The 98,917-nt window shown below is 45.3% G+C and carries 79 protein-coding genes, 1 tRNA gene and 1 pseudogene; 52 read left to right on the top strand and 29 right to left on the bottom strand.

The features are described 5' to 3' along the window. Positions 1 to 123: 123 nt before the first annotated feature. Complete coding sequence (locus tag L3V30_RS08395; RefSeq protein ID WP_237308694.1) at positions 124 to 888, bottom strand: sulfite exporter TauE/SafE family protein; 765 nt, start codon at positions 886 to 888, stop codon at positions 124 to 126. A gap of 122 nt (positions 889 to 1,010) precedes the next feature. Here L3V30_RS08395 and L3V30_RS08390 point away from each other — a divergent pair, with 122 nt between their 5' ends. Beyond that, a complete protein-coding gene (locus L3V30_RS08390) occupies positions 1,011 to 1,805 on the top strand; it encodes a helix-turn-helix transcriptional regulator (protein WP_104972746.1) in 795 nt (264 codons plus the stop codon). 260 nt (positions 1,806 to 2,065) lie between these two features. Here L3V30_RS08390 and yidZ read toward each other — a convergent pair whose 3' ends face one another. Then, positions 2,066 to 3,022 (bottom strand): HTH-type transcriptional regulator YidZ, encoded by a 957-nt coding sequence (gene yidZ, locus L3V30_RS08385; RefSeq protein WP_237308693.1) that lies wholly within the window; start codon positions 3,020 to 3,022, stop codon positions 2,066 to 2,068. Next, the gene (locus L3V30_RS08380; RefSeq protein ID WP_275949748.1) at positions 2,997 to 4,202 is read right to left on the bottom strand and encodes an MFS transporter; all 1,206 of its coding nucleotides are present in this window, start codon (positions 4,200 to 4,202) and stop codon (positions 2,997 to 2,999) included. Before L3V30_RS08380 ends, yidZ begins: the two co-directional genes overlap by 26 nt. A 576-nt stretch (positions 4,203 to 4,778) precedes the next feature. On the opposite strand from L3V30_RS08380, the gene L3V30_RS08375 reads away from it, so the two are divergent. Then, the gene (locus L3V30_RS08375; RefSeq protein WP_237308692.1) at positions 4,779 to 6,029 is read left to right on the top strand and encodes a DEAD/DEAH box helicase; all 1,251 of its coding nucleotides are present in this window, start codon (positions 4,779 to 4,781) and stop codon (positions 6,027 to 6,029) included. A gap of 150 nt (positions 6,030 to 6,179) precedes the next feature. On the opposite strand, the gene L3V30_RS08370 is transcribed toward L3V30_RS08375, so the two are convergent. After that, on the bottom strand, positions 6,180 to 6,593 hold the full coding sequence (locus tag L3V30_RS08370) for a VF530 family DNA-binding protein (RefSeq protein ID WP_005391068.1): 414 nt from the start codon (positions 6,591 to 6,593) through the stop codon (positions 6,180 to 6,182). 487 nt (positions 6,594 to 7,080) lie between these two features. Between L3V30_RS08370 and L3V30_RS08365 the strand changes: the two genes are divergently transcribed. Further along, positions 7,081 to 8,538 (top strand): DUF3360 domain-containing protein, encoded by a 1,458-nt coding sequence (locus L3V30_RS08365; RefSeq protein ID WP_005391067.1) that lies wholly within the window; start codon positions 7,081 to 7,083, stop codon positions 8,536 to 8,538. 196 nt (positions 8,539 to 8,734) lie between these two features. On the opposite strand, the gene trpB is transcribed toward L3V30_RS08365, so the two are convergent. The 4 genes from trpB to L3V30_RS08345 form a co-directional block, all read right to left on the bottom strand. Beyond that, entirely contained in the window at positions 8,735 to 9,958 is a 1,224-nt protein-coding gene (trpB, locus tag L3V30_RS08360) for a tryptophan synthase subunit beta (protein ID WP_053808954.1), read from the bottom strand. A 401-nt stretch (positions 9,959 to 10,359) separates the two neighbouring features. Then, entirely contained in the window at positions 10,360 to 12,606 is a 2,247-nt protein-coding gene (gene rnr / locus L3V30_RS08355; RefSeq protein ID WP_237308691.1) for a ribonuclease R, read from the bottom strand. A 294-nt stretch (positions 12,607 to 12,900) separates the two neighbouring features. Next, complete coding sequence (locus tag L3V30_RS08350; RefSeq protein ID WP_005375644.1) at positions 12,901 to 13,113, bottom strand: cold-shock protein; 213 nt, start codon at positions 13,111 to 13,113, stop codon at positions 12,901 to 12,903. Between the two features lie 307 nt (positions 13,114 to 13,420). Further along, positions 13,421 to 13,669 carry a hypothetical protein gene (locus L3V30_RS08345; RefSeq protein ID WP_005375646.1) on the bottom strand — a complete coding sequence of 83 codons (249 nt, stop codon included), beginning with the start codon at positions 13,667 to 13,669 and terminating at the stop codon, positions 13,421 to 13,423. Between the two features lie 288 nt (positions 13,670 to 13,957). Here L3V30_RS08345 and pcp point away from each other — a divergent pair, with 288 nt between their 5' ends. The 4 genes from pcp to L3V30_RS08325 all read left to right on the top strand — a co-directional run bounded on the left by pcp (position 13,958) and on the right by L3V30_RS08325 (position 17,570). Further along, on the top strand, positions 13,958 to 14,596 hold the full coding sequence (gene pcp, locus L3V30_RS08340) for a pyroglutamyl-peptidase I (protein WP_104973810.1): 639 nt from the start codon (positions 13,958 to 13,960) through the stop codon (positions 14,594 to 14,596). Between the two features lie 197 nt (positions 14,597 to 14,793). Continuing rightward, positions 14,794 to 15,057 carry a hypothetical protein gene (locus L3V30_RS08335; RefSeq protein WP_046873671.1) on the top strand — a complete coding sequence of 88 codons (264 nt, stop codon included), beginning with the start codon at positions 14,794 to 14,796 and terminating at the stop codon, positions 15,055 to 15,057. A gap of 63 nt (positions 15,058 to 15,120) precedes the next feature. Beyond that, positions 15,121 to 16,107, top strand: a complete 987-nt coding sequence (locus L3V30_RS08330) for a GTP-binding protein (protein ID WP_053808957.1) — start codon at positions 15,121 to 15,123, stop codon at positions 16,105 to 16,107. Between the two features lie 170 nt (positions 16,108 to 16,277). After that, a complete protein-coding gene (locus L3V30_RS08325) occupies positions 16,278 to 17,570 on the top strand; it encodes a DEAD/DEAH box helicase (RefSeq protein ID WP_005386186.1) in 1,293 nt (430 codons plus the stop codon). Positions 17,571 to 17,635: 65 nt separating this feature from the next. Here L3V30_RS08325 and L3V30_RS08320 read toward each other — a convergent pair whose 3' ends face one another. The 3 genes from L3V30_RS08320 to L3V30_RS08310 form a co-directional block, all read right to left on the bottom strand. Continuing rightward, on the bottom strand, positions 17,636 to 20,629 hold the full coding sequence (locus L3V30_RS08320) for a FapA family protein (protein ID WP_237308690.1): 2,994 nt from the start codon (positions 20,627 to 20,629) through the stop codon (positions 17,636 to 17,638). A 307-nt stretch (positions 20,630 to 20,936) separates the two neighbouring features. Beyond that, positions 20,937 to 21,776, bottom strand: a complete 840-nt coding sequence (locus tag L3V30_RS08315) for an arginase family protein (RefSeq protein WP_006742009.1) — start codon at positions 21,774 to 21,776, stop codon at positions 20,937 to 20,939. Between the two features lie 6 nt (positions 21,777 to 21,782). Beyond that, complete coding sequence (locus L3V30_RS08310) at positions 21,783 to 22,517, bottom strand: IclR family transcriptional regulator (RefSeq protein ID WP_005391048.1); 735 nt, start codon at positions 22,515 to 22,517, stop codon at positions 21,783 to 21,785. A gap of 348 nt (positions 22,518 to 22,865) precedes the next feature. Between L3V30_RS08310 and L3V30_RS08305 the strand changes: the two genes are divergently transcribed. Next, positions 22,866 to 24,338 (top strand): EAL domain-containing protein, encoded by a 1,473-nt coding sequence (locus L3V30_RS08305; RefSeq protein WP_237284314.1) that lies wholly within the window; start codon positions 22,866 to 22,868, stop codon positions 24,336 to 24,338. Here L3V30_RS08305 and modF read toward each other — a convergent pair. Next, entirely contained in the window at positions 24,326 to 25,780 is a 1,455-nt protein-coding gene (modF, locus tag L3V30_RS08300; protein ID WP_237308689.1) for a molybdate ABC transporter ATP-binding protein ModF, read from the bottom strand. The two genes, L3V30_RS08305 and modF, sit on opposite strands and share 13 nt — an antisense overlap. A 284-nt stretch (positions 25,781 to 26,064) precedes the next feature. Between modF and L3V30_RS08295 the strand changes: the two genes are divergently transcribed. Next, positions 26,065 to 27,615: a PAS domain-containing methyl-accepting chemotaxis protein gene (locus tag L3V30_RS08295; RefSeq protein ID WP_237308688.1), complete on the top strand. Its 1,551-nt coding sequence runs from the start codon at positions 26,065 to 26,067 to the stop codon at positions 27,613 to 27,615. Between the two features lie 163 nt (positions 27,616 to 27,778). Here the strand turns inward: L3V30_RS08295 and L3V30_RS08290 are convergent. Beyond that, a tRNA-Ser gene (locus tag L3V30_RS08290) sits at positions 27,779 to 27,869 on the bottom strand. 328 nt (positions 27,870 to 28,197) lie between these two features. Here L3V30_RS08290 and L3V30_RS08285 point away from each other — a divergent pair. Next, positions 28,198 to 28,878 (top strand): MaoC family dehydratase, encoded by a 681-nt coding sequence (locus tag L3V30_RS08285; RefSeq protein WP_005391037.1) that lies wholly within the window; start codon positions 28,198 to 28,200, stop codon positions 28,876 to 28,878. A gap of 59 nt (positions 28,879 to 28,937) precedes the next feature. Here L3V30_RS08285 and L3V30_RS08280 read toward each other — a convergent pair. Further along, positions 28,938 to 29,763 (bottom strand): annotated as a pseudogene (locus L3V30_RS08280) (phosphate ABC transporter substrate-binding protein). A gap of 266 nt (positions 29,764 to 30,029) precedes the next feature. Here L3V30_RS08280 and L3V30_RS08275 point away from each other — a divergent pair. Next, on the top strand, positions 30,030 to 30,383 hold the full coding sequence (locus L3V30_RS08275; protein ID WP_225461191.1) for a DUF3024 domain-containing protein: 354 nt from the start codon (positions 30,030 to 30,032) through the stop codon (positions 30,381 to 30,383). Positions 30,384 to 30,423: 40 nt separating this feature from the next. On the opposite strand, the gene L3V30_RS08270 is transcribed toward L3V30_RS08275, so the two are convergent. Further along, positions 30,424 to 31,233, bottom strand: a complete 810-nt coding sequence (locus L3V30_RS08270; RefSeq protein WP_225461190.1) for an AraC family transcriptional regulator — start codon at positions 31,231 to 31,233, stop codon at positions 30,424 to 30,426. A 72-nt stretch (positions 31,234 to 31,305) separates the two neighbouring features. Further along, entirely contained in the window at positions 31,306 to 33,309 is a 2,004-nt protein-coding gene (rnb, locus tag L3V30_RS08265) for an exoribonuclease II (RefSeq protein ID WP_046873665.1), read from the bottom strand. A 413-nt stretch (positions 33,310 to 33,722) separates the two neighbouring features. Here rnb and L3V30_RS08260 point away from each other — a divergent pair, with 413 nt between their 5' ends. Further along, positions 33,723 to 35,657, top strand: coding sequence for a DEAD/DEAH box helicase (locus tag L3V30_RS08260; protein ID WP_047009310.1), 1,935 nt, complete (start codon positions 33,723 to 33,725; stop codon positions 35,655 to 35,657). A 73-nt stretch (positions 35,658 to 35,730) separates the two neighbouring features. Here the strand turns inward: L3V30_RS08260 and L3V30_RS08255 are convergent, their stop codons facing one another. Continuing rightward, positions 35,731 to 37,269, bottom strand: coding sequence for an EAL domain-containing protein (locus L3V30_RS08255; RefSeq protein WP_237308687.1), 1,539 nt, complete (start codon positions 37,267 to 37,269; stop codon positions 35,731 to 35,733). Positions 37,270 to 37,632: 363 nt separating this feature from the next. On the opposite strand from L3V30_RS08255, the gene L3V30_RS08250 reads away from it, so the two are divergent. The 8 genes from L3V30_RS08250 to L3V30_RS08215 all read left to right on the top strand — a co-directional run bounded on the left by L3V30_RS08250 (position 37,633) and on the right by L3V30_RS08215 (position 46,446). After that, positions 37,633 to 38,826 (top strand): acetate/propionate family kinase, encoded by a 1,194-nt coding sequence (locus L3V30_RS08250; RefSeq protein ID WP_006742422.1) that lies wholly within the window; start codon positions 37,633 to 37,635, stop codon positions 38,824 to 38,826. Between the two features lie 354 nt (positions 38,827 to 39,180). Beyond that, positions 39,181 to 40,494, top strand: a complete 1,314-nt coding sequence (locus L3V30_RS08245) for a PAS domain-containing methyl-accepting chemotaxis protein (protein ID WP_237308686.1) — start codon at positions 39,181 to 39,183, stop codon at positions 40,492 to 40,494. A gap of 236 nt (positions 40,495 to 40,730) precedes the next feature. Then, positions 40,731 to 41,387, top strand: coding sequence for an ABC transporter permease (locus L3V30_RS08240; protein ID WP_031780180.1), 657 nt, complete (start codon positions 40,731 to 40,733; stop codon positions 41,385 to 41,387). A gap of 24 nt (positions 41,388 to 41,411) precedes the next feature. After that, complete coding sequence (locus L3V30_RS08235; RefSeq protein ID WP_046873661.1) at positions 41,412 to 42,581, top strand: ABC transporter ATP-binding protein; 1,170 nt, start codon at positions 41,412 to 41,414, stop codon at positions 42,579 to 42,581. Beyond that, entirely contained in the window at positions 42,578 to 43,312 is a 735-nt protein-coding gene (locus L3V30_RS08230; protein ID WP_006742426.1) for an ABC transporter permease, read from the top strand. Before L3V30_RS08235 ends, L3V30_RS08230 begins: the two co-directional genes overlap by 4 nt. Before the next feature lie 35 nt (positions 43,313 to 43,347). After that, positions 43,348 to 44,229 carry a glycine betaine ABC transporter substrate-binding protein gene (locus tag L3V30_RS08225; RefSeq protein ID WP_237308685.1) on the top strand — a complete coding sequence of 294 codons (882 nt, stop codon included), beginning with the start codon at positions 43,348 to 43,350 and terminating at the stop codon, positions 44,227 to 44,229. 4 nt (positions 44,230 to 44,233) lie between these two features. Next, the gene (locus L3V30_RS08220; RefSeq protein WP_237308684.1) at positions 44,234 to 45,070 is read left to right on the top strand and encodes a nitrilase-related carbon-nitrogen hydrolase; all 837 of its coding nucleotides are present in this window, start codon (positions 44,234 to 44,236) and stop codon (positions 45,068 to 45,070) included. Between the two features lie 14 nt (positions 45,071 to 45,084). Further along, on the top strand, positions 45,085 to 46,446 hold the full coding sequence (locus tag L3V30_RS08215) for an MmgE/PrpD family protein (RefSeq protein ID WP_237308683.1): 1,362 nt from the start codon (positions 45,085 to 45,087) through the stop codon (positions 46,444 to 46,446). A 37-nt stretch (positions 46,447 to 46,483) separates the two neighbouring features. Here L3V30_RS08215 and L3V30_RS08210 read toward each other — a convergent pair whose 3' ends face one another. Next, entirely contained in the window at positions 46,484 to 47,440 is a 957-nt protein-coding gene (locus L3V30_RS08210) for a GlxA family transcriptional regulator (RefSeq protein ID WP_047009304.1), read from the bottom strand. 154 nt (positions 47,441 to 47,594) lie between these two features. Between L3V30_RS08210 and L3V30_RS08205 the strand changes: the two genes are divergently transcribed. The 5 genes from L3V30_RS08205 to L3V30_RS08185 all read left to right on the top strand — a co-directional run bounded on the left by L3V30_RS08205 (position 47,595) and on the right by L3V30_RS08185 (position 54,201). Further along, positions 47,595 to 48,488, top strand: a complete 894-nt coding sequence (locus L3V30_RS08205; protein ID WP_005375755.1) for an alpha/beta hydrolase — start codon at positions 47,595 to 47,597, stop codon at positions 48,486 to 48,488. Positions 48,489 to 48,546: 58 nt separating this feature from the next. Next, entirely contained in the window at positions 48,547 to 49,416 is an 870-nt protein-coding gene (locus L3V30_RS08200) for an amidohydrolase family protein (RefSeq protein ID WP_237308682.1), read from the top strand. 55 nt (positions 49,417 to 49,471) lie between these two features. Continuing rightward, on the top strand, positions 49,472 to 52,519 hold the full coding sequence (locus tag L3V30_RS08195) for an FAD-binding and (Fe-S)-binding domain-containing protein (protein ID WP_237308681.1): 3,048 nt from the start codon (positions 49,472 to 49,474) through the stop codon (positions 52,517 to 52,519). Positions 52,520 to 52,730: 211 nt separating this feature from the next. Further along, complete coding sequence (locus L3V30_RS08190; RefSeq protein ID WP_048625206.1) at positions 52,731 to 53,609, top strand: DMT family transporter; 879 nt, start codon at positions 52,731 to 52,733, stop codon at positions 53,607 to 53,609. A gap of 40 nt (positions 53,610 to 53,649) precedes the next feature. Next, positions 53,650 to 54,201: a DUF2301 domain-containing membrane protein gene (locus L3V30_RS08185; protein WP_237308680.1), complete on the top strand. Its 552-nt coding sequence runs from the start codon at positions 53,650 to 53,652 to the stop codon at positions 54,199 to 54,201. Between the two features lie 8 nt (positions 54,202 to 54,209). Here L3V30_RS08185 and L3V30_RS08180 read toward each other — a convergent pair whose 3' ends face one another. The 5 genes from L3V30_RS08180 to L3V30_RS08160 form a co-directional block, all read right to left on the bottom strand. Continuing rightward, positions 54,210 to 55,118 (bottom strand): hydroxymethylglutaryl-CoA lyase, encoded by a 909-nt coding sequence (locus L3V30_RS08180; protein ID WP_237308699.1) that lies wholly within the window; start codon positions 55,116 to 55,118, stop codon positions 54,210 to 54,212. After that, positions 55,118 to 55,957, bottom strand: a complete 840-nt coding sequence (locus L3V30_RS08175) for an enoyl-CoA hydratase-related protein (protein WP_048625205.1) — start codon at positions 55,955 to 55,957, stop codon at positions 55,118 to 55,120. The genes L3V30_RS08180 and L3V30_RS08175 overlap by 1 nt, the downstream gene beginning before the upstream one ends. Before the next feature lie 29 nt (positions 55,958 to 55,986). Continuing rightward, entirely contained in the window at positions 55,987 to 57,591 is a 1,605-nt protein-coding gene (locus L3V30_RS08170) for a carboxyl transferase domain-containing protein (RefSeq protein WP_237308679.1), read from the bottom strand. A 25-nt stretch (positions 57,592 to 57,616) separates the two neighbouring features. Further along, on the bottom strand, positions 57,617 to 58,786 hold the full coding sequence (locus L3V30_RS08165) for an isovaleryl-CoA dehydrogenase (RefSeq protein WP_237308678.1): 1,170 nt from the start codon (positions 58,784 to 58,786) through the stop codon (positions 57,617 to 57,619). 66 nt (positions 58,787 to 58,852) lie between these two features. Continuing rightward, positions 58,853 to 59,227: a MerR family DNA-binding transcriptional regulator gene (locus tag L3V30_RS08160; protein ID WP_012842485.1), complete on the bottom strand. Its 375-nt coding sequence runs from the start codon at positions 59,225 to 59,227 to the stop codon at positions 58,853 to 58,855. Between the two features lie 277 nt (positions 59,228 to 59,504). On the opposite strand from L3V30_RS08160, the gene L3V30_RS08155 reads away from it, so the two are divergent. From L3V30_RS08155 to L3V30_RS08090, 14 genes are all read left to right on the top strand, one after another. Beyond that, positions 59,505 to 60,716, top strand: coding sequence for a thiolase family protein (locus L3V30_RS08155; protein WP_237308677.1), 1,212 nt, complete (start codon positions 59,505 to 59,507; stop codon positions 60,714 to 60,716). Between the two features lie 23 nt (positions 60,717 to 60,739). Next, the gene (locus L3V30_RS08150; protein WP_237308698.1) at positions 60,740 to 62,233 is read left to right on the top strand and encodes a CoA-acylating methylmalonate-semialdehyde dehydrogenase; all 1,494 of its coding nucleotides are present in this window, start codon (positions 60,740 to 60,742) and stop codon (positions 62,231 to 62,233) included. 19 nt (positions 62,234 to 62,252) lie between these two features. Further along, positions 62,253 to 63,407 (top strand): acyl-CoA dehydrogenase family protein, encoded by a 1,155-nt coding sequence (locus tag L3V30_RS08145; RefSeq protein ID WP_237308676.1) that lies wholly within the window; start codon positions 62,253 to 62,255, stop codon positions 63,405 to 63,407. A 38-nt stretch (positions 63,408 to 63,445) separates the two neighbouring features. Next, a complete protein-coding gene (locus tag L3V30_RS08140) occupies positions 63,446 to 64,231 on the top strand; it encodes an enoyl-CoA hydratase (protein WP_005390981.1) in 786 nt (261 codons plus the stop codon). Between the two features lie 8 nt (positions 64,232 to 64,239). Beyond that, positions 64,240 to 65,388, top strand: coding sequence for an enoyl-CoA hydratase/isomerase family protein (locus L3V30_RS08135; RefSeq protein ID WP_237308675.1), 1,149 nt, complete (start codon positions 64,240 to 64,242; stop codon positions 65,386 to 65,388). Positions 65,389 to 65,390: 2 nt separating this feature from the next. Beyond that, the gene (mmsB, locus tag L3V30_RS08130) at positions 65,391 to 66,296 is read left to right on the top strand and encodes a 3-hydroxyisobutyrate dehydrogenase (RefSeq protein WP_005390978.1); all 906 of its coding nucleotides are present in this window, start codon (positions 65,391 to 65,393) and stop codon (positions 66,294 to 66,296) included. A 110-nt stretch (positions 66,297 to 66,406) separates the two neighbouring features. Next, positions 66,407 to 67,165 (top strand): SDR family oxidoreductase, encoded by a 759-nt coding sequence (locus tag L3V30_RS08125; protein WP_005390975.1) that lies wholly within the window; start codon positions 66,407 to 66,409, stop codon positions 67,163 to 67,165. Between the two features lie 789 nt (positions 67,166 to 67,954). Beyond that, complete coding sequence (cyoA, locus tag L3V30_RS08120; protein WP_005388604.1) at positions 67,955 to 68,836, top strand: ubiquinol oxidase subunit II; 882 nt, start codon at positions 67,955 to 67,957, stop codon at positions 68,834 to 68,836. Between the two features lie 5 nt (positions 68,837 to 68,841). Beyond that, a complete protein-coding gene (cyoB, locus tag L3V30_RS08115) occupies positions 68,842 to 70,878 on the top strand; it encodes a cytochrome o ubiquinol oxidase subunit I (RefSeq protein WP_237308674.1) in 2,037 nt (678 codons plus the stop codon). Continuing rightward, a complete protein-coding gene (gene cyoC / locus L3V30_RS08110; RefSeq protein WP_005375782.1) occupies positions 70,868 to 71,470 on the top strand; it encodes a cytochrome o ubiquinol oxidase subunit III in 603 nt (200 codons plus the stop codon). Before cyoB ends, cyoC begins: the two co-directional genes overlap by 11 nt. Then, positions 71,470 to 71,781 carry a cytochrome o ubiquinol oxidase subunit IV gene (gene cyoD / locus L3V30_RS08105; RefSeq protein WP_012842490.1) on the top strand — a complete coding sequence of 104 codons (312 nt, stop codon included), beginning with the start codon at positions 71,470 to 71,472 and terminating at the stop codon, positions 71,779 to 71,781. Before cyoC ends, cyoD begins: the two co-directional genes overlap by 1 nt. Further along, a complete protein-coding gene (gene cyoE / locus L3V30_RS08100) occupies positions 71,742 to 72,656 on the top strand; it encodes a heme o synthase (RefSeq protein ID WP_237308673.1) in 915 nt (304 codons plus the stop codon). Before cyoD ends, cyoE begins: the two co-directional genes overlap by 40 nt. A gap of 683 nt (positions 72,657 to 73,339) precedes the next feature. Next, positions 73,340 to 74,452, top strand: coding sequence for an NADH:flavin oxidoreductase (locus L3V30_RS08095; protein WP_237308672.1), 1,113 nt, complete (start codon positions 73,340 to 73,342; stop codon positions 74,450 to 74,452). A 519-nt stretch (positions 74,453 to 74,971) separates the two neighbouring features. Then, complete coding sequence (locus tag L3V30_RS08090) at positions 74,972 to 76,357, top strand: FAD-binding oxidoreductase (protein WP_104973785.1); 1,386 nt, start codon at positions 74,972 to 74,974, stop codon at positions 76,355 to 76,357. Between the two features lie 105 nt (positions 76,358 to 76,462). On the opposite strand, the gene L3V30_RS08085 is transcribed toward L3V30_RS08090, so the two are convergent. Further along, entirely contained in the window at positions 76,463 to 77,353 is an 891-nt protein-coding gene (locus L3V30_RS08085) for a LysR family transcriptional regulator (RefSeq protein WP_237308671.1), read from the bottom strand. 155 nt (positions 77,354 to 77,508) lie between these two features. On the opposite strand from L3V30_RS08085, the gene L3V30_RS08080 reads away from it, so the two are divergent. From L3V30_RS08080 to L3V30_RS08050, 7 genes are all read left to right on the top strand, one after another. Beyond that, positions 77,509 to 77,907, top strand: coding sequence for a RidA family protein (locus L3V30_RS08080; protein ID WP_005375789.1), 399 nt, complete (start codon positions 77,509 to 77,511; stop codon positions 77,905 to 77,907). Between the two features lie 72 nt (positions 77,908 to 77,979). Beyond that, complete coding sequence (locus tag L3V30_RS08075; RefSeq protein ID WP_237308670.1) at positions 77,980 to 79,440, top strand: aldehyde dehydrogenase family protein; 1,461 nt, start codon at positions 77,980 to 77,982, stop codon at positions 79,438 to 79,440. Positions 79,441 to 79,509: 69 nt separating this feature from the next. Further along, positions 79,510 to 80,499 (top strand): membrane dipeptidase, encoded by a 990-nt coding sequence (locus tag L3V30_RS08070; protein ID WP_006742451.1) that lies wholly within the window; start codon positions 79,510 to 79,512, stop codon positions 80,497 to 80,499. A 110-nt stretch (positions 80,500 to 80,609) separates the two neighbouring features. Beyond that, a complete protein-coding gene (locus L3V30_RS08065) occupies positions 80,610 to 82,211 on the top strand; it encodes a BCCT family transporter (RefSeq protein ID WP_005390956.1) in 1,602 nt (533 codons plus the stop codon). Between the two features lie 101 nt (positions 82,212 to 82,312). After that, on the top strand, positions 82,313 to 84,049 hold the full coding sequence (locus L3V30_RS08060; protein ID WP_237308669.1) for a hypothetical protein: 1,737 nt from the start codon (positions 82,313 to 82,315) through the stop codon (positions 84,047 to 84,049). Next, entirely contained in the window at positions 84,046 to 84,777 is a 732-nt protein-coding gene (locus tag L3V30_RS08055) for a DUF3726 domain-containing protein (protein ID WP_104973781.1), read from the top strand. The genes L3V30_RS08060 and L3V30_RS08055 overlap by 4 nt, the downstream gene beginning before the upstream one ends. Positions 84,778 to 84,921: 144 nt before the next feature. After that, positions 84,922 to 85,299, top strand: coding sequence for a nuclear transport factor 2 family protein (locus L3V30_RS08050; RefSeq protein ID WP_237308668.1), 378 nt, complete (start codon positions 84,922 to 84,924; stop codon positions 85,297 to 85,299). A gap of 82 nt (positions 85,300 to 85,381) precedes the next feature. On the opposite strand, the gene L3V30_RS08045 is transcribed toward L3V30_RS08050, so the two are convergent. Together L3V30_RS08045 and L3V30_RS08040 are read right to left on the bottom strand one after the other, a co-directional pair. Next, a complete protein-coding gene (locus L3V30_RS08045; RefSeq protein ID WP_005390942.1) occupies positions 85,382 to 86,377 on the bottom strand; it encodes an ABC transporter substrate-binding protein in 996 nt (331 codons plus the stop codon). Between the two features lie 141 nt (positions 86,378 to 86,518). Further along, positions 86,519 to 88,753 carry a hypothetical protein gene (locus L3V30_RS08040; RefSeq protein WP_237308667.1) on the bottom strand — a complete coding sequence of 745 codons (2,235 nt, stop codon included), beginning with the start codon at positions 88,751 to 88,753 and terminating at the stop codon, positions 86,519 to 86,521. Positions 88,754 to 89,179: 426 nt separating this feature from the next. On the opposite strand from L3V30_RS08040, the gene artP reads away from it, so the two are divergent. The 5 genes from artP (at position 89,180) to L3V30_RS08015 (ending at position 92,807) form a co-directional block, all read left to right on the top strand. Next, entirely contained in the window at positions 89,180 to 89,908 is a 729-nt protein-coding gene (gene artP, locus L3V30_RS08035; RefSeq protein ID WP_346014788.1) for an arginine ABC transporter ATP-binding protein ArtP, read from the top strand. 88 nt (positions 89,909 to 89,996) lie between these two features. Further along, the gene (locus L3V30_RS08030; RefSeq protein WP_005390934.1) at positions 89,997 to 90,740 is read left to right on the top strand and encodes an arginine ABC transporter substrate-binding protein; all 744 of its coding nucleotides are present in this window, start codon (positions 89,997 to 89,999) and stop codon (positions 90,738 to 90,740) included. A 1-nt stretch (position 90,741) separates the two neighbouring features. Then, a complete protein-coding gene (artQ, locus tag L3V30_RS08025; RefSeq protein ID WP_237308665.1) occupies positions 90,742 to 91,431 on the top strand; it encodes an arginine ABC transporter permease ArtQ in 690 nt (229 codons plus the stop codon). Further along, the gene (gene artM, locus L3V30_RS08020; protein WP_237308664.1) at positions 91,428 to 92,096 is read left to right on the top strand and encodes an arginine ABC transporter permease ArtM; all 669 of its coding nucleotides are present in this window, start codon (positions 91,428 to 91,430) and stop codon (positions 92,094 to 92,096) included. The genes artQ and artM overlap by 4 nt, the downstream gene beginning before the upstream one ends. A gap of 138 nt (positions 92,097 to 92,234) precedes the next feature. Continuing rightward, a complete protein-coding gene (locus L3V30_RS08015) occupies positions 92,235 to 92,807 on the top strand; it encodes a protocatechuate 3,4-dioxygenase (RefSeq protein ID WP_012842497.1) in 573 nt (190 codons plus the stop codon). A gap of 74 nt (positions 92,808 to 92,881) precedes the next feature. Here the strand turns inward: L3V30_RS08015 and L3V30_RS08010 are convergent, their stop codons facing one another. The 3 genes from L3V30_RS08010 to L3V30_RS08000 all read right to left on the bottom strand — a co-directional run bounded on the left by L3V30_RS08010 (position 92,882) and on the right by L3V30_RS08000 (position 96,802). Next, the gene (locus L3V30_RS08010) at positions 92,882 to 94,537 is read right to left on the bottom strand and encodes an ABC transporter substrate-binding protein (RefSeq protein ID WP_237308663.1); all 1,656 of its coding nucleotides are present in this window, start codon (positions 94,535 to 94,537) and stop codon (positions 92,882 to 92,884) included. Between the two features lie 328 nt (positions 94,538 to 94,865). Further along, positions 94,866 to 95,483: an OmpA family protein gene (locus L3V30_RS08005; protein WP_237308662.1), complete on the bottom strand. Its 618-nt coding sequence runs from the start codon at positions 95,481 to 95,483 to the stop codon at positions 94,866 to 94,868. A 5-nt stretch (positions 95,484 to 95,488) separates the two neighbouring features. Further along, positions 95,489 to 96,802 carry a TolC family outer membrane protein gene (locus L3V30_RS08000; protein ID WP_237308661.1) on the bottom strand — a complete coding sequence of 438 codons (1,314 nt, stop codon included), beginning with the start codon at positions 96,800 to 96,802 and terminating at the stop codon, positions 95,489 to 95,491. 368 nt (positions 96,803 to 97,170) lie between these two features. Here L3V30_RS08000 and L3V30_RS07995 point away from each other — a divergent pair. After that, positions 97,171 to 98,917, top strand: a 1,747-nt coding sequence (locus tag L3V30_RS07995; RefSeq protein WP_237308660.1) for a VCBS domain-containing protein, incomplete at its 3' end; no start/stop codon positions are given.

Below are 98,917 nucleotides of genomic sequence, written 5' to 3'. Positions count from 1 at the left end.
TGCTCGAACAGGGTTCGCCACTCTTGGTTAGTGCGTCGTTTAGCCATTTCAAATCTCCTTTGGGTTGGAGGTTTGATCTTATTATTCGGGCTAGACGATTAGAATGCGGTGTTTATGACGCGCTTACAAAATACCAACGATTTTCTTAAGAACTTTATTTGGGAAATACTCTGCGCAACGCACGCCGAGGCTAGTAGTTAAGTAGCTACTAATGGAGAAGCTGATCATTGCAGGAAGATATATGTATCCTAATACTAAGTTGTTCCAATCTGTATTTTCCCATCCGTTTAACATGTAACCGAGGCTTCCTGATAGCGCGATAGGGAAACCTATCGCAGCAGAGGTGCCAATAGCTCGTTTTACCTCAAAATTTTGCTGGACAAGATAGGGGATGATCAACCCCGCACCGCTTATAGAGACAAGTGCTGATACAGAGCCAATCACCGAGCCTACAGTGATATTACCGATAGCCCCATGTGGGTTCGGGTTGTACTCATTCTCAGTGTTGAGAAACATCTTATAAGCTACATACAACATGAATACGCTGAAAAAACCTGCCAGATAGACCCCCTGTAGATACGATGCCACGAATGTGGCGCAAAATGTTCCGACTAGAACTCCGCTCAACATTTTTACTACCATTGTCGAGTCTACATTCTCTTTTTTGTAGTGAGCGCGCATGCTGCCCAATGTTGTAATAATCATCGAAGCCATTGATGTCCCTAACGCAAGATGGACCACTTCTGTATCAGCTATTCCCTGTAGTGAAAACAGAAACGCAAAAATAGGGACGGCCATTCCACCACCACCCACACCAACGAGTCCAGCGAGAAAGCCAATGCCCAAGCCTGCTGTAATGTAATAGATAATAAAGATAGGTTCGTTCATGATGGTTCTGCCTTCGATAAAATGGTCGTTGCTAAAATGTTACTCGAACGCTAACTTGCTATGGTAACGTTAAGAGGACAGAAAATAATGAATAATGGCCAAAATGGAATTGAGTAAATAAAGTGACAAACTCTGATTACAGCGAATGGAAAAATGGCGCCGCACTGATCGCTAAGGAGTGGCAGCATGAAAGGAGCGACTTCAACCATTTGGATCAACGGCCACATAATTGGCACAGCCATCATCGAGGCCAGTTACTGTGTATAGATGAAGGGCTAATTCAGGTCAAAACCGATGAAGGAACGTGGATACTACCACCTCACCGAGCTGGTTGGATCCCCCCGGGTGCGATGCACAGTGTTTATTTTTGTGGTTCTCTGAAAGGTCGTTCATTACTGTTTACTCCAGAGAGTTGTGAGCGGTTTCCAATGAGACCTTGTGTGATCCAAATGAGCGATGTGTTGAAAGCCCTATCGGTTAGAGCATCGATATGGAGCAAAACAGACGATCTATCCATACAGTCTTTACGTATTCTTGCCGTAATATCCGATGAAATCGTCAATAGCCCTCATGAGTCACTCCACATCCCACTGCCCAGAGATCCGAGACTGCAAAAAGTTACTCAAGCGATTTTAATAGACCCAAACAGCAAACATTCTGTGGAGCATTGGGCAAATATCGGGGCAGTCTCATCTCGGACGTTAAGACGATTGATTCGAAGTGAGTTAAACATGAGTTTTAGTGAATGGCGGCAACAAGCACTGCTAATACATTCGTTAGAAATGATGGCTCGCGGAGAGTCCGTAGGAGCGGTTGCACATGCTTTGGGTTATTCGACGCCCAGTAACTTTATCGCTATGTTTCGTCGGGTCTATGGTGATTCACCCACTCGTTACTTTTCGAGTCGTGGCATATAGTTGCCAAGAGCTTACCTAAATTAGGTTCGTTTTTATGTACTGAGGCTTTACATACATTTACTCACCCAACATAAGCAATTGCTTCTAGCTTCTTTCTGCCCCAAATGAGCTGAAATCAATTTCGAAGTGGATAATAGATTTCAAGATTTTTAAATATTTAATCTAATGGAAGGCAAGACCACACTCCTACGGTTATTGACAACATAAAGGGGGGGAGAATGTTCATTCCTTTGCTTTAAATGTACTTCAAAATTACCCGTTCAACTTGTGCCATACAGGCTCTTTATCGTCTCCCTCAACCACACGATTTTAGGGTTCTTGTAATTGCGTTTGTGCCAAATCATAGTAAATGGAATCAGTAGCTTGTGCTGATAATCTTCCGCAATGGGGATAGGCAACGCTATTAAGTTGGGGTGAAGCTGTTCGCAGTATCGCTGACAATATTTTGGTGCTGTGGTTAACATTTGATGATCGGGCTTTTCTGCAACAAATAAAGCTTGCTCGAAACTCGCCATCGTTAGGCTAACGTTTCGAGTGTGTCCCTGCTCAGCCAAGATCTCATCCAATGCCCAACTGTCATTTTTCTCCCATGCTACATTGATGTGGGCATAGCTTAAGAAAGTATCTAAATTCCACCCTTGCTTGAGTGCAGGATGATCCTTGCGGACATACACCATAGGTAAATCCGAGAACAGCACTTCGAAATTAATAAAATACGGGAGCAGTTCTAACGACTCTTTGGAGCGAGGATGGCTTTCACGGCCAGTAAAACCAATATCCACTTCACCGCTGGTAATGGCGTCTAATGAGTCGTAATCCCAGTTATGGAACTTTACCGTCGAGTCTGGGTAAAAATCATGGATTCGTTTGGTCAGTTCATCCGCCATGATGAGTGACAATGGTGACTCTACTCCAAGATGAAATTTAACCCCGCTTGGCGCATCATCACCTCGGTGTGAAACAATCAGGTTACCGATCTGCATCCAGTCTGACAAAAGCACTTGCACGTTTGTCGCGAGATTTGTTGGTTTTAGGCCTTGCGGCGTATTCACAAAAAGCGGGTCATCAAACCAAGCGCGCAATTTGCCTAAAGACTTACTCACGGTTGAGGGAGTTACATTAAGTTTTTTCGCCGTTTTAGTAACACTCTGCTCTTGCAGTAGCAATTGCAGAGTGAGCAGTAAATTAAGATCAAGTCGGGCAAGAGATTTCTTCATGAGGCTCACTAACGTTCTGATTTGGAAATAATAATATTATGGAGAGTCCAATAACGCTACTAGCAACCAACGCTATCATTAACATCATCACAGCCGACACACCTAACGTCGCCATCAACCAAATGTAAAGTGCAGACCAAGAAACCTGACCTATGCCAAGCATAGAGCTTGCAAGTCCAGCTTTGTGTGAGAATTGGCTTAACGCTTGACTCATCGCCACACCAAACCCCATAGGGAAACTCATGCTGAGCAGAGTGAATCCTACCATATAAAGTGTCGGACTATCGCTATTCAAGTGAGCCGCGAGAATAACGATAGCCGACAGGAAATTGGTCATTTGTGCAGCGAACATCAATGTGGTTTGTTTGAAGTAAGACAGAGCAAATGGTACTGAAAACGATGTTGCCATACCTACCATTGCGAGTAGTGCCATCGTTGTTGAGTAATCGCCTCGAGTAAAGCCAATCGAATCCATTATTATCATTGGTGACGTATTTACATAAGAGAGAATCGCTGTGACTCCTAAAGATGTGTAAATAACGCGCGATATAAAAAAACGGTTATATAGTGATTCGTTCGAATCTTCACTCACATCTAAAAGTGTGCGCTTGGTTTTAGGCAAGGTTTCTTTTAAGACAAAGAAAGCAATTAAGCCTATCGCAATACCCATCATCGCCATGGCAGTGAATAACACTGGCCACGGAAACTTGATCATAATCAGATTGCCGATCACGGGGGCAAGTACTGGGATAGAACAGATAATTCCATTGAGCATCGATAGAACCTTAGCTCGCTTTGGGTCACCTAAAGTGTCGCGCAAAATGGCGAAGGCCACTACATAGCAACATGCGGCACCTACACCTTGAAAGAAGCGCATTATTAGGAAGCTATTACTGGTCTCAGCAGAGCCCGCGAACATTGATGCAAGGGTAAAAATCACTGCACCGCACATGGCAACAGGTTTACGACCAAAACAATCAGCTGCTCGCCCAACAAAAACCATGGTCGATGCTAGGCCAGCAAGATAAACAGAAAAGGCGATATGAAGTTGTGATTCGCTCGCAGACAGGTCATTGGCGATTTGTGGTAAAGCAACCAAGTAGAGATCTATTGCCGTAGGATAAAGCAACACAAAGGCGAAGCTACATATCAGATATCGGGGCAAATTAATTTGTTCCATTACTACCTCGTGAAGGAATTGGGCTTACGAGGATGATATGCAACATTACTCATCTTGGCGCGTTACCTTTCTGACAACAGGTATTTCCATATACGACAACAGTAACGATTGTGGCTATAGCAGTTAAACTTGCCCTAAGAAGAACCGTGGTATCGTGCGAAAGTAATCTATACAACCGAGTCCACAACATTAGCTAAATAGATAACGATGGACATTAGTGACCTAGGGCTTTGCTCAAGCTGTATTCTGCTCTCAACACCGCAGGGCTAAATAGTGTGGTTAAGCCTTTGATTCGGATGTGGCCTGCCTTTGCAATCTCTTTCCCCAAAATACAATGTATTTTGCTTTACAGGATTCAGATGCCTGGCTCCTTTTCCCTTTGTTCGTCGCGAACGCTACCACCGTGAGTCGTAGAGCCTTGGTTATCGAAACCATTAACTCATGTTAGTGAAAGGAAATTCCTGCTCCCTACAGTGCTTCTCTCACCAGTCTTCTGTTTGGCTCATTATCGCTAACATCCAGACGCGAAATAGCATAAGATACACGGCCTTTACTAGCACTGAGCCACTCATCGTAATGACAGATAAAACACAGCAAGCGACATTTGCCGATCTTGGCCTGATTCCAACCTTAGTCGAGCGACTAGAAGCGTTAGAATACAGCCAACCGACGCCCATTCAATCTCATACCATTCCTTATATCCTTGAAGGGAAAGACATTGTTGGCGGTGCCAATACGGGCTCTGGTAAAACCGCTGCTTTTTCGCTGCCAATTCTGCAAAAAATTGTTCAGCAAGACGAAACAAATCATCGCCGTGGTAACTTCGTTTCTCACCTGATTTTAGTTCCAACTCGTGAGCTGGCATCACAGGTGGCATACAACGTCAAATCTTACTCATACCATCTTAGAGATAAGATCAAAACGGTTGCCGTATTTGGTGGTGTGTCGGTGAACCCACAAATGCTGGCGCTTCGCGGTGGCTGTGACATTATCGTAGCTACGCCTGGTCGATTACTTGATCTGGTATCCAGTAACGCGATTAAGTTGGACCAAGTAAAAACGCTCGTGCTCGATGAAGCTGACCGTATGTTGAGCCTCGGATTTACCGAAGAACTCAATAAGATTCTTGCGTTACTGCCAGAGAAGAAACAGACGCTGCTATTTTCTGCTACTTTCCCTGATAAAGTCACGACGCTGTCTCAGCAATTGCTCCGCGACCCTGTTGAAGTTCAGTTGCAGAGCGCAGAAGCCAGCACTTTGGTGCAACGCGTGTTTAGTGTAAATAAAGGTGAGAAAACGGCGGTACTCGCGCACTTAATCAAACAGCATCAGTGGCGACAGACTTTGATTTTCGTGAATGCTAAGAATGCCTGTAACCATTTAGCTCAAAAGCTGTCAAAACGCGGTATTACTGCTGAAGTTTTCCATGGTGATAAAGGGCAGGGCGCTCGTACTCGTGTCCTTGACGGTTTTAAGTCTGGCGAGATTCAAGTTCTTATTGCCACCGATATCGCAGCACGTGGCCTTGATATTGAAAAGCTGCCAGTGGTGATTAACTTCGATCTCCCGCGTAGTCCTGCTGACTATATGCATCGAATAGGGCGTAGTGGTCGTGCTGGTGAAGTGGGTCTAGGGTTATCTCTTATCGATTACGATGACTATCACCATTTCAAAGTGATAGAAAAGAAAAATAAGTTCCAACTTGAACGTGAGCAGGTAGAGGGCTTTGAAGTGGAAGACGACCAAAGTGAAGCCTACTTTTTACCGATGAAGCCGCGTGCAAAGCCAGCAGGTACGGGTAAAAAGAAGAAAAAGCGTAATCAATAGAAAACGTAAACTACATGTGAGTTTACTTATGGGAGGCGCTGGAGAAGGGGGCGCACTAGCTTGAGTATTCTCTTCTAGCCATTTCTTTAAAGAACAATAGAGCCTTGCTGGAGCTACCAGTAGGGCTCTATTGCTTTTCAAGGTTATGTACTATCGACGCGTCGGACGTCCACGAGGTGAGCGTTTTTTAAATGCGGATGCAGCTTTAGCTTGTGACTTGAGGATAGAGTCAACGGTTAGCGGCATTGGCTCTTTAGGTTCAAGACCATGAGGGAACGTACGAGCTCTCGGTGGTAAATCATATTCTTCTTCACTTGCGCGTGGCATGCGCTTAAAGCGATAAAGGTAAAAATTTTCTAATTTTTCTCTCGCCCATTCGGTCTTCTTTAAATACTTCACACTACTTGCAATCGAAGGCTTAGTGTTAAAGCAATTAAAACGCATTGCTGTATCTAGAATGTCCCAGCCATAAAAATCCACCAACTCTTGCAACATAGTTTCTAGCTTTAACCCGTGCAGTGGGTTGTTCCGTTGCAGTTCGATTCTTTCTTCGTCAGTCATCATTTTAGGGGCCTTACTCATCAAAGGGTGGAGTTTAGCAAAGTATACATTACAGAGATATCTATAGTTAGGCAGCGATGGTTTGGATTGCAACTCGATTTGATGTTGTTAGTGCGTACTTGCATGAGCAAAATTAACCAATTACCTGTGTGAATACGGATATGTTTTTTCTACCTTGAAAAGCACAGGTGGAGTTGCGACTGTTCCTCTTGTTGAATTGCTGTTCAAAAACTCTCACTAAAGATCAGCGTATTCTAATGTAATGTTAAATCTTTGTGTAATAAGTGAGATTTTTGTTGTTCTTTTACTAATGTCTAATATTCCTACCGATAGCAATACATGCTTAATAGGTTCAAATCAAAAATTAGCCATACCACTTTCTTGGTGTGGCCTCGATGTTTGATGTGGGTGTTGTCTCGTATTGGTCTGTATACCAAGCGAAACTCTAGTTGGCATAGTTCAACGTTGAAATATAACAAAGGATAGCTCAATGTCTGACTCAAGTAAGACCTTTTACAGGGATGTGCGCAAAAAACCGCATGAATTTGAAAGTCGTGAAGACTTTCTAAACCATGATTTAACCATCATGAGCTTTCGTCGTTGGGGTATTCATTTGCCATCACGTGATTACAGTATTGAAATCGAAGACTGGGTGCCTGCATTAGCCGCAACCATTGGTAAAGTGGTGATGGTCACCGCCATGGTTGCTGCCTTTGCTGCTCAGTTCGGTTTATCTCCGGAGTTCGTTGCAGAAAACGTGCGTTACGAATTGCTTATCGCGGGTGCTCTGTTCGTTATTTTGTTTTCTGCCATCCTAAACCCGAATGCAAACCTAGCCGGTACCCACGGCCCAATGATACCGCTGATTCCCATGATTGCTGCTGCAGGAGGGCATCCTCTGGCGCTTGGCTTGATGGTATGTGCTTTTGGCTTAATTCTCGCTTTGACTAAAGGCGGTTCTAAACTCATGACCTTGACTGGCATTGGAGTTCGAGGAGGGTTATTGATCTACCTAGGCGCTGTTGGGTTGCTCGGACAAATTAATAAGACTGAGGCGTGGGCTGCAAGTACAGACCAAGGTTACATTTCGTTTGTTGTCATTGGTCTAACGGTTATGGTTTATGCCTACCTAGCTAAGATCAACAAGCGTTGGTTGGCAATCCCACTGTGCTCTGCACTCGCGGGTATTGTTGCTTATTTGATGGGCGCTGAGTTTGCTTTTACCACAGAACCGGGCCTGCCTAACTTCAGTCCATTCTACTGGTGGGGTGAAGATACAGGCTGGCAACTAGGTTGGCCAACCTTAGAGCACTTTATTGCCGTGACTCCATTTGCTCTACTGGCAGTCGCTATGTGGTCCCCTGATTATCTCGGCCATCGTGTGTTTCAAGAACTGAACTACCCAAAAGAAGCGAAAGGCGTACTCATGGATGTCGACGACACGATGGTCGGAGCGTCTGTTCGTCAGGGGGTTGGCTCACTCTTAGGGGGCGGAAACCTAGCTTCTTCTTGGGGAACGTACATGATTCCAGCCGCAATTGCCAAACGTCCTATTCCAGGTGGCGCACTGTTAACGGGTTTCATGTGTATTGCCGCCGCGGTAATTGGTTACCCTATGGATCTAGCGATGTGGGAGCCTGTTCTGCGTGTTGCTTTGATTGTCGGTGTATTCTTACCACTTCTTGAAGCGGGTATGCAGATGATCCACAAGCATAAAGATTCACTCAGTGCAGGTATCTGTATTTTTGCCTGTGCATTCGTTAATCCAGTCTTTGGCTGGGCAATCACGATGCTACTGGATAACCTTGGACTTATCGGCGACCATGAGCGTGCTAACGAACTCTCGCGAAAAGATAAATACCTGATTCCTGGCACTGCATTTATCGTTTGTGCAGGTTCGCTTGCTGTCGTTGGTCAGCTTCCGGGTATTCCTGCTCTGATCGGTTAATCGAATTATGTTCTAAAGGACTAGTTGGAGTGGTAAGTAAGAGGGTTTTCTCAAGCTATGCCTATTTCTCAAAAGTAAAAGGTTTGGACTGTGTAGTTAAGCCTTCAAAGCGCATGTAGGGAAAGTAAGGCGCAAACAAAAAGCTACCTAGTAATAGGTAGCTTTTTGTATAGACAGTTAGCCTACGAAGTCGTGACTAAATAATTGATTCAATGCCATATTTTTCGCCGTAGTGTTCAACGACAAAATCAATGTCTTTGTCACCGCGACCGGATAAGTTGATCAGAATTGAGCCAGTTTCTCCTTGCTTCGCGAGTTTAATCGCGTAAGCGACAGCGTGTGAGGATTCAATCGCTGGAATAATCCCCTCTTCGCGAGACAGTTCAAAGAAGGCATCAATCGCTTCGTCATCAGTGATTGAGCCGTAATTGACACGGCCAATGTCCTTTAAGTAACTATGCTGAGGCCCAACCGATGGGTAATCCAAGCCACTTGCTACAGAGTACACTTCTTGAGGTTCGCCTTGCTCATCTTTGAGCATGTAAGACTTAAATCCGTGCATAATACCTGGCTCACCGAGTGTGAGTGTTGCAGCATGCTCGCCAACCTTTTGCAAAGAGCGGCCCGCGGGCTCGACGCCGTAAATGGCGACTTGTTCATCGTCTAAGAAAGCAGTAAATAGCCCCATCGCGTTAGAACCACCTCCAACGCATGCGACGAGATTATTGGGTAACTTGCCTGTCATTTCTTTGAATTGAACTCGTGCTTCGTTACCGATAATTGATTGGAAATCTCGTACCATTTTAGGGAATGGGTGAGGGCCAACGACAGAGCCTATCGCATAAAGTTGTGTGTCAGGATCTTTTAGGTAGGCTTCGAAGGCAGAATCAACCGCTTCTTTGAGAGTCTTGCGCCCGTGAGTGGCAGGGATGACATTGGCACCAAGGATTCTCATACGGACGACATTCGGGTGCTCTTTGGCAATATCAACTTCACCCATGTAAATATCGCACTTTAAGCCGACCAGTGCGGCGGCTGTCGCAAGCGCGACCCCATGTTGCCCTGCGCCAGTTTCAGCAATCAGTTTCTTCTTACCCATCTTTTTAGCGAGAATGGCTTCTCCTAAGCAGTGGTTAATTTTATGTGCGCCTGTATGGTTTAAGTCCTCGCGCTTTAGGTAGATGTCTGCTCCGTATTTCTTAGACAAGTTTTCCGCATGGAAGATTGGGCTAGGTCGTCCAACAAAGTGCTTATACAGGCGAGCAAGCTCCGCTTTAAATTCAGGATCTTTGCTGCATTCCTCATAAGCTGCGTTGATGTCACGCATGATTTGTTCAAGCTCCGGCGGCACGAAGCTACCACCGTATTCACCAAAGTATCCTTCTTCATTGGGCATGGTGAGATCAAACGAGTTTTTCATTATTTACATCCTAGTTAACGAAAGTATTGATACTTTTATACCCAAAATTTGGAAGAGGTTGTGTGATCAGTTGCTTAAATCAGAATTCGCGATCTAGTGAACTAGTTAAAAAGTACAATTTGTGTGGTTGGTAACGGGTTGGATACAACATAAGGTGGGGTTTAAGAGGCGCAAAAAAGCCCCGAGAGATCCTAGGCTGTCATAAGAACCTCTCGAGGCAAACAGAGTGCTGGAAATACACTCTGCGATGGTGTCTGGAAACAAAAGTTAGATTCGTTTCCTTTGCCAGATATTAGGGTTTTAGAATGAGCTGATGTCAGCGAAATGTCACAAGTTAATCGTGGTATCTAAAGCTTATTTTTTATTTTTGAACAATGGGTTAGAAAATAGACTACAACAGACTAACCTACCGTGTGTTCTGCATCTTTTAAATTGAACATGATCTTTCTTTGTTTCGAATCGACGTCTTTAACCAACACGTGCACTTTAGTCCCTAAAGTAAACGTGGTGCTCTGGCTGGAAATTTTTTGTTTGACTGCATCAAATTCGAACTCACCATTTTGGAAACTTGATAAAGGAATGAGACCTTCGATTCGGTTTTCCTCTAACTCAACAAATACTCCGAAGTGTGTGACCCCAGACACTGTCCCCGTGAAGTGTTGCCCAATAAATGGCTTCATGTAATGACATTTCAGTGCTGACTCAACCTCTCGGCTCACTTCATCTGCCTGACGAGATTGATGCGAACAGTGCACACTCAGTTGCTCGATTACTTTTGCATCGTAAGGGTAGTTGTCCGCAGCACCTGTCAATTGACGAATAGGTTTTAGTTTCATGAGCAGACTGCGTAGCTTGCCTGTTTTTTGCTCTCGAAGTTTAGCGCGAATGGCGCGGTGAACGAGTAAGTCTGGGTAACGACGAATTGGCGAAGTAAAGTGTGCGTATGCGTCATAGGCTAAACCGAAGTGACCCATATTCTTCGGCGAATACTCGGCTTGACTCTGAGAACGTAGCAGTAGGGTACGAATCACATCACACTCATCTAAATCTCGTACTTGTTCCAGTAATGCGTTGTAGTCATGAGAAGTTGGTTTATCACCACCCGCAAGCGTTAGCCCTTTCTCTGCAAGCATCATTCTTAATGAAGACAGTTTTTTCATCTGAGGACCAGAGTGCACGCGGTATAAGCTCGGTATTTTTTGTTGCTGCAAAAATTGAGCGGTGGCAACGTTGGCACACAGCATGAATTCTTCGATCATTCGGTGGGCATCATTTCGAACTACAGGAACGATGGACGCGATTTTCTTTTTATTGTTTAACGTGAATGAAAGCTCTTGCGTGTCAAAATCAATGGCACCACGGACTTGACGTTGACCAGATAGGTTCAAATACAAGCGATGGAGATTCACCAGATGCTGTTTAATGTTTTGTTTTGGGTTCTTACCTTGGTATTTTTTTGCTTCCGTTGATTGGGAAACAATACGGTAAGCTTCGTTATAAGTTAAACGAGCATGCGAGTGAATGATCCCTTCAGAAAACTCTGAATCTAGCATGTTACCTTCGTCGTCAAAGGTCATCTCACATACCATAACCAATCTGTCTTCATTCGGGTTAAGCGAGCACAAACCGTTAGATAATGTTTCTGGTAGCATTGGTACAACGTATCCGGGGAAGTAAACGGACGTCGCACGAGATTGCGCCTCAAGATCTAAATGGTCGTTTGGCTGAACGTAGTGAGATACGTCTGCAATCGCGACGAATAACTTCCAATGCCCATTGTCCATTTGGTATGCATAAACGGCATCATCAAAGTCTTTCGCGTCGTCCCCATCGATAGTGACGAACGGTAAATCTCGATAATCCACTCGGGACGTTTTGTCTTTTTCTTCTACGTGATTGCCAAATGCGGAGGCGGCGTGAAGAACTTCATCATCCCAATGATCATTGATGCCATGTCGACGTAACGCCAATTTAACTTCAATCCCTGCTTCTCCCGGACGCCCTAATACTTCCGCCACTTCAACTGTTGTTGATTGTCTGTGATCTGGATAGGCAGTGACTTTACAATGAACGAGTTTACCGACACTTTTGGTGATAAGATCATTTGGTGTGACATGAATGGTTTGAGTCAGTTTCGCGCTTTCTGGCACTAGATAGAAGTTCGAACCTTTTCTCTTTAACAAGCCTACGATGTGGGTTGTTTTTCGTTCCACTATTTTGATGAAACGATGATTTGAGCGTCCTTGATGCTGAGCATTGCCTTTCAGAACCAGTACGATATCGCCATCAAACACATGAGTAAGTTGGTGTTTAGGTAAGAAAAGGTCTTTTTCATTGCTGTCGTAAGTGACAAAACCAAAGCCGTCTGCGTGAATGCTGACCTTTCCAGAAACCAAAGCGGTTTGATCGACTTTCTTATAACCACGGCGATGCGTGAAAATCAACTGGCCATCGCGCTCCATAGCGCGTAAACGTTTTTTTAAAGCGTCTTTTTGTGGTTTCTCATCTAAGCCAGTAGAGCGAGAAATTTGCTCGTGACTTAAGTGATTTTTAACTTTATCGAAGAGGCTAAGGATAACGTCTCGGCTAGGGATAATGTGCTCGTAATTATTAGAATTTATTGATTGTGCGGATATATTTAATTTCATTTTTTTCTCTTATATTCGCCAATCGCTTTTATTTTATAAACTTTATTTATATGAGCAAAGCATGAGGCGAAGTGATTCAGATATGAATCAGATTAATTTAATTCCAAACTGGAATTGCAAGATAGGTAGTGTGATTACCTAAAGATGTATACCAAAGTGACTTTATTGAAAGTGATTAATGACGGTGTGGGAGAGGTAAGTGATTTGGGTATATAAACTTAGATAGAGAATAGTAAGGGCGGCAATAAGTGGAAGGGGATGGTGGCACCAACAACGTTGATGCCACACAAAGAATTACAGTGCTGTTACTTCAGCAGCTTGTAAACCTTTGTTACCTTGTTCAACAACGAACGATACTTTTTGGCCTTCAGTAAGAGTTTTGAAGCCTTCAGAAACAATAGAACGGAAGTGAACGAATACGTCATCACCGCCATTGTCTTGAGAAATAAAACCAAAACCTTTAGTTTCGTTGAACCATTTTACTGAACCAGTTAATTTATTAGACATAGATACCTCTATATTTGATTGTTTTAAATATTGAATTTTTAGCTAATATCAAGTGCTACTATATGATTTTAGAGATAACTATTTTGTCGCAGGAACGTAAACGAGGAATTCGATGTGGAACTGAGAGAAACTTTGATCTTTAATTACATTAATAGCTCTTTCCGTAAGAGCTGATGTGCAGTATACCGACAAAATTAATAAAGGCTAGCCTTTTCTTTTTTTATTTTTTAAGTACACCAAGCGCATTGCTTTCAAAGCATACGCTTGGTGTATAAGACGGCATGGTGTTATAGATGGTGCTGAGCGCTTAGTGTTTTCTGGTTGGGCCGTTACGAACGATGTCTTTACCATTGTCATATACGTGCTGCGAAACCCAGCGGCCAAGGAGCAATTGGTGCTTTTCTCCTAATACGGCAACAAATGGACGGCCATCGGTATTAGAGGTGGCTAGCGCAACGCCAGTGACACCTTCAAGACCCAGAGCGCCGCTTTCTACTAAATGCAGAAATGCCTCTAACTCTTCAATCGTTTCGATTACATGGTTATCAATATTCATTGTATTCAATCTCTTCGAATTGCATTGCGGTCGCGTACTCTACCTAAGTTAAGCGTGGAAACCAAGTTTCTGCGTGAGTCATGTAATAAGAGAGCTTCGCCCTGCCATTAATCATCAATAGTTAGTCTCGATAGTCCGGAACTTGTCTAGATTCAATAAAGGTGAACCCCCTCGCTGGTTAGACATAAGTCACATAATGTTGTCTGGTTTATGTCAACAATAGTTTTACTATTGGATGGGGTGAAGGGGAGTGCAATAATTTGTGAAACTCTTTTCCTAAAGGCTGTTATGAAGAAAGTCCTGATTACCGGTTTTGAACCTTTTGGTGGTGACGCCATTAACCCCGCCTTAGAAGCGGTGAAGCGATTAGAGGCTGCGGCAATCGAAGATGCCATGATCGTTACTTGCCCAGTTCCTGTGATTCGGCATGAGTCAGTGAATACCGTTATTGATGCAATAGAAGCACACCAGCCAGATTGTGTGATTACCGTTGGGCAAGCGGCCGGACGTGGCGCGATCACCCCAGAGCGTGTCGCAATTAATGTGGATGATTTTCGTATTCCAGATAACGCTGGTCATCAGCCGATTGATGAACCTGTAGTGGCTGATGGCCCAGATGCTTACTTCTCGACGCTGCCGATAAAGCGAGTTGTTCAAACGCTGCAAAAGCAGGGGATACCTAGCCAGATTTCCAACAGTGCCGGAACATTTGTATGTAACCACCTTTTTTATGGCATTCAACATTATCTAAAAGACAGACCTATTCGTCATGGGTTTGTTCATATCCCATTATTGCCAGAACAAGCAGCAGATGGCCGTCAGCCTTCCATGTCTCTGGAGATGATAGTCGAAGGGCTAAGGCTGGTGGCTCAAGTTTGTATTGCCAATGAAAACGACATATTGGTCAGCGGCGGGTCGATTTGCTAGTAAGCGTTTTACAGTCCACTAAGTATCTGAAAGCTAGTAATAAGTTCATCGTTTGATGTTGTAATAAATGTTAGCTTTGTCAAATTTCACAAGTAGCGAAAGGAGTAGCATTGAATAGTCAGGTTGGATGTTGTTCAAACTGGCGTTCCCCTAATACAGGAGGTGTTAGGGGCTACCCTTACGAAAGGCGAGTTATCATGAAAAGCAACAAAAGTAAGTCTATCGCACTTATCTCTGTCGTTATTTTCGTATTGGCTATCGCTGCGCTTAAATTCGAAAACACGCTCGGAGTTCTTCCCATCGTAGTCGCTATTATCGCGTTTTTTACCTGCGTCATTTACACCAGTATGTATCTTTCTGATATGAAGCGTTCAGAGTTGATAAGTCACTCTGATCATTCTCAAAAAATGTGTACCCACGCATCACGCAATGAGCTTGATGAGCGCGATAAAAAGCGTTGAAGCGAGTCACATTCTCCGTATACTTTGCTGGAGCATTAATGCACTAACGTGTCGGAGATAAGCATGTCAAATCGAGTACCAACCAACATACTGACCGGATTTTTGGGTGTCGGTAAAACGACCACGATTTTAAATCTACTGAAGAACAAACCGGAAAACGAAAGCTGGGCGGTTTTGGTCAATGAATTTGGTGAGATTGGCATCGACGGTGCATTGATGACCGACCAAGGTGCGCTGATTAAAGAAGTGCCGGGTGGCTGTATGTGTTGCACGGCGGGTGTGCCGATGTCGGTCGGTATTACCGCATTACTGCGCCAAAAACCGGACCGTTTATTGATTGAGCCGACAGGCCTTGGTCATCCAAAACAGGTTATCGCGACGCTTACCTCAGAACAGTATGAACCTTACGTTGATCTAAAAGCGACGATCGCTCTGGTTGATCCGCGTAACTTAAGTGATGAAAAGTACCTTTCTAACCAAAATTTTGTGGACCAGTTAGACAGCGCAGACGTGGTTATAGGCAGTAAGGTTGACCTTTGTACCAGTCACGACATTGATGTGTTTAATGACTGGGTGACGGACCAATCTCCCTCAAAAGTATTCAGCAAGCTTATTCATGACGGTGAGTTACCGATAGAAGTCTTGGATATCGAACGGGTTTACGGCAGCGCTTCTTCCCATATCGAGTCACATCATCATGACCATGCTCACCAAGAGCCTCAATTCCAGTTGCCGCCAGGTGAAGCCTTTGTGCGTAAAGAGAACAAAGGGCAAGGGTATTTTAGTTGCGGGTGGTTGTTTGGGGCAGAGTACACGTTTGATTTTGATAAACTTTTCTCAATGCTTTCGGAATTAACGGCGGAACGTGTTAAAGCGGTGGTCAACACGGATCAGGGGTGTTACGCGTTTAATGTTGCCAACCGAGTCGTGTCGGTGAATGAAATCAGCTTAGAAGGATTTGAATCACGATTAGAAGTGATAGATTCTCAGCTGTTGCCATGGGATGAACTTGAGCAAATTCTCCTTCAGTTGTCTGGCATCAAGCGTTAAATCGAACAAATGTTAAACGGAAACGGTGAACTAGCAATCTGTCTGCGTTCGCCGTTTTTGCTTTTGTAGCGTTTCAATGAGAAAAGTGAGATAAATCACTCAAATTCGGGTATAGTGCACGGCTAAATTTTTAAAGCTATTTTTAGTGGTTTGTTTAAGGAATACGCTCAATGTCATTTTCATCTCAAGGTTTTGCGCCAGAAGTGGTTAAAGCACTGGCAGAATGCGGTTATGAAAAGTTAACGCCAATTCAACAGAAGGCGATTCCAATGGCTCGCAAAGGCCATGATATTTTCGCTACAGCACAAACAGGTACTGGTAAAACGGCTGCGTTTTCTCTGCCTATGATTCAGCAGTTGTTAGACAGTAACCGTAGCGCTTCTCGTAAGACTGCTCGTGCACTTATCTTGGCTCCAACTCGCGAGCTTGCTGAACAAATTGCTGACAACATCAAAGCTTATACGAAGTACACCAATCTGTCGGTGGCGGCGATTTTCGGTGGACGTAAAATGTCTTCTCAGGTTGCGGCACTGGAAAATGGTGTTGATATCCTTGTGGCTACACCTGGTCGATTGGAAGAACACATCGAACAAGGTAATGTCTCGGTGGCACACTTAGAGTTTTTGGTGTTTGATGAAGCAGACCGTATCTTGGATATGGGCTTTATTCATGCAGTTCGTAAGATCATGCTGGATGTGGATACAGACCCACAAATCATGATGTTTTCGGCAACGACTTCAAGCCAGCTAAATCTGTTAGCGAAAGACATTCTGCGTAAACCAAAACGTATCGAAGTAGAGCGTGCAAATACTACGGCACAAACAGTTGCTCACGTGCTATATCCAGTTGATCAAGAGCGAAAAACGGAACTGCTTTCAGAGCTAATTGGTCGCAAAAACTGGAAACAAGTGTTGGTATTTGTGAACTATAAAGAGACCGCAAACGAAGTGGTAAAAGAGCTGAAACTTGATGGTATCAAAGCGGTGGTTTGTCATGGTGACCGTGCTCAAAGCGCTCGTCGTCGTGCGCTAGAAGAGTTCAAGTCTGGCAAAGCACGTGTCATGGTGGCTACCGATGTCGCTGCTCGAGGTCTAGATATTGAAGACTTACCTCACGTTGTGAACTATGACATGCCTTTCCTAGCGGAAGATTACGTTCACCGAATTGGCCGTACGGGTCGTGCAGGTAAACAAGGCCATGCCGTTTCATTTGTAAACCGAGATGAAGAGCTCACGGTGGTTCAGGTTGAAAATCTAATCCAGCAACGCATTCGCCGTATTGAGCTTGCAGGCTATGAACCAAAGCAGCGTGAGTCTTACATTGAAAAGCTGCACTCAAAACCAGCATTTAAGAATCGTCAAGGTCGTCGTAATAATCCGAACCAGTCGGCAACAGACCAAGGGTCGGCAGAGCGTCGTCTTGCTATGGTGAAGCGCCTGAAAGCGCGTCGTGGCGCAAAGTAAATTACATCAGTTTGTGATGAAAAGAGCCCCTCAATTGAGGGGCTCTTTTTGTTTGCCGTTTCGCGTTAATTTAGGCCAAGCATATTGGGTTCACCACGATAAATAATGCGATCGTTTCCTCGGTGAATACCAAACGTAATAATGACGGGTGGGTTTTCCTCTTCACTTGTAGAGCTATCCCAGTCGTATTTTAGCCAAGGGATACGATTGCCTGAGCTGTCTAAATCTAGGTGGAATTGTATTTGCTCGCGCGCTGAGTCAATTTGGCTTGCAACGATATCGGTCATTCTGCCAATACTCATCGTTCCAACGCCAGAAAGCAGGGCGTTGTTTGCTGGCGCATGAGACCAAATTGGCGTGCTGAAGTAATATTCACCATTCGCCGTTGTTGAGCTGTCATCGAAGTTAGTCGTAAATCGACCGTTTTGCCAAATTTCCACATCAAGTGGCACTTTGATCACCATGCCTTGGTTGCCACCCACATCTTGAAAGTTCAAACGACCGAATCGAATATCTGGTTGTTGTGTGAGCACTTCGCTATCGTCAAAGAAGTTTACCTCATCAACGGCTTTAGTCGTGACTATACCTATTTTGCTGCTGTCGCTGTCTGTCCCTTTATTAAATGGGCCATCAGGGTATTGTTTATCTGTCGTGTTCTTTTTCCAACATGGGCTATTGTTACAAGTCGCATTGGTCGACGGCTTCTCGATCACAAACGTTCCAACACTCGCGTTACCCAGTAGTTTCCATTCTACCTTCTTAGGCTTAGGCGGCAAAAACCGATCGGAGTATGAGCTTAGCTCGCCTAAGTCGAAATGTTGTTGAAGGTTAGATGAAAAGTGGACGTAGTTCTTCACGTTTTCCTTATTCGCATTGAGTGCGACAACATCGTAAGTGACTTTCTCAAAAGGTTGATTCATGTAAGCAAAAGTTTGGCCATGTGGGTAGTGCCATTCTTGGTCTTGCACTTGAAAATATTTTGGGTAAAAACGACCGATGTAACGATAGCCTTCGTTAACAGTCATACCTAGATATTTACTTTCTAGGTTTGCTTTTACTCTCAAGCTCCCGACTTCTTCCCAATATAATCCATTAAAGACGAATTGATCATTCTTGGCTGAATTATGCGCCTGAGCCAGTGAGTCACTACTTTTTAGCAGTTTCGAGGTTTGGTTCGCTGTCTCTGATGGCGTATGTTGCTCACTCGACAAGACAACCGATGCTGCTGGAGCGTCATCAAGCATAAAATTACGGGTGATAGAGGCATCACAATAACGTGCTGATTCCACAGAGCCACTTACAGAGCCGTCAGTTTGCCAAATGATCGGCTTCACTGTTAGAGAGAAAAGTTCTCCGGCGGCAATAAACCCATCTCCTTGTTCAGAGGTGCCAGAAGGCAAAGCACGTTGGTTGTCACAGATAGCCAGTGTCCATGGTCGCGAGTACACATTAAATGTTCCTTTCACTTCCACTTTGCCTTCTTCTGGGCACTCTTCAAATCCCTCACATTCAAAATGATCGGACAATGTCACTTCAAATATGCCGGACTCGTTCGTGATAAGACCATGTTCAGACAAGCCGTCTTTAAATTCCGCTGAATAGCTAAAGTTTCCTTCACTTCCTCCTAATGGTTGAACCAATGGATGAAAAACCTTAGGAGTACCATTGTAGTTGCTTGCGACTACAGGTTCGCCGGTGGAGGCACAAGCCAGCAATCGCGTATGCACGTTTTCTGGTTTACCTGCAATAACGCGTATTTCATTTAAAGTTGCGCTTTTCGTCTTTGAGTAGGCCTCAAACATAAATGGCGTAAACATAAAGCTAACCGTTTGATGCTTGCTGGTGTCTTTCGCCATAGTGAAAGTCAGTGTGTAGTTAGTATCTAACGCGATCGTATTAATATCGTTTGGGATTACTCGAACAACAAGTTTACCATTATCGTCTGATATAAATTGGTTTGCTCCTAATGCCTGCTTACCTTTGACCATCTCTAACGTGAATAAGTCAGGGTGTGATAGGGCAGCACTGACTTCTGCGCTTACAACTTCTCCATTATTGGTTGTTGTTGCTGTAAATTGCGGAAGATCGTCGCCGCACATCAGTGCCATGTCGTCCGATGGTGTGACGCTTAGGTCGAAGTCGTTCTCTGATGGAGGCGTAATTTTACATTCAGGGATATAAGAAGGAATAGGGCAAGTTGTTGGTGTTTGATTTGCGTAACCACAATTGGGTTCATCAATGCCACAATAGTGGTTGAAATTTGAACTTGATTCTAGGGTGGCTGTCACACTACCGCAAATAGAAGTATTGGAGTTATTAATTGAAAAATGCATTGCCGAAATAGCTTGCTTATTCGCATATATTTTGGTCGTGCCAAAACCTGTATCTACAGTATGTCCCTGAGATGTCAAAGAACCAAAAACTGTCGTATTATTAAGATTTATCCCCGATAGAGCATTAATGTTGCCCACAACTATTGGTGTATTAGAAAGCGACGATTCCAGTTGATTAATTTCTACTTTTGTTCCTTTTGATTTGATATCACCGCAGAACATACCAGATTCGATGTACACGTCACTTTGAGCAATGATGTTGCCATTAAGGACGTTGTGCTCTCCGTGAAACTCGACAGAACGGCCATTTCCACCAACACCATTGGTTTCTATATCTCCTTCGATTTCACTATCAGTTATTTTTATAGAACCTAAAGCAGAGACATTACCTAGTACGTAGCTATTACCATTAATTTTTAACCAAATTCCTTTAGCTTTGATGTTTATGGGGCTTTCCTTTGAGCCTATGACATTCTGCCCACGGAGTGTTATGGAACCATGAGCGGTTAAAGACGATGAGCTTTGACTACTATTTATAATTTGATCGCCTTTCGGGAGAACAATATTTGTAGTGCAATCGTAAGTAGAACCCGTTACATGAATGGTTCCGTTTTTACAAAAGGCAACATTAGTGTTTGACTTGATATCTGCTAAGTCATAGGTGGTGGCGTGTGAGGCTAGCGGTAAAACAAGAACCGCAGTGAAAATACTGCAAAGACGCATCATCAAATGTCCTAAAAAAGTGGAACAAGATGGCATCAAGCGAGCGTGAGCAAATGCTCACAGAAGTTGAAATGTCGGCGGTGTTTTTGGTTTTTAATCCGCTTACTTATTGAACTTTGGCTATTTTTATTTCGTATGTCATACCAAAGCTTAGTGGCGTTATTAGAACGTAAGTATGAGATTAGTTCAATAGCTAAGTGTGACATGAGTCGCTTTATTCATGTAACTATTTGTTGGTAAAGGATAATAATTAACCATGTTGATTCAGAATCAGTAGCTTGAGCGTCCTGATTCTGAACCGAACTTAATCCTAGGCTGCGTGAACAATGAGTGGGGCCATTTGATATAACTCTTCTAGTATGGCTTTCGTTTGTCTCGAATAGACCAGACGATCGCGATCGCCTACGAGTTGAATGGCTCTGACTTTACCTGCAACCAGACATTGCCTAATGGTGCGTAGAACCATTTGGATATCAATTTCTGAGGTACCATCAAGGCTGTTTTTGGTTTTTAGGGAGCCAAGGTCGATACTGAGGATTATTTGGTCGCAATGGTCGAGGTAATTGCCGATTAACTGCTTTACATTATTGCGATGACGAAAAGAGAACTCTTTATCGGTTACCCAGTCACAACCTTGATCCTCCGCGTATTCCCACGTTTCTTGCTTTGTATCTTGTTCGCTAACACCAGCAAAAAATAATCGCACGTTTTGATAGCGAGAAAGCGCAAAATGGAATGCCGAGCCTAAACGTGGTTCAAGTGTTGGCTTCAAGTTCATGTCATGTCCAATATTTACCACACCCACTTCGTCTCGATAGGACCCGACCACAGGTAACATGGACAAGATTGCCTCGGTACAGTTAGTTACTAAAACAGGAATGGAGTGGCGAGAAAGCGAAAGGCTTAACGCTTCCTGAAACTCGCCATTTTCCAGCTTGTCGTGGTTGAAGTGACCAAAGTTTTCAGCAGTTTCATGATCATGCTGTTGGTATAGCCAATCACTAGCATTTTCCAAACTTTGATCAGCTAATTCAAACGCGCCCTTAGACATGGGTGGCAAATACTCACACACTGTCATAAAAGAAAAAGGGTAATGCTGCGGCTGTTTCACGGTGTGGTGGAGTTTATAGCGTTTGAAAAAGCTTAACATGATGAATTACCTTTCTGGTGGTAGTGCCCTTGCCGCTTGCAACACATGCAAAATAATGCGCTGCTTATCCTTTTCGACTCGGTGGGCCGGAGCCATCACCGAGACCGCGCCGATCAGTTTGCTTCCTTTCATCACTGGTGCACTGATGCCAGAAACACCCGGGTCAATTTCTGAAGTACTGACGGCATATCCGTGTTTACGGATGGTTGTGAGCTCTTGTTCCCATTCGTCTCGTCGGTGATCTTGATTAAAGTATCTCAAGATTTTCTCGCATCGACTTTGAGGCATAAAAGCGAGCATCACTTTAGATGAGGCACCACGTAGCAGAGGTTGACTTTGACCCTGGACGAAGCTGCAACGTAGCGCCTGCATACTTTCTTTTTGTCTGACACAAAGCGCGCGATACCCTGCAGGTACCATATAAGCGGCCATTTCCCCTGTTTGTTGTACCAACCGAGCCAGTATGGTTTCGACCATATCTAACCCATGCTGTGCGGTCTCATAGCTATGCATGAGCAGCAATGCTGCCGGGCCAACGACAAATGTCTTGTCGTGTACGCTTTCTTCAATCAAGTTCCACTCTTTGAGCAGCTTCAAGTGTCGGTAGAGACTGCTCAAAGGAACGTTCAATTGCTCGCTTAGCGTTTTCGCAGAGACTGGGAATGGACTAACTGCAACTTGCATTAACAACTGCAGTGCTTTTTCGTTTACCTGATTCGCATTAGCTTTGTTTGTCGTCATGAGAGTGTTGTAACGTGTTATATGAATTACGACAAATATAATTCTTAATCACTGAGAAAAGAAAAATAATTTTAATGGGTAATTCTCGCAGGGTGAGAATTTGATGACTTAGGGCTTACCTTGGTACCGATGGGCTCAAAAGTGATGTCGTATTGACGTCTCAGGTTTGAGTCGTTTGATGCTAAATTGGAACAAGAGGGATTAAGGTATTGTTTAGTTTGCGGTATTACTAAGTGTTTCGCATACTGAGTTAATCTAAATAAATAATATTATAAACGAGAGTTGCTAGTGGGTATCAGAATCCAGATACCATCTCAGTAAATCGGTTTTATAAAAGGTTACTTTTATATGCTGAATAAGGCGCTTTTTAAAAAAGCCATCATTTTTTTGTTGCCCATTCCTTTGATTGTTGGCGAAGTCTTGTATTTAGCTCGTGAAAGCGTGCAAAACAACCTCAACCATCTATTAGAAAAAAACGTTCAAATCGCAGACGAAATTTTATTCCAAATAGAGACCGAAAACCGCACGGCTTTGTTGCATCCTAGACGATGTGAAGAGCTTCAGCAAAACTTGATGTTTGAACGAGATATCGAAGAAATGCTGATTGTAAAAGATGGGATCATTACGTGTTCTTCTAAACTGGGCGTAATTTCTAAGCCGTTAGCCGAGCACATTACATTTCCTGAGGGACAAGCGTTAGCACTGGGAAACGTGGATAGCGTATATGACCAATTTTTGCTCGTCGTGACCGAAGGAGAGCAAGGTTATCAAGCGGTGACGATTATTGATCATGACTACTTTAATGCGAAGATAGGATTTAATAACGATTTACGTTTAAAACGCTCTGCCTTATTTATCCATGACCAAGTTGCACCTGAAGAAGCGTTGAGAACGGGAAGTAATCCTATTGGCATCAAATCGTCGCAAATGTTTGAGTATGAAGCTTTGAGTGAAGCTAGCGATCTGTTCGTCAAACAGAGAACACTTTCCTATTTTTTGTATTCAATTCCAATCATTTTTGTTATCTATCTTTGCTTATATGCGTTAAATAAATTTATCGATCCTCATCGAAGCTTGGTCCTGGATTTAAAGAAAGCCATAAAGAAAGGCGAGTTGACTCTGTATTACCAGCCCCAGATTAACGTCGATACTGGTCAACTATTTGGTTTTGAAGCCCTAGTGCGATGGGAACATCAGAATAAAGGGTTCATTTCTCCTGATGAGTTTGTGCCAGCGGCGGAGCAAAGTGGATTGGTCTTTTTGCTCACGGATTACGTTCTCGATAAAGCGGCAGAAGACTTTAGTAAATTAGACTTTAATCAGTCTGTTCACCTTGGTATTAATGTGCCGCCCGGTTACTTAGTTGGGCCAAACGCGATTAGAAAGATTCAACTCATTGATAGGAAGTTAAGTCGAAATAACGTCTCATTAGGCATAGAGATAACAGAACGTCAACTCATTGATGCTGAAGCCAGAAAGTGTATCGCAGCGCTGCGAGTACATGGCATTGATGTGTTAATCGACGATTTTGGTACCGGTCAAACCTCGCTGGCGTTTCTGCAGCACATGCGTATTGATTACCTAAAAATCGATAAATGTTTTGTCGAAACTATTGGTATACCTAGCCTTAGTGCTTCCGTTTTAAAAGCTATTGTTCACTTTGCGGAAGAGCTAAAAGTACAACTCATCGCTGAAGGTGTAGAAACAACGGCGCAAGCCGACCATTTGAAAAAGATGGGAGTGCGATATCATCAAGGATATTTTTACTCCAAGCCTTTACCTTATGATCAACTTGCTCAGCGAAGTCATTATGATTGGTAAACGTTAGCCCGATAACATTGGTCATTGTCATCAAAAACAAACTCTAGCTCATTCTTGATGCTATCCAAGCGGTCTTCTTGGTAATGAGATACATACAATAGCTGGCTTAAATTCTCTCGGGCGATGAGCTCAAGTGTATTCTTAACTAAACGCCTACCAAGAAAATCTAACCCTTGATATGGCTCGTCCAAAATCAGTAATGTTGGTTGTTTAACGATGGCTCTTGCAATCAACAACAGGCGCTGCTGACCGTACTCTAATTGCTTGAATGAGGTTTTTCGGTATTGGCTCATGTGTAGGATGTCGAGCCATTCGTTTGCGATGTCCACTTCTTTACGAGTGGGTTGGTTATACAACCCTATGGAGTCGTAAAAACCGGACAAAATCACGTCTAGCGCACTGCAGTTAACGCGGTATTGAAGGTGTAACGCTGAAGATACCATACCTATGTGCTGCTTAATTTCCCAGATTGTCTCGCCAGACCCTCGCTTTTTACCAAAGATATCAATGTCATTGCTGTAGCACTGAGGATGATCACCAAAGATTAACCCAAGCAAGGTGCTCTTCCCACAGCCATTTGGGCCTTTGACCTGCCAATGCTGACCTTTGTCTATTCGCCAGTTTAAGTCAGTAAAGATCTTCTTATCAGTGTATTCAACAGACCCATTTGTTAGTTTAAATATTGGGTTGTCGAAGTGTGTCGAGTGCTGATGCTGACGTATCAAGTTCATCATTTCTTCACTCTGTTGCTCGGACTGAGATTTAAGTTGTCCAATGATTGGATGATTATCCCAACTGGATTTATCCATTGTACTGTCCAGTTTTCCTGCACTGAAAAGCGCAACGCGATCAATCCACTCAGGCATATCAGACTCGCGAGAGAAGGTGACCAGTAGCTGTACGGTTTGAGAAAGCGAGTGTAAATAGTGAGCGAGAGCTGCTCGATGGCCAATATCTAAACCAGTAAATGGGTTATCTAGCAGTAACAAATCAGGCTGTGTTGCTAAAGCGCGAGCTAACATCACTCGTCTTGTTTCCCCTGTAGAGAGAACACGAAAGCCACTGTGTTTAAGGTGAGTTAGGTCGAGATCGGTAATCAGTTGATCTATTAAATTAGCGTCTTGGCTGCGCTCCTGAATGAGTGAGTAAACGGTACTGCCTTGATCGATACGATCAAGAAAGTCTGTATCGTCCTTTTCTAATTCTCTTTCCAGTAATCGCTGTTGCTCTGATAATGACACTTGAGCAACGGACAGCCCATCAAGCTCAAGTTTTCCGCTTATTGGTAAAAGCTCACCACAAATAAGGTCTCCAAGTAGAGAACCAATATCCCCATCCGCGCTGAATATTCCCCAAGATTGCTGAGTATCTATTTTCCAATCGTCAATAAATAGGTGAGCCGTGTTCCCTTGAGCAGCAAGTTGACTAAAACGAATAGTCATATGTTTGTCTTCCTTGTTTTCGTTGTAATCGTTTATTTATAACAATTTACGAACTCAGTAAGGAAGCGCTTTTGTGTATTAATTTTAATCAATGCAGCATCTTGTGAGCACTCAAGGGTAGTGCTATTTGAGAGTGAAACAGCCACTACGCTTGCAGGTAATAAATTGACCTATCAGTAATTTCATTGAATTTTACAATGCGCTTATCATTATGCGCATAAATGTTATGCTGCTACACTCATACTTGCCGTTTATTTAATTAATCAATGTAAGGACACATGTTTATGAGTGAAACGGAATATGATTACCCTTCGAGTTACAGCCTAGTTTCTATCACCGATACGTCCAGCTATATCAAATATGCCAGTGAAAACTTTAATGAAGTCGCGGGGTTTGGTGATGGTGAACTTATCGGTAAGCCTCACAATGTTGTACGCCACCCCGACATGCCGAAACAGGCTTTTAAAGATTTATGGACGCACCTAAAAGCCGGAAAACACTGGATGGGAATGGTGAAAAACCGACGTAAAAACGGAGGGTATTATTGGGTTGATGCGTTTGCTTCTCCTATCAAATCCAATGGTGAAGTTGTTGAGTACCAATCGGTTCGATTTAAACCTGAGCGTATACACGTTCAACGAGCGGAAAAAGCGTATTCAAAACTTCGGAATAACGGTAAACCATTGCAAATGTATCTTCCCCGTACGCGTTTGTGGATGAGAGCAGCCTTCTTTCTTTTCATTTCCAACCTTCTTGGCTTGCTAACTCTACAAATGAACCAATCACCAGCGGTGGCCTTTGGCATTGCTGCATTACTTTCCGTTTTCTCAATTTATGTATTAACAAGGCCAGTTGAGAAGCTTGCTAGACAGGCTAGGCAAGACTTCAACAATCCGCTAATGGAGTATATTTATTGCGGAAAAATTAACGATCTGGCTGAAATTGAGCTGGGTATGAAGATGCGTAAGCAATTTGCAGATGCGCTATTAGGGCGAGTCGGGGTGTCTGTAAAAGACTCTTGCGAAGAAACGCGTGCAAGTGCCAACAGTGCTGCGACTAATAGCCAGCAAGTGACGGAAAACTTGAGTGCACAGAAAGTAGAGATCGACTCGGTCGCTACAGCGGTCAACGAGATGCAAGCCTCATCATCTGAGATATCAAATAATGCTCAAGCGACGGCCGATGCTACGCTAGAAGCGCAGAACACGATGACAGATAGCCGTAGCGTTATCGATAATGTTAACCACTCGGTACTAGAGCTGGTGGATGAGCTCGGCGAAATCTCTAAAGTGGTCATGCGTTTGAACCAACAAACCGAGCAAATAGGAACCGTTGTTGAAGTGATCAATGATATTGCTGAACAAACCAACTTATTAGCGTTGAATGCAGCAATTGAAGCGGCGAGGGCAGGCGAGCAAGGGAGAGGGTTTGCAGTCGTTGCGGATGAAGTGAGAACCCTTGCTAAAAGAACACAGGAATCGACAACAGAAATTAAAGCGGCCATTGAAGGAATTCAAAAGGGCAGTAAATCAGCGGTTTCTGCGCTAGAGAAAGGCAATGAAATGTCGACCGGAACGGTAACATTATTAGGCACGGCTTTAGAGAGCATCCAACAGCTGCAATCTCTCGTTCAGGATGTAGTCGAGCGAAATCAACAAATTGCGGTAGCGATAGAAGAACAGGTTTACGTAACGGATGAGATTAACGAAAACATCCAGTCGCTTAACTTAAAGTACAGTGAATCGTATGATCTGATGACAGAAACAAATCAGATGAACTCTAAAGTGCAAAGTTGTACCAATGACCTATCTGAAATGATTAAGAAGTTTGCTTAAACACTAGAAAATAGAAATAAAGAGCCCGCTAATTTTTAGCGGGCTCTTTATTCGAATGTGGTGAAGTTCTGGGGCCGTATACGACTAGGGGTTCGAACCTCCGTCATTTTACAAGCGCTAAAACGACGGAAAGCTCGCAATAAATGCGAGCTTTCTAAATAAGTGGCGGAGAGATAGGGATTTGAACCCTAGATACGCTATTAACGTATGCCGGTTTTCAAGACCGGTGCTTTCAACCACTCAGCCATCTCTCCGTTTCGGACGTATAATAGGGAGCATAGTCCGACTTGTAAAGTGCTGAATTATAATAGAAGTACTGTTTGCTCGTTTTATAGTCGCTGATGTAATGTTAAACAGTTTGAAAATGGGGTAAAAAAGAGACAAATAGTAGCAATTTATAGAGTTTTTACTTTATCTTGGCGCAAGTCAATAAAATGGTGTTTTATTGTTATCTTTATGATATTTAAGAAATAACTTGCTTTTAGGGTACAGGTGTTCGCCCGAAAGTATTTGCAAGACTTTGTGAACTAATTCAAAATTAACTGGTATAGCCAGTTGTGCTTAAATTTTTTAAGGGTGTTTATGAAGGTCACAAATCTATTTAAAGACAAAGTTGATGCGATTTCTGCTCATCAATCCGAGTTTATGAATTGGATGTCTCCAACGTTACGCGATTATTGGAGTGACTTTTTGGGAAAAGCTCAGAATAGCTTTCTTTTCTCAAAAGTTCGTGATCACCAACAGCCAGCTGTTAACGAAGAGGTTGCGCCTCAACCTGCACCAATCGTAATGGCACCTGAGGCTCAAAAGCTGTATGACGAGTTAAGTGAAAAAATTGGTGAAGTGATTCACACTGGTGACTGGGTGCATGTATCTCAAGAACGTATCAATCAATTTGGTGCGGTAACGGAAGACATGCAGTGGATTCACACAGATCCAGAACGCGCGTCAGTTGAATCTCCATTTAAGACAACCATCGCTCATGGCTTTTTAACATTAGCATTGTTGCCTAAATTGACTGACTCAGTGGACCCTGATAAGCCAATGTTCCCAACAGCCAAAATGGTCGTTAACTTAGGCTTAAACCAAGTTCGTTTCCCTTACCCTGTTAAAGCAGGAAACAACGTTCGTGCTGTCAGCACGTTAACAAAAGTAACGCCGATCAAAAAAGGTTTGGAGATCGAGCGTGAAATTAAAGTGGAAATCGAAGGTATTCGTCGACCTGGTGCTGTTGTCGTTTCTGTTATTCAACTGCATTTCTAATTCCAGAGCCAGATAGAAAACATATGAAAAGAGAGCATCAATATGCTCTCTTTTTGGTTTTATTGATTAAAGCTTTTTACTGGAGTGTAACCGTAATCAGCAATCGCTTTTTGTCCTTGTTCTGAACGAAGGAAGGTGACGAATCCTTTACCTGGTTCGCTAATCTTATTTACTTTGTAGAGTACTAGGAATGGCCGCGCCAATTTATACTTGTGATTGCTAATGTTTGCCGAAGGTTGGGTCAATACCATCTAATTGAATCGCTTTTATTGAGCGATCTACTGATCCCACAGAAATAAACCCAATTGCACGAGTATTATGGTTCACGATGGTTTTTACCATGCTGTTGCTATTTACAACCAAGTTGTTCGGGCTGATATCTGAGACGAGGCGATCATTTACGATTTTGGTTAGTCCTAGCAGACTTTCAAAACTGTAGCGTGAGCCTGAAGATGCCTCTCTAGTGACAACAGCGATAGGTTGATCTGCACCACCAACCTCTTTCCAATTCTTGATTTTACCTTTGTAGATATCAAACAGTTGTTGTTGGGAAAGGTTTTTTACAGAGTTTGTACGGTTTACAACAACAGCTAGGCCATCATAAGCGATAGGATATACGTTGAGATCTTCACCTTTTTCGCTTTCTGTCAGATAGCGAGAGCTCATCCCAATCTCGGCTACGCCTTTATTAACCATTGTAATACCCGCACTAGAACCAATACCTTGAACTGCAATGTAATCGTCCGGGTGTGTTTTGTTGTATTCCTCTGCAAGTACATCCATTACGCGAGCAACCGAGGTTGACCCAGAGATATTAATTTCTTTTGCAATGGCGGGGAGGGAGACTGCTATGGCCAATAACGTCGCCACAGTAAAACGTAACATATTAAACTCCATATACGGTATAAAGCAGCGTTTATGATATTGCGTTCAGGTTACACTTTTGTGAACTGTCAGGTCTAAACAAAGGAATTCTTTCTAACCAAGAGGTGATGTAGGTAGCGTTTCCAAGCAAAGTGAGATGGTAATCTGAGGAAATGAGAATATAGCCACCTTTTGTTTGAGGTAGGCAGATAATCACCATCGATGGTGGTGTAAAGGTTATATACTAGGATCGACAGCTCTAACTATCATCCATCGGGAGAACGTTGATGTCAGTGTCCCAAATGGCGACAAGTCGTTTATACAAATCAGTTCAATCGCTCTGCTCTGCGCGTAATGCTAACCTGCCTGTCGAGCAGGGTAAGTGCCTATATGAGCCAGTGGAGAATGGTGTCGAGCTTCATAGAGCGCATTTTCTTCTTGATTCACAGCACTGCGAATATACCTCTCCCGTCGCGAAGATCGTGTTTGATGAGGGCAATCAGCTTTGGTATTTCTACGTCCCAAAGTACCGCAACGAATTATTAAGGTGGATACCTTATAAGCCACTTCCATACAGTCAAACGCTCGAAGACCTACTCACCGAGTTGGAAAGCGATCCTCAAGCGTGTTTTTGGGAATAGGGAACGCTCCAACTCTAACAGCTGTCAATGTCACCATGATTTATGCTTTGGATTTAACGACTTGGTTTCTAAAGTCTTTCGGCGTCATGTTGTAAACCGATTTAAATGCGGTACTGAAATGCGCTGCACTTTTAAACCCGGATTCAAACGCTATTTCTGTTATAGATTTTTCTGACATGCGCAGCTGGGTTGCGGCGAAGTTGATCCGCTTCACTTTTAATATCTGTGAAAATGAAAGATCCTCTGCGGCGAGGCGGCGTTTTAAGGTCGCAATAGACATGCTCATATGAGCCGCTAAGCCTTCCAGAGTGATATCTTTCTCGATATTGTTCTCAATATACTTGATGGCCTTTTGAGAGTCGCTTAGGCTGCTTGCATCATCTATGATTGATAGGATGTTTGGCTCTACCTCCACCATTAACGACAGCAGTGCCATTGCGATATGACCTTGTGTGTAGTCTGGAGCATTGCGACTCGCTAAGTTGACCAATGTGTCTTTTAGTTGTGCTACTTCGCAGCTGGTTTGCGCTGAAAAAGGATAGAAGCGCCTTTCTTCCGTCTTGGAGCGTAGCATTGGGTGTGCTTTTTTAAAGTCACAGAATAGATTTGGGTTGAAGACTAGAGCCAGTGCTTTAAAGCCATTTTCACTAGGGATGGCTTCTGCGCTGCTCAAATCAGCGGAGTTGTAGAGAGTAAAATCTCCTGCTTTAAGTTCAAACTGTTCACCATTTGGTTGATGAACTAATAGGGCACCTTCTTCAACAACATATAAGCCATTATGTGTTGCGGTGTAACGCTCACTTTTGCGCGCAGTGAAGTGATTAAAGCGAATGATCTCAATGTTCGGCATATTCGTTCTTATCATTTTTACATAACAAATAAAAAAGGCGCTCAATAGAGCGCCTTTTAACTTCATTCGGTATTATTCACTTACAGTCTGTTCTGCTTGTGCTGCTGGTTGTTCAGCAAATACCTGGGTTGGCTTTGCAACTAAACTGCGGTTCTCTTGGTTTACGTCCGCAAGGACAATTTCCAATGTATCACCAAGTTTGTATACGACCTCTTTATCGATAGAGATGGTACCGTTGTCGCCATTGCACTCAATTCTTTCTTTATTATCAAGAATTAGTGCACCAGGAATAAAGGCTGCTGCGCCATTTTCGAGAAGTCGGACACGTGCACCAGCACGATTAATATCGAAAATCTCACCTGTGAAACAAGTTTTCTTGTTCGGCTCATCAGCAAGCGTACGTGCATATAACCAATCTGAGACATTTCGCTCAGCAATTTTATGATGTTTACGGTGCAGAGCTAGTTCTTCACCGACTTGATCATCAGGTTTTTGCACTGGCTCTTTGCCTAGGATGACGGCCTTCAACATGCGATGGTTGATCATATCGCCGTACTTACGAATTGGTGATGTCCAAGTCGCATAGATATCCAGCCCCATAGCGTAATGAGGAAGAGGCTGATTACCTACTTCACTGTAGGCTTGGAACTTACGAATACGATTATCTAGGTAAGAGGTTTCTTGCGCAGCCAACCAACGACGCAATGCAGCAAAGCCTTCTAGAGTGGTAATTGACTCCGCTGTGAATTCCAGTTCACCTTCTGGATTGACAAGTTGAACCACTTCTTCAATCTTCTCAGTCTTAATTCCAGCATGAGTATTGAAAACACCTGTTTCAAATTTATCACGCAGTGTACGACCAGCACAGATGTTTGCGGTAATCATTGACTCTTCAACCAAGCGATTTGCACTGCGGCGCATATCTGCATGGATAGCAACCACATCGTTGTCTTCACTCAGCTCAAAACGGTAGTCAGGACGGTCTGGGAAGACCACTGCGTTTTTCTCACGCCATTCAGCGCGAGCAAGGGAAAAGTCGTAAAGGTCACGAACGATCGTCGCGATCTCTTCAGATGGTTGCCATGCTTCTGAGCTGCCGTTTTCTAGCCAATCAGACACATGATCGTATGCTAGGCGTGCGTGTGACTTGATGTTTGCTGCAAAGAACTTGATATCGTCGCCAATTACGCCGTCTTTATTTACGGTTACGGTACAGCAAATAGCAGGGCGGATTTCGCCTTCAATCAGAGAGCATAGGTTGTCTGCTAGATCGCGAGGCAGCATTGGAATATTGCGGCCCGGAAGATAAATAGTATAGCCACGCTCACGTGCTACTTTATCCATTTCATCTTCTGGTGTGATGTAGGCAGTTGGATCTGCGATAGCGATTGTCAGTTCGAAATCGCCAGATTCGGTTTTCTTCGCGTACAGCGCATCGTCCATATCTTTGGTTGATTCACCATCGATAGTCACGAAAGGAACGTGTGTCATGTCTACGCGTTCTAGATCGGCGTCGTCTTTTAGTTCCCAGTTCTCGATGCCTGCTGGCTCAGAGTTTGGTAGATCGTTTTGAGCAAGCGTTACCCACCAAGGTGCAATTTTGTCGTTCGCGTCTGTGATTTTTTCAGAAATTTCCACGAAGAAAGAGTTATCGCCTTTTAGAGGGTGGCGAATAAGATGTGCGACAACCCAATCTCCCTCTGCGAACTCGTCAGGTTTGAGACCTTTCTTTAGTTTCGCTTTAAGAGAAAGCTTTTTAAGCTGCGGGTGATCAGGTGCTACGTTTAGCTTGCCTTTGAACATTTTGACTCGACCAATAAAGCGAGTCACGGCTTGTTCTAACAGCTCTTGTGGCTCAGCAACTTCGCGTTCATTTTCTGTGCGGATAATGGCGACGACTTTGTCACCGTGCATGCACTTTTTCATGTACGCAGGTGGGATGAAGAAGCTAGTCTTGCTGTCCACTTCCAAAAAGCCAAAGCCTTTATCTGTGGCTTTTATTGAGCCTTCTTTTTTCGGCAGGTTTTCTTGGATTTGCTGCTTAAGCTGAGCGAGTAGTGGGTTATCTTGAAACATCTTTTCTTAAATTACCTATGGAGTTGGGCACACTATAATCATTGCGAGCTATTATTACTACCTGTGGAGCGCAATTTCGCCGTGAATTTTGCTGATCGAATTGCAGGAAATCGGCTTAAATATTGATGAAAAACTCATCTGCGAGCTGCGCAAATCTACGGGGAATGGTGGGGCTGGTGGAAAAATATGCTAAAAATGCCATTATTGAGAATAAATTGTGATGTAATTCAATTTTTTCTGGCTTTTTTTATGCTTTTAAGGAATAATCCGCCTCCCTTAGTCGTCCCTAATGGCTTATCGCGGTTGTGTACTGTGCTGTGTTCCTGTCTGAATGGAATCAGTAACTGGATGAATCAGTATCGAATTGGAAGAGCATATGGGACTGTTTTTTTGTTTAATTAAGTAGGATCCCAATGCAAGATTCTGTTATTCAATTCAGCGATTTATCTCTGAATGATTCTATCCTTTCTGCTCTAGACGGAATGGGTTTCGTGTCACCAACTCCAATTCAGGCTGCGGCAATCCCACACCTGTTGGAAGGTGCTGACGCGCTGGGTAAAGCTCAAACAGGTACAGGTAAAACGGCAGCGTTCTCTCTGCCTCTTCTAAATAAGATTGATCTCAACCAACGTAAACCACAAGCTATCGTTCTTGCGCCAACGCGTGAGTTAGCGATCCAGGTTGCGGCTGAAATGAAAAACCTTGGTAAGAACATCAAGGGTCTTAAAGTTTTAGAAATTTACGGTGGTGCTTCTATCGTAGATCAGATGCGTGCTCTTAAGAGTGGTGCACAAGTTATTGTTGGTACTCCAGGTCGTGTACAAGACCTTATCAACCGTGAACGTCTACACCTAGATGAAGTAAACACGTTTGTACTAGACGAAGCTGACGAAATGCTAAACATGGGTTTCGTTGATGACGTTACTGCGATCATGGAACACGCACCAGAGTCTGCTCAACGCGTTCTATTCTCTGCAACGATGCCTCCGATGCTTAAGAAAATCGTTGAGCGTTTCCTACGTGAACCTGTAATGGTTGACGTTGCTGGTAAGAACCACACTGTAGACAAAGTTCAACAGCAGTTCTGGGTAGTGAAGGGTGTAGAGAAAGATGAAGCGATGTCTCGTCTTCTTGAAACGGAAGAAACTGATGCGTCAATCGTCTTCGTACGTACTCGTCAAGACACTGAGCGTCTAGCTGATTGGCTATCTGCACGTGGCTTTAAAGCGGCCGCTCTGCACGGCGACATTCCTCAGTCTCTACGTGAGCGTACTGTTGATCACATCAAACAAGGTGTTATCGACATCCTAGTTGCAACTGATGTTGTTGCACGTGGTCTTGACGTTCCACGTATTACGCACGTATTCAACTACGACATCCCATTCGATGTTGAGTCTTACATCCACCGTATCGGTCGTACTGGCCGTGCTGGACGTAAAGGTAAAGCGATCCTTCTTGTTCGCACTAACCAAATCCGTATGCTTCGCACCATCGAGCGCGTAACTAAGTCATCTATGGAAGAGATTCAACTTCCTCTACGTGACCAAGTTGCTGAAGCTCGTCTAGCTAAGCTAGGTGCTGAGCTTGAGGCAGAGAAAGAGCATAAAGCTCTAGACAAATTTGCTGAGCTAGTAGAGAAACTACAAACTTCTCTAGAAATCGACCCAGCAACGCTTGCTGCTATGCTTCTTAAGCGCCAGCAAGGTAAACGTCCTCTGTTCTACATTGGCGAAGATCCAATGGTTGAAGCGATTGAGCGTGATAAGCAACGCCGCAAAGAGCGCCGTGAAGGTGGTCGTGACGGCGGTCGTAACTTCAACAACCAAGATTGGGATACTTACCAGCTTCAAGTTGGTCGCGAGCAAGGTGTTCAAGTTAAAGACATCGTTGGTGCTCTAGCGAACGAACTAGGTCTAGGTAAAGGCTCTATCGGTGCGATCAAGCTGGCACAAGGCCACACATTCGTTCAGCTACCAAAAGCAATGACTTCTGAAGCTGCGGGCAAGCTAAGCAAACTACGTATCCGTCAACAAGATGTTGGTGCTGTAGTATGTGACTTCGATGACTTCCGAGAGTCTCGTGGTGGTCGCCGTGACGGTGGTCGTCGCGATGGCGGTCGTCGTGATGGCGGCGGTTACCGTGGCAACCGCGAAGGCGGTAACCGTGGTGGTGATCGTCGTGAAGGCGGTCGTCGCGAAGGTGGCTTCCGTGGTAACCGTGACGGCAACCGCGATGGTAACCGTGAAGGTGGCGAACGTCGCTTCGATCGTAACCGTGGTGGTGATCACCGTGGTAACCACCGTGGTGAGCGTGGTCACGGCCGTGGTCGTCGTACTCAAGAAGCATAATCACGAATCAGTGATCAGAGCAATTGATTAAATTGCCGCAAGAATTGAAAGCCGAGCGAAATGCTCGGCTTTTTTATGCGCGTCGAATACGGCTTTGTTTTTCATCGTGCTCATTTACCCAGGTTATTACTTCGTTTAAGGGTAGGGCTGGACAAAACAAGTAGCCCTGAATGATGTCGCAGCCATGACTGCGTAAAAAATGCAGTGTATCCATGTCTTGAACGCCTTCTGCGACGACTGAATACCCTAGGCCATGCGCTAACGCTATTGTGTTCTCAACGATAGAGCGGGTGCCCTCTGTCCGGCTTGCGGTACAAAGAAATGATCGGTCGATTTTAATTTGATCAACTGGGAGATCTCTCAAAAGCGACAGAGATGAATACCCGGTGCCAAAGTCGTCCAAGCTGATCTTAATACCCAATCCTTTGATTTGGTGAATTAGGGGGTTGAGCTCAACAACTCTATCAATCGCCATCGTTTCAGTAATCTCTAAGCTTATAAGGTCAGCAAATTGAGGGTTTACCTTGAGCAGTGTTTCCAAACGGTTAAACAATAAATTAGACGAGAGATCTTTAGCAGATAAGTTAACGTGGACAGGAAGCTTGATGTCTTTTTCTATAAAGGTCTGGAGATCTTTTTCAACTTGGTTGAGGACCCACATGGTGATGTTGTGCACTTGATTACTTCGCTCCGCGATGGGGATGAAGTCGTTAGGCGAAATCGTTTTACCATTTTCATCGTGCCAACGGATCACGGCTTCAAAGCCGACAGCTAAGTTAGTATGTGCATCAATCAACGGTTGGTAGTATAGCTGGAACTCCTCTTTTTCCAGCGCACATTGAATACGAGAAGAGATTTCGAGCTGGTATTTGGCACCGACGTTCATGTCCTCATTATAAAATGCAAAGAGATTGCCATTTCGTTTGGCGTGATACATGGCAATGTCCGCGTGCTTTATCAATAGATCATTGGACAGAGCGTCATAAGGGTAGGTACTGACACCGAAAACAACGCGGGAAGAGACTTGAAACTCATCTAAATGGAAGCGATTAGACAGTGCCGAATCTAACTCTTCGATGAGACTTTTGCCTGTTTCCTCGCATGCTGACGAGGTGAGGATGACAAATTCATCGCCACCAACGCGGAAAATTTTGTCACTGCCTTTAAGTTTCTCTTGGAGACGTTGCCCAATTTGAATCAGCAGTTGGTCTCCACAAAAGTGTCCCATAGCATCGTTGACTTGTTTAAAGTTAACGACATCGAAAAGGATCACTGAGAAAGGGTCTCCAGACTGTATTCTATCTTCGATTAACTCAAAGCAGTATTTACGGTTAGGGAGTCCAGTAAGTGCGTCGTGAACGGCATTACGCTTCTCTTTTTCAGCAACGGTATGAAGTTCTAGTATGGAGTCGTTACTCCATTTGATAACCAGCACCACAAAAATGCTGCCACCGAATAGAATGAGAGAAACTCCGGTTTCCAAGAGGGAAGCGATAGGTTTTTGCATTATAGCGTGTAAAAAAGCGGCATACGAAAAAATGAAACAGCTGATTAACAACAATAGGAAAGTCCACCCGGGTACATCAGTTCTCGAGCAGATGTTTTTTGTCATCTGCCATCCCCAGCAGAGCAAAATCAAACCTAAGATCACTAATAGAAATGCAATAGTGGGCACATTATTACCCCGATTTATTGATTGGTTTATTATTTTTGTTCACCCAATAAACAACGTAGCTCATATCTCTGAATTTGTACAAATTGACCTATTCATAAATTATGTTTAACAAGTCATATTTTTTAGTCTTCAAATAAAATCAAAACTTGCTACAGATCAACAAAATTTGTTCAATCAAATCGCTTTTACTAAAAGATTGTTGAAAGATTAAAAAATTATTGAATAATAGAGGGGCAAACAAGAAGTACGCAGCGCACAAGCGCTATTACAACCTCTGCTCTACAACAGGATAACTATTTCATGTCTAATTCGTTTGTACTGGTGATCAACTCTGGTAGCTCTTCATTAAAATTTGCTGTTATTGATTCTGAAACCGGTGAAGCTTTGGTATCAGGTATTGGTGAGTGTTTTGGCCTACCTGAAGCTGAAATCAGTTGGAAATATCAGGGAGAAAAAACCGTTGAAGCAATTCCTGCTGGCGGTAACCATCATCAGTACGCTGTTGAGCGAGTGGTAAAACTACTCGAGACTTTGGGTTTGAGCTCAAAATTTGTAGCAGTAGGTCACCGCATTGTTGCTGGTGGCGAAACCTTTAAAGGCACAGTGAAAGTCGATGAAAAAGTTATTCAAGAAGTTGAGCGTCTTGCTGAGCTAGCGCCGCTTCATAACAAAGCGAATGCAGAAGGTATGCGAGCAGCAATGGCAGCATTCCCTTCACTGCCTCAATTCGCTGTGTTTGATACTGCTTTCCACCAAACAATGCCTGCAAAAGCGTTTATGTACGCGCTTCCTTACGAGCTTTACGAAGAGCATAAAGTGCGTCGTTACGGTGCTCACGGCACAAGCCACTACTACGTAAGCCGTGAAGCAGCGAAAATGCTAGATAAACCGGTTGAAGAAAGCAGCTTTATCACCGTGCACTTAGGTAACGGTGCATCAGTGAGTGCGGTTAAAAATGGCGAATGTGTTGATACAAGTATGGGTTTGACGCCGCTAGCTGGCCTAATGATGGGTACTCGTTGTGGTGACCTGGACCCAAGTGTTATCGAGTTCCTTTTCCGTAAAGGTTGGGAAAAAGACGAAGTGTTCGAGATGATGAACAAGAAGTCAGGCTTCTTAGGTGTATCCGGTGTAACAAGTGACGCACGTGGTGTACTAGAAGCCATGGAAGCGGGTAACTCACGTGCGAAGTTGGCATTTGAAATCTTCACTTACCGTGTTGCGAAATACATTACTTCTTACCTAGCTGCTCTGGATTCATTAGACGGCATCATCTTCACTGGTGGTATTGGTGAAAACTCACTACCAATTCGTCGTGAAATCTTGAAAAACCTAAAACTGCTAGGTTTTGTTGAAGATGAGAAAGGCAACGAAGATGCAAGATTTGGCAACGCAGGTGTTATTGCAACATCTGAGTTGCTCGGTGCGAAAGCACTAGTTATTCCTACCAATGAAGAGTGGGTAATCGCTCAACAGTCGGTGGAACTGCTGTAAAACGGCAAAAATTTTGGGAACTAAGTCAAAGCCCTTTCCTTTATGGAAAGGGCTTTTTTTGATCCAAATACATCCTTTCTCCATACAACTATCCGCATTAATACGGATCTATAATAGCTGCCAATTGTCTTAATATTGATAAATATATAAACAACTTGGGCGGTGAAGAAATTTCAGTATACTGCGCTTAAGTCATAACAAAGAAAAATAGCCTTATGTCATGTAGGTGTCTCAGCTCGGAGACAGGAATTGCGTTTGAAGAACGATCAAACGAAATCGGATCTTTGCAGGCTATTGGGCATATAAATAATAAACCGTTGACTAGTTCGAAGATTAGTCAAATGAGAGAAAGTCATGTTTTTTAATAAGTCGCTTCAGCAAGAAAACCAACGATTAAAGCAGGATCTGCAACGCTTGCAGCAAATCCAACACAGTTTAGATGAAGAAATGCTTCGCTTAAGGCTGGATAAGAAAGGCTGCATTACCTCTGCAAATACAAAACTTCAGCAACAACTCTTTTTCACTGATGCGGATATTTTAGCGAAACCGATTACCGAGTTGGTTCCATCAAATTCGCGTAATACAGAGCACTTTCATCGAATGAAGAGAGCCGTTCAAGACAAAGTATTTTGGAATGGCGCGATGCAAGTACTTAAAGGCAACGGCGAAGAAGCGTGGTTACGAACGGTTATCCAGCCTGTTTTGAACGAACATCAAGAAGTTGAAAGCTTTTTTGTGTTTGCTTCTGAGCTTACGCGAACGATCAAAACATCGCGTGAGCAAGAGGACATGCTGAATGCGTTGAGCCGTTCTATGGCGGTTATTGAGTTCACGTTAGATGGTAATGTATTAAAAGCCAATGATAATTTCCTTAGTACGATGGGTTATACACTGGATCAAATTAAAGGAAAGCATCATCGTATGTTCTGCGATCAGGAAGAGGCTGGTTCTGAAGCTTATCGCGAGTTCTGGCAACGTTTGGCAAAAGGACAGTTTGCTTCAGACCGATTTAAGCGAGTTAACCGTTACGGTGAAGAGGTATGGTTAGAAGCCTCCTATAACCCTATCCATAACGATAGAGGAGAGCTCTACAAGGTAGTCAAGTTCGCGACCGACATCACCCAGCAGGTGATGCAAGAGCAGCAAATGGCTCAGGCTGCGCAATTGGCTAATGAAGTTTCTCAAGAGACCGGAACACAAACACTGCAAGGTCAGCAAGTGATAGGTTCGACGCTAGAAAAGGTGCAAACACTGTCTGACCAAATGCAGCAAGCGAATACGGCCATTGACGAGCTCAAAGCGCACTCATCACGCATTAGTGAACTGGTTAATAGCATCAGTGGTATTGCTGACCAAACTAACTTACTAGCGTTAAATGCGGCGATAGAAGCGGCTCGCGCGGGTGAGCATGGTAGAGGCTTTGCCGTTGTTGCTGACGAGGTCAGACAGCTTGCCACAAGAACTAATGCGACCACTGATGAAATTGTCACAATGGTAACTGAAAACTTAGAGCGAACCGATAATGCTGTCCAACTGATCGCCAAGTGCCAAAAAGAAGCACTAGATACGCTAGAGCTTTCAGAAAAAGCGGGAAATGTGATGAACGAAATACAAGATGGCGCTAGCCGTGTCGTAGAGGCTGTGGAGCAATTTAACCGCTCATTGTAGTGGGTTCTTCATGCTATCAATGGCTTTTTTCAGCTCCGATATAATCAACTTGTTTACTACTGCTGCTCATCGCCAATAAAGCGCTTTTTTTGGTGATGAGAAAGCTAATTATTTCCCTCCTTAATATTTCGTATTTCTATCTTAACGTGTCGCTATTTTACAACACCGTTAATAAAAAGTAGCGTAATTTAATCTTCTGTTAACTTGGTTGCGAATCACAGTTGGGGGAGACCTACTTGGACTTACTAAATTTCACCATAGATAACTTAGCACTGCTAGGTACGCTTACCATGGAGCACATCTCTTTGGTCGCTCTGGCTGTTGGGCTTGCCATCCTAACTGGCGTACCTATCGGCATTCTTATCACACAAAATGAGCGCGTTGCGAAAGTGGTGCTTTACGTAGCGTCCATCATTATCACCATCCCTTCAATCGCACTGTTTGGTTTGATGATTCCTCTCTTATCGACCATTGGTCATGGGATTGGCTACGTGCCCGCCGTGATTACCGTACTGCTTTATTCTCAGCTGCCTATTATTCGCAACACTTATACCGCCATTCACAACGTAGAACCGTCACTCCGAGAGGCAGCTCGCGGCATCGGGATGACGCCTTTTCAACGTTTGAAAATGGTGGAAATTCCATTGGCGATTCCGGTGATTATGGCGGGTGTGAGAACGGCAGTAGTAATGAATATTGGCGTTATGGCGATCGCCGCGTATATCGGAGCAGGAGGGTTGGGCGTGTTTATCAGCCGTGGCATCTCGCAAAGTGATCCTCGACAACTGATTGTTGGTGCCATCGCCGTCAGCCTTCTGGCTATCATCGCGGATTACGGATTGATTCGACTACAAAAAAGATTAACGCCACCGGGCCTGACTGCAGCTCGATAAAGGATAAATAATAGGGACATTCAAATGATCAAAATTGACAAGCTAACCAAAATTTTTGAAACGCCTAATGGCCCGGTGACTGCCGCAGATCACATTGAGATGGAAGTTCCCAGTGGTGAAATTTGTGTGTTACTTGGCCCATCCGGTTGTGGCAAAACTACCACGCTGAAAATGGTCAACCGAATTATTCCCGCGACATCGGGCAAGATCTATCTTGGCGGTGAAGATACTTCTGGGATGGATACGGTCACTCTGCGCCGCAACATTGGCTATGTTATTCAGCAAATTGGCTTATTTCCTAACATGACGATCGGCGAAAACATCGCGGTGGTTCCCAAGTTATTAGGATGGGATAAGGCAAGGTACATGACGCGTGCAAAAGAGCTATTGGAGATGGTGGCTCTTGATCCTAGTGTCTTCCTTAATCGTTATCCAAATGAGTTGTCTGGCGGACAGCAGCAACGAATTGGTGTTGCCCGAGCTCTAGCTGCGGATCCTCCCGTCATGCTGATGGATGAACCTTTTGGTGCGATTGACCCGATCAACCGTGAAGTAATCCAGGATGAGTTCCTTAAAATGCAGCAAGAGCTCAACAAGACCATCATGTTTGTCAGTCATGACATTGATGAAGCGGTCAAAATGGCCGATAGAATTGCGATTTTCCGTGATGGTCACCTGGTTCAGTACGATACGCCTGACGATTTGCTCGCACACCCGAAAGATGATTTCGTGAAAAACTTTGTCGGAGATGATCGCGCACTTAAACGTCTTCGCTTAGTGACGGCTGAATCCGTCATGCAGACCACTTTTGCGTACGTGAAACCTAACGATACGCTTGCCGACGCCCTAACCAAAATTGACGCGTATGGGTATCGCGACGCCGTGATATTAGTGAATGACCAACACCAACCTATCGGTTATGTGCCAAAAGCTACCGCAATCAATATGAAGGGGTACTGCGGCGAACATTATGTCGGCCTGAAAACAATCGCCCGAACCACGGATGATCTGCGTAAAGTCGCATCGAAGATGTTCACGCACGACATTGTTTGGATGCCGTGTGTTGACGAGAATGGCCGCTTAGTGGGCGAAGTCACACAGCGCGGCATTACCCATTATCTCGGTGCAACTTATCAGCGCGATACCTCTCCTAGTCAGCCGCAGCCATTGCATCAGGCTAAGGAGGCATCGTGACCAATCAGCTCAAACAAACCTACTATTTCGTTTTATTGGCGTGTGTCTTTGCGTTGGGTATTTATTTACAAGGCGCGGGTACGATCGATGATTTTCTTTACTACCAAGAAGACATTGTTTATTTGACGGTTCAGCACATTGAACTGGTGCTGCTGTCTGGTGGATTGGCGATCCTAATCGCGATTCCCGTCGGCGTATTGCTCAGCCGTCCCCGTTTTCAGAAAGTCGCAGAATCGGCGATGCAGGTTTTGAATGTGGGGACCACGATTCCTACTTTAGCCATTCTCGCGCTGGCAATGAGCTTTCTTGGCATTGGCACCGTGCCTGCGGTATTTGGGCTGACGATTGCCTCGTTGTTGCCGATTGTCAGAAACACCTACATTGGACTGAAAGAAGTGCCCGCTCATTTAAAAGAAGCGGCGTCAGGCATTGGTATGACCGAGTTACAAATGTTGTTTCAGGTTGAAATTCCTAATGCGCTGTTCGTCATTTTTGCCGGTATCCGCACGGCGTTAGCTGTCAACGTGGGCACCGTTCCACTGGCCTTCTTAATTGGTGGCGGTGGGTTAGGGGAGCTCATTTTTACCGGTATTGATCTGGATGAACCCATCATGATGCTGGCAGGCGCTATTCCTACAGCGATGTTGGCTATCGCTATCGACAGTGTGGTAGGAGCCGTTTCCTATGTCACTGTACCTAAAGGCTGTAACCCTATTAGAGCTAGACAATAACAATCCTAAAAATTGAACACAGACAGGAGTCAAACATGTTTAAGCAAATTACTCGCCGCTTGCTGGCCGTTGGTGTACTGCTTTCAAGTTTTCACGCATCTGCGGAAATCGTCGTAGGTGGTAAAAACTTTACAGAACAACAGCTTTTAACGGAAATTACGTCTCAATATTTAACCAAAAAAGGCTACGACGTCGATAAACGTTCGGGCATGGGCAGTGCGGTTTTGCGTAAAGCGCAAGAAAACGGCCAGATTGATCTTTATTGGGAATACACGGGCACATCACTGATCATTTACAACAAAGTCAAAGACAAGCTCCCAGCAGATCAAGTGTATCAACGCGTTAAGGAACTGGATGCGAAGAAAGGCCTAGTTTGGCTTAACCCTTCAAAAGCGAACAACACCTACGCGCTCGCTATGCGCAGTGACGATGCGAAACAACGTGGCATCTCAACCTTATCCGACTTCGCCGAGCAAATGCGCCAAGACCCGCCAATGACCATTGCTTTGAATGCGGAATTCTATGCACGAAAAGATGGCTTCCGACCTTTACAGAAAACCTACAAATTCAAAGCGTCACGAGACCAAGTGAAACGCATGGATACGGGGTTAACTTATGATGCGCTGAAAGGGAAAGAAGTCGATGCTGCGCTCGTATTTGCAACCGATGGTCGTATCAAAGCATTTGGTTTTACCGTTTTAACGGATGACAAACAGTTCTTCCCTGATTACGCGATCACTCCTGTGGTTCGCCAAGAAACGCTAGATGTGAACCCAGAGCTTGCCGAGCAAATGAACGCGCTTTCTGCGGCGATCGATGGCGATACGATGTCGACTTTGAATCAACAAGTTGATGTGGAGCGACGTTCGATCTCAGAAGTCGCAAGCCAGTTCCTATCTGAGCATAACTTGGGGTAATACCATGACTATCCTGCAAGTCAGTGTGGCCCAAATCAACGCCCAGTTAGGCGATGTGAATGCCAATCTGAATACTCATCAGGATTACATAAAGCAAGCTGCGGCCTTGGGGTCGCAGCTATTGCTGTTTCCTGAACTCTCCTTGACCGGATACCAGCTCCAATCCTCAGTGCGTCAAGTCGCCATGAAGCGTGATGATGCTCGGCTTAAAGAGCTTGCGCAACTTGCACCGCAGATGTCCGTGATTGTCGGTTTTGTTGAACAGGCTGCTCCGGGAGAGTACTACAACGCGATGGCTTGGTTGCTCGGTGGTACGGTGGTTGCTGTGCATCGCAAAATCAATTTACCAACCTATGGTGGGCTTGAAGAGGGTAAGTGGTTTCATTCGGGAGAGGCTACCACCAGCGTTTCTCTTGACGAAAATTGGCGAGGCTCGGTTTTAATTTGTGCCGATTTATGGAACCCACCTTTGGTTCATTGCGCGCTACTCGATAAGCCTGAAATCTTGCTCGCGCCGATCAATTCGGCCAGCAGTATTGTCAGTAAAGACTTTTCCAATGAAGACAACTGGTTAGTTAACGTTAAATTCTATGCGGTGCTCTACGGAACCCCAGTTTTGATGGCCAATCGTTACGGGCCAGAGGACGAAGCGTGGTTTTGGGGAGGAAGCTGTATTTTGTCTGCAATGGGTGAGCTATTGGCGCAGGCAGAAGACGGTGAAACCTTGATAACTGCGACCTTGTCATTGGACGATATTGATAAAGCCAGATTCGAGCTGCCTACCGTGCGAGACAGCAATACACCATTGATCACAACGCTATTGTCGAAGGCAAAACGCTAAAACTGGAGCAGTAGATGATGCAATCTATTCATCGATTTATTCACGAATTAACCTTTGAACAGCTTCCTGCTGACGTTATTGAACAAGCGAAATATTGCGTCTTGGATTTGTTAGGTGTCGCCGCAGCTGGTAAAGCGACGCAGCTGCAAAACATGGTAGCCAAACTCGCGCAGAAGCAGTTTGCCGGTGATACGCCGATGCTGTTTTCTGATCACATGGCTAGTGGTTGTGGGGCAACTCTATATGGCGGCATGTTGATTGACAGTATGGACGCGCACGACGGCCAAGTCCTGACGAAAGGCCATGTTGGCGTCGCTGTTTTGCCGGGGCTGCTCGCCAGTATGCATGAGTCAGCAGTTACGGGAGAAGAGTTATTAACGTCCCTCGTCATTGGCTACGAAATAGCAACTCGCGCCGGAATCGCGCTGCATCAAACCGCTTGTGATTATCATACTTCTGGTGCTTGGAATGCGTTGGGCGTCGCTGCGGTGTCTGCAAGAAGAAAAGACTTAACGGAGGCACAAACAGAGCATGCGCTCGGCATTGCTGAGTTTTATGGTCCACGCAGCCAAATGATGCGTTGTATTGAACATCCAACCATGCTCAAAGACGGCTCTGGCTGGGGAGCAATGGTGGGCTTTGCCAGTGCAGAGCTGGCAGAAGAAGGATTTACTGGCGCGCCAGCCGTGACTCTGCTGGACCAACAAACTCACGCTTTGTGGGCAGATTTAGGGCAGCGCTGGTATATTCTGGAGCAATACTTTAAACCGTATCCGGTTTGTCGTTGGGCTCAACCTGCGGTTGAAGCGGTGAGAGCACTGCAACAAGAAAATAAACTAAAACCTGATGAGATTGAACTTATCGAAGTTCACAGCTTTCACCAGGCGGTGTGCCTGCATACCAAGCGCCCTGAGACAACCGAGCAGGCTCAGTACAGTTTGCCATTTTCAGTCGCGAGTGCGGTCATGGATAATACGGTCACGGTAGAAGCCGTTACCAAAGGACTGAAAGATCCTGCTCGCTTGGCAATTACGGAGCGGATGAAGTTAATTGAAGAGCCTGCTTACAATGATAAGTTTCCAGCCGAACGCTGGGCGCATGTCGTGGTGACGTTGAAAAATGGCGACAAACTGACTTCGCCTCCCTGTATTGCGCGAGGTAATCCTGAAAATCCGCTCAGTCGAGACGAGATGCGAGGTAAGTTTCATACTTTGGCAGAGAAAGAATTGTCCGCTTCACGCGTGTCAGCGATAGAAGAGGGCTGTTTGCAACTTGATAAAGCCAGTAAAGAGCAGGTACTTGCTTGGCTATCACTGCTTTACCAAGGCACGTTGTCTGATAAGCCGTCTGACACGTCGCCTGACACATCACGATGAGATCGAAGAGATCGAACTTCTTTTCTCTTACTCAATCTTAAGCTAAACGTCGCTCTTCACGCGGCGTTTTTTCATAGCGTTTTTTGTAGCAGCGCGCAAAATACGATGTAGAACTGAACCCACAAGCGGTGCTGATTTGGGTGATGGACAGCATGGTTTGCAACAACAAATGTTGAGCACGTTCTAAGCGCAATTGAAGGTAGTAATTGCCTGGTTTGTCTTGCAAGTATTGCAAAAATAACCTCTCCATCTGCCTGACCGATAACCCTACTTGTTCGCCAATTTCATAGCATTTTAGCGGTTCTTCCATGTTGGCTTCCATGATCTCTACAGCGTCGAGCAGGCGCGGGTGGCGGATGTTGTGCTTACGGATTAACGACATCCGCTGTTTATCATGCGCTGGTCGAATCGCAGGGTGAATGCATTGCTCAGCCACTTGATTCGCCAAGTCGCTCCCATGTTGGTTTGTAATTAAATGAAGCATCATATCCAAACCGGCTAAGCCGCCCGAACAAGTTGGTGTGCGTGGGTCGAATTCGTACAACTCACTGGTCACGTTAATGTTTGGAAACTCCTCTGCCAGGCTGTTGGCGGACTCCCAATGCACGGTACACGTTTTGTTTTTTAACAGGCCAGCTTTTGCTAACAACACGCTGCCTGTCGAAGTCGAGCCCACGGCGATGCCTTGACGAAGCGCCTGTTTTAACCATTGATTCACCGAGCCACTCGCAGCAGCAACATGGGCGCCAATACCTGCCACAACCAGCAGCAAGTCTAAATGAGCAATGTTGTTGATTGACTGTGTTGGCGAGAATGAAACGCCATTACTGGCCGATACTTCTTTATCTTCGAATCCATAAATATCCCACTGATACAAATCGCAACCAGCGAGGCGGTTGGCCATTCGAAGAGGTTCGATAACCGCCGAAAAAGAGAGCATCGAAAAATCAGGAATAAGGAAAAAACCAATGCGATACGTGTGTGTCGTTTTCATTCTCTGTGGTCACCAAGTGGGCAGTTCATCTATGTCGTATTTCTGGATAAGAATGTCGCAATTGTTAAATTATTGCTATCAAAATTCGAACATGATGTGACTTAAGACAAGGAGTTCTTTGTCGAGCATACACATTCATTTGGACGAGATAATTATGATTGAACAAAAAGCCCCAGTAATTAGTGATGGTCTACGCCTTGATGGCGCTTTCTTTACTGACGAGAACGTTAACAACCCAGACTTACCGATCGTTATTGTCTGCTCAGGCTTTACTGGGCAAAAAAATATTCACCCAGAGCGTTACGCGAGAGCCTTAACTGCGAAGGGCTTTACGGTATTCGGATTTGACTACCGTGGCTTTGGTGAATCTGAGGGCATTCGTGAGCGAGTTATTTTGGATGAACAAGTACGCGACATCGCGAACGCGGTTGCGGTTGTGAAACAGCGCGCTGACGAGGAAGGCCGCAAAGTCGTACTGGCTGGCTGGGGCATGGCGGGGGGATTAATTCTTGATGCTTACCGAGTTTGCCAAGATGCGATTGATGGCCTTATCTCCATGAACGGCTTTTATGATGCGGTACGTGTTCAGGTGGCTCAACGTGGCGAGCACGGCTGGAAAGCGTTCCGTCAATTTATGTTAGAAGAGCGTACACGTCTTGCTCTTGGTGGAGAAAAGCAGGGGATTGATCCATTTGAAATCTACCCGCTTGATCCAGTAAGCCGCGAATATGTATTCACTGAACTGGTCAAAGCGCCGGGCTACGGCGTGACATCTGATCTGGATTTTGCGGATTCTCTCATCAATTTCAAACCGGAAGCTCTACTGGACGAGCGATTTGCAGACGCGCCAATCTTGATTGCGCACGGTGCAGAAAACGACCTTCACCCAGTGACCGAAGCAAAGTCGCTGTACGCGAAATACCCTGGGCCGAAATCTCTATTCTTACTGCCGGAAGGTGGTCACACCGAGTGGATGTTGGACGACGATCCTAAGTTTATTCAGTTCTCTGGCGTGATCGCGAACTGGTTGAGTGAGAACTTCAGTTAAGTCTTCAAGAGGTGCTTTCGTTGATGGCACCTCTATCTTTCTGACAGGATGATTTTTGATGAGCATAATTCCATTTTGTGAAGCGGCTGACCCATTTGTACATAAACCAACAATCGCGATTCCTGAAGGCGCGGTTGATTGTCACGCCCACGTTTTTTCTTCACGTTATCCGTACTGTGAAACGCGAACCTACACGCCACCTGATGCCAGCGTCGGCGCATACCTGCATTTGCACCAGCAATTAGGCATCCGTCATGGCGTGCTGGTTCAGCCGAGTGTGTATGGCAATGACAACCAGTTGCATCTTGATACATTGCGGTATTTGCGCCAGCAAGGTTACGACTACAAAGGCGTCGCGGTCGTGGATGCGGATGTTTCCGAGCAAACGCTGGATGAGCTACAAGAAGCGGGATTTTGTGGGGTGCGGATGAATTTGCTGTTTAAAGGTGGTATTGAGTGGCGTGATGTTGAACGTTTAGCGGCTCGCCTTGCAGAGCGACACTGGCACCTTCAATGCTTAATTGATGTTTCGCAGTTTGATGACTTATATCACCGATTAAGGGCTTTACCTGTGCCCGTAGTGATTGATCATCTTGGACATATGCCAACAAACAAGCTGATTTCTCATCCTGGTTTTCAAACCTTATTGAAGCTTAAGGCCGAAGGGAAAGTGTGGACAAAACTGTCGGCGCCGTATCGTTTGTCGCCTCAATCACCGCCTTATGATGACGTTTCTTCGTTTGCTCAAGCTTTGTTAGAAGCGAATGAAGAGCAATGCGTCTGGGGCTCGGATTGGCCTCACCCATGTTTTGATGCTGAGATGCCAAGTGATGGCCAGCTGCTAGATACCTTGTGGCACTGGACGCAAGATATGACACTGTTTGGCAAGATTCTGGTCGATAACCCCAAGCGCCTCTACCGCTTTTAACTCCGCATTTCTATTACGAACCTAAAAAGACAACCGTAAGGCACTGATTCAAATTATGCTTCCTGCACTTCCGTTACAGGTTTCCTCTGATCCTGTGGTTATCAAGTTCTTTAACACCCTTAAACAACTTGGTTTCAAGGGGGATACTGATGCCCGCTATACCACTCGATTGAGCATGGCGACTGACAACAGCGTATACCAGCAACTTCCTTTGTCGGTCGTCTTTCCTGCCAACCATCATGATGTGGTAATACTTGGCAAGGTCAGTGCACGTGATGAATTTAAGCACCTGACCTTTTCGCCCAGAGGAGGCGGAACGGGCACCAACGGACAATCATTGAACTCGGGGATCGTGGTTGACCTGTCTCGCTATATGAATCGAGTGTTAGAGATTAACGAGCAGGAAGGCTGGGTGAGAGTGGAAACTGGGATAGTCAAAGATCAACTCAACGACATCGTTCGCCCTTATGGTTATTTCTTCTCTCCAGATCTATCGACCAGCAACCGCGCAACATTAGGTGGGATGATTAATACCGATGCATCAGGCCAAGGCTCTTTGCAATATGGTAAAACCTCGGATCATGTGTTGGCGCTCAAAGCCGTATTGGCGGATGGTTCGGTTCTCGATACCGAAGCAATTCAACAAAACAAATGGTTAAACAGTGATGGAGTATCGCGAGCATTAAAAATTACGGAGGAAGTTTGTCGAGACAAGCGTCAACAGATTCTGGATAAGTTTCCTCCTCTGAATCGATTTCTTACTGGTTATGACCTAAAAAATGCCATAAACGACAAGAGTGAAGAGTTTGACGTCACGAGAATATTATGTGGCTCTGAAGGTACGTTAGCTTTTATCACTGAAGCCAAGCTTAATCTTACGCGAATACCTACCACGCGACGGTTAGTGAACGTTAAATACGATAGTTTTGACTCTGCGCTACGAAATGCTCCCTTGATGGTCGAAGCAGAGGCGCTATCGGTAGAGACGGTTGATGCAAAGGTGCTCAATCTTGCAAGAGAAGACATTGTCTGGCACTCGGTAAAACATGCGATCTCAGATGTGCAGGGCAAAGAGATGCAAGGGATTAACTTTGTCGAGTTCGCAGGCAGTCACAACGATGATATTGAGGATAAAGTTGAACGCTTACTTTCAATTCTCGATAAAGAAATGGCTCACCGACGCAGTGGTATCATCGGTTATCAAGTCTGTCGTGAACCCCAAGACATCCAAGCCATTTATGGTATGCGCAAGAAAGCGGTTGGGCTGCTTGGCGCGACCAAAGGGCAGGCAAAGCCGATTGCATTTGCGGAAGATACCTGTGTGCCGCCTGAAAATTTAGCGGACTTTATCGCGGAATTTCGTACGTTGCTAGACCGCAACAACCTGCATTATGGCATGTTTGGGCATGTGGATGCAGGCGTCCTTCACGTGCGTCCGGCGCTCGATATGTGTGATCCTGGGCAAGAAGCGTTGATGCATCAACTGTCCGATGATGTGGTCGCGCTGGTGGCAAAATACAATGGCTTAATGTGGGGAGAGCACGGTAAAGGATATCGCTCAGAATATGGACCTGCCTTCTTTGGTGATGAGCTCTTTACTGAATTAAGGCGTATTAAAGCGGCGTTTGACCCCGACAATAAAATGAACCCGGGCAAGATTTGCACGCCACTGAATAGCGACGCTGAAATGGTAAAAGTCACAGCGACCAAGCGTGGCTACTATGATCGTCAGATCCCCGTAGAAGTGCGAGAGTCGCTTAAGCCCGTGCTGTCTTGCAATGGCAATGGGCTGTGTTTTAATTACGATGCTGACAGCCCAATGTGTCCATCATTTAAAGTAACAGCCGATCGTCGCCACTCTCCGAAAGGGAGGGCTGGGATAATGCGTGAATGGCTGCGTCGCCTGAATGACAGTGGCTTCGATTTGCTCGCTAACGAACAACAGCTTCTCAATCAAACGTTATCTGTTAAGCTTTTGGCTCAGAAGCTGAGCCAACTGATATCTCGCCCCACATCTGATGACCTATCGCATGAAGTTTATGAGGTGATGAATGGCTGTCTAGCGTGCAAAGCGTGTGCGAGTCAGTGCCCTGTTAAAGTTGATGTGCCTGATTTTAGAGCGCGTTTTTTACACCTCTATCACTCACGTTATCGCAGACCTCTGCGCGACTATCTGGTGTCGAATATTGAGCAACTGCTGCCGATTATGGCAAAAGCCCCCAAGCTGGTTAATCAAATTGCATCTACTCGGCCCGTTACGCAAGTATTAGAGACATCCATTGGTTTTGTTGATTCGCCAGTGCTATCGATCCCTACGTTGCAAAGTCGATGTCAGGCACTTGGAGTGAGCCCGTTCGACTTTGCGTATCTAGAATCGCTTTCCCCAGAAGTGAAGCAAAATTACGTCTTGATTGTTCAAGATCCATTTACCAGCTTTTATGAAGCCGAGTTGGTTGCGGACTTTATTCAGTTATTGCAGCGGTTAGGGAAACACCCTGTTGTTCTGCCTTTCAAACCCAATGGGAAAGCTCAACATGTAAAAGGTTTCCTTAAGGCATTTGCCAGAAATGCACAAAACACTTCGGATTTTCTCAAACAAGTTGCTGAGCTTGAAATTCCTATGATCGGTATCGATGCAGCCTTAGTGCTTTGTTATCGTGATGAATACCATCAGGTTCTAAAAGAAAAGCGGGGCGAATTTACAGTTTATACGGCTCATGAATGGCTGGTGAATACACTCAATGAATGGCCAGTTGTACGCGCATCGGATGAAGAGCTTTGGTATTTGATGGCGCATTGCACAGAAAAGACCAAAATACCGGAGACTGAGAAATCTTGGCAGTCTATTTTTCATCACTTTGGCTTAAAGCTGCATGTGATACCTACGGGATGTTGTGGCATGGCAGGGACATTCGGCCATGAAGTGGATAAGAAAAGTACGTCTGAAGCTATTTATCAGCTGAGTTGGAAACCGAATATAAAGAACCTGCCCACTGAGCGTGTGTTAGCCACGGGGTATTCCTGTCGCAGTCAAGTTAAGCGTTTTGAAGGGGAGGTAGTTCGACATCCGGTCCAAGTTTTAGCCAGTTTGTTTAGTGCATAAGATGCTTAGGCAATTTAGTATACGAAAACGCTTGCCTTAAGACTTTACCTGCCTTTAATGTATCCGACCGCAGAACTTCAATCTGCGTAACAACAACACAGGAGAGAATCGGGCTTTCACTTCCGCTCGATAGAAACTCCTTTCAAATTGATACAACAGCGCAGCAAACTTCCCTTGCTGCGATACTGTGTTCCATATTTTGTGAGTACTTATGTTTAACTCAGAACGCAAAGCGACGGTTATTCTGGTTGCGACAACGATGATCGCGGCACTTGGTTGGATCTTTTCTAAGGAAACAATACAGGGTTTACCACCTTTCGGCTTTATCGGGGCGCGATTTACTATTGCATCGCTCTGTCTGCTGCCGTTGTGCTATCGACCTTTGTTGAAAGCGAATTTGAGAGATGTGCTTTCTGCTGGTGGTGTCGGGCTACTGTTAGGTAGTGCCGTTATGACATGGATTTACGCCATCTCCATCAGCGACACGCTCGGGGAAGGCGCATTTATCATGAGTCTCTCCATGCTATTTGTGCCTATTGTTGCGTGGGTTATGTTTCGTCAACGACCACAACGAATTTTCTGGCTTTCTTTGCCTATCGCGGTATTAGGGCTCGCCTGTCTCTCTTTAGTTGGTGGCTGGAAACAATCGGCCAGTCAATTTTGGTTTCTTGGTGCAGCACTGGTTTTGGCGCTTCATTTTAATGTGAACAGCAAATACTCTCAAAAACTACCTGTGTTGCTGCTTACTTGCGTGCAGCTTTTTTCTGCTGGTTGTTTAGGTTTGTTGGTTTCTTTCTTTATGGAGTCTTTTCCGGCAGAGGTTGACTCCTCCATTTGGTGGTGGTTCGCGTTGAGCACCTTGCTAGCGACGAGCTTGCGTTACGTAATGCAAACCATGGGGCAAAAATTTGTTCAGGCAGGTAATGCTGCCTTGATCATGATATTAGAGCCAGTTTGGACCGTCATTCTAAGCGTGCTGTGGTATGGCGAAGTGCTAACGGCAAATAAGCTAGTAGGCTGTGTGCTTATCTTATTCTCTCTTATTATTTATCGTACTGGCGGTCGATTTCGTTTGTCTATCCCTAGGTAGCTTCAAGAGGTTTGGGTAGGGAACAATTTAGGAGTGAAGCATGGCCAATACTGAGTATCAGGAATCACTAGACTTTTTAGATATTTTAAGTGTCTGTTTATACCGTTTAGGAATTAGCGTATTTGCCTTTGGACTTATCGCGATGACGATATCGGGTTTGCACCTTATTGAAGGTTCGGCATTTTATGATCGAAATGTGTTGCTGCTCATCGCCATTGCAGGCGTATTAATTGCAGCAAATATCCATGTCTACAGTAAAACTGTGCGTACTGTCATCAGCTGGTCAACTTGGGTGGGACTGCTCTTCATGGTGAGCGATCCAGACTTATCCCGCGTGTGGCTTTCTCTTGGTTTTGTCTTTGTCACTTTTTCCGGTGTGGCGCTGAAAGAATCCTTTTGTTTTAAAGTTCCAGGCTTGAAAGCGGTGCCAGTGCTACTTGTCATCGCAACCTTTGCGTTTTGTTTCGAAATACTGACGGTAGCGAATATTGCAACAGGGTTGTCTGGCTTAATTATGGGCTTCCTGTCTATATCAAAGTGGCGGATGCCACTTCATTTTGATATTGGTATCAAAGCAAACTACGAGGTTTAATAAACGTCTTACGTTAGAGGTGCCATACGGTTACGCAAAGCTAGCGATACTTTTGACGTGGGTTCTCGATTAAGCTCTTCGCTGATCATCCAGCCAGCTTTTGCTAACAGCTCCAGGTCGATCCCCGTTTCGATCCCTAATCCTTGGCATAAATACAGTACATCCTCCGTCGCGACATTCCCCGAGGCACCATGAGCGTATGGGCATCCACCCAGCCCAGCTACACTGCTGTCGATGGTATTGATGCCCATACTCAATGCTTGATGAATATTGGCGAGCGCTTGTCCCCATGTATCGTGGAAATGGACAGCAAGTTGGGGGAGAGGTGTAACCAACATGACGGCTTCCAGCATGGCTGCAATTCGATTTGGCGTGCCTGTGCCGATGGTGTCACCTAGAGACACCTCATAGCACCCTAAATCGATGAGGGATTTGGTCACGCTCGCCACCTTTTTAGCGTCTGTCGGACCGTCGTAAGGGCAATCGGCAACGCAGGATAGATAACCTCGAACAGGGATGCCGTGTTTGGTGGCTAATCGCATTACAGGCTCGAAGCGAGTTAAACTTTCTGCAATCGAGCAATTGATATTGTGTTGGCAGAATCCTTCTGATGATGAAGTGAAAATTGCGACCTGATTGGCACCAGCCTCCAAGGCTTGTTCGAAGCCTTTTAGGTTTGGTGTCAGGGCAGAATAAGTAACATGATTTCGCCTTGTTATTGCTTTCATGACCTCTGTTGAGTCCGCCATTTGTGGCACCCATTTGGGCGAAACAAAAGAGCCCGCCTCAATATGCGTTAGCCCAGTATCAGAGAGTAAGTTGATCAACCGGATTTTAGTCTGGGTCGCAACAGGATATTCATTTTGCAACCCATCTCGTGGACCTACTTCGACAATATTTACTTTGGAAGGCAGCATTACTTGTCCTGTGATTTGGTTACCCAACTTGGGCTTCGTTTTTCAAGAAACGCTTGCAAGCCATCTTGGCCTTGTGGCGATACCCTAATGTCCGCAATGAGCTTGCTGGTATAGTGAATCAGTTGTTGATCGATGGGGTTTTGATGACATTGGTGACAGAGCGTTTTCGCTTTACGCATCGCATCTGGGCTATTAAGTAGTAACGTCTTGATCACGCTATCGACCGCATTTTCAAGTTGTTTGGCTTCTTTCACTTCGTGCACAATACCAAACCGTTCGGCATCCTCGGCTGAAATGACTTCACCACTTAAAATATAACGTCTAGCTTGTCGATTCCCCATCGCGCGCATGACGTAGGGTGCAATGGTTGCCGGAACTAAACCAAGCTTAACTTCACTTAAGCAAAAGTTGGCACATTGGCTCGCGATGGCGATATCACTGCAACAAATCAATCCCAGCGCGCCGCCGTAAGCGGAGCCTTGTACAACCGCGATGGTGGGTTGAGGGAACGAATCTAGTGTTTCCATGAGTCTTGCCAAGTTTTGGGCATCAACGAAATTATCTTGCCTCGTGCTGTCGGCCATCGACTGCATCCAATTCAGGTCGGCCCCGGATGAAAAGTGCTTGCCGTTACTTTTTAATACCAAGCATCGCACATCCGTTCGTAAAGCGAGATAATCTAGGCGGTGGATCAGCAAGTCGATCGTACAAGCGTCAAAAGCATTGTGCTTGGCTGTTCTGTTTAGAGTGATGGTTGCTACGCCATTGTCATCGACATGCCAAAGAACATCATCTTGCCTTTGGGCGTTGGGAATAATGCTTGGTTGCATTTCCTGCATACTAACTTCCTTAATTCATCTTTGGATATTTACATTCTGAAGACGCCAAACTCGCTATCAGGAACGGGAGCATTTAATGCTGCCGTTAGCGCCTGACTCAACACCTGACGCGTTTGTTTGGGGTCAATAATTCCATCATCCCATAGCCGAGCGCTCGCAAAATAGGGATGTCCTTGTGTTTCATACAAGTCTATGATCGATTCTCTAAAAGTGTGTTCTTCTTGCTCTGACCACGCTTCTCCCTGGCGTTCCTTCGCGTCTTTTCGAACTTGTGTTAAGACGCCTGCCGCTTGTTCTCCGCCCATCACAGAAATACGAGCGTTCGGCCACATCCACATCATGGTTGGATCATAAGCTCGGCCGCACATGCCATAATTGCCAGCGCCGTACGACCCACCGATGATCACGGTAAACTTCGGTACGTCAGCACAAGCGACGGCCATCACCAGCTTGGCGCCATGTTTTGCGATGCCTTCTTCTTCCACCTTTTTCCCGACCATAAATCCGGTAATGTTTTGGAGAAAGAGAAGCGGTGTTTTCCGTTTGGCGCAAAGTTCAATAAAGTGCGCGCCTTTTTGTGCCGATTCAGAAAACAAGATGCCGTTGTTTGCCACAATGCCGATCAAGTGTCCGTGAATGCGAGCAAAGCCACACACTAACGTTCTGCCGTACAAGGCTTTGAATTCGTCAAAATCAGAATCATCGACGATGCGGGCAATGATTTCTCGAACGTCGAATGATAGTCGTAAGTTGGCATTCACGATTCCGTAGATTTCTTCAGCATCGTAGCGGGGAGGTAGCACGGTGTTTTCCGGCTTAATCGGTTTCGCTCTATTGGCATTGGCAATGGCTTCTCGGGCAAGCATTAGGGCATGCTCATCATTTTCAGCGTAATAATCAGCAACACCAGATTTACGACAATGCACGTCTGCACCGCCGAGCTCTTCACCCGTCACGACTTCGCCAGTGGCCGCTTTCACCAGAGGCGGTCCCGCCAAAAATATGGTGCCTTGCTCTTTGACCATAATGGACACATCCGCCATGGCAGGAACATATGCGCCCCCAGCAGTGCAAAGCCCCATCACAACAGCAACTTGGGGGATGCCTTTCGCCGACATTCTCGCTTGGTTAAAGAAAATGCGACCAAAGTGTTCTTTGTCGGGGAAGACGTCGGACTGATGAGGGAGATTTGCGCCACCGGAGTCCACCAAGTACACGCAGGGGAGTTGGCAACGTTGGGCAATCTCTTGCGCTCTAAGGTGTTTTTTTACCGTGAGTGGGTAGTAGGTTCCGCCTTTTACCGAAGCATCGTTGGCGATGACCATGCATTGAATCCCCTCTATGATACCAATGCCGGCGATAACACCAGCGCAGGGGATGGATTCGTCATACACTTGCCAGGCGGCAAACTGGCTAATTTCAAGAAAATCAGTGTTGTCATCAAGCAAGCGCGCGATGCGTTCTCGTGCGGGGAGTTTTCCTTTTTGCCTCTGGTGCTGAATGGCTTTTTCACCGCCTCCTTGTTTGATGGTCTCGATATGTTGATTCAGTTGAGTGACCAACGTTTCCATCGCAGCTTTATTGGAAAGAAATAACTCGTCAGTTGGCTTAGTTTTACTTTTGATAATGGCCATAATGACTTCCTTGTCGTATGTTCCTTTAGCGAGATTCTTCGAACAGTTCTCGGCCTATTAACATGCGGCGAATCTCTGAGGTACCCGCGCCGATTTCATAAAGCTTTGCATCACGTAGCAAACGACCAGCAGGGTATTCATTGATGTAGCCATTCCCACCGAGCAATTGGATTGCATCGAGTGCCATTTGTGTGGCGAGTTCTGCACTGTATAGAATCGCTCCTGCGGCATCTTTACGCGTTGCGTTACCTCGATCACAAGCCGCTGCGACGGTATATACATACGCTTTTGCTGCACTCATTCGAGAGTACATATCGGCGATCTTGCCCTGAACTAACTGAAACTCGCCAATGGATTTTCCAAACTGCTCTCGTTCATGTACGTACGGGACCACAATGTCCATGCAAGCTTGCATTATCCCGAGTGGTCCGGCAGCGAGGACGACGCGCTCGTAATCTAGTCCACTCATTAACACCTCGATGCCTTGATTCAGCTCGCCAAGAATATTCTCTTTTGGCACTACGCAATTGTTAAATACAAGTTCGCAAGTGTTCGAGCCCCTCATGCCTAGTTTGTCCAGCTTTTGAGCATGGCTGAAACCTTCGACGTTGCGTTCAACAATGAATGCGGTAATACCTCGTGAACCTGCATTGACATCCGTTTTAGCGTAAAGCACCACTATGTCAGCGTCGGGACCGTTGGTGATCCACATTTTGTTGCCATTCAGTACAAAATGGTCGCCCTTGTTCTCCGCTTTCAGTTGCATGCTTATCACGTCTGAACCGGCATTGGGCTCACTCATAGCTAGGGCGCCAACGTGCGTACCATCGATGAGTTTGGGAAGGTATTTCTTGCGTTGAGAAGGCGTGCCATTGCGAAAAATCTGATTGACGCACAGATTGGAATGAGCGCCGTAGCTTAAAGCGACGGAGGCAGAGGCTCGGCTGATCTCTTCCATCGCCACAACGTGAGCAAGGTATCCCATGCCTGCACCACCAAGTTCTTCATCAACGGTGACACCGAGCAGCCCCATTTCTCCAAACAAAGGCCACAAATGGTTCGGAAACTGGTTATCGCGGTCTATATCTGCGGCGATGGGAGCAATATGTTCCGTAGCAAAGGCATTAACGTGGTCTCGGAGCATATCGATGGTATCACCAAGTCCGAAATTCAGTGGGGCGTAGGTGCTTTTCATAACGTCTCCCGATATCAGAGGTAAGGTGGAAAAGCCGATTGCAGTGTCGCTATTTGAGTATAGCGGTTATGTCTCTTTGCTTTTGAGTGTTTGAATACAGCGTTCTTTAGCGGCATTCAACTCTGCCATTACGACGCTGATGTCATTGAGTTGCTGTTGTAGGACGGCTTGTTTCTCTTCAATGATATTGAGCATTTTCAATAACTGTCCTTCGGTTTGTTGCATGTCATAGAGCTCGAAAAGTTCACGAATTTCTGCCAGTGAAAAACCGAGCCGTTTCCCTCTTAATATAAGTTTGAGACGAATTTTATCTCTGCGTTGATAAACGCGCATGTTGCCTTTTCGCTCTGGTTCAATCAGACCTACGTCCTCATAAAACCGGATACTGCGAGTGGTAATATCAAACTCCTTGGCGAGGTCACTGATTTTGTATTTTTCCATAACATACTTACCTCGAATAAAAATCCAGTTTCTGGAAATCGAACCTTCAACGGAAAGGCCGAACGCAAATTTTGAAAGATAAACGCCTACTTGGTGTGTTTTTTCATCTCATTGTAAAGGCTAGTGCTATGCTTACGTAAACGTCAAGAAATCGCAGTATGAAAGTTTGTCAGTGAGAAAGGGCGACAAAGACTGGCGTAGCACTTGGTAAGCAATGTCATGCAAGGGCGTTATCAGTCAGTCTAGTGTTCACATATACCTCAAGGGAATGCGAATCATGGAAAAAGACATCTGGATTGTCAGCGCGAAGAGAACGCCGATCGGGCGCTTTCAAGGAAAGTTGCAAACTTACTCCGCTCCCCAATTAGGCGCACTGGCGATCAAGGCGGCAATGCACGAAGTGAATGTGACATCTGTAGATGAAGTCTTCATGGGATGTGTGCTCCCTGCTGGTTGTGGGCAAGCCCCGGCGAGACAAGCGGCAATTGGTGCGGATTTACCCATGAGTGTAGGGTGCACGACTATCAATAAAGTGTGTGGTTCCGGCATGAAGAGCGTCATGTTGGCGCACGATCTTATCAAAGCTGGAACGATTCGAACGGCCATTGCTGGTGGTATGGAGAGTATGACCAATGCGCCGTATTTATTGAAAGAGGCGAGAAAGGGAATGCGCATGGGCCACCAGTCGACGTATGACCACATGTTTCTCGATGGATTGCAAGATGCGTACGAAGGGCACTTAATGGGTGTTTATGCTCAGCACGTCGCAGATAGGCTTAAGTTTACCAGAGAGCAAATGGACGAATGGGCAGTGATGTCGGCAAAACGTGCGTTGGAAGCTCAAGAGCGAGGCTTATTTTCCGACGAGCTGTCACCGATTGAATTCAACACCAAGTCTGAACAAGGAACGCTGGATTACGATGAGCACCCGCGCTCGGTTGATCTGGATAAAATCCCTCAACTCAAACCTGCATTCGATAAAAAAGGCACGGTGACCGCTGCTAATTCGAGTGCGATTTCCGATGGCGCTGCAGCGCTTGTTCTAATGGATGAAGAGACTGCGATCCACCAAGGTCTTGAGCCACTCGCCGTTATCAAGTCTCACGCCACACACGCCAGAAAACCTGCTGAATATACTTTGGCTCCCGTTTATGCGATTGAACAGTTGTTGTCCCAGTTGGATTGGTCAATTGACGAAGTGGATCTGTGGGAGATAAATGAAGCCTTTGCTGTTGTGACACAAATCGCGGTAGCAGAACTTGGGCTTGATATGAGCAAAGTCAATATTAAAGGCGGAGCGTGTGCACTCGGGCATCCGATAGGCGCAAGTGGCGCACGAATTCTGGTGACATTGATTCATAGTTTGCGTCAGCTACAAGCTTTAGGTACCGACGGTGATCTAGACGCCAAAAAAGTGATGCGAGGCGTTGCGTCACTTTGTATCGGTGGTGGAGAGGCAACGGCGATAGGCATTGAAATACCGCTTTAATTGAAATCAGAAAGGAGTAAATGATGACTCGTTTGGTTCCCTTGTTTATTGGTGGAGAGTTTCGTGAATCTCAAACTTCGGATTGGGTTGAGGTGACCAATCCTGCCACTAATGATGTCATTGCGTACGTTCCCTGCTCAACGGATCACGAGATGGAAGCCGCCATTGATAATGCGAAAGAGACATTCCAATCCTGGAAGGAAGTGGCAGTATCCGAGCGTGCCAGAGTCATGCTTCGTTATCAGCACCTTCTCAAAGAACATCATGATGAGCTTGCCACACTGCTTTCTCATGAAACGGGTAAGATTTTAGCGGATGCTAAAGGCGATGTGTGGCGAGGTATAGAGGTTGTTGAGCAGGCTGCAAACATTGCCAGCAATATGATGGGCGAAACCGTCGAAAACGTTGCCACGGATATTGATAGTTACTCAATGATTCAGCCCCTAGGTGTGTGTTCCGGTATTACGCCGTTTAACTTTCCTGCCATGATTCCGTTGTGGATGTTCCCAATCGCTATCGCTGCGGGCAATACGTTTGTGCTTAAACCCTCCGAACAAGTGCCGTTGACCTCTATTCGTTTAGCCGAACTATTTGAGCAAGCTGGCGCGCCGAAAGGAGTGTTGCAAATCGTTCATGGTCGCAAAGACCAAGTCGACTTTCTGCTGGCTCATCCTGACATTCGAGCGGTGTCATTTGTTGGCTCGGTTCCTGTTGCCCGTTATATCTACACCACGGGTACGAAACACTTTAAACGCGTTCAAGCTTTTGCTGGTGCTAAAAATCACATGGTGATCATGCCTGATGCGAACAAGGAACAAGTGGTGAATAACCTAGTGGGGTCCTCCGTTGGGGCGGCGGGGCAGCGTTGTATGGCAATTTCTGTTGCCGTATTTGTCGGCGATTCAAAACAATGGATTAAAGACATCAAACAGGCAATGGCGAAAGTACACCCAGGGCCTTGGGACGATGAGCAGGCTGCTTATGGCCCACTGATCAGTGAGCAAGCTAAACAACGCGTATTGGACCTAATTGAAGATGGCAAACAACAAGGCGCAGTGTGTGAACTGGATGGCAGTCAGTGTGAAGTGGAAGGCTTTCCCGATGGAAACTGGATTGGCCCAACCTTGTTTAGCGGTGTAACAGCGAATATGTCGATTTACACGCAAGAGATATTTGGCCCTGTCTTAGTTTGTATGGAAGTCGAAACGTTGCAAGAGGCCATTGAGTTAGTGAATCGCAACCCATACGGGAACGGCACTTCCATTTTTACGGCTAATGGCGCTGCTGCAAGAAAATATCAGCATGACATTCAAGTAGGTCAAGTGGGGATCAATGTGCCAATTCCAGTCCCTTTGCCATTTTTCTCTTTTACAGGCTGGAGAGGCAGTTTCTATGGCGATTTGCATGCGTATGGTAAACAAGCGGTACGTTTTTATACCGAGACTAAAACGGTGACGGCACGTTGGTTTGATGACGATATTCCAACGGGGCCTAATTTGACCATCCAACTGCGCTGAGTGAATAGAAGGAGCTTTTATGGACTTTGAACTTAATGAAGATCAACGTGCATTTGCCGATACCGCTCAGCAATTTGCCGATGAGCGTTTAGCACCGATGGCGGTGGAGTGGGATGAAAAACAGATCTTCCCCAAAGACGTATTGAGAGAGGCGGGAGAACTGGGGTTTCTCAGCCTCTACACTCCAGAAGCGCAAGGTGGCCTAGGGCTGAGTCGCTTGGATGCTTCAATTATCTTTGAACAACTGGCCATGGGATGTACGTCCACTACGGCGTTTATGACGATTCACAACATGGTCAGTTGGATGATAGCCAGTTTTGCTACCGATGGAGCTAAAACGCAGTTCTGTCCGAAGTTAGTTACGGGGGAGTGGTTAGGCTCCTATTGCTTAACCGAGCCCAACGCAGGATCAGACGCCGCTGCACTGACCACTTCCGCTACAAAAAAGGGAGATAAGTATGTGCTCAACGGTGGCAAAACCTTTATATCTGGCGCAGGAGAGACAGATGTTTTGGTCGTGATGGCGAGAACCGGAGAAGCGGGTGCCAAAGGCGTGTCTGCATTTGTTGTTCCTGCTCAAACAGATGGTATCAGCTATGGGCGCAAAGAACCCAAAATGGGTTGGAACAGCCAACCAACACGAGCGGTTACTTTTGAAAATGTCGTTATTCCAGCTAGCCATTTACTGGGCGAAGAAGGGCAAGGTTTTGTCTTTGCGATGAAAGGGCTTGATGGAGGGCGTATAAATATTGCGACCTGCTCCGTCGGTACGGCGCAACAGGCCCTTAATCAGGCGGCACGGTATATTCAAGAACGTAAGCAGTTCGGCAAGCCGCTTGCGCAGTTTCAAGCCTTACAATTCAAATTGGCAGACATGGCGACAGAGCTAGTGGCTGCGCGGCAGTTGGTGCGCTATGCCGCCAGTAAGCTCGACCGAAATGACCCGGATGCCACGGCTTATTGCGCGATGGCAAAACGGTTCGCAACCGATGTAGGCTTTCAGGTTTGCGACCAAGCGCTGCAGCTTTATGGCGGCTATGGTTACATCAAAGAGTATCCAATGGAGCGTCATTTCAGAGATGTGCGTGTGCATCAAATTCTGGAGGGAACGAACGAAATTATGCGCTTGATCATCGCGCGCCGTTTGCTCTCTGAGGAATCGGCCTTGCTGTAGCGAAGTATTGGATTTGCTCATTGAGAAAGGATTCAGATATGCCATTAACCCAAGAAGCCATTCAACATACGATCACTAATCACGTTGCGGTGGTGACGATGAATAACCCGCCAGCCAATACGTGGACAGCAGAGAGCCTCAAGGTACTGAAGTCGCTGATACTCACACTTAACAATGATAAGCAGGTCTACGCACTGGTTTTAACCGGCAGTGGAGAAAAGTTTTTCTCTGCTGGTGCGGATCTCAAGCTATTTTCTGATGGTGACAAAGCGGTTGCGTTAGACATGGCGCGATGCTTTGGTGAAGCGTTTGAAACACTCTCGGAATTCCGTGGTGTTTCCATTGCCGCCATTAATGGTTACGCCATGGGCGGAGGTTTAGAAGTGGCATTAGCTTGTGATATTCGAGTAGTTGAAGAGCAAGCGGTACTTGCTTTACCTGAAGCCAAAGTCGGACTTTTGCCCTGCGCTGGCGGTACCCAAAACCTCACAGCGTTAGTAGGAGAAGGCTGGGCAAAGCGCATCATTTTATGTGGAGAACAAGTTAGCGCTGACAAAGCAAAAGAACTAGGCTTGGCTGAGGAGTTGGTTCCCAAAGGCGAAGCGTTAAGTAAAGCGTTGGAGCTTGCTGAATCTGTTGCGAACCAGTCACCATCTTCTGTCGCCGCATGTAAGGCGCTCATTCAAAATATGCGCTCTGCGCCACTTAAGCACGGCTTAATGAAAGAGCGAGAGTTGTTTCTGAATCTTTTTGATACGGAAGATCAAGTTGAGGGTGTTCGCGCCTTTTTAGAAAAACGCCCACCGCAATGGAAAAATCGATAGGAGGCCACATGGCAGGGATGGTAACCATCAGTGAAATAGAGTGCTTAGATGGCGTGCACCGCATTGGTATCGCAACGTTAGACAACACCGCTTCATTGAATGCATTGACGTATGACATGTTGGTCCAACTCAACGATCAGCTTATCAAGTGGCAAGATGATCCGCATGTGACTTGTGTGGTACTAACCGGCGCTGGAGAAAAAGCATTCTGCGCTGGTGGCGATGTTCGAGCTATGTATCACGTCATGCATAACGAGAGTAAAGAAAAAATCGTAGAGTTCTGTACGGACTATTTCTCGTTGGAGTATGAGTGTGACTATCTCATTCACACTTACAACAAGCCCATTATCGGTTGGGGAGAAGGTATTGTCATGGGCGGTGGAATGGGACTTTTTATGGGAACCAGCCATAAAGTTGTGACAACAACATCACGCCTTGCTATGCCAGAAATCAATATCGGACTGTATCCTGATGTGGGAGGTACGTGGTTTTTAAGCCAGATAGATCCGCAAGTGGGTTTATTCCTCGGATTGACAGGTTCAATGGTGAATTCAAGTGACGCTGTCACTATTGGTTTGGCCGATTGGTTACTGTTGGAAGAGCAGTATCCCACCTTACTGGATGAGCTAAAGCGGCTCCAGTGGGGCAAAGAAGATGCGAAAGAGTTGGTAACTGCGCTACTACAATTAATGGAAGAACAGGTTATTGATAGCAAACCAACCACGCAAATTTGTCCATACTTAGATCAGATAGAGGAAGCGTGCAAAGGCTTTGATCTTAATGCGATAGCACAGCGAATCATGGCTATCGAAGGGAACAGTCAGTGGATAGAAAACGCGAAAAAAACGTTCGCCGCGGGCAGTCCGATCACCGCGCATATTTGCTTCAGACAAGTGAAAGAATACCACAGCTTACCACTTGCAGATTGCTTCCGCTTGGAGCTGAGTTTATCGGTTCGCAGCGCCTTATTAGGTGAGTTTAAAGAGGGCGTCCGTTCTCGGCTTATTGACCGGGATGGCGATCCTAACTGGATGTTTAACAGTGTCAGTGAAGTCGATGAAGATGTCATCGATACCTTGTTTACCTCACTTTGGCCAGATGACGAGCATCCGCTTGCTGATTTGGGTGAACAAACACTAGGTCAAGAAGGAGAATGATCATGAGTACCATCGCATTTATCGGTTTAGGAAGAATGGGGCATCCGATGGCGCAAAACTTATTAGCGTCTGGATTTAACGTGCAAGTATTCGATGTCGATAGCGAAGCGGCAAAGCAACTTGCACCTTTTGGTGCGGTGGTGGCGAGCTCTATTGAGGAAGTCGTGGATGGTGCAAGCACGGTCATCACGATGCTACCAGCAGGATCTCACGTTCGTTCCGTGTATCTTGGCGACTTACACGGTGGCGTAGGTGTCCTCAATCTTGTCTCGCCAAGTACCTTGATGATTGATTGTTCAACCATTGATCCGGACTCTGCGCGATTAGTCGCCAATGAAGCGGCAAATAAACGCGTGCTGTTTGTCGACGCGCCCGTTTCGGGTGGTGTTGCCGGCGCTAAAGCGGCGACATTAACCTTTATTGTTGGTGGCTCGGATGAGGCATTTTCTAAAGCCAATGCCATTTTGCAGTACATGGGAAAAAATGTTTTCCATGCCGGTAAAGCGGGCGATGGTCAAATGGCGAAAATCTGTAACAACCTTATGCTCGGCATTTTAATGTCTGGTACGTGCGAGGCGCTAAATCTAGGTATCGATCATGGGCTCGATCCCAAAGTGTTATCAAACATCATGCTTCAAAGCTCTGGCCGAAATTGGGCATTGGAGCTTTACAATCCTTGCCCTGGCGTGATGGACAGTGCACCAGCCAGCAACGATTACCAACCGGGCTTTATGAGCAAACTCATGTTGAAAGATCTCGGTTTGGGGTTAGATGCGGCGTTACAAACACACTCTTCGGTTCCGATGGGCTCACTGGCACGTAATTTATATTCTTTCCACAACGCGAGCGGCCACGGCGAGCTCGACTTCTCAAGCTTGTTTGAGTTTTACAAGAGTAAGAAGGGCTAGACTGAGTTTTGCTACAAAGCCGTCTGAAATGGTGAAGTAAAACTCATCATTTCGGACCTCCTAAACAGGCTTGAAATAGGGAACATTATTAGCGACGGAGTGCAGTAACTATGGATATTAAAAATAGTGTCATTGCCATTACAGGTGCAGGGCAGGGACTTGGGCAAATGATGGCAATTACGCTTGCTCAAGCCGGTGCAGATTTAGCGTTATTAGATGTAAACGCTAGCGGCTTAATGGAAACACAAGAGCAGTGCCGAATGCTGAGCGCAAAAGCGTTGACTTATCAAGTGGATGTAACGAGCGAAATCGATGTTGAAAACACGTTTGAAGCGGTTATCCAAGATTTTGGCCAACTCAATGGGCTAGTCAATAACGCTGGCGTGCTAAGAGATGGGTTACTTGTAAAATCAAAAGACGGCGTGATCAGTAAGATGTCTTTGGATCAATTCAATTTGGTCATGAACGTCAACGTTACGGGGACATTTTTGTGTGGGCGTGAAGCTGCCGTCAAGATGATTGAGAGCGGTTCACAAGGCGTTATCATCAATATTTCTAGTGTCGCGAGAGCAGGGAATATCGGTCAAACCAATTATTCTGCATCTAAAGCGGCGGTCGCAACCATGGCAACAACGTGGGCCCGTGAGTTAGCAAGATACGGTATCCGCGCGGCGGCGATTGCACCAGGTGTGGTACATACCGCGATGGCAGAGCAAATGAAACCAGAAGCCATAGAACGGCTAGAAAAGATGATCCCAATTGGAAGGATGGGTGAAACAAGTGAAATCGCGCATGCAGTAAAATACATTCTTGAGAGTGATTACTTTACTGGCAGAGTTTTAGAAGTGGATGGAGGCATTCGTATGTAAAGCTCTAGGGTTAGGTCCCACAGACCGGAATGACAAGCTTCTTTCCCTTTCAGCATTTCCTATTTTTCCGAGAGCCAGTTCTGGGTAACGTAAGTGTTTATTACTCATATTTGGATTCGCCCTGCGAATGGTTTGCCAAAAGTAAATAATGAGAAGTAAATACCACTCAAATACTAAGTGAAATCATTAATTTGATATTGATCACAATTTTCCACTTTTAATTTCCCCTTCGTACTCAAGCTATCTATGTAAATGCAGTTGATAGTCAGTCTCATCAAAATGAATTTGCAACTGTCTGTTTCAAAAGACATTAACTTTGAAGCACGTGAAGTTCGTGTTGAGGTTAATGTCCTATTGAAAGAGTGTGAGTTTCATTAATGGAAGGTTAGTTTCCAGTTGTGGCTAATGAGCTTTAACTTTTTACTCCTCATAATGCGCCAAATGTAACATTGTGTTTCAAAGTGTAACAATAAACTCACACTAATAGTGTGGTTTTGATCTCCACTCAATTCCGTTTTGTTTCGCTCTGATCCCGACGTTACTCATGCTCAACACATAAACATTCTAATGACTATAACAACTGGTTCTTAGCTTGATACCAATCGTAGCAAGTAATTGTTCATTCTAGCTGGTTAAGATGCTTGATAACGGCGCTGAAAAATTTGTAAGTAGAATAAATACTTATCAAAATTTTTGCCTTTTTATCAAACATTCCCCTGCGCTGTTTCTGAGCTCTTATTTACTGTGATTGGCATTGGCTTTGAAACCAGACAACCATCGAGAAAGTTAATGGAAGCCTCAAGATATAAACGCATCTTGTCGAGGGGAAGTTTGGCGTCCGTCATACTTATGCTCTCAGGATGTAATTCAGCTTTACTTGACCCCAAAGGTGCCATTGGTGTGCAGGAAAAAGAGCTAATTATTACTGCTCTTTTGCTGATGTTGATCGTTGTAATCCCTGTGATTTTAATGACGATTTACTTCGCTTACCGATACCGCGCCTCTAACACTGAAGAAGAGTACGCTCCCGAGTGGTCACACTCGACCAAAATCGAAGTGGTGGTATGGACAATTCCAATCATCATCATTGCGATTCTTGCGACGATCACATGGCGTTCGACTCATGAACTAGAGCCCTCCAAACCATTGGAAAGTGATGTTAAACCAATGACGATCGAAGTGGTGTCACTCGATTGGAAATGGTTGTTCATCTATCCAGAAGAAAACATTGCGACGGTGAACTATGTGGCGTTCCCGAAAGACGTGCCAGTGCAGTTCAAACTGACTTCGGACAACATCATGAACGCGTTTTTCATCCCTCGCTTAGGTACACAGATCTACGCGATGCCAGGCATGGTTACCAAGCTCAACCTGATAGCGAACCACGAAGGTGACTACAAGGGTTTTGCATCGAACTACAGCGGCGAAGGCTTTTCGCAAATGAAGTTCACAGCTTCAGCAATGTCTGATCGTGCTGCGTTCCTAAATTGGGTGCAGAAAGTGAAGGCGAGCCCTGATCGTATTGAAGATTGGGAGCAATACAGCTCACTGGCAGCGCCAAGTATCGCAGAGCCAGTCACTTTGTTCTCTAGCGTTCCTCCGTTCTTGTTCACCGACGTTGTGACTCAGCATCCTGGTTCAATGAACTGTTTGCCTGAAAACCAAGGATAATCGTAATGTTTGGAAGATTAACTCTTGATTCAGTTCCATTCCACGAACCTATTATCGTCATCACCTTAGCGGTTGTGGCGCTGGTTGGTTTAGCCGTAGTTTACGCGGTAACTAAAGCCGGAAAGTGGCAATATTTGTGGAATGAATGGTTTACTTCAGTAGACCATAAAAAACTTGGCTTCATGTACATCGCAGTAGCGATGGTGATGCTTGTTCGTGGTTTTGCTGACGCAGTCATGATGCGTAGTCAGCAACTCCTTTCTTCTGCGGGTGAAGCAGGTTACTTGCCACCGCATCACTACGATCAAATTTTTACTGCCCATGGCGTGATCATGATCTTCTTCGTAGCGATGCCATTGGTTATTGGTCTGATGAACATCATCGTGCCATTACAGATTGGTGCGCGTGACGTAGCTTTCCCGTATCTGAATAACTTGAGCTTTTGGCTGTTTGTTGTTGGTGTCATTCTAACAAACATGTCTCTCGGCTTAGGTGAATTTGGTCGCACCGGCTGGCTAGCGTATCCGCCGCTTTCAGGTATTGAGGCCAGCCCAGGAGTCGGGGTCGACTATTGGATTTGGGCGCTGCAGATATCAGGTGTCGGTACGACGTTAACAGGCGTGAACTTCTTCGCGACCATTTTGCGTATGCGTACACCGTCTATGCCAATGATGAAGATGCCAGTTTTCACTTGGGCGTCTCTGTGTGCAAACATTTTGATCATCATTTCATTCCCAATCCTAACGGTGACTATCGCTCTGCTAACGCTGGATAGATACCTAGGCATGCACTTCTTTACCAATGATCTTGGCGGCAACGTAATGATGTACGTCAACCTGATTTGGGCTTGGGGCCACCCAGAAGTGTACATTTTGATCTTGCCAATTTTTGGTGTGTTCTCAGAGGTCACCGCAACCTTCTCACGTAAAAAGTTGTTCGGTTACACATCGCTAGTTTGGGCTACCGTAGTTATCACGATTCTTGCGTTTGTCGTTTGGCTACACCACTTCTTTACGATGGGATCTGGCGCGAACGTAAATGCCTTCTTCGGTATTGCCACGATGATTATTTCTATCCCAACAGGGGTGAAGATCTTCAACTGGCTATTCACCATGTACAAAGGCCGCATCCGCTTTACGACGCCAATGATGTGGACGGTGGGCTTCCTGATCACCTTTACTGTTGGTGGTATGACAGGCGTACTAATGGCTGTTCCGGGCGCAGATTTCGTTCTGCATAACTCAGTATTCCTGATTGCTCACTTCCACAACGTTATCATCGGTGGTGTGGTGTTTGGATGTTTCGCTGCGATCACTTACTGGTTCCCGAAAGCGACAGGTTTCACCATGAATGAAACTTGGGGCAAACGTGCGTTCTATCTTTGGATTATTGGTTTCTTAATGGCGTTCCTACCGCTTTACGCGCTGGGCTTTATGGGTATGACTCGTCGTTTAAGCCAAGACATCAACCCTGAATACTTCCCACTGTTATCGATTGCCGCAGCAGGTACGGTTGTGATTGCGCTGGGCGTATTGTCTCAGTTCATCCAAATTTACGTGAGTATCCGTGACCGCGAGCAAAACCTTGACCTAACTGGTGATCCGTGGGGTGGTCGTACTCTTGAGTGGGCAACATCGTCTCCACCGCCGTTCTACAACTTTGCACACCTGCCAAAAGGTGATGTGCTGGATGCCTTCTGGTACCAGAAACAAAGTGGCGAGTTCGATCCAACTAAAGAAGTGGAATACGAACGTATTCATATGCCAAAAAACACGGCAACAGGCATCTACGTGTCGGCTTGGTCGCTCCTATTTGGCTTCGGCATGATTTGGTACATCTGGTGGCTAGCGGCGGCAAGTTTGGTCGGTATTATCGTGACGTGTATTCAGCACAGCTACAACGATGACGTGGATTACTACGTGGAAGTTGAAGAGATCAAAGCAATTGAGGCCGAGCGTCGAGCTCAGCTTGAAGAAGCGAAGAAAAACTCAGTGAAAGACAGCGAAAGTAAAGATGATCTGGAGGTGACGTATGCAAACTAATATCGCAGCACATCACGACCATGATCACCACCATGACACGAATGGCAACAAGCTATTTGGCTTTTGGGTTTACCTGATGAGTGACTGCGTACTGTTTGCGACCTTGTTCGCGACATACGCTGTGCTGTCGAGCAATTCAATTGCGGGCCCAACAGGTAAAGACATTTTCGAACTCCCATTCGTGTTTGTCGAAACCATGCTGCTGCTGTTTAGCAGTATCACATTTGGTTTTGGCATTATCGCGATGAAGCGCAACAACGTTGCTGGTCTCAAACGTTGGATGTTAGTAACGTTCGCGCTTGGTCTTGGCTTTATCTGTATGGAGGTCTATGAGTTCCATCACCTGATTGAAGAAGGCTATGGTCCACAAACAAGTGCATTCCTATCGGCATTCTTTACGTTGGTTGGTACGCACGGCCTGCACGTAACCTTTGGTCTGATTTGGTTAGCGGTAGCATATCACCAACTGTCGACGAAAGGTCTGAACGACAATATGGCAATGCGCTTTAACTGCCTAAGTCTATTCTGGCACTTTCTAGATATCGTCTGGATTTGTGTCTTTACCATCGTTTACTTACTGGGGGTAATGTAATGGATCAACATGTAGAAACCAGTGCATCAGATTACGTGAAAGGCTTCATTGCCTCACTGATTCTGACGGTAATTCCGTTCTACTTTGTTTGGACGAAATCATTACCAGATACAACAACCTATGCGATTCTATTTGGATGTGCATTAGTGCAGATATTTGTTCACTTCAAATACTTCTTGCACATGGAAACAAAAACATCCGACGGACGTTGGAACCTTGTATCACTGATGTTTACCGCCATTGTTGTACTTATCCTTATCGCTGGCTCGGTATGGATCATCTACAACATGAACGTCAACATGAAGTTGTAGGCCAAGGTATGCTGAAAAGTTATTTGTCTATCACCAAACCGGGCATTATTTTCGGCAACCTGATTTCTGTTGCGGCGGGGTTCTTTCTCGCCGCAAAAACAGAACCAGCTAGCCTAATGTTGTTCGTTACAACGTTAGTTGGTGTTGGGTTAGTCATCGCTTCAGGTTGTGTGGTGAATAATATTTTTGATCGTGATATCGACCAAAAGATGGCACGTACACGAAATCGTGAAACAGTGAAAGGCAACATCAATATCGATATTGCGTTTGTTTATGCACTTGCTTTATTGCTGGTAGGAACCGCACTGTTATTTATCCGAGTGAACCCACTATCCGCTGTCGTCGTTTTGCTTGGCTACGTGTATTACGTGTTCTTTTACACGATGTGGTACAAACGTAACTCGGTGTATGGAACCTTAGTGGGAAGTATTTCAGGCGCAGTTCCGCCATTGGTGGGTTACTTGGCGGTAACAAACTTCATTAGCTTGGAAGCGATTTTACTCTTTACCATGTTCTGTCTCTGGCAAATGCCGCACTCGTACGCGATTGCCATGTTCCGCATGCAAGACTACCGAGAAGCCGGGATTCCCGTATTACCAGTTAGAGAGGGCATTCATAAAGCGCATCGACACATGAAAGCGTATGTCGTGGCGTTTGGGGCAGTATCGTTGGGGTTATTTTTACTTGGTGAAGCCGGGTATGAATACTTAGCGGTTGCAGCGGTCGTTTGCTTTATGTGGACGAAAGTGACCTTTCGCAGCATTGATGACAGCAACTACATCGCTTGGTCAAAGTCGGTGTTTAAAGTCTCACTGCTAGTGGTGATGGGGATTAGTGGTGTGCTTGGTGTCGAGTTGATTCCTCTAGCTCTGTAACAACCAGACCTAAGCGTTTGCTACGCGCTAATATCTTTTGCTGCTGAATGCATGAATGACCTTACCTAGAAGTAAGGTCATTTAACTTTCTATTGTCCTTTATTTTCCCTGTTTTTCCTGTTTCTCCTCTAGCTTCACTATCACGTATTCATATCTAAAAGCAAAAACAACCAGTGTGTAAAACATAGTGGATCGCGCGTTTCCGCTGACGCGTAATAATGCCAAGAGATAGCGACTATTGAGCTAAAAAGTATAAACAGCGCAATAACTCTATTTGCCATATGAAAATTCAATATCGATAGTTTGTAATGTAAACATTTTTTGGGGGGGGGGGGGAGTGCTAGTTCCCATGGCAGCATACAAACTAACAATGTGAATGTTTGAGTTGAATCACCAGCTAGCGAAATACAAAAGTTTTACGACTGAAAGTGGGTGAGGAAGCATCTTAACTCCAGTGAAATGAACACGATTAAGAATCATCCTTTTACATAATCTAAAAACTCACTAAACCTTAACCCAGATTAAAGTTTTGTCGTCTCCGAGGCATTAAGGTGCGCCTGTAGTTTGCAGGTCTCACGGATTCAGAGAAGGAACAGCCATACGTTGGGTATCGCTGTTCCTTTTTTGTTCTTGGTTACTTGGGAAAAGATAGAACCATAAAGACAACATTAAGAGGACTGGTTTTGAGCATTTTGTTTTCCGAAGCCCGCATTGGCAACATGACCCTAAAGAACCGTTTTGTGCGCAGCGCAACGTGGGAGAACATGGCGACCGAAGATGGCCACATGACGGATAAGCTTTACGATATTTACGAAGAGTTGGCGAAAGGTGAAGTGGGTCTAATTGTTACTGGTTATGCCAATATCGTGGAAGAAGAGAAACCCAACGCTGGGATGATGGGGATCTACAACGACTCTTTTATTGAAGAATACAAAAAGCTAACAGAGCTAGTACATCAACACGATTCTAAAATCGTAATGCAAATTGCTTACGGTGGAACCAAAACCACCTATAACGTCGGTGAGCGTGTCATCTTTGCTCCGAGTGACGTGCCTGAGCGTGGCACGAATACGCAAGGCAAAGTGATGACTAAGGACGAGATCGATTACATCGTAAAGGCATTCGCATTGGCGAGTAAACGTGCTCAAGACGCTGGTTTTGACGGCGTAGAGATTCATGCGGCACACACTTACTTAATTAACCAGTTTTTAAGCCCGTACTATAATCGTCGCGAAGACGAATACGGTGGTGGCTTAGAAAATCGCATGCGCTTTCTTTTAGAAATTTATTCTGAAACCAGAAAGCTGGTTGGAAGCGAATTTCCCATCCTCGTTAAACTGACGGCAACAGAGTTCTTTGACGGCGGTTTAACGTTCGATGAAACTCGCGTCGTTTGTAAGAAACTCGAAGAAGTGGGCGTTGATGCGATCATCGTGTCTGGCAATATTCACGGCAAAGCAAACGAGCTTGTTGGTGAAATGTTCGATGGTTACACACTAAAAGAAGAAGGCTATTTTCACGAATATGGGCACGTGATCAGTCAGGACGTTAACATACCGGTGATTACTGTCGGCGGATTGAGTGACATTGATGCGATTGAGAAAATTGCAGAAAACACAGATATCCAATTTTTCGCTGTGTCACGTCCTTTATTGGCTGAGCCTCAGTTAATAAAGCGCTGGAAAGAGGGTAATCGAGCGCCAGTGGATTGCGAGCGCTGCTCAAAATGCCGAACCAAACGTGGTAACTTTTGCGTGGTGTATAAGAACCGAAATCGTCGTAAACAACCCACCTAAAGTGGCGGTATGTCATTGATAAATAGCGCAATAGTCTTCTAAAGCACTAAGAAGGCTATTCAATTTAATTCAATATCACTGCCTCTAACGGCTATTCACTATTCGCAGTCCGAAATATTTTTATAATCCTATTTAATTGATAAATAAAGGTAATATAATTAATTATTAAAAATATTAATTATAAGACAAAGTTTCATATCTGAAACTAAATTGCATTCTAAACTTACAATGAACTTATTAATAATTAGGTGCGAGTGTCACGCAGGGTAAAGAATACAGAAGGTGCTTTGAGGTGCGGTATCATTGCGATAACTATCTGATTTTTTATAACTGTGTTTCAGCTTTATCGAACCCAAGAGAGTAAGGGAATTTGTGACCCTACGGTATCGTTACTGTGGGGCCTTGTTTATTTGCTGAAAATAGCTACTCAAACGTCACGTTTAATTGTGAGGGACTTGTATTAGCTTGTCGTTGCATTGTGCTTTGCAAGCCTCATGTAAAACGTGAGAGGCAACTAATATGAATAGTCTAGAAAATGCAACCATTGAACACTTCAAAAATCAATTTCAGGGTGATGTTGTTTTGCCCGGAGATCCTACGTACGACGAAGTTCGTCAAATCTGGAATGGCATGATAGATCGCAGTCCCGGTGTTATCGCTCGATGCAAGTCTGCCGATGATGTCGTGATGGCGGTTAACTTTGCTCGGGATAACAATCAGCTACTTTCGGTCCGAGGTGGTGGGCATAATATTGCGGGCAATGCGGTTTGCGATCATGGTGTGATGATCGACTTGTCGCTTTTGAATCATGTTCAAGTGGACGAAAGCGAAAGAAGGGCTTTTGTTGAACCTGGCTGTACGTTGGCTGATGTCGATGAGGCCACACAAAAATATGGATTAGCAACGCCTGTCGGCATTAATTCAACCACGGGAATTTCGGGGTTAACGCTTGGTGGTGGTTTTGGTTGGTTGAGCCGAAAATATGGTATGACGATAGACAACTTGGTCTCTGCAAATGTCGTAACTGCAGATGGTCGTCAACTGCTCGCGAATGAGACAGAAAATGCCGATTTATTCTGGGCGTTACGTGGGGGCGGCGGTAACTTTGGTATCGTTACGCGTTTTGAATTCCAGCTACATCCTGTCGGTCCAGAGGTGTTAAGTGGTCTCATTGTCTTTCCATTTGAGCAAGCGAAATCCATTATCACCCAGTTTGCGAAATTCACTGAGTCGGCCCCTGATGATCTAAGTGTCTGGATGGTGAGTCGGAAAGCGCCGCCACTCCCATTCTTACCTGAAAGCGTTCACGGAAAAGAAGTGGTTGTACTCGCGATATGTTATGCGGGTGACCCGGCTGAAGGTGAGAAGTTAATTGCACCGTTGAGAGAGTTTGGTGATGCACATGGTGAGCATGTTGGTGTACAGCCATTTGCGGCGTGGCAGCAAGCGTTTGATCCATTGCTTACTCCGGGCGCACGTAACTATTGGAAATCGCACAATTTTAACTCGCTAAGCGAAGGTGTGATTGATGCGGCGATAGAATACGCAGGTAAGTTACCATCGCCTCAGTGTGAGATTTTTATCGCCTCTCTTGGCTGCGCTGCCTCTAGACCTGAGCCTGAGTCTATGGCTTATTCTAGCCGTGATGCAAACTATGTATTAAATGTGCATGGAAGATGGGATTTAGCAGAAGATGATGAAGCTTGCATCAGCTGGGCAAGGGAATTTTTTGCCAAGACTAAGCCCTATGCAAGTGGCGGAGCGTATATTAATTTCCTTACACAAGACGAAGCTGAACGTACAGAGTCTGCCTACGGTCCAACCTTTGCGCGTTTACAAGCAGTGAAGAAGAAGTTTGATCCAAATAACTTGTTCAGAATGAATCAGAATATCAAGCCAGAATAAGTGCAATAAGAGCGTCGTCATTTCATATGACGGGAGCTGTCACTTAATATCAAATAACAGTGGCTCTAAAATCTAATGGAGCCACTGTTAGCTAAAACCTTCGAACTACGTCTCTTCATCTTGATAGTTTAGATAACGTACACACAAATCATGAAACGCTTTAGCTTGAGGCGAGATCGTGCGGTCGGTCAACGTAAAGATACCAATTTGCCTTTCAAGTGGAGGATCGATAAGCGGGATCCAAACCAAGCGTGTTTCATTGGTTGGGAAAGCAAGCTTCGGTAGGGTCGTGACACCAATCCCAAGTTCTAAGACAGAAAACAGCGAAGTGATATTCTCGACCGAATAGAGCGCTTGCTCACTCAGTGCTCTGGCTGGGGTTGGATCGAGAAGCGTACAGGTGCCGTTACGAATAAAAGGTTGTTCGAGCAAAGTTTGCCACTTGATTCCCTCTGTTTTATTGGCAATAGGGTTATCATTTAAACACACCACGCCAATGGGGTCGGACAACAGCGGTGTAAAGTCAATGCCGCCCTCATCAAGGTGAGAGGGGTTACCGAGCGCCAAGTCGACTTCACCGGAGAGTAAGCGAGCCTCGACGCCCGCTGCGTTATCATCGATCAAGCTTACTTCTACATTTGGATACTGCTCGCAAAAGGCACCCAACACGCTCGGGATGAGTTTCGCTGCAACAGAAGGAACGCTCGCAATTCGCACTCTCCCTTGCTGTCCGGCCGCGGCAGCTTTGAGATCGTTGTCCAGCGCACTGTAGATATTGAGAAACTGAACCACCTTGGGCAAACAAATCTCACCAAAAGGCGTTAATTTGGTTTTGTTGCCGGGCTCAAACAGCGTTTGTCCTAGCATTTTCTCTAGCTCTTTTATCGACGTGGAGAGCGCAGCCTGAGATCGATTTGCACGATGTGAAGCGGCTCGAAACCCACCTTCCTCGACTACCATCACAAAATGCATTAATTGTTGAAGCTTAATACTCATCCCTAATGCCTCTTAATCCCTTTATTTACGTTATTCTCAATGAGGTGATAAGTTTTATTTATCAAATGTAAAAAATTTACCGTTAGATTTATCGCCTGTCAATGTGCATCATTTAACTACATTGAAACAAAGCTGTTACAAAGGTTGAAAGGCACGTGAATACTCCTACTAAAAAACATCCAGTAAAAACCAGTCTATTTGCTTCTAAAGCGCCGCTTGAATGGGCGATAGTCAACAACGGAACCCTGTATACGGCTCAAATTCCTATTGATGACACAGGTGCGGTTGTGGAAGGCGGCATCGAAGCACAAACACGTCAAACCTTTAACAATCTCATTCACACCCTGGAGTGTGCAGGGGAGTCTTTGGACTCTGTATTGCAGGTCCTGATTTACGTGACCGACAGAGAATACTTAAAAACCGTTAACCAAGTGTACGCGGAATATTTTGAAGCGCCGTACCCAAATCGCGCCGCCATGGTGGTTGCAGGGTTAGCACGAGAAGAAATGTTGGTGGAGTTTGTCGTCTACGCGTCGGCAAGCCAACCAGAATAAATCCAACAAGAATAATTGAGATCAGTGAGTGGGTGGCTTGCCATCACAAATCGGAAGAATAAGGAAAGAACAATGACTTTTATTAACAATGTTCAAGCAGAAAAATCCCTCTACATCGCAGGTGAGTGGCATTCAGGCATGGATACCATCGCTAATATTAACCCTTCTGATATCAGTGAAAATATTGGTGATTTTGCTCAAGCGAGTGTGTCGCAAGTAGAGCAAGCGATTCAAGCGGCTAAATCAGCGCAGCCAGAGTGGGAAAAAACACCAATCGAGCGCAAACAAGCAGTGCTGCAAGCGATTGGTGATGAGCTCATTGCACGATGTGACGAATTGGGTACCTTGCTTTCGCGTGAAGAAGGCAAGCCATTTGCTGAAGGTCGAGGTGAGATTTACCGTGCCGGCCAATTCTTCCAATACTTTGCTGCTGAGGTACTGCGTCAAATTGGCGATAACGCTGCTTCCGTCCGTCCAGGTGTCTCCGTTGAAGTTACTCGCGAAGCCGTCGGCGTTATCGCCATTATCTCTCCTTGGAACTTCCCAACAGCAACAGCGGCTTGGAAAATCGCGCCAGCACTTGCGTTTGGCAACAGTGTCGTCTGGAAGCCTGCCAACCTAACTCCAGCAAGTGCCGTTGCACTGACTGAGATTATCCATCGCCAAGGTTTACCTGCTGGCACGTTTAACCTCGTTTTGGGTAGCGGTTCGCAAGTTGGTAATACCCTTATCAATTCGAAAGATGTGAACGGCGTGAGCTTCACTGGTTCTGTGGACACAGGCCGTAAAGTAGCGGCGGCAACGGCACCAAACTTTGTGCGTTGTCAGCTAGAGATGGGCAGCAAAAACGCGCTCGTAGTGGCAGATGATGCAGATATTCAAATTGCCGTTGAAGCCACAATCGCAGGCTCATTCTCGGGTGCAGGTCAAAAATGTACCGCGTCTTCTCGTCTTGTGGTTATGGACGGAATTCACGACGCGTATGTTGAAGCGCTAATCCAACGCATGAGCGAATTGAAAGTGGGTCACGCACTGGAAGAGGGCGTATTTATGGGCCCTGTTGTTGATGGTAACCAGCTGAATGCGAACTTTGAGTGGATCGAAAACGCACGCCAAGCAGGCGCGGAGCTGGCTTTTGGTGGCGAGCGTCTGAGCCTAGAGCATGACGGGTACTACATGTCACCAACCCTGTTTTTGAACACACAAAACAACTGGGAAGTGAACCAAGAAGAAGTCTTTGCACCAATGGCAAGCGTGATTCGCGTTTCTGATCTGGATGAGGCAATTGCGGTCGCGAACGATACGCGCTTTGGCCTGACAGGCGGCATTATCACGCAAAGCCTGCGCAATAGCGCGATCTTCAAACAGCAAGTCCAAACGGGCTGCGTCATGGTTAACTTGCCAACTGCGGGTACAGATTATCACGTCCCATTTGGTGGCCGTAAAGAATCTAGCTTTGGCCCTCGTGAGCAAGGTCAGTACGCCAAAGAGTTCTACACCGTGGTGAAAACCGCTTATCAGCGCCCTTACTAAGAACAGCAGGGTAGCTGATGGTGTCAGTTACCCAAACTAAAAGGCTAAGAAATTGTTTAAGGAGTGGTTATGTACCAACAACGGATTGTGATTGACGGATTGCAGTACTGCAATTGGGATCGAGAGTATTTCCAAACGCTTAAGGCGAGTGGCATTACCGCCGTTCATGCCACCATCGTCTACCACGAAACTGCGCGCGAAACCTTAACGCGTTTTGCTGAGTGGAACTTGCGCTTCGAGCAAAATGCGGACCTCATCATGCCTATTTATTCAATGGCAGATGTAGAAAAAGCCAAAGCAGAAGGCAAAGTCGGCATCTTCTTCGGCGCGCAAAATTGCTCACCGATTGATGATGAAATTGGCTTGATTGAAGTGATGCGCCGCCAAGGTCTGCTGATCATGCAACTGACCTACAACAACCAAAGCTTACTGGCGACAGGTTGTTACGAACAAAACGATTCCGGCGTAACTCGCTTTGGTAAGCAAGCGATTGAAGAGATGAACCGAGTCGGGATGATCATTGATATGTCCCACAGCGCGGAGCGTTCAACGTTGGAAGCTATCGAGCTCTCTTCGCGTCCAATTTGTATCAGCCATGCTAACCCGACGTTTGCGCATGACGCACTGCGCAACAAGTCCAACACCGTGATCAAAGCACTGACGGAGCGCGGTGGTTTGATTGGATTCAGTTTATATCCGTTCCATTTGCCAAATGGCAGCCAGTGCACGCTGGATGATTTCTGCCAGATGGTTGCGAAAACCGCAGACATGTTTGGCGTTGACCATTTAGGTATCGGTAGCGATTTGTGCCTAAACCAGCCTCAACAAGTGTTGGAGTGGATGCGCAACGGTCGTTGGTCAAAAGCGATGGATTACGGCGAAGGTTCAGCAAGTAACTCGGGATGGCCAGATGCGCTGCCATGGTTCTGCGGCAGTGCAGGGATGGAGAACATCTACAACGGATTAATGCGTCACGGATTCAGTGAATCTGAGGCAGGAAAAATATTGGGTGAAAACTGGTTCAACTTCCTTAAAGAAGGATTAGAGCCTATTTCATAGCATTCCCAAAATTAGGAACCGCCTGCCAACATAACAACAATACGGCAGGCGTAAAACTCACATTTTGTAGCCAGTCTTTGGCAGCTGCAAAGAACCTCTGGAGTCAGAGTATGTCTGATTTAACCAATAGCATGAAAGCTTCCACGATGAGCGTGTCATCGGGCAAGTCAAAAGCAACACACAACACATCAACAACAGAAAACACGACGGACAAATTGGGACTGAATAACCCGGCTTTTTGGTATAGCGGTGGTTTTATCGCGTTGTTCGTTGCTATTGCACTTTATGACGGCGAGCTATTATCTACGATCGTTAACGCCGGCTTTGGCTGGGCTGTGCAGGTGTTTGGTCCTTACTGGCAGTTACTGCTGCTTCTCACTTTTCTTATTGGTCTTGGCTTGGCTGCAGGGCGAACAGGCAAGGTGATGTTGGGCGGGATTGCTAAACCAGAAATGGATTCTTTCCGCTGGATGGCGATTATTTTCTGTACCTTATTGGCTGGTGGTGGTGTTTTCTGGGCCGCGGCTGAGCCTATAGCACACTATGTTAGCCCACCCCCTTTATACGGCGCGCAAGATAACCCGCAGCAAGGTGCGGTGAATGCGTTGTCGCAATCCTTTATGCACTGGGGATTTCTGGCTTGGGCGATTGTAGGTAGCTTAACTTCCATCGTGGTGATGCACCTGCATTACGACAAAGGTTTGCCACTAAAACCCCGTATTTTGCTTTATCCAGTGTTGGGCGAACGAGCGCTTAAAGGCCAGCTTGGTGCATTGATTGACGCATGCTGCATTATCGCGGTAGCCGCGGGCACCATTGGTCCAATTGGGTTTCTGGGCTTGCAGGTTAGCTACGCGTTAAATGCATTGTTTGATATTCCTGATGGCTTTACCACTCAGCTTATTATCATTTTGTTTGCGATTGCGCTTTACACCTTGTCAGCGCTCAGTGGATTGAGTCGAGGCATGCAACTGCTTAGTCGTTACAACGTGATTCTGGCAATGGCATTGATGGTTTACATCCTGTTTTTTGGCCCTACGAATTTTATCTTTAACGGATACATTCAAGGTGTAGGGAGCATGCTGGATAACTTTATCCCAATGGCGACCTATCGCGGTGACGAAGGTTGGCTAAGCTGGTGGACAGTATTTTTCTGGGGCTGGTTCCTTGGTTATGGTCCGATGATGGCAATCTTTATTGCGCGTATTTCTCGTGGTCGCACTATTCGCCAAGTTATTTCCACCATCAGCATTGTTGCTCCGCTCACCACCTGTTTTTGGTTCACTATTGTAGGCGGCTCTGGCCTAGCGTTTGAAATTGCTGAACCGGGTAGTGTGAGTGCGGCGTTTGAAGGCTTTAACTTGCCAGGTGCTTTGCTTGCGGTGACTCAGCAACTACCAATGCCAATGCTGACTTCGATTCTATTTCTGATTTTAACCACGATCTTCATCGTCACGACGGGCGACTCAATGACCTACACAATCAGTGTCGTGATCAGTGGTGAAACGGAACCGAATGCGATCATCCGTACCTTCTGGGGCGTAATGATGGGTGTGACAGCATTGATCCTGATTTCCCTTGGCTCTGGTGGCATCTCTGCACTGCAATCTTTCATTGTGATTACTGCGGTTCCGGTTTCTCTGATTCTGTTGCCGTCACTTTGGAATGCACCGCAAATCGCAATCAAGATGGCGAAAGAGCAAGGGTTATAACAATTATCTAATTCAAACAACGTGGAGCTTGTGCGGGTGTTTTCCTCCTGCATCCGCACAAACCCTAGTATTCTTACAATAACAAATAGGTGGTGAGCAAAATGGATGCACATCGTTCTACTTATACGGAAGCAACTATGCGCGATGCAGCGATTGTCATGGCAGCCGAAAGGCTTGGCGCAATGCACCAAAACCGAATCAGCTTTGTTCGTAGTCTGATTCGTAATATGGCAAGCCAAAACTGGCAAGTAACCAAGCATGAGTGGCAACTTTGTCCGCGTGGTTATGGTCACGTTATTTACAAGTTGACCACGCCAGAGCACGTTTATCATTTGGTGGTGTTCTGTGATGAAATTGCTGATGACGAGCGTAATGACCGCGTCATTGCTGAAAAGTGGGACGTCACATTCGCACTGGTTCAAGGCGATGTTGATGTTACTTTGTTGGAAAGATTGCGAGCAAATGTACCGCTTCAAGAAGCGGGACGTAATCCAAACAACGTACTTGTTCTGGCTCGCGCAAACAAAAGCGTGCGTGTGTTTGAACACATTGTTAGCGCCCTTTCTCAAGGCAAGCAGCCCGAGCCAAAAGAGCTGGCGGAAGTGGGTTATATCCTGCGTACCACAGCTGTTTATGGGAACGGCAAGTTTGGCATCGCCGATTTCAAACTGCTAGAGAACAACTCAGATTTCAGCCAGTCTTTTAGTGCGCAAATGTGCGCAGTATATATGTTGCGTGAATTCAGCTTGGATTGGGTGCACTACCTAGCACTTCAACAAGGTGGAGACAACGCGGTGGCTTTGCATCGTGGCTTGCAGCGCTACCTTGGTGTCGGCAATGCTACTGGCTTAGGCATGGCTCCATACTTGATTAATCACCCGTGTATTGTTGACCAATGGATGACCTCTCGCGAACGTGCGGTAGCGCGAGTCTTTGCGATGCCGTGTGAAGCGTCGTTCCATGCTCCTTTGCAAGGATTGCTTCAAAAAGCACAGCGTCATTTAGAGCAAGTCATCACCATCAATGAACATCAAGACAGGCTCAATTATCAAGCGATAGCAGACATCAAACAACTGCTATCGGAGCTAACAACGTTAATGGCATCACATCCGAACTGGGCGAGTTTGGTCGAGCATAAGAAAACAATGAGTGTGGAAGCCCAAGAAATCCTCACTTCTTGCTTGATCGAACTCTACCCATCTTTGGTGGACGAATTTGCCAGCCAAATGAATACGGATGAAACGTTATCGATTCCGGGCGGGAAAAAGATCCATGACTTACTTGAGGTGCTGCAAAGCAAATACCGCTGGGCGATTAATGCGGATTACTCACTAGCCGAGAACAACTACTGGTTCTGGTATCGCTCACAAGACAAAGAAGAGCCAAGGCTTGGTGTTCGTGGGGAAGAGGCAGGAGAAGAAAAAGAGCTGCCGCTTGATATCGGCAGACAAGTGAATCGCTTGTACCACGCCTTGCTTGGTTGTGATGAAGAAATGTCCGTAGCGGAGTTTTTGTTGCAGAACCCGACTTATCGTTCGATCACACGTCGTGTATGGACGTTAGGTAACCGAGCAATGGGTGATATTCAAATGAACGTGCTACGCCAAGATGCACTGCCAATGCACTTATTGCGCTGTAAGTTGGCTATCTTTGGTGCGACTAAATTTGATCCACGCTCGGATCGTTGGGTTCGAGTAACCTTCTTCCAGGGCGCGCCGCTGTTAGATGAAATTCACGATCCTAAACTGGCAGACACATGGATTTTTCCAAGCATGCCGGAACGAGAAGAAATCGCACAAAGTGACAATCAAAAAATCAACGGAGGATTTGCATTATGATCGTCTCTCACAACGAATTGGTGGCCGCGGTTAATAAGGCATTTCTTGGCATGCGCCGTCACTGTGGTGAGGCGGATGTCATTGCGAACATGGTGGCGGACTTGCAAATGGTTGGCTTGCACGGGGTGCGTCACTTTAATAACGCCAGCCTGTTTCTTGGGTTAGATTCGGACTGCGCCGTATCGGTGACCAACAGCACGCCATCGAGTATCGAGATGGATTTGCACAATGGCAGTGTGGCGTGTCACTTACCCGCCGTGTTGGATTTCGCACTTGAGAAAATGATCAACAGTAAGTCGATTACTATCACGTTGAAACAGTGCCATAACCGTTGGCTAGGTTTTAGTGAGTTGTTGAAGCTCTCTGCAAAAGGCATTGCGTGCCGTGCACAATGGGTCAATGGCTCTAGTCCAAAACGAACGCTTTATGTGTTAAATCGTGGACGAATCGCGCCAGAAGTCTTTTTCTCGGATCAGTTTGATGGGCATGATACGGATTTGCATAGTATGGTTATCGAACTCTCTGTGAACGATTTCGATATCGAGAAAAGCGCACAAGGATACACCATTCACATTGAAGGCGATGAGTTAAGCAACACGCAACAAGCCTCTTGGCAAAATGGTATTTTTGTCGAAGACCAAGAGTGGGAAACACTGAAACAAACCGCAACCGCGTTGCTAGTGGAGAACAGTGAGCGTTCCATGCAGGGTGCTGGTGGTGTGGTTTAAGCTCTGAAGGGACAGTGATTCCAAGTTTCAAGTGATGAAGGCTGCGGTTTAGCGGCCTTTTTTGTGCGCGATGTTCGGTCACTTCTTAGGTTCTAAGGCTATGATTATCGTTAAATACCAAGTAGAGCGACATAGGGAAGAAAAATGGACCTGCAAGAGAACAAAAGAAATGCCATTGCGTTTTACGAAACCGCCTATCGAGGTAATCCAAAAAAGGCAGTTGAAGACTACGTTGGCGATGAGTACATTCAGCACAATCCATTAGTTGGAAATGGCCCCGAGGCTTTTATCGAGTATTTTGAGCGGATGCAAAACGAGTATCCCAATAAAGACATTACGTTTGTGCGAGCCATTGCTGAAGGGAATTTGGTGGCACTACACACTCACCAAACATGGCCTAATGATATTGAATACGTGACGATAGATTTCTTTCGTTTTGATCATAATGGGAAAATCGTCGAACATTGGGACGCTCTGCAAGAGATTCCTAAAGAAACATTGAATGGTCACACCATGTATTAACGAATCGTTGATTAGCCTCCAATACTATTTATTCAAACGATATGGGAGGCTAAATTATTTGGTACGAGTTAGACGTCAATCACTAGAGCGCTTTTTCGATCTTCATCGCTACGTCTTCAGATACCCAACCTTTCCATAAGTCAGGGTAGGTATTAAAGAAGTAAAACATCGCTTCTTCACCATCTGCGTAGTTATCTTCCATCCAGGCCAGCATTTCACTCATTTGCTCGTTGGTAAATCCGCGTTTCTGCAAGTACGCGAATGCTTGGGGTTCTTTGTTCGCAAACGCCTCAGTTGTTACTGTGCGAACTGGAGAAGGTGGGTACATTGTTACTTTGGGAGAAGTACAATCAGGCTGGGTGGTACAGTTGCGATACTCTTCCAAATCTGTTCCGCTACCAAAATCCACTTTGACCATATCATACTTGCCCAATACGGGTGTTGGTGACCAGTAGTAACCAAACCAAGGCATTTTGCGATCATAGGCTTTGGCGATGGTGCCAGCTAATGCTGCGCCAGAGCCTGGGTCAACCATCTCAAAGCCGTGCTCACTTAACCCTAATGCATTAAACAAGTGACCGGAGGTGATTTGGCATGTCCAACCAGCAGGGCAGCTATAAAAGGCGAACTTGTCATCATCCTCAGGGTGTTCAAACAGCTTGGCGTGTTTAATGACGCCTTCTATCGTCGCGAGCTCTGGATACTGTTTTACCAGATAGGCGGGAACCCAAAACCCTTCTTCACCGCCATTGACAAGCGACTCACCAGCGATGCGCAAGCGTTTATCAGCAATGCCTTTATCAAGCGCTTCTTTAATGCCGTTTGTCCATAACTCTGGCGCAACGTCAGGTTGTCCCTTTTCAATCATAGAGGTGCCCGTAGGAACGCTATCACCAGGGATCAATTCCGCATCGCACTGGTAGCCTTCATTTAAGACAAATTGGTCGATGTGCGCCATTAAGCTGGCCGAATTCCAATTCATATCCGCGATGGTTATTTTTCCACATTCATCCGCATTTGCATGAGTTGATAATGCTGATAGCAGCAGAACAGAGAGCATTGAAGGTGTGGTCTTCATGTGACTGAATTTCCTTGTCGTTGTCATTTACTTCAGTATATACATCGGTTTATAAAGATTCAGTGAACAAGGTTTTTTCAGTGACGTTAAGCATAAAAACGGCGATTTATGAAGCGTTGAGTGAGAGTGTTTGAAAGGGAGTTAATACAGCAAGAACACCCCTTCGTAGCCGCCGAGCTCAATGTGAGAAACATAGTCGCCGATGTTACCGTCTTGATCTACAGGTCGCATAGACTCTGGAAGTGCGATAGTTATCTTCGGTGAGGAGAAATAATCGATATTCTTGCCAAAGAAATCAGTCCGATACAGCACTCGGCCTTTAGTAAATTCGCGAGCTAACACCATCTCCGTAGGGCCATGCATCACTACCGTATCTTCTGAGCGATACGCAAAGTACGTATGGGTTGGTAACAAATCGATAGCGCCATTAGGCAAGTCAGGATGAGCCACTTTGCTCATAGAAGCATCTCCAATCACCGTGTAATCGGCGGAATAGGGCGTGCTGGTGGACATCATTAGCGGAGTCGCCTGATACCCATCTGGGATTTGATTGGCCGGCGTACCTAAATCGATGGCAAGCAAGGTGCTAGGTTGATAAGCAATATTCTTTGGTACGCCTGCCTTCCAGAAGTTGTTACCGGTGGTGTTATTGCTTCCATATACGTAACCATTATTCCACTGACTAAAGTAACTGCGCTCAGGGTGATAGTTTAAGTAGAACACCGCTAGTGCAGAATATTGGTCCTGCTTCCAATTGTTTTGTGTGTTACCAAAGTATTGAACGCGACCATAACGCGTTGTTGCTTGATAAATCACTTTCTGGCCAACTTTGGCGAGAGCAGAGTTATCCCAAAACTTAGCCAAGCCAGCATAGCCACTAAAGCCGGTAGAAGGGAAAAGGTAGTGCTCGCGCAAGTACAAGGAGCCAGCGTTAACCAAGTGGTTTTGCCCATTACGGCCGAATAAGTTTGCCGTACCTATGTTGAGGCCAATTAACGCATCTTCATCCAGCGTTGCCAGTTTATTCAAGAACGCCGAGAATTGCGCTTTGTATGCATCATCAGCGGCTTGGCTTCCCGCCAACAAACCAAGCTCATCCACCCCACCACCGGAATAAACGTAGAACTGATTTTCTCCGAGTAACTTATTCGTATCGTCGTTGTACGCACCGTTTAAACCTTGTTTCGCCCATTCAGCTTGGTAATAGTGGTGTATTGCGTTGGCAAGATCGGGATTGCCGAGGTTGGTTAATGCCCAAGAAGAGGTTTGATTCCACATGCGACCAAATGGAATAACGCGTGACTCCCAACGAAATCGTGCGGTTGCATTCTTATTTGAGCGGCTCTTGAACTCTTGCCAAGAAAGATAATTATCTTGGTTTCGATCGGCTGATTCGTCAAAACCTCGAATTTGTCGCCAGCGCTGAATGGTTTGACCTTCAGGTGTCTCCGTTGGTGCTCCTGAGACATTGGCGACAGGGAAGCTATCTTTGAGTTGAATGTTTTCGAGGCGTGGGCGGTTTTCTATGTTGTCGTCATGCCAAGTAATTTTCGCAACGTAAAGGCGGCCGCCGTCGCGTAAAAAAGTGGACCCAAAATACTGACCGCCACCATAGGTTTGTCCGCTACCATCGTGTGTCGTAGCGCGAACCCAATCCGAAGGAACAGACCAGTTTACCGTTTGGTTTTTAGTCATGTTCTCAGTCTTGTCTTTTCTAATTGCGAAGCTTTTCCATTCTGTTACCAGACCAAACGAATCGATGGCAGAAGGGTATTCAATTATGAAGTTGCCACCTTGAGCAAACTGGGAAAACGTAAGGGTTAAGCGGTCGAACTTCTCTGAGTGATAAACATAGAGGGCACCACCATTATTCGTCTGACCGAATACATCAGCATCCCATGGCGGTGGTTGATATAGCCAAAAACCGGCGTGGTCAGCACTAGCCGTATAACCAACAATCATCGGTTTTCGATTGAGTAGAGTATTCTCGCCATGGCTTGAGTCGACTTCAGCTAGGATAGTGTCTTCCGAAAAATGAAGAAAAAAGTCCTCATAATCGATGTTATTTATTTCTGCTTGGTTACGTATATCGTTTTCCAGCCAACCTGAGTTAAGTTCCAGCTTTTGGTTGTACATGTAACCAAGCGCTTTTACACGCTCGTTATCACTCTTATTTTCGTAAGCTCCAAACACGATATCGGCATTATCCAACTCCCATTCAAGTGCAGCCGCAGCAGAGATAGGCTTATCTTGAAGATCAATACCCTGTTCATGCAATCCAGGTAACACGATTGCTGTTCTACTCCAAACGCCGGGTATAGAAAGCAAGCTCAGAGAAGCGAGTGTAACGAGAGAAAAACAATGCGACTTCAACATGGAGTTATCCCATTAATACTTAGATGACTCAAATTAAGAGTCAGATACAAAGAGAAATTATAGTCCATTCGCGAAGTCGTAATCTGGCCCCTACCATAGAGGACTTTACAGGAAAACTAACAGGGGATGCTGTGCAAAAATGAGCGGGTGTGCTTGGAATAGAGTATCCTCATCGACTCAAAACTTCCTCTACACGTCAGCACAAAAGTAACCACCATTTTAACCTTGTTTCGGTCGTCACCATGTCGTTGGATTTTCTTCAACAAATTCAGTTAAAACTCACTCTTCAAACCAGTCAGATACTCTGTCTTGGTGGTTTCTGATCATACAAAAAATTAACAAATTAAATTTTTATACATTTTTATTGCATAAAAAGTCCAATTGAGTAATATAAATACCAAGTGACAATTAATGCGGTATGTCAGCATGACTATTCAGGTAAGCGGAATCAATAAATCCTACGGTGAGACACAAGTGCTTCACGATGTCAGCTTTAAGTGTGAAAGCGGCGAAACACTGGTGTTACTCGGTCCGAGTGGTGCAGGGAAGAGCTCTCTACTACGTGTTCTTAACCTTCTTGAAGGAGCGGATAACGGCCAGTTAAACATCGCTAATGACGCATTCGACTTTTCAACTGAAATCAAAGAGAAGCAAGGTTTAGCGCTTCGTCGTAAAGTGGGCATGGTGTTCCAACAGTACAACTTATGGCCGCACATGACAGTGATGGATAACCTGATTGAGGCTCCGGTAAAAGTATCTGGCATGGATAAAGAAGAATCGAAGAACCAAGCAATGCAAATTCTCGCAACGCTGCATTTGGCAGATAAAGCGGATGCATGGCCGATGCAGCTTTCTGGTGGTCAGCAACAACGTGTGGCGATTGCTCGTGCATTGATGATGAAACCGGAAGTCTTGCTTTTTGATGAACCGACCGCTGCGCTTGATCCGGAAATTACTAACCAAGTCGTTAAGATTATTAAAGATTTAAGCGAAACTGGCATCACCCAAGTCGTAGTAACGCATGAGGTCGATTTTGCTAAAAAAATCGCTAGCCACGTACTGTATCTAGAAAAAGGATACATCGTCGAGCACGGCACAAATGATTCGTTTTCTAACCCGCAAACCGCCCAGTTTGCCGACTACCTAAATCACTAAATTACGTTTTTAACGTTCAGTCTAATTAACAGATAAGCTCGGCTGTCATTGCGAGTGTCAGCCCACTAAGTACACACGGAGTATTGCAATGAAAAAGATTCTACTAGCTTCACTAATCGGCCTTTCTTCTGCAACTATGGCAGCAAACGCAGCAGCACAAGAAGAGATCAAATTCGCGATGGAAGCGACGTACGCACCATTCGAATACATGGATGAAAACAACCAAATCCAAGGTTTTGACGTGGATCTGGCGAACGCACTATGTAAAGAAATGGAAGCCAAATGTACCTTCCATAACCAATCTTTTGACAGCCTGATCCCTGCATTAAAATTCAAACGTTACGATGCGGCTATCTCTGCAATGGATATTACTGAGGCGCGTTTGGAGCAAGTGAATTTCACGAATGCATACTATGAGAACTCAGCAGCGTTTGTTTCTATCAAAGAAAAAGTTGCTGATCAAAAAGCACTAGAAGGTAAGCGCGTTGGTGTTCAAAACGGTTCAACACACCAAAGTTACCTGATTGAGCAAATGCCGGGCGTAACCGCGGTTCCTTACTCTAGCTACCAAGACGCATTCATCGATATGAAGAACGGTCGTATTGATTCTGTATTCGGCGATACAGCTGTCGTAGCTGAATGGTTCAAGAAAGAAGACAATCTAGCATACGTGGGCGAGCACGTAACCAACCCTAAATACTTCGGTAACGGTTTCGGTATCGCAGTAAACAAAGGTAACGACGAGCTAGTGAACAAGCTGAACACGGCACTGAAAACAGTGAAAGCGAACGGCGAATACGACGTAATCTACAACAAGTACTTCGGTAAGTAATATGGCACTAACGGGTTACTCTTTATCGCTTGTTCAAGCTAGTTGGATGACTGTCCAGCTAGCCTTCACAAGCCTTTTAGTCGGTTTGATTCTGGCAGTGGTATTCGCCAGTGGTGAAATGTCTCGCCGCGTTTTCGTTAAATGGCCAATGACGGCATTTGTGACGATTGTGCGTGGCTTGCCAGAAATCCTTGTCGTGTTGTTCATCTATTTTGGTTCGACGCAGGTTCTGTTTTTAATCACCGGCGACTTTATTGAAGTTAGCCCGTTCTTGTCTGGCGTGGTGGCGTTGTCACTGATCTTCGCTTCTTATGCTTCTCAAACTCTACGTGGCGCGTTAAAAGCCGTTGGAAGAGGGCAGAGAGAAGCAGCAAGTGCACTTGGCATCAGTCAGGCACATGCTTTCGTTCGCATTGTTTTGCCACAAGCAGTAAGACACGCGCTACCAGGTTTAACTAACCAATGGTTGGTTCTGTTGAAAGATACCGCGCTTGTATCACTGATTGGCGTAACGGATTTGTTGAAACAAGCGCAGCTAACGTCGGCAGCGACGCATGAAGCTTTTACATGGTACGCAACCGCTGCGGCGATTTACCTAGGCATCACTTTGATTACACAACGTGCCGTCAAACTGATTGATAAGAAGTTCTCAATTCAAGGCATGAGAATGGGACAGGAGGCAACCGCATGAACGAACAATACGTTTGGCAAATGCTGAATGGCTTGGGCACTAGCCTCCAATTGACCGCCGCTTCCTTGGTTGTGGGCTGCCTCTTAGCTCTGATGATGACGCTGACTCTGATCCTACGTACTCCGGGTTTGCATTGGGTAAGCCGTGGCATCATCACCTTGTTCACTGGTACGCCTTTATTGGTACAGATCTTCTTGGTTTACTACGGTCCGGGTCAGTTTGATGCAGTGAGAGAAAGTGTTTTTTGGACATGGTTAAGCCAACCTTGGTTCTGTGCGATGTTAGCGTTAGCGCTTAATACCGCGGCGTACAGCACTCAGCTGTTTAAAGGCGCGTTTAACGCGATTCCTTCTGGTCAATGGCAAGCGTGTCGAGCTCTAGGGATGAACAAAACCGCAACGCTAAAAGTGCTGCTGCCATACGCTATTCGTCGTGCCGTTCCGGCTTATTCGAACGAAGTGATTTTAGTCTTCAAAGGTACTTCACTAGCAAGCACGATTACGATCATGGATCTGATGGGTTACGCGCAGCGCATTAACGCACAAACTTACGATACGTTGACGGTATTTGGTATTGCAGGCGCATTTTATTTAACCGTAAATGGTTTGCTCACTCTTATCTTCCGTCAGGTAGAGAAGAAAGCACTAGCCTTTGAAGCCGTTTAATTATTAGTAGCTAATTTGTAAATGCCTCTGTTCAGCGTTGCCCTGAACAGAGGCATGTTTGTTGTAGTGTACTGCTACGCTGGAAAAATCATCAAGAATCACCAAACTTAAGTAAGGTAAACAATCACTGGTGATGATATGGAACGTCGACACTTCTTAGCTTTATGGTCGCTAATATTTGCGCCTTCGCTAAAATCCGCTAGCCCAATGAAGCCGACACCGCCTCAAACGGAAGGGCCATTTTATCCCGTGGTTCCAGTGCCACTTCGTCAAAATTTGATTTTGCAGTCGAAAGGTCTTATTGGTGAGCCCATTTTTCTTCAGGGTAAGGTAATGGATACAGCAGGAAACCCATTGTCTGAAATGAAAATAGAAATATGGCAATGTGATGGACAAGGCATCTATGATCACCCGAATCAACCTAACAATAATAAGTTTGATCCTCACTTTGCAGGCTTTGGTGCAGTTTTAACTGGCGAAGATGGGAATTACCTTTTTCAAACGTTATTTCCGGTTCCATATAGCTCTCGACCTCCCCACATCCACGTAAAATTGTGGCGTGGAGAGAAAGAGCTGTTAACGACTCAGCTTTATTTGAAAGGGCGAACTGGTAACGAGTGGTGGGGCGGAAAAGCCCGTGATTATTTGCAGTTTGAGCCTGTCAACATTGATGGTCGTGTGGTCGGTGAGTTCAATTTTGTGCTCGCTTAGTACGATTAAGCGTTATTTTGAAAACTTACATCGTAGATTACCAAAGTAATTAGCAAACAGAAGCTTCTAACAGATTAGTCTTGTCCGGCTCTGACTCTTAGTTTGTAGAAATCACTGTACCCAGATTTACGGAGTTGAACACCGCTTACACCTTTCGCTCTGGTGATTTTTTCTTGCCCCCAGAACAATGGTAAGATTGTTGTATCATCTCTGAGCTCTGAGAGTATTCCCTCCAAACGTTTTTCAGGCGTGGGATCTGAGACTGCATCGTGTACGTGATTAACATGCTGTTCAAATTCATCAGAGTGAAGAGCAAATCGAATACCTGTACCTGTTAATAGCCACTCATAAATTCCATAGGTTAAAGGTGGCTCAATGACATCTTCGACAAAGAGCAAGTCGGCTTGTTCTTTTACAAGTTGAGGATTACTAGCGTCAGTTAGCTCCACAAATTCTACATGCAACCCAGTTTGACGGATTAAATCTACGATCCATTGGTTCGCTTTACTTAAATAATCAATCGTCCACTTTGGATGGGTTATGACCAACGTTCCCTCAAGCCGAGGAATATTCTCGTTGTGAGAGTTATCATCGAGAATGTGCATCGTTTCCAAGCCATTCGCTTTGGCAAATTCAAATCTACGACTCTCGATAAAAGAAAATAGGCGCTGCCAAGTTTGCTCGCTTAGTGAGCACTCGGCTCGACGATTACGTGCTAGAAAAGAAAATGCCTGAATCATATAACATTCGGTATCGTCAGTTTCCTGATTATAACTGATGTATTGAGCCAGCTCAGTCCCTTGATGAGAGAGCGTGATTTGCTCCAATAATGCCTTTTTTGCGAAATAGTTATGATGTTTCTTCAGTACTATTTTGTCGGTATCCCAATGCCTAAGTACAAATGGGCCAGTACCTATTGTGATACTGCGACCTTTAAAGCTCTTCTGACGTCGAGTAGTGATAGACGCATTTGCGGTTGCTAAGCAGTAAATGAATAAGTTATTAGGCTGCTTTAAGTCAATACGTATAGCTTGTTTGGCATTATCGAAGCTGATACGAGTGACTTGCTGAAGTAATTTTTGGACGGGGCCATCTGTTGTAACGAGCTTATTTAAAGAGTGTACGACATCTTCTGCTTGTAATGGTAGCCCATCGTGACAGTAGATATCAGGGCGGAGCCAAATATATATACAACTGCCTTCATTTTTGTACTCACAAGCGAGGTGATTTTTTAATTGACCGTGGTGATCAACGGTAAATAGGGTGTCATACAAGCTGCGTATTACCTGCAGTTCTGAAAAGCGATAAGTCAGTGAAGGGGTTAGCTCATCTACCCAAGGATACTGGCTGACGATGAGTGTATTTGAATCTTTGTTTTCTTCTGAAACTTCTGCGAGTGCTTGGCTAAGTGCGCTTACAGCAGTGCTACGGTAATGCTCAAGTAACCTCGAGATGACGTCAAAGCTACCATTGTTGATTTCATTACGAATCGTAAAGTAAAGGGCTTGATGTATTGTTACCGTCACTTTTAATGTGCTGGCTTTCCCACGGCCACGACCTGGCTCCCAATGGATCCAATTGTAGCTGTCAAGTATTCTCAGTATATTAGATATGTTGCGTCTAGAAGTTGAAAAAACCAGTTCTAAATCGTCGAGGTTTACCTGATACGTTTGAGAGTGTTTGTAATGTTTTAATAACTGGCTCAATCTACGAAGACATGTTTCTGTCATGTTTTATTATGTTTCCTCAATAGATGATTGATTTATTAAAGCTATATAATAAATTGATTTCATATTGTGGTGAAGAAAGGTGATTGCTTAAACCCCTCAGTGTTATTGATTGGCTTATCTTCTTCCCATTTAAAAGTATTGGTGGTTTTCATTTTGACTCTAATATATTACTACTAATATAGAGCAAAGGCTCACTTTTAATTTTTACTATAATATTAGTGAGTTATGATTAATGTTAGTGTTTGTTTTATTAGTTGTGTCTAATTAGTTGGGCGTAATGACATAAAAATACCCCCACTCATCTATGCAAATAAGCAGGGGTATAAGTTTATTTTACTTCTGGGAAGGTAGTGAATATCGTCCACTCATCTTTAACCATCCCTTGCTGGCCGACAACAGTGGCAGTAACGCGGCGGTTTAATGCGTGGCTGACACGATCCATACCCGGCTCTGCTAACTGTGTGTCGCCAAAAGCAATAATTGCGAGGCGGTCACCCGGGATTCCCTTTTCTATCAATAGATTGCGTACATTCTCTGCACGATGGCGAGATAGGTTTAAATTATAGTCTGCGCGTCCTACCTTACTTGCGTATCCTTGTATCTCTATAGAAGTGGTTGGATACTTTTTAAGAAATGCAGCCAACTCATCTATCTTGTTTTTAAAAATTTGGTTAATAAGAGCAGAGTCATTATCAAACAAAATCTTAAGTTGGTATTGCTCTTCTTTATGCAAATAGGTTTCACAACCATCATTGTCCACTTCTGCCCCTATTGGAGTGCTTGCGCAAAGATCACGAGCGTTTATCACACCATCTTTGTCCAAGTCGTTTAGGTCAGCAATCTGATTCGCCTTTGGTATAGGAATGTACGTCAGCTCATCTTGTGCGTATGCACTATGATGACTCATTATGATTAAAGCCAGAGTGATTAGAAGGTTCTTTTTCATTGTATTTAGTACTCCACCGATTGAGTCCACGCTTCCGGTATGTCGACGCGCAATGCGTCTAAAAGTTGCCCGGTTGAAGTCAGGGTTCGATATTGTGCGTATTGCTGCGCGAATTGTGTTTCTAAGTAGTTTTTGCGTGATTCAAACAACTCGTTTTCAGTGTTCAGCAGATCAAGTAGGGTGCGCTTTCCAATACGATATTGTTTTTGGTATGCAATAACGGTGTTTGACATGGAATCAACGTGTTGTATTAAAAAAGACTTTTGTTGTTTAGTCAGCTCAAGAGCGCTCCAAGAAAGGCGGAGCTCTTGCTCTACACTTCGGTATGCTCGCTCTCTGAGGTCTTTCGCTTTATTGAGTTGGTAGGCCATACTGTCACTGTTTGCAGAGTCTCGGCCACCGTTGTAAAGGTTGTATCGGACACGGAGCATTGCTTGTGTTTCAGAGTTGAGACCATTTACTCCTCCTACATCATCGTTCCAGCTTTGTTTCGCTTCAAATGAGATGACTGGGAAATAGTTTGCATCTGCTTGTTTATATTGAAACCTGGCAGAATCGACATCTGCGAGTGCTATTTTTATGACAGGATGATTGTCAAAAGCCTGCGATTGGGCCTCGTCTAGAGAATTGGGGATAAAGTTTTGGTCTGCGTGCGGAAAAATAAGGTTAGTTGGTGCTTCACCAACTAAGCGAAAGAATGCTGTTTGAGCGTCTTTATGGTTATTTTGTGCAGCTAAAACATTACTTTGAGCTTTTGCTAAACGAGCTTTAACCTGGTTAAGGTCGGCAACTGAGCCAATTCCTGACTCTGTACGCTTTTTAATATCAGTATAAATTCGCTTATGTGTGTTTAGGTTGCTAGTGGAAAGCGCAGTCAGCTTTTGTGTTTTTACTACATCCAAATAAGCTTTGATGACTTCTAACGCAACATTTTGGGCATCTGCAAGCAACTGATAACGCACAGACTCTGCATCTGCAGAGGTACGATCAATGTCATATAGGGTTTTTGACCCATCCCAGATCAACTGGGTAAGAGTAATTGCCATATCTTTGCGGGTCATCTCGGTATCACTCTTACCAGTAGAGTCGGAAGGGTGAATGCTCTCGTAACCGATACCCGTGTCAATATCGAGACTAGGTTTATATGCTCCACGTGATTTATCGATAATATAACGACTACTCATATACTCGTTAAACGCACTTTTGATATCAGGGTTCGTTGCAAATGTTGTCGCTATTGCTTGTTCTAAAGTTTGTGCGCTAGAAACCAGTGGTATTAGCAAACCAAAACACGCGATACTAATATTACTTAGCTTCACTAAAATCTCCCCAAATAATTTAACGCCAGTTATTTTTCAAAAATAAACATTAAAGATTACTAATATTACCCAAGGCAAACGTTTCCTTTTGTTTGCTTTTTTGGAATGTAAGCTGCTATTTCAATGAAAATTTAATGACAAGTTTAAAGAATATTAAAAATAGGTCGCATAACATATGTTTTTACGGTGCAAAATAAAACAAATTTAAAACATGAAAATTATTGATAGGATAATTGCGTGTTTTAGATGGGTTAATTGATGCTAGCTTACGCCCAATTGTGTATATCGCTTCTTGAAAATAAGTCTTATTACTTTCTTAGTTTTATGGACTTTGAGATTTTTGTATTTACTAAATGAGGTATAAGCTCTTGGTTGGACCATCAAAATTAACCGCACAAACCTATGTTGTAATCGGCCTAGATGGTCAAATTAAAGCTTTTGCGTCTAAAGAAAACTTGTTACCGGGAGAAGTGGTCGTTGAATTAGTAGAGGGGAAGATCCAACCTCAGCATGTATATATTGCTGACACAGGAGGTGAAGCTCAAACTGATTCTACCGACAAGCTAGCGAAAATATTAGAGGCCATCGAAAAAGGGCAAGACCCGAGCGAACTAGGTGATGAATATGCTACTGAAGCTGGTGAAGTTACGGGTTCAAGTTTGACGGCTTCTGGTACTGTTGAACGAACGGGGGCAGAAGTACTAGCAAGTACTTTTTTTGAAACCGCCGGCGTGACGACAGAGCAAAGTACAACGCTATTTAATATTTCTCGATTCACAACCTCAGAGCTTGGTGAAACTGAAGCGTTGATTGATGGTGAAGATAGAGGTGCCGTTCAAGAAGACGTGACGCTTGGAACTTCTGGCAACCTCAGTGTTACTGATCCAAATACAGGTGAAGCGTTATTCCAATCACAGAGTGAGGTTCAAGATAGTTATTGGGGCGTCTTCTCAATTGATGCTTTCGGTAACTGGAATTATCAGCTGAATAATGAGCACGAAGAAGTGCAGGCTTTGGATCATGACAGTGACCCAATCATCAGAAGTATTACCGTTTTATCTGTAGATGGCACTGAGCATGAAGTTGTGATCTCTATTACGGGCACTGAAGATGCGCCAGTCGTGACGGGCACGTTCACGGGCAAGGTGACTGAAGGTAATCTCGGTGATGTCGCGACCGCAACAGGTACCATTACTATCTCTGATGTTGATAATGGCGATGAGCCAGTGTTCAGCAACACTGCCGTTACGGGCACCTATGGTGAGTTGGTATTGGTGGATGGAAAGTGGACGTATACGCTGGACCAAAGCCAGGTTCAACAGCTGAACGAGGGTGACCAGGTACAAGACACCATCACTCTCACTTCGACCGATGGCACCCAACAAAACATCGTGATTGATATTACGGGCACCGAAGACACGCCAGTCGTGACGGGTACGTTCACCGGCAAGGTGACCGAAGGCAACCTCGGTGATGTCGCGACCGCAACAGGCACCATCACCATCTCTGATGTTGATAACGGCGACGATCCGATTTTTGCAAACACCACCGTTACGGGCACCTATGGTGAGCTGGTATTGGTGGACGGGCAGTGGACGTATACGCTGGATCAAAGCCAGGTTCAACAGCTGGACGAGGGTGACCAGGTACAAGACACCATCACTCTCACGGCGACCGATGGCACCCACCAAAACATCGTGATTGATATTACGGGCACCGAAGACACGCCTATTGTTGACGGTACGTTTACCGGCAAGGTGAGCGAAGGCAACCTCGGTGATGTCGCAACCGCAACAGGCACCATTTCTATTTCTGATGTTGATAATGGCGACGATCCGATTTTTGCAAACACCACCGTTAAGGGCACCTATGGTGAGCTAGCATTGGTGGACGGGAAGTGGACGTATACGCTGGACCAAAGCCAGGTTCAACAGCTGGACGAGGGTGACCAGGTGCAAGATACCATCACTCTCACGGCGACCGATGGCACCCAACAAAACATCGTGATTGATATTACGGGCACCGAAGACACGCCCGTTGTGACGGGCACGTTTACGGGGTCGGTGACCGAAGGCAATCTCGGTGATGTCGCGACCACAACAGGTACCATTACTA

The organism is Vibrio sp. A1-1, assembly GCF_021728175.1.
Classification (GTDB): Bacteria; Pseudomonadota; Gammaproteobacteria; order Enterobacterales; family Vibrionaceae; genus Vibrio; species Vibrio diabolicus.
Note: the sequence above shows the minus strand (reverse complement) of the source record. Positions and strands in the feature narration are given on the sequence as shown.

What these genes read in the sequence shown, in the direction of transcription:
- L3V30_RS08395 (WP_237308694.1), bottom strand. Translation starts at nt 888, where the DNA reads ATGAACGAACCTATCTTTATTATCTATTACATTACAGCAGGCTTGGGC.
- yidZ (WP_237308693.1), bottom strand. Translation starts at nt 3,022, where the DNA reads ATGAAGAAATCTCTTGCCCGACTTGATCTTAATTTACTGCTCACTCTG.
- L3V30_RS08380 (WP_275949748.1), bottom strand. Translation starts at nt 4,202, where the DNA reads ATGGAACAAATTAATTTGCCCCGATATCTGATATGTAGCTTCGCCTTT.
- L3V30_RS08375 (WP_237308692.1), top strand. Translation starts at nt 4,779, where the DNA reads ATGACAGATAAAACACAGCAAGCGACATTTGCCGATCTTGGCCTGATT.
- L3V30_RS08370 (WP_005391068.1), bottom strand. Translation starts at nt 6,593, where the DNA reads ATGATGACTGACGAAGAAAGAATCGAACTGCAACGGAACAACCCACTG.
- L3V30_RS08365 (WP_005391067.1), top strand. Translation starts at nt 7,081, where the DNA reads ATGTCTGACTCAAGTAAGACCTTTTACAGGGATGTGCGCAAAAAACCG.
- trpB (WP_053808954.1), bottom strand. Translation starts at nt 9,958, where the DNA reads ATGAAAAACTCGTTTGATCTCACCATGCCCAATGAAGAAGGATACTTT.
- rnr (WP_237308691.1), bottom strand. Translation starts at nt 12,606, where the DNA reads ATGAAATTAAATATATCCGCACAATCAATAAATTCTAATAATTACGAG.
- L3V30_RS08350 (WP_005375644.1), bottom strand. Translation starts at nt 13,113, where the DNA reads ATGTCTAATAAATTAACTGGTTCAGTAAAATGGTTCAACGAAACTAAA.
- L3V30_RS08345 (WP_005375646.1), bottom strand. Translation starts at nt 13,669, where the DNA reads ATGAATATTGATAACCATGTAATCGAAACGATTGAAGAGTTAGAGGCA.
- pcp (WP_104973810.1), top strand. Translation starts at nt 13,958, where the DNA reads ATGAAGAAAGTCCTGATTACCGGTTTTGAACCTTTTGGTGGTGACGCC.
- L3V30_RS08335 (WP_046873671.1), top strand. Translation starts at nt 14,794, where the DNA reads ATGAAAAGCAACAAAAGTAAGTCTATCGCACTTATCTCTGTCGTTATT.
- L3V30_RS08330 (WP_053808957.1), top strand. Translation starts at nt 15,121, where the DNA reads ATGTCAAATCGAGTACCAACCAACATACTGACCGGATTTTTGGGTGTC.
- L3V30_RS08325 (WP_005386186.1), top strand. Translation starts at nt 16,278, where the DNA reads ATGTCATTTTCATCTCAAGGTTTTGCGCCAGAAGTGGTTAAAGCACTG.
- L3V30_RS08320 (WP_237308690.1), bottom strand. Translation starts at nt 20,629, where the DNA reads ATGATGCGTCTTTGCAGTATTTTCACTGCGGTTCTTGTTTTACCGCTA.
- L3V30_RS08315 (WP_006742009.1), bottom strand. Translation starts at nt 21,776, where the DNA reads ATGTTAAGCTTTTTCAAACGCTATAAACTCCACCACACCGTGAAACAG.
- L3V30_RS08310 (WP_005391048.1), bottom strand. Translation starts at nt 22,517, where the DNA reads ATGACGACAAACAAAGCTAATGCGAATCAGGTAAACGAAAAAGCACTG.
- L3V30_RS08305 (WP_237284314.1), top strand. Translation starts at nt 22,866, where the DNA reads ATGCTGAATAAGGCGCTTTTTAAAAAAGCCATCATTTTTTTGTTGCCC.
- modF (WP_237308689.1), bottom strand. Translation starts at nt 25,780, where the DNA reads ATGACTATTCGTTTTAGTCAACTTGCTGCTCAAGGGAACACGGCTCAC.
- L3V30_RS08295 (WP_237308688.1), top strand. Translation starts at nt 26,065, where the DNA reads ATGAGTGAAACGGAATATGATTACCCTTCGAGTTACAGCCTAGTTTCT.
- L3V30_RS08285 (WP_005391037.1), top strand. Translation starts at nt 28,198, where the DNA reads ATGAAGGTCACAAATCTATTTAAAGACAAAGTTGATGCGATTTCTGCT.
- L3V30_RS08275 (WP_225461191.1), top strand. Translation starts at nt 30,030, where the DNA reads ATGTCAGTGTCCCAAATGGCGACAAGTCGTTTATACAAATCAGTTCAA.
- L3V30_RS08270 (WP_225461190.1), bottom strand. Translation starts at nt 31,233, where the DNA reads ATGCCGAACATTGAGATCATTCGCTTTAATCACTTCACTGCGCGCAAA.
- rnb (WP_046873665.1), bottom strand. Translation starts at nt 33,309, where the DNA reads ATGTTTCAAGATAACCCACTACTCGCTCAGCTTAAGCAGCAAATCCAA.
- L3V30_RS08260 (WP_047009310.1), top strand. Translation starts at nt 33,723, where the DNA reads ATGCAAGATTCTGTTATTCAATTCAGCGATTTATCTCTGAATGATTCT.
- L3V30_RS08255 (WP_237308687.1), bottom strand. Translation starts at nt 37,269, where the DNA reads ATGACAAAAAACATCTGCTCGAGAACTGATGTACCCGGGTGGACTTTC.
- L3V30_RS08250 (WP_006742422.1), top strand. Translation starts at nt 37,633, where the DNA reads ATGTCTAATTCGTTTGTACTGGTGATCAACTCTGGTAGCTCTTCATTA.
- L3V30_RS08245 (WP_237308686.1), top strand. Translation starts at nt 39,181, where the DNA reads ATGTTTTTTAATAAGTCGCTTCAGCAAGAAAACCAACGATTAAAGCAG.
- L3V30_RS08235 (WP_046873661.1), top strand. Translation starts at nt 41,412, where the DNA reads ATGATCAAAATTGACAAGCTAACCAAAATTTTTGAAACGCCTAATGGC.
- L3V30_RS08225 (WP_237308685.1), top strand. Translation starts at nt 43,348, where the DNA reads ATGTTTAAGCAAATTACTCGCCGCTTGCTGGCCGTTGGTGTACTGCTT.
- L3V30_RS08220 (WP_237308684.1), top strand. Translation starts at nt 44,234, where the DNA reads ATGACTATCCTGCAAGTCAGTGTGGCCCAAATCAACGCCCAGTTAGGC.
- L3V30_RS08215 (WP_237308683.1), top strand. Translation starts at nt 45,085, where the DNA reads ATGATGCAATCTATTCATCGATTTATTCACGAATTAACCTTTGAACAG.
- L3V30_RS08210 (WP_047009304.1), bottom strand. Translation starts at nt 47,440, where the DNA reads ATGAAAACGACACACACGTATCGCATTGGTTTTTTCCTTATTCCTGAT.
- L3V30_RS08205 (WP_005375755.1), top strand. Translation starts at nt 47,595, where the DNA reads ATGATTGAACAAAAAGCCCCAGTAATTAGTGATGGTCTACGCCTTGAT.
- L3V30_RS08200 (WP_237308682.1), top strand. Translation starts at nt 48,547, where the DNA reads ATGAGCATAATTCCATTTTGTGAAGCGGCTGACCCATTTGTACATAAA.
- L3V30_RS08195 (WP_237308681.1), top strand. Translation starts at nt 49,472, where the DNA reads ATGCTTCCTGCACTTCCGTTACAGGTTTCCTCTGATCCTGTGGTTATC.
- L3V30_RS08190 (WP_048625206.1), top strand. Translation starts at nt 52,731, where the DNA reads ATGTTTAACTCAGAACGCAAAGCGACGGTTATTCTGGTTGCGACAACG.
- L3V30_RS08185 (WP_237308680.1), top strand. Translation starts at nt 53,650, where the DNA reads ATGGCCAATACTGAGTATCAGGAATCACTAGACTTTTTAGATATTTTA.
- L3V30_RS08180 (WP_237308699.1), bottom strand. Translation starts at nt 55,118, where the DNA reads ATGCTGCCTTCCAAAGTAAATATTGTCGAAGTAGGTCCACGAGATGGG.
- L3V30_RS08175 (WP_048625205.1), bottom strand. Translation starts at nt 55,957, where the DNA reads ATGCAGGAAATGCAACCAAGCATTATTCCCAACGCCCAAAGGCAAGAT.
- L3V30_RS08170 (WP_237308679.1), bottom strand. Translation starts at nt 57,591, where the DNA reads ATGGCCATTATCAAAAGTAAAACTAAGCCAACTGACGAGTTATTTCTT.
- L3V30_RS08165 (WP_237308678.1), bottom strand. Translation starts at nt 58,786, where the DNA reads ATGAAAAGCACCTACGCCCCACTGAATTTCGGACTTGGTGATACCATC.
- L3V30_RS08160 (WP_012842485.1), bottom strand. Translation starts at nt 59,227, where the DNA reads ATGGAAAAATACAAAATCAGTGACCTCGCCAAGGAGTTTGATATTACC.
- L3V30_RS08155 (WP_237308677.1), top strand. Translation starts at nt 59,505, where the DNA reads ATGGAAAAAGACATCTGGATTGTCAGCGCGAAGAGAACGCCGATCGGG.
- L3V30_RS08150 (WP_237308698.1), top strand. Translation starts at nt 60,740, where the DNA reads ATGACTCGTTTGGTTCCCTTGTTTATTGGTGGAGAGTTTCGTGAATCT.
- L3V30_RS08145 (WP_237308676.1), top strand. Translation starts at nt 62,253, where the DNA reads ATGGACTTTGAACTTAATGAAGATCAACGTGCATTTGCCGATACCGCT.
- L3V30_RS08140 (WP_005390981.1), top strand. Translation starts at nt 63,446, where the DNA reads ATGCCATTAACCCAAGAAGCCATTCAACATACGATCACTAATCACGTT.
- L3V30_RS08135 (WP_237308675.1), top strand. Translation starts at nt 64,240, where the DNA reads ATGGCAGGGATGGTAACCATCAGTGAAATAGAGTGCTTAGATGGCGTG.
- mmsB (WP_005390978.1), top strand. Translation starts at nt 65,391, where the DNA reads ATGAGTACCATCGCATTTATCGGTTTAGGAAGAATGGGGCATCCGATG.
- L3V30_RS08125 (WP_005390975.1), top strand. Translation starts at nt 66,407, where the DNA reads ATGGATATTAAAAATAGTGTCATTGCCATTACAGGTGCAGGGCAGGGA.
- cyoA (WP_005388604.1), top strand. Translation starts at nt 67,955, where the DNA reads ATGGAAGCCTCAAGATATAAACGCATCTTGTCGAGGGGAAGTTTGGCG.
- cyoB (WP_237308674.1), top strand. Translation starts at nt 68,842, where the DNA reads ATGTTTGGAAGATTAACTCTTGATTCAGTTCCATTCCACGAACCTATT.
- cyoC (WP_005375782.1), top strand. Translation starts at nt 70,868, where the DNA reads ATGCAAACTAATATCGCAGCACATCACGACCATGATCACCACCATGAC.
- cyoD (WP_012842490.1), top strand. Translation starts at nt 71,470, where the DNA reads ATGGATCAACATGTAGAAACCAGTGCATCAGATTACGTGAAAGGCTTC.
- cyoE (WP_237308673.1), top strand. Translation starts at nt 71,742, where the DNA reads ATGGATCATCTACAACATGAACGTCAACATGAAGTTGTAGGCCAAGGT.
- L3V30_RS08090 (WP_104973785.1), top strand. Translation starts at nt 74,972, where the DNA reads ATGAATAGTCTAGAAAATGCAACCATTGAACACTTCAAAAATCAATTT.
- L3V30_RS08085 (WP_237308671.1), bottom strand. Translation starts at nt 77,353, where the DNA reads ATGAGTATTAAGCTTCAACAATTAATGCATTTTGTGATGGTAGTCGAG.
- L3V30_RS08075 (WP_237308670.1), top strand. Translation starts at nt 77,980, where the DNA reads ATGACTTTTATTAACAATGTTCAAGCAGAAAAATCCCTCTACATCGCA.
- L3V30_RS08070 (WP_006742451.1), top strand. Translation starts at nt 79,510, where the DNA reads ATGTACCAACAACGGATTGTGATTGACGGATTGCAGTACTGCAATTGG.
- L3V30_RS08065 (WP_005390956.1), top strand. Translation starts at nt 80,610, where the DNA reads ATGTCTGATTTAACCAATAGCATGAAAGCTTCCACGATGAGCGTGTCA.
- L3V30_RS08060 (WP_237308669.1), top strand. Translation starts at nt 82,313, where the DNA reads ATGGATGCACATCGTTCTACTTATACGGAAGCAACTATGCGCGATGCA.
- L3V30_RS08055 (WP_104973781.1), top strand. Translation starts at nt 84,046, where the DNA reads ATGATCGTCTCTCACAACGAATTGGTGGCCGCGGTTAATAAGGCATTT.
- L3V30_RS08050 (WP_237308668.1), top strand. Translation starts at nt 84,922, where the DNA reads ATGGACCTGCAAGAGAACAAAAGAAATGCCATTGCGTTTTACGAAACC.
- L3V30_RS08045 (WP_005390942.1), bottom strand. Translation starts at nt 86,377, where the DNA reads ATGAAGACCACACCTTCAATGCTCTCTGTTCTGCTGCTATCAGCATTA.
- L3V30_RS08040 (WP_237308667.1), bottom strand. Translation starts at nt 88,753, where the DNA reads ATGTTGAAGTCGCATTGTTTTTCTCTCGTTACACTCGCTTCTCTGAGC.
- artP (WP_346014788.1), top strand. Translation starts at nt 89,180, where the DNA reads ATGACTATTCAGGTAAGCGGAATCAATAAATCCTACGGTGAGACACAA.
- L3V30_RS08030 (WP_005390934.1), top strand. Translation starts at nt 89,997, where the DNA reads ATGAAAAAGATTCTACTAGCTTCACTAATCGGCCTTTCTTCTGCAACT.
- artQ (WP_237308665.1), top strand. Translation starts at nt 90,742, where the DNA reads ATGGCACTAACGGGTTACTCTTTATCGCTTGTTCAAGCTAGTTGGATG.
- artM (WP_237308664.1), top strand. Translation starts at nt 91,428, where the DNA reads ATGAACGAACAATACGTTTGGCAAATGCTGAATGGCTTGGGCACTAGC.
- L3V30_RS08015 (WP_012842497.1), top strand. Translation starts at nt 92,235, where the DNA reads ATGGAACGTCGACACTTCTTAGCTTTATGGTCGCTAATATTTGCGCCT.
- L3V30_RS08010 (WP_237308663.1), bottom strand. Translation starts at nt 94,537, where the DNA reads ATGACAGAAACATGTCTTCGTAGATTGAGCCAGTTATTAAAACATTAC.
- L3V30_RS08005 (WP_237308662.1), bottom strand. Translation starts at nt 95,483, where the DNA reads ATGAAAAAGAACCTTCTAATCACTCTGGCTTTAATCATAATGAGTCAT.